Source organism: Trichocoleus sp. DQ-A2, from assembly GCF_039961915.1.
Classification (GTDB): domain Bacteria; phylum Cyanobacteriota; class Cyanobacteriia; order Cyanobacteriales; family FACHB-T130; genus FACHB-T130.
Genome location: NZ_JAMPKD010000006.1, coordinates 1 through 115343, shown reverse-complemented (window position 1 = coordinate 115343; position 115343 = coordinate 1). Strand labels below are relative to the sequence as shown.

General features: G+C 45.8%; 111 protein-coding genes and 2 pseudogenes (1 of these 113 running past the window's edge). 51 read left to right on the top strand and 62 right to left on the bottom strand.

Annotation, left to right across the window (positions count from 1 at the left end; translation table 11 throughout):
- Nucleotides 1-473: the 5' portion of a CPBP family glutamic-type intramembrane protease gene (locus NC997_RS07470; protein ID WP_242031516.1), read on the bottom strand. Its footprint begins 133 nt before the window's first position; only the first 473 of its 606 coding nucleotides appear in the window; it begins with the start codon at nt 471-473; the stop codon falls past the left edge of the window.
- Between the two features lie 393 nt (nt 474-866).
- On the opposite strand from NC997_RS07470, the gene NC997_RS07465 reads away from it, so the two are divergent.
- The gene (locus NC997_RS07465) at nt 867-1295 is read left to right on the top strand and encodes a polyribonucleotide nucleotidyltransferase (protein WP_190530258.1); all 429 of its coding nucleotides are present in this window, start codon (nt 867-869) and stop codon (nt 1293-1295) included.
- 141 nt (nt 1296-1436) lie between these two features.
- A complete protein-coding gene (locus NC997_RS07460; protein WP_190530257.1) occupies nt 1437-1733 on the top strand; it encodes an acylphosphatase in 297 nt (98 codons plus the stop codon).
- Nucleotides 1734-1741: 8 nt separating this feature from the next.
- On the opposite strand, the gene ggt is transcribed toward NC997_RS07460, so the two are convergent.
- Nucleotides 1742-3298: a gamma-glutamyltransferase gene (gene ggt, locus NC997_RS07455; RefSeq protein WP_190530255.1), complete on the bottom strand. Its 1557-nt coding sequence runs from the start codon at nt 3296-3298 to the stop codon at nt 1742-1744.
- Between the two features lie 599 nt (nt 3299-3897).
- Here ggt and NC997_RS07450 point away from each other — a divergent pair.
- A complete protein-coding gene (locus NC997_RS07450) occupies nt 3898-4944 on the top strand; it encodes a 3-deoxy-7-phosphoheptulonate synthase (RefSeq protein ID WP_190530253.1) in 1047 nt (348 codons plus the stop codon).
- Nucleotides 4945-5039: 95 nt separating this feature from the next.
- On the opposite strand, the gene NC997_RS07445 is transcribed toward NC997_RS07450, so the two are convergent.
- From NC997_RS07445 to NC997_RS07430, 4 genes are all read right to left on the bottom strand, one after another.
- A complete protein-coding gene (locus NC997_RS07445; RefSeq protein ID WP_190530251.1) occupies nt 5040-5297 on the bottom strand; it encodes a hypothetical protein in 258 nt (85 codons plus the stop codon).
- A 362-nt stretch (nt 5298-5659) separates the two neighbouring features.
- A complete protein-coding gene (locus tag NC997_RS07440) occupies nt 5660-6826 on the bottom strand; it encodes a pyridoxal phosphate-dependent aminotransferase (protein WP_190439299.1) in 1167 nt (388 codons plus the stop codon).
- Nucleotides 6827-7143: 317 nt separating this feature from the next.
- Nucleotides 7144-8226, bottom strand: coding sequence for a class I fructose-bisphosphate aldolase (locus NC997_RS07435; protein WP_190429513.1), 1083 nt, complete (start codon nt 8224-8226; stop codon nt 7144-7146).
- A 205-nt stretch (nt 8227-8431) separates the two neighbouring features.
- Complete coding sequence (locus NC997_RS07430) at nt 8432-9550, bottom strand: aldo/keto reductase (RefSeq protein ID WP_190530250.1); 1119 nt, start codon at nt 9548-9550, stop codon at nt 8432-8434.
- 147 nt (nt 9551-9697) lie between these two features.
- Here NC997_RS07430 and NC997_RS07425 point away from each other — a divergent pair, with 147 nt between their 5' ends.
- The gene (locus tag NC997_RS07425) at nt 9698-10075 is read left to right on the top strand and encodes a VOC family protein (protein ID WP_190530249.1); all 378 of its coding nucleotides are present in this window, start codon (nt 9698-9700) and stop codon (nt 10073-10075) included.
- A 114-nt stretch (nt 10076-10189) separates the two neighbouring features.
- On the opposite strand, the gene NC997_RS07420 is transcribed toward NC997_RS07425, so the two are convergent.
- Both NC997_RS07420 and NC997_RS07415 read right to left on the bottom strand, forming a co-directional pair.
- Complete coding sequence (locus NC997_RS07420; protein ID WP_190410594.1) at nt 10190-10489, bottom strand: hypothetical protein; 300 nt, start codon at nt 10487-10489, stop codon at nt 10190-10192.
- A 112-nt stretch (nt 10490-10601) separates the two neighbouring features.
- Nucleotides 10602-11318 (bottom strand): phosphoribosyltransferase family protein, encoded by a 717-nt coding sequence (locus tag NC997_RS07415; RefSeq protein WP_190530248.1) that lies wholly within the window; start codon nt 11316-11318, stop codon nt 10602-10604.
- 262 nt (nt 11319-11580) lie between these two features.
- Here NC997_RS07415 and NC997_RS07410 point away from each other — a divergent pair, with 262 nt between their 5' ends.
- Entirely contained in the window at nt 11581-12288 is a 708-nt protein-coding gene (locus NC997_RS07410) for a uracil-DNA glycosylase (protein ID WP_190530247.1), read from the top strand.
- A 10-nt stretch (nt 12289-12298) separates the two neighbouring features.
- Here NC997_RS07410 and NC997_RS07405 read toward each other — a convergent pair whose 3' ends face one another.
- Nucleotides 12299-13063, bottom strand: coding sequence for a HEAT repeat domain-containing protein (locus NC997_RS07405; RefSeq protein ID WP_190410906.1), 765 nt, complete (start codon nt 13061-13063; stop codon nt 12299-12301).
- A 1344-nt stretch (nt 13064-14407) separates the two neighbouring features.
- Here NC997_RS07405 and NC997_RS07400 point away from each other — a divergent pair.
- Nucleotides 14408-14506 (top strand): annotated as a pseudogene (locus tag NC997_RS07400) (IS1 family transposase); the annotation flags it as partial.
- A gap of 180 nt (nt 14507-14686) precedes the next feature.
- Here NC997_RS07400 and NC997_RS07395 read toward each other — a convergent pair.
- The 5 genes from NC997_RS07395 to argF all read right to left on the bottom strand — a co-directional run bounded on the left by NC997_RS07395 (nt 14687) and on the right by argF (nt 18727).
- Complete coding sequence (locus tag NC997_RS07395) at nt 14687-15226, bottom strand: GNAT family N-acetyltransferase (protein WP_190530245.1); 540 nt, start codon at nt 15224-15226, stop codon at nt 14687-14689.
- Between the two features lies 1 nt (nt 15227).
- On the bottom strand, nt 15228-15452 hold the full coding sequence (locus tag NC997_RS07390) for a hypothetical protein (protein WP_190530469.1): 225 nt from the start codon (nt 15450-15452) through the stop codon (nt 15228-15230).
- Nucleotides 15453-15509: 57 nt separating this feature from the next.
- Nucleotides 15510-16769, bottom strand: a complete 1260-nt coding sequence (locus tag NC997_RS07385; protein WP_190530447.1) for an AmpG family muropeptide MFS transporter — start codon at nt 16767-16769, stop codon at nt 15510-15512.
- A gap of 262 nt (nt 16770-17031) precedes the next feature.
- Nucleotides 17032-17670, bottom strand: a complete 639-nt coding sequence (gene lexA, locus NC997_RS07380; RefSeq protein WP_190530244.1) for a transcriptional repressor LexA — start codon at nt 17668-17670, stop codon at nt 17032-17034.
- Nucleotides 17671-17806: 136 nt separating this feature from the next.
- Nucleotides 17807-18727: an ornithine carbamoyltransferase gene (gene argF, locus NC997_RS07375; RefSeq protein WP_190429520.1), complete on the bottom strand. Its 921-nt coding sequence runs from the start codon at nt 18725-18727 to the stop codon at nt 17807-17809.
- Between the two features lie 636 nt (nt 18728-19363).
- Between argF and NC997_RS07370 the strand changes: the two genes are divergently transcribed.
- The 13 genes from NC997_RS07370 to NC997_RS07310 all read left to right on the top strand — a co-directional run bounded on the left by NC997_RS07370 (nt 19364) and on the right by NC997_RS07310 (nt 34234).
- Entirely contained in the window at nt 19364-22417 is a 3054-nt protein-coding gene (locus tag NC997_RS07370; protein WP_190530243.1) for a response regulator, read from the top strand.
- A gap of 115 nt (nt 22418-22532) precedes the next feature.
- Complete coding sequence (locus NC997_RS07365) at nt 22533-24317, top strand: alpha/beta hydrolase (RefSeq protein WP_242031514.1); 1785 nt, start codon at nt 22533-22535, stop codon at nt 24315-24317.
- A gap of 7 nt (nt 24318-24324) precedes the next feature.
- A complete protein-coding gene (locus NC997_RS07360; protein WP_190530241.1) occupies nt 24325-25041 on the top strand; it encodes a DUF1963 domain-containing protein in 717 nt (238 codons plus the stop codon).
- Nucleotides 25042-25061: 20 nt separating this feature from the next.
- The gene (gene truB / locus NC997_RS07355) at nt 25062-25973 is read left to right on the top strand and encodes a tRNA pseudouridine(55) synthase TruB (RefSeq protein ID WP_190530240.1); all 912 of its coding nucleotides are present in this window, start codon (nt 25062-25064) and stop codon (nt 25971-25973) included.
- Nucleotides 25974-26338: 365 nt separating this feature from the next.
- On the top strand, nt 26339-26905 hold the full coding sequence (locus NC997_RS07350) for a hypothetical protein (protein ID WP_190530239.1): 567 nt from the start codon (nt 26339-26341) through the stop codon (nt 26903-26905).
- A 370-nt stretch (nt 26906-27275) separates the two neighbouring features.
- Nucleotides 27276-29249: a S9 family peptidase gene (locus tag NC997_RS07345; protein WP_190530238.1), complete on the top strand. Its 1974-nt coding sequence runs from the start codon at nt 27276-27278 to the stop codon at nt 29247-29249.
- Nucleotides 29246-30214, top strand: coding sequence for a transposase (locus NC997_RS07340; protein WP_190530237.1), 969 nt, complete (start codon nt 29246-29248; stop codon nt 30212-30214). The genes NC997_RS07345 and NC997_RS07340 overlap by 4 nt, the downstream gene beginning before the upstream one ends.
- Nucleotides 30215-30243: 29 nt before the next feature.
- Entirely contained in the window at nt 30244-30438 is a 195-nt protein-coding gene (locus NC997_RS07335) for a hypothetical protein (protein ID WP_190530236.1), read from the top strand.
- A 229-nt stretch (nt 30439-30667) separates the two neighbouring features.
- Nucleotides 30668-30952, top strand: coding sequence for a TIGR02450 family Trp-rich protein (locus NC997_RS07330; RefSeq protein WP_190410579.1), 285 nt, complete (start codon nt 30668-30670; stop codon nt 30950-30952).
- Between the two features lie 8 nt (nt 30953-30960).
- Nucleotides 30961-31809 carry an ABC transporter ATP-binding protein gene (locus NC997_RS07325; protein ID WP_190410578.1) on the top strand — a complete coding sequence of 283 codons (849 nt, stop codon included), beginning with the start codon at nt 30961-30963 and terminating at the stop codon, nt 31807-31809.
- A gap of 89 nt (nt 31810-31898) precedes the next feature.
- Nucleotides 31899-32387, top strand: coding sequence for an SMC-Scp complex subunit ScpB (scpB, locus tag NC997_RS07320; RefSeq protein WP_190410904.1), 489 nt, complete (start codon nt 31899-31901; stop codon nt 32385-32387).
- 141 nt (nt 32388-32528) lie between these two features.
- On the top strand, nt 32529-32885 hold the full coding sequence (locus NC997_RS07315; RefSeq protein ID WP_190530235.1) for a DUF760 domain-containing protein: 357 nt from the start codon (nt 32529-32531) through the stop codon (nt 32883-32885).
- A gap of 971 nt (nt 32886-33856) precedes the next feature.
- A complete protein-coding gene (locus tag NC997_RS07310; RefSeq protein WP_190439339.1) occupies nt 33857-34234 on the top strand; it encodes a rhodanese-like domain-containing protein in 378 nt (125 codons plus the stop codon).
- Nucleotides 34235-34360: 126 nt separating this feature from the next.
- Here the strand turns inward: NC997_RS07310 and NC997_RS07305 are convergent, their stop codons facing one another.
- The 6 genes from NC997_RS07305 to NC997_RS07280 form a co-directional block, all read right to left on the bottom strand.
- A complete protein-coding gene (locus NC997_RS07305) occupies nt 34361-34984 on the bottom strand; it encodes a ribonuclease H-like domain-containing protein (protein ID WP_190530234.1) in 624 nt (207 codons plus the stop codon).
- Nucleotides 34985-34994: 10 nt separating this feature from the next.
- Nucleotides 34995-35537, bottom strand: coding sequence for a CAP domain-containing protein (locus NC997_RS07300; RefSeq protein ID WP_190530233.1), 543 nt, complete (start codon nt 35535-35537; stop codon nt 34995-34997).
- A 136-nt stretch (nt 35538-35673) separates the two neighbouring features.
- Nucleotides 35674-36546: an alpha/beta hydrolase gene (locus NC997_RS07295; RefSeq protein WP_190530232.1), complete on the bottom strand. Its 873-nt coding sequence runs from the start codon at nt 36544-36546 to the stop codon at nt 35674-35676.
- Nucleotides 36547-36559: 13 nt separating this feature from the next.
- Nucleotides 36560-37753 (bottom strand): alpha/beta hydrolase, encoded by a 1194-nt coding sequence (locus NC997_RS07290; RefSeq protein ID WP_347276167.1) that lies wholly within the window; start codon nt 37751-37753, stop codon nt 36560-36562.
- 10 nt (nt 37754-37763) lie between these two features.
- The gene (locus tag NC997_RS07285) at nt 37764-38519 is read right to left on the bottom strand and encodes an ABC transporter ATP-binding protein (protein WP_347276171.1); all 756 of its coding nucleotides are present in this window, start codon (nt 38517-38519) and stop codon (nt 37764-37766) included.
- 112 nt (nt 38520-38631) lie between these two features.
- Nucleotides 38632-39525 carry a branched-chain amino acid ABC transporter permease gene (locus tag NC997_RS07280; RefSeq protein ID WP_190410571.1) on the bottom strand — a complete coding sequence of 298 codons (894 nt, stop codon included), beginning with the start codon at nt 39523-39525 and terminating at the stop codon, nt 38632-38634.
- 116 nt (nt 39526-39641) lie between these two features.
- On the opposite strand from NC997_RS07280, the gene NC997_RS07275 reads away from it, so the two are divergent.
- The 3 genes from NC997_RS07275 (at nt 39642) to NC997_RS07265 (ending at nt 42044) form a co-directional block, all read left to right on the top strand.
- On the top strand, nt 39642-39860 hold the full coding sequence (locus tag NC997_RS07275; protein WP_190410570.1) for a hypothetical protein: 219 nt from the start codon (nt 39642-39644) through the stop codon (nt 39858-39860).
- A gap of 107 nt (nt 39861-39967) precedes the next feature.
- Nucleotides 39968-40225, top strand: coding sequence for a cytotoxic translational repressor of toxin-antitoxin stability system (locus NC997_RS07270; RefSeq protein WP_190410569.1), 258 nt, complete (start codon nt 39968-39970; stop codon nt 40223-40225).
- Between the two features lie 232 nt (nt 40226-40457).
- Nucleotides 40458-42044, top strand: coding sequence for a glucose-6-phosphate isomerase (locus tag NC997_RS07265; protein ID WP_190530230.1), 1587 nt, complete (start codon nt 40458-40460; stop codon nt 42042-42044).
- 298 nt (nt 42045-42342) lie between these two features.
- Here NC997_RS07265 and NC997_RS07260 read toward each other — a convergent pair whose 3' ends face one another.
- The gene (locus NC997_RS07260) at nt 42343-43014 is read right to left on the bottom strand and encodes a 2OG-Fe dioxygenase family protein (protein ID WP_190410567.1); all 672 of its coding nucleotides are present in this window, start codon (nt 43012-43014) and stop codon (nt 42343-42345) included.
- A gap of 220 nt (nt 43015-43234) precedes the next feature.
- Nucleotides 43235-43996 carry an aldolase/citrate lyase family protein gene (locus NC997_RS07255; protein ID WP_190425211.1) on the bottom strand — a complete coding sequence of 254 codons (762 nt, stop codon included), beginning with the start codon at nt 43994-43996 and terminating at the stop codon, nt 43235-43237.
- 95 nt (nt 43997-44091) lie between these two features.
- Here NC997_RS07255 and NC997_RS07250 point away from each other — a divergent pair, with 95 nt between their 5' ends.
- Nucleotides 44092-44757, top strand: coding sequence for a response regulator transcription factor (locus tag NC997_RS07250; protein ID WP_190410902.1), 666 nt, complete (start codon nt 44092-44094; stop codon nt 44755-44757).
- A 39-nt stretch (nt 44758-44796) separates the two neighbouring features.
- On the opposite strand, the gene NC997_RS07245 is transcribed toward NC997_RS07250, so the two are convergent.
- Entirely contained in the window at nt 44797-45273 is a 477-nt protein-coding gene (locus tag NC997_RS07245) for a low molecular weight protein-tyrosine-phosphatase (protein ID WP_190530229.1), read from the bottom strand.
- A 329-nt stretch (nt 45274-45602) separates the two neighbouring features.
- Here NC997_RS07245 and NC997_RS07240 point away from each other — a divergent pair, with 329 nt between their 5' ends.
- The gene (locus NC997_RS07240; RefSeq protein WP_190530228.1) at nt 45603-46973 is read left to right on the top strand and encodes an SGNH/GDSL hydrolase family protein; all 1371 of its coding nucleotides are present in this window, start codon (nt 45603-45605) and stop codon (nt 46971-46973) included.
- 217 nt (nt 46974-47190) lie between these two features.
- On the opposite strand, the gene NC997_RS07235 is transcribed toward NC997_RS07240, so the two are convergent.
- The 3 genes from NC997_RS07235 to murC all read right to left on the bottom strand — a co-directional run bounded on the left by NC997_RS07235 (nt 47191) and on the right by murC (nt 50264).
- A complete protein-coding gene (locus tag NC997_RS07235) occupies nt 47191-47529 on the bottom strand; it encodes a YbaB/EbfC family nucleoid-associated protein (protein ID WP_190530227.1) in 339 nt (112 codons plus the stop codon).
- A gap of 73 nt (nt 47530-47602) precedes the next feature.
- Complete coding sequence (gene murB, locus NC997_RS07230) at nt 47603-48583, bottom strand: UDP-N-acetylmuramate dehydrogenase (RefSeq protein ID WP_190530226.1); 981 nt, start codon at nt 48581-48583, stop codon at nt 47603-47605.
- Between the two features lie 139 nt (nt 48584-48722).
- Nucleotides 48723-50264 carry a UDP-N-acetylmuramate--L-alanine ligase gene (gene murC / locus NC997_RS07225; RefSeq protein WP_190410561.1) on the bottom strand — a complete coding sequence of 514 codons (1542 nt, stop codon included), beginning with the start codon at nt 50262-50264 and terminating at the stop codon, nt 48723-48725.
- A gap of 329 nt (nt 50265-50593) precedes the next feature.
- Here murC and nadD point away from each other — a divergent pair, with 329 nt between their 5' ends.
- Together nadD and NC997_RS07215 are read left to right on the top strand one after the other, a co-directional pair.
- Nucleotides 50594-51232: a nicotinate (nicotinamide) nucleotide adenylyltransferase gene (nadD, locus tag NC997_RS07220; RefSeq protein WP_190436699.1), complete on the top strand. Its 639-nt coding sequence runs from the start codon at nt 50594-50596 to the stop codon at nt 51230-51232.
- Nucleotides 51233-52153: 921 nt separating this feature from the next.
- On the top strand, nt 52154-53167 hold the full coding sequence (locus NC997_RS07215; RefSeq protein ID WP_190410558.1) for a type I glyceraldehyde-3-phosphate dehydrogenase: 1014 nt from the start codon (nt 52154-52156) through the stop codon (nt 53165-53167).
- Here the strand turns inward: NC997_RS07215 and thiL are convergent.
- The 9 genes and pseudogenes from thiL to NC997_RS07170 all read right to left on the bottom strand — a co-directional run bounded on the left by thiL (nt 53164) and on the right by NC997_RS07170 (nt 64094).
- Nucleotides 53164-54180: a thiamine-phosphate kinase gene (gene thiL / locus NC997_RS07210; RefSeq protein WP_190530224.1), complete on the bottom strand. Its 1017-nt coding sequence runs from the start codon at nt 54178-54180 to the stop codon at nt 53164-53166. The two genes, NC997_RS07215 and thiL, sit on opposite strands and share 4 nt — an antisense overlap.
- A 250-nt stretch (nt 54181-54430) precedes the next feature.
- Complete coding sequence (locus NC997_RS07205) at nt 54431-55246, bottom strand: exosortase-dependent surface protein XDP2 (RefSeq protein WP_190530222.1); 816 nt, start codon at nt 55244-55246, stop codon at nt 54431-54433.
- Between the two features lie 709 nt (nt 55247-55955).
- Entirely contained in the window at nt 55956-56621 is a 666-nt protein-coding gene (nblB, locus tag NC997_RS07200) for a phycobilisome degradation protein NblB (protein WP_190530220.1), read from the bottom strand.
- Between the two features lie 96 nt (nt 56622-56717).
- Nucleotides 56718-57182 (bottom strand): CBS domain-containing protein, encoded by a 465-nt coding sequence (locus tag NC997_RS07195; RefSeq protein ID WP_190410554.1) that lies wholly within the window; start codon nt 57180-57182, stop codon nt 56718-56720.
- 70 nt (nt 57183-57252) lie between these two features.
- Complete coding sequence (locus NC997_RS07190) at nt 57253-58326, bottom strand: M20/M25/M40 family metallo-hydrolase (RefSeq protein ID WP_190530219.1); 1074 nt, start codon at nt 58324-58326, stop codon at nt 57253-57255.
- Between the two features lie 87 nt (nt 58327-58413).
- Nucleotides 58414-59505 carry an SGNH/GDSL hydrolase family protein gene (locus tag NC997_RS07185; protein WP_199306320.1) on the bottom strand — a complete coding sequence of 364 codons (1092 nt, stop codon included), beginning with the start codon at nt 59503-59505 and terminating at the stop codon, nt 58414-58416.
- A gap of 833 nt (nt 59506-60338) precedes the next feature.
- Nucleotides 60339-61388 (bottom strand): SGNH/GDSL hydrolase family protein, encoded by a 1050-nt coding sequence (locus NC997_RS07180; RefSeq protein WP_190530215.1) that lies wholly within the window; start codon nt 61386-61388, stop codon nt 60339-60341.
- 313 nt (nt 61389-61701) lie between these two features.
- Nucleotides 61702-63159: an S-layer homology domain-containing protein gene (locus NC997_RS07175; protein WP_190530213.1), complete on the bottom strand. Its 1458-nt coding sequence runs from the start codon at nt 63157-63159 to the stop codon at nt 61702-61704.
- A gap of 99 nt (nt 63160-63258) precedes the next feature.
- Nucleotides 63259-64094, bottom strand: a pseudogene (locus NC997_RS07170) (XDD3 family exosortase-dependent surface protein).
- Between the two features lie 653 nt (nt 64095-64747).
- On the opposite strand from NC997_RS07170, the gene lepB reads away from it, so the two are divergent.
- On the top strand, nt 64748-65272 hold the full coding sequence (gene lepB, locus NC997_RS07165; RefSeq protein ID WP_347276170.1) for a signal peptidase I: 525 nt from the start codon (nt 64748-64750) through the stop codon (nt 65270-65272).
- Between the two features lie 76 nt (nt 65273-65348).
- Here lepB and NC997_RS07160 read toward each other — a convergent pair whose 3' ends face one another.
- Nucleotides 65349-65897 carry a ComEA family DNA-binding protein gene (locus NC997_RS07160; RefSeq protein ID WP_190530208.1) on the bottom strand — a complete coding sequence of 183 codons (549 nt, stop codon included), beginning with the start codon at nt 65895-65897 and terminating at the stop codon, nt 65349-65351.
- A gap of 31 nt (nt 65898-65928) precedes the next feature.
- The gene (locus tag NC997_RS07155; RefSeq protein ID WP_190429123.1) at nt 65929-66312 is read right to left on the bottom strand and encodes an NINE protein; all 384 of its coding nucleotides are present in this window, start codon (nt 66310-66312) and stop codon (nt 65929-65931) included.
- A 277-nt stretch (nt 66313-66589) separates the two neighbouring features.
- On the opposite strand from NC997_RS07155, the gene NC997_RS07150 reads away from it, so the two are divergent.
- Nucleotides 66590-66886 (top strand): hypothetical protein, encoded by a 297-nt coding sequence (locus tag NC997_RS07150; protein WP_190530206.1) that lies wholly within the window; start codon nt 66590-66592, stop codon nt 66884-66886.
- Between the two features lie 107 nt (nt 66887-66993).
- Nucleotides 66994-67317 (top strand): DUF1825 family protein, encoded by a 324-nt coding sequence (locus tag NC997_RS07145; protein ID WP_190410546.1) that lies wholly within the window; start codon nt 66994-66996, stop codon nt 67315-67317.
- Between the two features lie 43 nt (nt 67318-67360).
- Here the strand turns inward: NC997_RS07145 and NC997_RS07140 are convergent, their stop codons facing one another.
- Nucleotides 67361-69280, bottom strand: a complete 1920-nt coding sequence (locus NC997_RS07140) for a PBP1A family penicillin-binding protein (protein ID WP_190436664.1) — start codon at nt 69278-69280, stop codon at nt 67361-67363.
- Between the two features lie 324 nt (nt 69281-69604).
- Here NC997_RS07140 and tyrS point away from each other — a divergent pair, with 324 nt between their 5' ends.
- The 4 genes from tyrS to NC997_RS07120 all read left to right on the top strand — a co-directional run bounded on the left by tyrS (nt 69605) and on the right by NC997_RS07120 (nt 73713).
- Entirely contained in the window at nt 69605-70813 is a 1209-nt protein-coding gene (gene tyrS, locus NC997_RS07135) for a tyrosine--tRNA ligase (protein ID WP_190530204.1), read from the top strand.
- A gap of 67 nt (nt 70814-70880) precedes the next feature.
- The gene (gene pyrF, locus NC997_RS07130) at nt 70881-71633 is read left to right on the top strand and encodes an orotidine-5'-phosphate decarboxylase (protein ID WP_190530202.1); all 753 of its coding nucleotides are present in this window, start codon (nt 70881-70883) and stop codon (nt 71631-71633) included.
- Entirely contained in the window at nt 71630-72253 is a 624-nt protein-coding gene (locus NC997_RS07125) for a hypothetical protein (RefSeq protein ID WP_199306317.1), read from the top strand. The genes pyrF and NC997_RS07125 overlap by 4 nt, the downstream gene beginning before the upstream one ends.
- A gap of 605 nt (nt 72254-72858) precedes the next feature.
- Complete coding sequence (locus tag NC997_RS07120) at nt 72859-73713, top strand: exosortase-dependent surface protein XDP2 (protein WP_190530200.1); 855 nt, start codon at nt 72859-72861, stop codon at nt 73711-73713.
- A 354-nt stretch (nt 73714-74067) separates the two neighbouring features.
- Here NC997_RS07120 and NC997_RS07115 read toward each other — a convergent pair whose 3' ends face one another.
- Nucleotides 74068-74379 carry a hypothetical protein gene (locus NC997_RS07115; protein ID WP_190530198.1) on the bottom strand — a complete coding sequence of 104 codons (312 nt, stop codon included), beginning with the start codon at nt 74377-74379 and terminating at the stop codon, nt 74068-74070.
- Between the two features lie 99 nt (nt 74380-74478).
- The gene (locus tag NC997_RS07110; RefSeq protein ID WP_190530196.1) at nt 74479-75615 is read right to left on the bottom strand and encodes a peptidylprolyl isomerase; all 1137 of its coding nucleotides are present in this window, start codon (nt 75613-75615) and stop codon (nt 74479-74481) included.
- A 195-nt stretch (nt 75616-75810) separates the two neighbouring features.
- Here NC997_RS07110 and efp point away from each other — a divergent pair, with 195 nt between their 5' ends.
- The 3 genes from efp (at nt 75811) to NC997_RS07095 (ending at nt 77713) form a co-directional block, all read left to right on the top strand.
- Nucleotides 75811-76368: an elongation factor P gene (gene efp, locus NC997_RS07105; protein ID WP_190410539.1), complete on the top strand. Its 558-nt coding sequence runs from the start codon at nt 75811-75813 to the stop codon at nt 76366-76368.
- A gap of 145 nt (nt 76369-76513) precedes the next feature.
- On the top strand, nt 76514-77032 hold the full coding sequence (accB, locus tag NC997_RS07100; protein WP_190410538.1) for an acetyl-CoA carboxylase biotin carboxyl carrier protein: 519 nt from the start codon (nt 76514-76516) through the stop codon (nt 77030-77032).
- 327 nt (nt 77033-77359) lie between these two features.
- The gene (locus NC997_RS07095; RefSeq protein WP_190410537.1) at nt 77360-77713 is read left to right on the top strand and encodes a metalloregulator ArsR/SmtB family transcription factor; all 354 of its coding nucleotides are present in this window, start codon (nt 77360-77362) and stop codon (nt 77711-77713) included.
- 8 nt (nt 77714-77721) lie between these two features.
- Here the strand turns inward: NC997_RS07095 and NC997_RS07090 are convergent, their stop codons facing one another.
- From NC997_RS07090 to proS, 3 genes are all read right to left on the bottom strand, one after another.
- On the bottom strand, nt 77722-78375 hold the full coding sequence (locus NC997_RS07090) for a GerMN domain-containing protein (protein ID WP_190410536.1): 654 nt from the start codon (nt 78373-78375) through the stop codon (nt 77722-77724).
- A gap of 89 nt (nt 78376-78464) precedes the next feature.
- Entirely contained in the window at nt 78465-79283 is an 819-nt protein-coding gene (locus NC997_RS07085; RefSeq protein WP_190530195.1) for a DUF2993 domain-containing protein, read from the bottom strand.
- A 184-nt stretch (nt 79284-79467) separates the two neighbouring features.
- Nucleotides 79468-81276 (bottom strand): proline--tRNA ligase, encoded by a 1809-nt coding sequence (gene proS, locus NC997_RS07080; RefSeq protein ID WP_190530193.1) that lies wholly within the window; start codon nt 81274-81276, stop codon nt 79468-79470.
- A gap of 78 nt (nt 81277-81354) precedes the next feature.
- Between proS and NC997_RS07075 the strand changes: the two genes are divergently transcribed.
- A complete protein-coding gene (locus NC997_RS07075) occupies nt 81355-82794 on the top strand; it encodes a 1-acyl-sn-glycerol-3-phosphate acyltransferase (RefSeq protein WP_190530191.1) in 1440 nt (479 codons plus the stop codon).
- Between the two features lie 445 nt (nt 82795-83239).
- A complete protein-coding gene (locus NC997_RS07070; RefSeq protein ID WP_190530190.1) occupies nt 83240-83719 on the top strand; it encodes an orange carotenoid protein N-terminal domain-containing protein in 480 nt (159 codons plus the stop codon).
- 337 nt (nt 83720-84056) lie between these two features.
- On the opposite strand, the gene NC997_RS07065 is transcribed toward NC997_RS07070, so the two are convergent.
- The 4 genes from NC997_RS07065 to NC997_RS07050 all read right to left on the bottom strand — a co-directional run bounded on the left by NC997_RS07065 (nt 84057) and on the right by NC997_RS07050 (nt 88915).
- Nucleotides 84057-84737, bottom strand: coding sequence for an acetoacetate decarboxylase family protein (locus NC997_RS07065; RefSeq protein WP_190530188.1), 681 nt, complete (start codon nt 84735-84737; stop codon nt 84057-84059).
- A gap of 30 nt (nt 84738-84767) precedes the next feature.
- A complete protein-coding gene (locus NC997_RS07060) occupies nt 84768-86171 on the bottom strand; it encodes a DUF2079 domain-containing protein (protein WP_190530187.1) in 1404 nt (467 codons plus the stop codon).
- A 134-nt stretch (nt 86172-86305) separates the two neighbouring features.
- Nucleotides 86306-87286, bottom strand: a complete 981-nt coding sequence (locus NC997_RS07055) for a methyltransferase domain-containing protein (RefSeq protein ID WP_190530185.1) — start codon at nt 87284-87286, stop codon at nt 86306-86308.
- Between the two features lie 339 nt (nt 87287-87625).
- Nucleotides 87626-88915 carry a mannosyltransferase family protein gene (locus NC997_RS07050; protein ID WP_199306316.1) on the bottom strand — a complete coding sequence of 430 codons (1290 nt, stop codon included), beginning with the start codon at nt 88913-88915 and terminating at the stop codon, nt 87626-87628.
- Between the two features lie 176 nt (nt 88916-89091).
- Here NC997_RS07050 and dxr point away from each other — a divergent pair, with 176 nt between their 5' ends.
- A complete protein-coding gene (gene dxr, locus NC997_RS07045) occupies nt 89092-90288 on the top strand; it encodes a 1-deoxy-D-xylulose-5-phosphate reductoisomerase (RefSeq protein WP_190530439.1) in 1197 nt (398 codons plus the stop codon).
- Between the two features lie 35 nt (nt 90289-90323).
- Here dxr and NC997_RS07040 read toward each other — a convergent pair whose 3' ends face one another.
- The 4 genes from NC997_RS07040 to psaC form a co-directional block, all read right to left on the bottom strand.
- A complete protein-coding gene (locus NC997_RS07040) occupies nt 90324-91133 on the bottom strand; it encodes a methyltransferase domain-containing protein (protein ID WP_190530183.1) in 810 nt (269 codons plus the stop codon).
- Nucleotides 91134-91553: 420 nt separating this feature from the next.
- Nucleotides 91554-92594: a competence protein CoiA family protein gene (locus NC997_RS07035; protein WP_190530181.1), complete on the bottom strand. Its 1041-nt coding sequence runs from the start codon at nt 92592-92594 to the stop codon at nt 91554-91556.
- 282 nt (nt 92595-92876) lie between these two features.
- The gene (glmS, locus tag NC997_RS07030; RefSeq protein WP_242031513.1) at nt 92877-95030 is read right to left on the bottom strand and encodes a glutamine--fructose-6-phosphate transaminase (isomerizing); all 2154 of its coding nucleotides are present in this window, start codon (nt 95028-95030) and stop codon (nt 92877-92879) included.
- A gap of 183 nt (nt 95031-95213) precedes the next feature.
- Nucleotides 95214-95462 (bottom strand): photosystem I iron-sulfur center protein PsaC, encoded by a 249-nt coding sequence (psaC, locus tag NC997_RS07025; protein WP_089128523.1) that lies wholly within the window; start codon nt 95460-95462, stop codon nt 95214-95216.
- Between the two features lie 304 nt (nt 95463-95766).
- On the opposite strand from psaC, the gene NC997_RS07020 reads away from it, so the two are divergent.
- Nucleotides 95767-96300, top strand: coding sequence for an Hsp20/alpha crystallin family protein (locus tag NC997_RS07020; RefSeq protein ID WP_190530179.1), 534 nt, complete (start codon nt 95767-95769; stop codon nt 96298-96300).
- A 45-nt stretch (nt 96301-96345) separates the two neighbouring features.
- On the opposite strand, the gene NC997_RS07015 is transcribed toward NC997_RS07020, so the two are convergent.
- A complete protein-coding gene (locus tag NC997_RS07015) occupies nt 96346-96525 on the bottom strand; it encodes a hypothetical protein (protein ID WP_190530177.1) in 180 nt (59 codons plus the stop codon).
- A gap of 31 nt (nt 96526-96556) precedes the next feature.
- On the opposite strand from NC997_RS07015, the gene NC997_RS07010 reads away from it, so the two are divergent.
- On the top strand, nt 96557-97069 hold the full coding sequence (locus NC997_RS07010; protein ID WP_190431574.1) for an Hsp20/alpha crystallin family protein: 513 nt from the start codon (nt 96557-96559) through the stop codon (nt 97067-97069).
- A 276-nt stretch (nt 97070-97345) separates the two neighbouring features.
- Nucleotides 97346-97603 (top strand): chlororespiratory reduction protein 7, encoded by a 258-nt coding sequence (locus tag NC997_RS07005; protein WP_190530437.1) that lies wholly within the window; start codon nt 97346-97348, stop codon nt 97601-97603.
- A 25-nt stretch (nt 97604-97628) separates the two neighbouring features.
- Here the strand turns inward: NC997_RS07005 and NC997_RS07000 are convergent, their stop codons facing one another.
- Nucleotides 97629-98174, bottom strand: a complete 546-nt coding sequence (locus NC997_RS07000) for a DUF2854 domain-containing protein (RefSeq protein WP_190530175.1) — start codon at nt 98172-98174, stop codon at nt 97629-97631.
- Between the two features lie 300 nt (nt 98175-98474).
- Between NC997_RS07000 and NC997_RS06995 the strand changes: the two genes are divergently transcribed.
- Entirely contained in the window at nt 98475-98735 is a 261-nt protein-coding gene (locus tag NC997_RS06995) for a hypothetical protein (protein WP_190428356.1), read from the top strand.
- 42 nt (nt 98736-98777) lie between these two features.
- Entirely contained in the window at nt 98778-98960 is a 183-nt protein-coding gene (locus NC997_RS06990; RefSeq protein WP_190410508.1) for a hypothetical protein, read from the top strand.
- Between the two features lie 75 nt (nt 98961-99035).
- Here the strand turns inward: NC997_RS06990 and NC997_RS06985 are convergent, their stop codons facing one another.
- The 4 genes from NC997_RS06985 to NC997_RS06970 all read right to left on the bottom strand — a co-directional run bounded on the left by NC997_RS06985 (nt 99036) and on the right by NC997_RS06970 (nt 102566).
- On the bottom strand, nt 99036-99434 hold the full coding sequence (locus NC997_RS06985) for a response regulator transcription factor (RefSeq protein WP_190410507.1): 399 nt from the start codon (nt 99432-99434) through the stop codon (nt 99036-99038).
- 132 nt (nt 99435-99566) lie between these two features.
- A complete protein-coding gene (locus NC997_RS06980) occupies nt 99567-99782 on the bottom strand; it encodes a hypothetical protein (protein WP_190530173.1) in 216 nt (71 codons plus the stop codon).
- 53 nt (nt 99783-99835) lie between these two features.
- Nucleotides 99836-101782 (bottom strand): pentapeptide repeat-containing protein, encoded by a 1947-nt coding sequence (locus tag NC997_RS06975; protein WP_190530171.1) that lies wholly within the window; start codon nt 101780-101782, stop codon nt 99836-99838.
- A 28-nt stretch (nt 101783-101810) separates the two neighbouring features.
- On the bottom strand, nt 101811-102566 hold the full coding sequence (locus NC997_RS06970) for a helix-turn-helix domain-containing protein (protein WP_190530169.1): 756 nt from the start codon (nt 102564-102566) through the stop codon (nt 101811-101813).
- Nucleotides 102567-102834: 268 nt separating this feature from the next.
- Here NC997_RS06970 and NC997_RS06965 point away from each other — a divergent pair, with 268 nt between their 5' ends.
- The gene (locus tag NC997_RS06965) at nt 102835-104295 is read left to right on the top strand and encodes a glycoside hydrolase family 13 protein (RefSeq protein WP_190530167.1); all 1461 of its coding nucleotides are present in this window, start codon (nt 102835-102837) and stop codon (nt 104293-104295) included.
- 316 nt (nt 104296-104611) lie between these two features.
- Here the strand turns inward: NC997_RS06965 and NC997_RS06960 are convergent, their stop codons facing one another.
- Together NC997_RS06960 and NC997_RS06955 are read right to left on the bottom strand one after the other, a co-directional pair.
- Nucleotides 104612-105028 carry a fasciclin domain-containing protein gene (locus tag NC997_RS06960; protein ID WP_190410504.1) on the bottom strand — a complete coding sequence of 139 codons (417 nt, stop codon included), beginning with the start codon at nt 105026-105028 and terminating at the stop codon, nt 104612-104614.
- A gap of 176 nt (nt 105029-105204) precedes the next feature.
- Nucleotides 105205-106185: an ABC transporter ATP-binding protein gene (locus NC997_RS06955; protein WP_190530165.1), complete on the bottom strand. Its 981-nt coding sequence runs from the start codon at nt 106183-106185 to the stop codon at nt 105205-105207.
- An 87-nt stretch (nt 106186-106272) separates the two neighbouring features.
- Between NC997_RS06955 and NC997_RS06950 the strand changes: the two genes are divergently transcribed.
- The 3 genes from NC997_RS06950 to NC997_RS06940 all read left to right on the top strand — a co-directional run bounded on the left by NC997_RS06950 (nt 106273) and on the right by NC997_RS06940 (nt 108057).
- A complete protein-coding gene (locus tag NC997_RS06950; protein WP_347276173.1) occupies nt 106273-106473 on the top strand; it encodes a hypothetical protein in 201 nt (66 codons plus the stop codon).
- Between the two features lie 6 nt (nt 106474-106479).
- A complete protein-coding gene (locus tag NC997_RS06945; protein WP_190530163.1) occupies nt 106480-107421 on the top strand; it encodes a putative 2-dehydropantoate 2-reductase in 942 nt (313 codons plus the stop codon).
- A gap of 78 nt (nt 107422-107499) precedes the next feature.
- Entirely contained in the window at nt 107500-108057 is a 558-nt protein-coding gene (locus NC997_RS06940) for a 2OG-Fe(II) oxygenase (RefSeq protein WP_190530161.1), read from the top strand.
- Nucleotides 108058-108479: 422 nt separating this feature from the next.
- Here NC997_RS06940 and NC997_RS06935 read toward each other — a convergent pair whose 3' ends face one another.
- A complete protein-coding gene (locus NC997_RS06935; protein ID WP_277877468.1) occupies nt 108480-108608 on the bottom strand; it encodes a hypothetical protein in 129 nt (42 codons plus the stop codon).
- 201 nt (nt 108609-108809) lie between these two features.
- On the bottom strand, nt 108810-110363 hold the full coding sequence (locus NC997_RS06930; protein WP_190530159.1) for a GTP-binding protein: 1554 nt from the start codon (nt 110361-110363) through the stop codon (nt 108810-108812).
- 220 nt (nt 110364-110583) lie between these two features.
- Here NC997_RS06930 and NC997_RS06925 point away from each other — a divergent pair, with 220 nt between their 5' ends.
- Nucleotides 110584-112383 (top strand): ATP-binding protein, encoded by a 1800-nt coding sequence (locus NC997_RS06925; RefSeq protein ID WP_190530157.1) that lies wholly within the window; start codon nt 110584-110586, stop codon nt 112381-112383.
- 66 nt (nt 112384-112449) lie between these two features.
- Nucleotides 112450-112971, top strand: a complete 522-nt coding sequence (locus NC997_RS06920; RefSeq protein ID WP_190530155.1) for a DUF937 domain-containing protein — start codon at nt 112450-112452, stop codon at nt 112969-112971.
- Between the two features lie 48 nt (nt 112972-113019).
- Here the strand turns inward: NC997_RS06920 and NC997_RS06915 are convergent, their stop codons facing one another.
- Nucleotides 113020-114087, bottom strand: a complete 1068-nt coding sequence (locus tag NC997_RS06915; RefSeq protein ID WP_190530153.1) for a saccharopine dehydrogenase NADP-binding domain-containing protein — start codon at nt 114085-114087, stop codon at nt 113020-113022.
- A gap of 229 nt (nt 114088-114316) precedes the next feature.
- Between NC997_RS06915 and NC997_RS06910 the strand changes: the two genes are divergently transcribed.
- Nucleotides 114317-114991 (top strand): HAD-IA family hydrolase, encoded by a 675-nt coding sequence (locus NC997_RS06910; RefSeq protein WP_190530151.1) that lies wholly within the window; start codon nt 114317-114319, stop codon nt 114989-114991.
- The last annotated feature ends 352 nt before the right edge of the window (nt 114992-115343 follow it).

Below are 115343 nucleotides of genomic sequence, written 5' to 3'. Positions count from 1 at the left end.
GCCAAGAATAGAAAAACTGGATTAAAAAAAGTTCGGAGTCCATCGGGATAGAAAGTTACGGCATTTAGCGGATGGTAGATGATAAACATTGCTAAACTAATACCTCCCCAAAGCCATAGAGTAGTAGGGGTAGCTTTTTCTGTAGGGTGAGGAAGTAGTAAGATCCGAAAAAATAACTCTTCAGATATGGCGGGAGACAACAGACAACGCGCCATTACACCAATAATCATTTCCCAGGATGTTTCTACATCAAGTTTTAAAAAACCAAATTTGAATCCAATAGGTAGTGAAATTAAGGTATATATCAGTACCAAAGCAGCAGAATATAGCCACGCTTTGGCATCAGGAGCTGTAGAGGCGGCTGTAATTAAGCGAGAGACAATTCCCAGGCTTGGCGTAAGCGCGATCGCATCTACGGAAAGCTCAAATAGCCCTGCGATAGCTGGCACATTACTCATATATACGTTAACCATTAAAAATATTTCCTCAGGCAGATATTTTTTGAAGATAAAATTATACTAGCGATAGCTTTTTCGTGAAGTTCAGTAATGTTTCAGTGTCATGGACGATAAGACTTTATAAAACTTTCTTATAAAGGGCAAAAATTGCCAATATAATAAAAAAGCACCTAAAGAAAAAAGGTAGCACAAGAAGTACATACGGGAAAGTTTAAACTCTGGGTATGTCTGCGTAAACCTTTGAACCCTTGGTGTTGAAAAACATATTGTTAAGCAAGTTTGCGAAGCTTCTTCTGGATGAGAAGCTCTACCTGTTGGAAGAGATATTGACCAAATTCCTGTGACAAACTTCTAGAATTACGACAGCTTTAATAAAAGAAATTCTCAACTTAACTTTGGAGGGACATTATGGGAATCGGCGATATGTTCAGAAACATACCCGGTTTGAATAGGGAAGGAGGCGATCGAGATCAGGAGTACCGCGATCGCAATGAAGATCGGGAGTATAGCGATCGCAATGAAGATCGAGAGTACCGCGATCGCAATGAAGATCGGGAGTATAGCGATCGCAATGAAAATCGGGAGTACCGCGATCGCAATGAAAATCGGGAGTACCGCGATCGCAATGAAGATCGAGAGTACCGCGATCGCAATGATCGCAATGAAGATCGGGAATACCGCGATCGCGATAGGTATCGTGACGGAAATGATGATGACGATGATGACGATCGCAAAGATAGATATCGTAGTGAACATCGCGATGATGATGACGACGATGATGACGAACATAAGCACAGCCATCGCCGCAAACACCATGACGATGATGACGACGATTAAAATGGTTGGGTTGGATTAACCATCCACACAATCTGCCAAAGAATTAAATGGCGTTAGCTCAATAGCTGACGCCATTCCTGCTTAAAATGAACCCAGGCAATACTTTCGAGCTTAAAAGCTGTCGTAGACAGGAAAAAATAGATGCAGAATTCATCACCCCCGACGGGGCAAATCCGCGCCCACGTAATCGTTTCAGGAAGCGTTCAGGGAGTTGGTTTTCGGTTCTCAACGTTGGATGAAGCAATCCAGCTAGGCGTCAACGGTTGGGTGCGGAATCTCCCCGATGGGCGTGTAGAAGCTGTTTTTGAAGGAAGCGAGGCAGATGTTGAAGAGGTAATTCAATGGTGTCACAAAGGGCCACCTGCTGCTGTGGTGAAAGCGGTGGCGGTTGAGTACGAAACGCCAGAAGGATTGCGCGGATTTGAAATGTGGCGATAGAGGCAATTTTAGCAGGTCGCGATGACTCCACTTCTACGGCGATCGCCAGCGCCGGTTATTAATCCTTCCGAATTTTCCATGACACTATGAACGCCACCAAAAAACATATTCTTCTGTTTCCAAAAAATCAATTCATTACTACCTGGAAGCATCAGATTTTTAAGTTCTTCTTCGCTAAAGCCAGGTTCAAGATTAAAAATATCACTTTCCCAATGAACGCGAGGATGATTTACTGCTGCATCAACGTCCATTTTAAAATCAATAATATTAGAAATAACTTGTAAAATTGCAGTTCTAATTCGATTCGAGCCACCAGAACCTAAAACAATCTCTGGTTGATTATTCTTAAGTACAATAGTCGGAGCCATCATTGAAGAAATCCGCGTATTTTCTTCCCAGTTATGAAATCCATGCGGATTTAAATCAGCTTCTCCTAGCATATTATTCAGCATAATCCCAGTTCCCGGAATCACATAAGAAGAACCCTCTCCGTTGGAAGTGGTAACACTCGCCGCATTACCTTCGCTATCAACCACACTGATATGAGTAGTGCTTCCCCATTTATTGACAACTTCAGTTAATTGATCTTCATAAATAGCCAAATGTTCAGATGATAAGAAAGTTTGGGCAATCTCTTCTGTATGAGTATAAGCGTCATATCTATCCGTTCTGGCTTCATTGGTTAGGCGCATCACATGAGCTAATATTCCTAAATGGCCAGAACTGCCAAACTCTATATTAGTTAAATCAACTTTTGAAAGCAGTTCTAAAGCAAAAGCAATCAGAATGCCGCCAGAACTGGGTGGAGGATTGGTTAAGAAGGTGTTCCCCCGGTAATTCATCACCAGAGGCTTTCTCTCGATTACTCGATAATTATTAAGGTCTTCTAAGGTTAAATAACCTCCATAATCTTGGCAATCCTTGACTAAGCGTTGGGCAATTTCACCCTCGTAAAATTCTCTAATTCCACTTTCAGATAAATAAGTTAACGTATCAGCAAAATCACTCATCAAAACTGTTCCTCCAGGCTGGACAAGTTTCCCCTCTGGGGAAAAAACCTGCTGCATCTCTTTAGAGCCAAGCAGCATGGGGCTGAGGATTGTCAAACAGTAATAGGTAAAATCGTTTAGTTCGACACCCGTTTTTGCATAACGGATTGCCGGTTCAGCAACCACCTTAAAAGGTAATCTACCTAATTTTTGATGAACGTGGAAAACCCCCTTGAGGTTTCCTGGGACAGCCATTGAACCAAGCCCAATATGGAACTCTTGGACTGCATCGCCAAAATTAATTGCAACTGGATAAAAGTTAAGATTTTCCTGACTTTTTTTCTGACGTGGCGTTTGAGAAAAGAAGTCAAACAAAGTATTTTGATTATCCTGAGTATGGGCTAAAAGAAACCCACCACCCCCCGCAGATGTCAGGGCAGTTTCGGTAACGCAAGAGGCTAGGATTGCAGCCGCCGCTGCATCAAATGCGTTCCCCCCTAATTGGAGCATCTCAATTCCAGCTTCGGCTGTTTTTTGATGTCCAGCAGCAATAACACCGTGAGTTTTTTTATACATAAATATTGAGTACGAAAAGCTAGAGTGAATAGAAGATAGGTTGTCAGTATGTAGGGCAATCGCGCTTTCTTATATTTGCATGATGAGAGTGCCACGAGCGCCGGATCGCGATTGAATATAATAAAATTGGCAGGACAAACGAAATGATATTACCGACTTTACTAGAGATCGAGGATTCTATCTGTGCCTTATGCCTCGAAAAACAACAGTGGTTGCTGAAAGGTATCCCTTGGTAAGGGCAAAACAGGAAATCTACACAAGATAAACTCGTTGATTTAAAACACATGAAAAACTACCTGAGAGGGCTAGCACTCCAAGCATCTCAGCAGAAATCGCGGAAATCGATGAGGAGTTGCCGTTGCTGAAATAGATGTTTAGCAACCCGGATAGATTCAGGGAAGCGATCGCTCTCAGCTTGGATGAGGGTGCATCCAGGTAGCGATCGCTTCCCTAAGATGTGCTTCGGGGAATCCTTGCAGCTAGGGTTTAGCGTTTTTATTAATTTTTTTATCTAAGTTAGATGAATTTTTTCACCCTGTCTATAACATTACACTTGGACTTCAATCCCTAACGCATACAAAAACCAGGAATTATACCCGATGGAAACTCAATTATTCAACACTCATATTGAAGAATCGCATATTCTCTTAACTCCAAATGAAGTTAAATCAAAATTACCTTTAACAGATGAGGCAGAAAAAACCGTTTTAAACTTTAGAAATGAAATAGAGGATATCCTAGATGGGAAAGATAGTCGAAAATTTATTGTAGTTGGTCCTTGTTCTATCCATGATATAAAGTCGGCTGAAGAATACGCCTATAGGCTAAAAAATCTCTCCGATCGAGTAAACGATAAGCTGCTGCTGATCATGAGAGTGTATTTTGAAAAACCAAGGACTACCGTGGGATGGAAAGGATTAATTAACGATCCGGATATGGATGATTCTTTCCACATAGAAAAGGGTTTATTAACTGCACGGAGTTTATTAATTAAAATAACTGAATTGGGATTACCTGCTGCTACAGAAGCTCTCGATCCTATAGTCCCACAATATATTGGCGAATTGATTGCATGGTCTGCAATTGGGGCACGCACAACCGAATCGCAAACTCACCGCGAAATGGCAAGCGGACTTTCAATGCCAGTAGGTTTTAAAAATGGTACTGATGGTAGCGTTCAAGTCGCTTTAAATGCTCTGGAGTCAGCTAGAAAACCTCACCATTTTCTAGGGATTAATGCAACGGGACAGGTGAGCATTTTTAAAACGAAAGGAAATGCTTACGGTCATATTATTCTACGGGGCGGTGCCAAACAGCCTAACTTTGATGCTGCAAATGTAAAAATTGCGGAGGAAAAATTAAAAGCAGCTAATTTGCCTCCAAAAATTGTCATTGACTGTAGTCACGGAAATTCAAATAAAGACTATAAAAAACAGTCAGCAGTTTTTGAAAATGTTATTCAACAAATATTGGAGGGGAATGCTTCTATCGTTGGCATGATGCTGGAATCAAATTTGTACGAAGGCAATCAACCCATTCCTAGCCAATTAGAAGAATTAAAATACGGTGTTTCGGTAACAGATAAATGTATTAATTGGGAGGAAACAGAAAGAATTATTTTAGCTGCCTACGAGAAGCTAAAGTAAAAAAGCAGTTTTTTAAGACTGAGAACTGACAAGTCAGCGCAACGCTCTCGCCTGTGCTTGTAGTATCGGTGAAGGTAGTTTCACCGATACTAAAACTAAGTGTTTTCTCCTTCTGCTTGGAATGGATATTCGCCTACACCTAGCTGCTTTTTTGAAGCTTCTAACTGTTTCCAAAGCATTTCAAGGTCTTGGAAAGCTTTCTCTAGAGGAATTTTGCCATTGCTTGCCAGACAACTGATATAAGTTGCTTTTTGAGCAAATTCTTGTAGATTTGCATTAAAAACTAAATTTTCTGGTTTTACATCGCCATAGTAACGGCTGTGAGAATATATAAAATTGGAAGTTACTAACATTTTATTTATCTCCGCTTGTGAAATTCTGTATCTTAATTCTTACTATGCACTGCAATCTCTGTCGGGATAAGTGATAGCTGTCTACAAAAAAAGTGACGCATATCAACCTTATGAGTGATGAAACTAATCAATAAGAGTTAAAGTCGCATTCGATTGAGTGACAGCAATCTCAATAAATGCGATCGCAATCTTCCGCTTATGTGATGCAAATCACAAGAAGCAGCTTCTTTGTATTGTGCTCGTGGCCAATTTTAGACAAAGCGATCGCAAAGTAGCATCCCAGAAACCCTAAGAATCGCGGGTGCTACTTTACCAATTTTGTTCAGTTAGTGAGTGACGAGATCGTTTTCCCCAGCTCTGGACTAAACTAGCGATCGCACAAACTTATCTAATCTGTCCATGCCTTTCTCAATCGAGGTCATATCCGTCGCGTAAGATAAACGGATGTGGTCATCGGCACCAAAAGCAATCCCTGGAATGGCAGCAACTTGCTGAGATTCTAGTAAAGCATCACAGAATTCTAGAGAAGTTAAACCCGTCTTGCCGATATTAATGAACAAATAGAAAGCACCGTCAGGCTTGGCACAACTGAGTCCAGAAATGGCGTTGAGACGCTCTAACATTACCTGTCGCCGTTCGGCAAAGGCGAGGCGCATTTGTTCCACGCACTCTTGAGAACTTTCCAAGGCAGCGATCGCGCCAAATTGTGCAAAAGTACACACATTCGAGGTGCTGTGCCCTTGGATGGTACTCATTGTTTTAATCAATTTTACGGGACCCGCGAGATAACCAATTCGCCAACCCGTCATTGAGTAAGCTTTTGCAAACCCATTGCTAATGAGGGTGCGCTCAAAAATCTCTGGTCCCAGCGAACCAATACTAATCTGTTGCACTCCATCATAGATAATCTTTTCGTAAATCTCATCGGAGACAACCAGAATATCTTTCTCCACCACCACCTCTGCCAATGCTGCCAACTCTGCTGGCGTATAGACGATGCCGGTGGGATTAGAAGGGGAATTGAGGACAAAGAGCTTCGTCCGTTCGGTACAAGATGAGCGGAGTTGCTCCGGCGTAATTTTATAGCCGGTGGAGGCATCTGTCTGCACAATCACCGGAGTCCCACCCGCTAGAACCACCATATCCGGATAACTGAGCCAGTAGGGAGCGGGGATAATCACCTCATCCCCCGCCTCAATCAGCGCCATGTGCAGGTTATAGAGGGAATGTTTGCCACCGTTGGTAACGATGACATTTTCAGCCATGTAGCTGAGTCCATTATCAGTTTGTAGCTTGTGAGCGATCGCTTGCCTTAACTTCGGTTCCCCCGCCGCTGGCCCGTACTTGGTCTTGCCCTCGTCTAGCGCTTTTTGGGCAGCGACTTTGATATGCGTCGGGGTATCGAAATCCGGTTCCCCAGCACTCAAACTACAAACATCCATTCCTTCCGCCTTCATCGCCTTGGCTTTAGCTGCGATCGCCAATGTTAAAGAAGGCTGTACTTGCTCCACTCGTGCTGCCAGCTTCATCCTTACCCCACTCTTGAGACTAACTTAGAGAGCCGTTGCCAAAGTAACTTAGCTTGTGCGATCGCGTTGCGCTGACTTGCCAGTTCGCACTTGGTAACTCTCTAGTCTTTCAGAGTAGCCTGCAATCAGGCTCCAGGTTGGCATTTTTTTTACTTTTTAAACGAATTCCTTGTTTTTACCTGCATCCTGACAATTAACCACTAAGGCACAAAGACACTCAGGAAACACAAAGTTTTCCATTTTAGTGTCGTTGTACCTTAGAGGTTCTTTGAAAACACGCTTTGGCGCTTATGGATCTGGATAAACAGACCCGGCGCTCAAGCAATGGTTACATCTGGTGAGAGATAAACATCTTGGATGGCGTTAAATAGCTTCACTCCTTCCTCAAACGGACGCTGGAAGGTTTTACGACCGGAAATTAATCCAGTACCCCCAGCCCGTTTGTTAATGACGGCGGTGCGGATTGCTTCGGCAAAGTCGTTTTTACCTGACGCACCTCCGGAATTAATCAATCCAGCGCGACCAGAGTAGCAATTTAGCACCTGGTAGCGGGTGAGATCGATCGGGTGGTCGGTCGTCAGGTCGGTGTAAACTCGATCGTGGGTTTTGCCGTAACTTTGACCTGTGGCTTTGGCAACCGCAGCATATCCGTTGTTGCATTCAGGCAGCTTTTGTTTAATGATGTCTGCTTGAATGGTCACGCCCAAGTGATTTGCCTGAGCCGTGAGATCCCCTGCCAGGTGATAGTCTTTGTCTTGCTTAAAAGCGTTATTCCGGAGATAGCACCAAAGGATGGTTGCCATCCCATATTCGTGGGCGAGTTCAAAAGCTTGGCTGACTTCCTGAATTTGGCGGGTAGATTGATCTGAACCAAAGTAAATCGTTGCCCCGACCGCAGTTGCCCCCAAATTCCATGCTTGCTCGATAGAGGCAAACATTATCTGGTCGAATTGATTGGGGTAAGTGAGCAGTTCGTTGTGGTTAATCTTGAGAATGAAGGGGATTTTGTGGGCATACTTGCGAGAAACCATGCCCAAAACGCCCAGCGTGGTAGCAACGGCATTGCAACCGGCAGCGATCGCGAGTTTGACGATATTCTCAGGATCGAAATACATCGGGTTGGGTGCAAAAGAAGCACCCGCTGAGTGTTCGATGCCTTGGTCTACTGGCAGGATGGAAAGATATCCAGTATTGGCTAAACGCCCGGTTGAATACAGTTGCTGGAGACTCCGCAGCACTTGCGGGTTGCGATCGCTAGCAGCAAAAATTCGGTCTACGAAATCAGGCCCTGGCAGATGCAGTAAATCTTTAGAAATCTTCGCTTTGTGAGTCAGAAGGTCTTCTGCTTCTTGACCAAGATTCGACTCTAGAAAACTGGGCATAGATAGCGTAGTAGTCATAGCCGTTTTCCTAAAAACTTGAGTTTTGGTGGGCAGTACTGATGCAGGGAAGAGGGGTAATCAATCAAAAGTTTTGTTAGAGTAGCGCCTGTTTAATTCTGAGTTTTGAGTTTAAAATGCTTTATTCAAAACTCATCACTCCAATTCCAATTACCACCCGTCTTTAATCAACGAGAGAACTATCCTTAAAAGCTAGCGTACCGCTTCAAGTTTCAACTTGCTCTTTTGGTGGAAATCCGTGCTGTTCTCTACCCGGTGGTCCGTCGTACTTCTTTGATGTTTTGTAAAGTTCAAAGCGCCCATCAGCAGCATAGGTTGCATAACGCGATCGCACTGCTTGCATTTCCTCTGGAGTCATCGGCGTGAAACCCCTGGCAATATTCAAGTTCTGGCGCAGCACTTGTAGCGAGTCAATCCCACTCACTGTCGTCGCCACGGGAAGACTCATGGCATAGCGTAACGCTTCTTGAACGGTGACAACGCCTGCTTTAATCGGTTCGCCCTCACCGCCGAGACTTTTCATGCCAATGGCGGCAATCCCGCGCTTGTTGAGTTCTGGGAGAACTTGTTTCTCAAAGCTGCGAAAGCTGGCGTCAAAACAATTTAGCGGCAGTTGCACCGTATCAAAGGGGTAATCATAGGAAAGCATTTTCAGGTGAATTGCCGGATCTTTGTGACCTGTGAAGCCGACAAACCGAACTTTACCCTGCTGCTTGGCTTCATCTAAAGCCTCGATAACACCCCCTTTGGCGAAATGCCTTTCCGGGTCGTTGTCGTAAACAACTTCGTGAACTTGCCATAAGTCGATATAATCCGTCTTCAGACGCCGCAAAGATTGCTCTAGTTGCTGCATGGCGACTTTGCGATCGCGTCCGTGGGTACAAACTTTGGTCATCACAAAAGCTTTATCCCGCCGCCCTTGCAGCGCCTTCCCCAGCCGTTGTTCGCTGACGCCTTCGTTATATTCCCAGGCGTTGTCCATAAAAGTGACACCCGCATCCAGCGCTTCTTGAACAATCCGGATTGCTTCGGGTTCGTTTGGAACTCCCAAGTGAAAGCCGCCGAGTGTCAGCGCGGAAACTTCTACGCCAGTGCGTCCGAGTTCTCGGCGGGGAATCTCGCCTGCTTTGATGGGCATCCCCTGGGAAGTTGGCGATAGATTCGTTTCAGCCTTGACTTGTTGGTGTGGGTGTAGCAAAATCCGATCGGCGATCGCTACTCCGGCTCCCAAAACGCCGAGTCGTTGCAGAAACTGCCTGCGCTTCCAGTTCAGAATCTCTTGGCGACGATTCTGGGCTGCGGTATCATCATGTGCATCTGGCATGAACTGACCCTGCTGATTTCTTTTATTTCTTCCTAGAATTAATATTTTTGTTAGTGTATTTCACCCGTCTCTAGATAGGTTATTCACTTCTCTTAAAAATCCAATTTATTAAGGCTTAACCTTTTTTTCAGGTGATTCCTAACAAATATGCTTTTCCAATGCACCGCCGCACTCGTCACTTTAGCAACCGTTGACCTTGAAGTTCTAGTGCTTTTCTATACCAATCTGCTCAACCAAAACCCAAATCCCTACATCCCGAATATTTACGCTGAATTTCAGTTGCCTGGATTTCGCTTAGGAATTTTCAGATCTAAAGAAACGCACTTATCAGAGTTTGAATCAGCTAAAAGTGGAATGAGCTTGTGTTTAGAAGTGACTGACTTAGAAGGGGCAATTTCTCACCTAACTGCCCTCGGATACCCACCCCCAGGAGAAATTTTTATCGCTTCTCATGGCAGAGAAGTCTATGCTTACGATCCCATAGGAAATCGGTTAATTCTTCACCAAGTATTTGCTATTTGTTAAAATTTTTACTTATTTTTGAAGAAAAGGTATCGCTTGATAATTTTAAATTTGCATGATTTAAAATTATCCAATAGTGTGTGAAATTAGATTTTGAAATCTAAATTTGAAACAGGATTACTTGAGGTAAACGGCTAAGTCAGAAAAGCTACAAAAACTATAGATTAGTAACAGGATGGCGAGAATCTGCATCACGCGCAAATGGGGCGAGGGCATGAGAGTTTCGCGTACCCACATTGACATGGCAGCTCCAATGGCATAGCTTGAACTTAAAAGCAGATAAGGCCAGTCTTTGGTAATTTCCCAGCTCATCAGCAAGCCGATAGCTAACCCGGTCATCAGCAACTCAACGAACCAAGGTGGATTGTACTGGCTAGAAAAAACTAAAGTGCGCCACCAAAATTGTATAGGTCTCATCGATCGGTTGTTATTTTTTAAAAGAGCCATTAACGACTAACTGTTAGTGAATCGTTAATAAAAAAATCAATCTAGGACTACTAGCTAAGATAATCAAAATTAAACAGTTTGGCTATCTGCTTAGAGGTGCATCTGGAGGAGTTTCGGGAAAAATCTGCTGATTGTGCTGTTGTAAGTCAGCGATCGCTTCTTGTGTCTCAACTTGGGGAAATGCCTCATAGAAGCGACTGACACTGAGGAAAGGATCGGGTGTTTGGAGGATAATCACGCGATCGCTCCAAGATAATAGCCAATCGCCTAATCCTATCGGTGCCACCGGACTACAAACCCAAACCGCAGCAGGTTCTTGGGCTTTCAAAGCGTAAGCGGCGGCTGCCATTGTCATGCCGGTAGCAATGCCATCGTCAATCAAAATAGCGATCGCACCGCGAGGATTCACGGACAAGCAGCTAGGAGAAAGCTGACTGTAGAGCGCCGCAGCTTTTTCTTGGGCTTGGTGCAACGCCGCTTCCCGTAGCTGATTATTTTCGGGATCTTTCCGCGATCGCTTTGCCTGGTACCAGATAACGTGCCCATCTGACGTGACGGCACCAATCGCCAGTTCTGGATTTTCAGGACGGGTAATTTTTTTAGCGACAACGATATCCACCGGGCAACCCAGACAGCGTGCTACCGGCACAGCCACCGGAATACCGCCGCGAGGCAGTGCATAAACGATAGGCTGAACGCTCAAACCTTGAGCCTGGAGCTGCTTAATCTCTGCCAGAATAGGCTGAGCTAGCTGCTCGCCAGCAGTAATGCGATCGCGGAAAATTGGGGCTGATGACATGGCACCCTCCAGAAGTTGGCAGTGCGCTCGCCTCTATAATGGCTGATTTTCGCCAGATAAGGCAGAAATCGAGAGTCCATCCAAAGTATGAACTATCAAAGGGCAAGTGTGAACCCACCTTCAGCCTAAGAGTAACCGGAAGCTCAGAGAACCTAAGCCTCACGCTGACCTAAGTCGGAAGAGTGAGCTTCCGACTTAGGTCAGCGGAGTGTCAATATTGTTAGGATTATTTCGGAAAAACCATAGACTATCCGCCAAATTCATGCCAAGCGAAGACCAACTCAGCCTTTTTGACACCTCAGGGATTAGCGAATCTACCACAGCCCAGCCTCAAGCACTAGAACTGATTCCGACAAGTGCCAAAATTCCCATTCCTGCTGGCACCTATCAAACAATGGCTCAGATGGCTGAGCATTGCAACCAGTGCTATCGCTGTCAGTTGGGCGAAACCCGCACAAACGCTGTAGTTGGACGCGGCAATCTCCAGGCACCCATTATGATTGTGGGGGAAGCGCCCGGTCAAAATGAAGACGAAACTGGCTTGCCATTTGTCGGTAAAGCGGGACAGTTGCTAGAGAAAATACTCGCTTCGGTACAGCTAAATACCGAACAGGACGTCTACATCGCCAATATTAATAAGTGCCGTCCCCCTGCCAATCGGGTTCCCACCCCCGATGAAATCGCCGCTTGCAAACCCTATCTGTTGGAACAGATCCGCATGGTAGACCCGAAAATTATCCTATTAACGGGCGCTACAGCAGTGAAAGGATTGACTGGCGATAAAAGAGGCATTACTAAAATTCGCGGCACTTGGATGGAGTGGGAAGGACGCCTGTGTATGCCGATTCTCCATCCAGCCTACCTGCTGCGGAATCCTGCCCGCGAAGCGGGTAGTCCCAAATGGTTAATGTGGCAGGATATTCAAGCAGTACGGGCAAAGTTAGATGAAATCCGCAGTTCTCCAGCCTAATTTTGTCGGTTTACACGAGTCCTTCCTGTTCTAAGGTTTCAATCAGCTGAAGACCTCTGGGATCGCCAACTCTCAAAAGCGCAGCTTTTGCATCTTCTCGGACACCCATCTCTTCATCCTCTGCGAATGCCTCAATTAATCCATCAATGGCACCGGCGTAGACGGCATTAGAAGGCATTTCGCGGCAGAGTTGTCCTAACGACCAGGCACAGTTGCTACGGACTGCGGCGATTGGGTCTTGCCTTAGAGCTTCAATCAGGGGTGGAATTGATGCCACAATGGCTTCGTAGCCCAGTTCAGCCATTTGAGCTAACCCACTGGCTGCCCACAGACGCACGGCAGAAATATCGGTTTTTAAGGCGTCGGTGAGGGGTTCTAACGAGCGGCGATCGCGGCAGTTTCCCAAAGCCCAAACAACACCTTTGCGAACGTATCCATTCCAATCGTTGTTGAGCTGGGTTATCAACGGTACTACGGCTGTAGAACTGGGATTGCGTCCCAGCCCATAAGCCGCACTCACCCGCAGCAACGGGCAGGGGTCACTCAGCAAGTGAATTAAATGAGGAATCGCTCGTTCATCCTGGAGTTCGCAGAAAGCTCGTGCTGCTAGCATCCGTTGCTGCGTTCCAGGAGCCGTTAACAGTGCCAGCATCGCATCTGGATCTGGTTTAGGTTGGCTCTCTGCGTCGGCATCAAGCGGCTCTATTTGATCCAGAGGGCTTTCTAGCTCTATCTCTGGATCGAGTAAGCTCAAATCGTCATCGTCGTCATACATATTTGAATAAAGTACCACTACCGCTCCCATTCCTCTAGTCTCTACTGGCAATGCCTGCTTGAGAGAGGCACGAAAGTTAAGAAAACTAACATTATGAGTTGCTAGACCCGATCAAAAAGTTGAATTTGGTATAGTACACGACACCAAGAGCCTTCTATTGTGATCCTTGATAACAGGGGGAGTAATGTGACAGACCACCTAGAGCCATATCGCCGGATGGTTCGTTCCATTCGATTCGTTCCCGCCTTGGGACCTACCCACCAATCTCAGCAGCCGGTGATGCCATTGCCGCAGGTCAATTTATCACCGTCAGTGCTATCTACCCCTCAACCTGCCCCTCAACCTGCCCCTCAACCTGCCCTCGATCCGTCCGAACACGTTAGCGGCTTGGTGCGAGAGGCAGTCTCGAAACCGACGGTGCTTCCCGTGACCTATGCGATCGCGGAAAATCTCGGCGATCGCATCAGCCGACTGACTGCTGCCAAACCAACGCGATCGCAACCGCCGGAAATTATAGCATTCAAAATTCCCCAGCCTGACCCCAACTGGAAGCCTGCCCCTCCAGTACCTGGTTGGGAGCAGCCAGTAGACGCGAGTTCTACAGCTCCCTCAGATGTCGCGGCACCGGAAGTAGAGTCACCATCCAGCTCAGTGCCACAGACAGAAGCCCAAACTTCAGTCGCGGCACCGGAAGTAGAATCATCATCCAGTTCAGTGCCAGAGACGGAAGCAGCACCCATTCCCGAACCCGTCAAGGAGACGCCCAGCGCCCTTCCAGAAGCAATATCTGAAACTCCAACGGCGGCACCGGAAGTGTCAGTTCAACCGACTGAGGAGACGACTGCTGCTGAGGCTGAGTCGCCAGAGGCGATCGCGCCGATAGAGGAACCAGAAGATACCCAAAAACCCTCTTTATTAGACAGGGCGGCGGCGGCGCTTCAGGCGGTGGTATCTGTTTTCGACAAGCCAGATGCCGACCAAAAAGAGCCTGCTGTAGAACCAGCACCTCCAGTCGAAGCCGAAATATCAGCGGCTACATCCGTTCCAGTCGAAGAGATCCCCAGCGAATCGGAAGTCGAAACCGAAACACCAACAGCCGAAGCTCCAGTGTCAGTTCAACCAGACGAGGAGACGGCTGCTGAGTCTTCGGAGGAAGCGATCGCCCCCAATGATGAACCAGACTCCCCTCAACCAACTTTATTAGATAGAGCTGCATCAGCGCTTGAGGCAGTGGTATCTGTTTTCAACCAGCAACCAGAAGCAGACGACCAGAACGAACCCGCAGTAGAATCAGCACCCGCAGCCGTCCCAGAAGCCCAAGCAATAGAAACACCTCAGATTAACTGTCCAAAATGCGGCGCTACTGAGGTTCGGAAAAATGGGCACTATAAAAACAAGCAAAGATATGTTTGTAAAGACTGTGGGAAACAGTTTGTTGCCGCTGATGCTGGTGAAGAAGCCGAGCCACAAATGCAGACAAAGCCTGCTGTAACATCTGAAGCTCAGGCATTGCCAAAGACGCACAGCGTTCCTGCCGTACCGGAAAAAACTTCTAAGGGCAAAGGGAAGAAACAGGCAAAAGGTTTTGGACGACCCAAAACAAAATAGCTGGCTTGGTCTTCCTTATGGCTGCGGTGTCTCAGGAAACAGCGGTTTCAGCATCCACAAAGACTGGGTTTGGTAGCCGAGGCTGCGGTAAAGATTCAACGCGGGTTGATTGGTTTGAAAGACTTGCAGACCCATTTGGCGATCGCCTCTTGCCCGCGCCCAGTCTTCGGCATGATTGACCAAAGCTTTTCCTATGCCACGTCGGCGGTGTTCTGGCAAGACATAGAGTAAAAAAATGTGGGCATGGCGATCGCCTGTCACCTGATCCACGGCATTTCCCAACCAAAGACAAGCTACTTGGGAAGGAGGATGAACGGATGAGCCAGGAATTGAAGAATCTGTTTCTTCCTTTTTTCTTCCTTCTTCCTTTAGTTCAACCCACCACAAAGGCGTTTTTTTAGAAAAGTATTGCTCAACCGTTTCCGCTAGATGAGAAAAATCTTTTTGTTCTGGAAAAAGCTCCTGGTAAGTCAGCTGCATAAATTTCACGAGACTTGCTCGATTCAGACTCGATCCTTCGCGCAGCTGATACCCCGGCAATAACGGACAAGGCATTTTAGACTATCGATTTTAGATTGGAGGTCAATCCTAAATCCATCCTTTCTAAGCCAAAATCAGATGCCGGTGCCTGAGCGTGTTCCCCAAGAGGATTGACTTCCTCAATAGGTGCGGGTGCTGCCATGTCCGAGGGTAAAAAGATGCGGGCGCTAACTGCCACCAGCGCCACAAAAAAGATCAACACTACGATCAATGGAACAATGTACTGACGAAAGATAGCCATAGAGAAAGACTTTTCTAAGAATTGTGTTTAAGATTTGTTAAGCTCTCTGTTTCTATCCTACAACTGTTGAGAGTCATCATCTTCATCATCTAGTACCTCTCTAGGCATTTCTGGCACGGAACGCGGATTCCAGGGAGCAAAAATAGGCAGCAGCAGTAATCCAGGCAAGGCAGCGGCGATGCTAATTAGGAAAAAGGAAGGCCAACCAGTGGCTTCTGCGATTCGACCCGCTGGGGCAACTAAAATATCGCGGCTGACTGCCATCAAGCTGGAGAGTAACGCATACTGGGTTGCCGAGAAGCGCTGGTTACAAAGACTCATCAAAAAGGCTACAAAAGCGGCATTTCCGAGTCCAGCACAAAAGTTTTCAATATTAATAGTCAGTACAAGTAACTGATAGTTTTTCCCGACTTGTGCAAGGAGAAAATAAGCAAAATTACTCACTGCTTGCAAAGCACCAAATACCCAAAGTGAGCGATTAATACCGATTTTGCTGAGAATTGCACCGCCTGAAAGAGCGCCAACAATGCTTGCCAATAATCCCATGCCGCCCTGAATTGCACCAACTTCTGCGGAAGAGAAGTTTAAGCCGGTCTTTTCCAACAAAAAGGGCGTGGACATATTATTAACGAGCGCGTCACCCAGTTTGTAGAGAACAATGAAAACTAGAATCAAAAATCCTTGGCTCTGACCATTGCGTTGAAAGAATTCAATAAATGGCAAAGACACCGCTTCTGATAAGGAATCGGGTGGGCGATCGCGCTGTATGGGTTCCGGTGCCCAAATTGAACTCACGAACCCAATTGCCATCAACAGCGACATCAACAAGTAAACTGTAGGCCAAGACAATTTTTCCGCTAAAATCAGCGCCAAACCACCCGTAATCAGCAAGGCAACGCGATATCCTAAAACAAAAATCGCTGCCCCGGCTCCCATTTCCCGTTCTTCCAGGACATCTGTGCGATAGGCGTCAACGGCGATGTCTTGAGTCGCGCTGAAAAAGGCAATGAATAAAGCATTGACGGCTAACAGTTGCAAAGCTTGGGAGGGCTTTTGGAGCGCCATTGCTGCGATCGCTAACAACAATGCCGCTTGCGTCAGAACTAGCCAGCCACGACGACGCCCCAGAAACGGCGGCACAAAGCGGTCGAGTAAGGGCGACCAAATAAACTTGAGTGAGTAGGGCAAACCTACCAAGCTGAACAACCCAATCGCGCTTAAATTCACGTTCTCGACTGTCATCCAGGCTTGCAACGTCTTACTCGTCAAGAACAAGGGCAAACCTGATGCAAAGCCCAGAAACAAAAGAGCCGCCATCTTGCGGCTTTGAAAAACTTGAAAAAAAGATTGGGTTGCTTTCACGACTGACAAAGGCTCCTTACGAACTTTGAGTCATTAGTTTGCTGTCCTTGCTAGTGGGTAATCGGTAATCGGTAATGCCTTGTATGAATTACCAATTACCAATTACCGTTTCTCCAATTCCTAATGACTCAGGAGAATGGCTCTTTTGGTCTTGAGATATCATCCCATAGAGAGAAACCTTTTCCCGGAGACTTTGATAAGAGGAACGCGAAGAATGCTATCGCCTTCGAGATCCCGATTTCATGGAAGCAAATTCATAGCCGCGCCAGACGCCGACCAACACACCTTGCACCTCCACTTGGTTCGCCTTTACTTTAATGGGGTCGTATTTGGTATTGGCTGGTTTGAGCGTAATTTGCTCTCCCTGCCGGTGATAGCGTTTCAAAGTCGTTCCGTGTCCTTCGACTCGTGCTGCCACAATCGTGCCATTTTTCACGCGATCCGGTTCGGGTACGGGTCGCATGATGACCATATCGCCTTCAGCAATTTGGTCATCAATCATGCTGTCTCCGACCACCCGAAGGGCATAATAATCCGGCTGACGAAACAGAGAAGACAAATCCAGCTGTTCGACCGTATCGGTGAAAGGTTCGACAAGACCACCGGCAGCGATCGCTCCTAAAACCGGCACTCCACCCGCACCAGAGCGCACAATCCTAATCGTGCGGGCTTTTCCTTCCGTCCAGTCAATATAGCCTTTCGCACGCAAGTGTTCCAGGCGGCTCTGAACCGGCGCAGGCGACTTCAGTTCCATTGCCCGCATCATCTGCCGAATTGAAGGCGCGTGTTGATATTGACTGATATATTCCACCAGCCAATTATAAAGTTGCTGCTGAGCATCAGTTAGGGGTTCCATAAAACAATAGGGGAATACTAATCTACGTCCTATAGAACATTCGTACTACTAAAATCCACGTCTGTCCAGTGGTTAATGGCTAATGTTTTTTAAACAATTAGCCATTTGCCATTCGCGATTAGGGATTAGCAAATTATCAATCTGCTCCCAAAAGACTCACCAACAAAGCCTTCTGCGCGTGCATTCGGTTTTCTGCCTGATCCCAAACCCGCGACTGAGAACCTTCGATAACAGCATCGGTAATTTCTTCCTCTCGATGAGCAGGTAAACAATGCAGCACAATTGCATCAGGATCGGCAATACTCAACAGCTGCTCATTCACTTGGTAAGGTTGAAAAATTGGAATTCTGGCATCTGCTTGTTCCTCTTGACCCATACTTGCCCAAACGTCGGTATAAAGCACATGGGCACCTTTGGCGGCAGCTTCAGGGTCGTTAGTAATTGTTACCTCAGAGTTAGTCTGTGCAATCTTTTTCGCTTGCTCGACAATTGCCGCATCGGGTTGATACTCCGTAGGTGTAGCAATTCTCACATTCATCCCCATCAACGCGCAGCCCAAAAGCAGGGAGTTTGCCATATTATTACCATCTCCCAGATAAGTCAAAGTTAGCCCATCTAGCGTTCCAAAGCATTCTTGAACAGTTAATAAATCAGCTAAAACCTGACAGGGATGTTCTAAATCCGACAGCGCATTGATAATCGGAATCTTGGCATAGTTCGCAAAAGTTTGCAGATCCTCCTGCTCAAATGTCCGAATCGCTAAGATGTCTAGATAGCGATCCAACACTCGTGCTGTATCGGCTAACGGTTCTCCCCGGCTCACCTGGGTAACATTAGGATTCAGGTCTATCACCTGACCGCCTAGTTGGTACATTGCCACTGAAAAGCTGACGCGAGTCCGTGTAGACGCTTTATAAAACAACAGCCCTAACACCTTATTGCAGCGCAAATTTAGCTGATGCGTCTTCAGCTGAGCTGCCAAATCCAAAAGTTCTTTCATTTCCTCAGCACTGAGGTCTGCCAGACTTAGGAGATCTCGTCCTTTCAATGCTTCCATTTTTATCCCCGATGAGTGAAGTAAAATGCGTTCCCGCAGCGTGAGTCTTAACGGAGCGCGTCGTTTAGACTCTACTTGGCTCTTGTTATACCGTTTTAAAACCCTACCAGATTTTTATCAACTTAGCTGTGGCAGAGAATTGTAAGGACAAGTTCATGAGTAACCAGAAGTGTTTCCAGGTACATCCAGGGTAAAACTTTCGGGATAGCAACCCATTTTTGCAGAATTTAACGGGTTTGAAGGGAAAATGTTTTTTCTGTTCCAGCAGCTTAATAGAGAGTTATTCATCCCAAATTTAGGCTTCTCCAGTCTCTTTCAACCCTAGTCCTCGAAAATATCTTTTCAACCGAGAAATAACCCACTATAAAGTCAAAATAAACCTTAAAAAAGGTATTGATATGGTAAAAGTTCCTTTTGTATCCTTTCAGCAAAAAAAGTAAGCAAAAGCTCAGCCTGTTTCCCCTACCTAAAAATAGGTTGCAAGAATTAACAAACTGATGTATACCGCTTAGGGGGGTTAGACTTAAAATTTTTAGTATAACTTTAAGCCATTTAAGGATATTTACTAAGATAATCATTGATTCATAAAAATAATTAGAAATATCACAGAAATATAACTTTTCCAGAATCCCGAATATGAAATTTCCCTTCGCGGTGAAAATAGGGCTGGCTATCTCGCTTCTTTCAGTTGGAGTCACCAGCACTAGCGTTTATTTTTTCTACTCAAAAACAAATCAAATTGTTTTAAACCAGATGTCAGAGCGACTTAAAGATGTAGGTCGTCAGGGAGCATCTTCGTTAGAGCAAGACGAAAAACAAACAATTCAGCAGCTTCGTCAGTCCCTTGAAAAAAATTCTCTGCCTATAAGCGAAAAAATCAGAACCCTAGAACCTGGAGAAATTACTGCTTCTTTACTACCTAAAATTGCTCAAGAATATATAAATTCCCCGGAGTATCAAGCTCTTGTAAAAATTTTGATAAAAATCAGAAATAGCAGCCGGAGAAAAGTATTTCCTGTGAGATTCTTGAGGCAAACAGCAGAAGCAAAAGACAAGATTCCGCTCATTCGCTCAACCTATCTTATTGTCAGCATTCCAGAATCTCCGAGATATCGAATTGTCAAGTTTCTGGCTCATGATAATTCTCAAAGAACACTAGCTCAGAAAGAAAAATTGATTGGGGATTTATACGCAACTGAGCAAAATGAACTACAGCAAGCTTTTGAGGGGGAAGCACAAGCTGGTAAGAAATTTTATACAGATGAAATTGGCACTTTTCTAAAAGCAGCCATTCCCATTAAAGATGAAAAAGATAATGTTATTGCTGTTTTAGTTTTAGAGTACGACGGTACCCACGAAATCAAGCAAATTCATAAATTACGATATATTTGCATCAGTATTATTAGTATTAGTTTAGTCCTGTCACTGCTCGTCGCATTTTTGCTGGCGCGTTGGTTGGGAAACCCTATCGAAAAATTATTAGAAGGTGCTCAAAAAGTATGCGATCGCAACTTTGACATCTTTATAGATGTTAAAAGCAAAGATGAGTTGGGACTGTTGGCAGATGCCTTTAATTCGATGGTAGCTGAGATTCGAGACTATGCCCGAAACCTAGAATCCAAAAACAAAGATTTATTACAAATTAATCAACTAAAAGATGAGTTTTTAGCGAATACTTCCCAAGAATTACAAACCCCTTTAAATGAAATAATCGGTATCGCTGACTCTCTTTTAGAGGGAGCTGCTGGGCAACTGTCGGAAATTCAAACGCAAAACTTGTTAATGGTTTTGCAAAGCGGTCAACGGCTAGCAAATATGGTTAACGATATTGTTGATTTAGAAAAACTTAAGCATAAAACACTGGGGTTAAAACTCAGACCAGTAGGAATGCAAGAAATTGCCGATGTAGTTTTAACTCTTGCTAAACCTTTCGCAGATATCAAAGGTTTGCGCTTGATTAATCGAATCGAACCTACTGTACCAATGGTATGTGCTGATGAAAATAGAGTTCAACAAATTCTGCATAATTTAGTTAGCAATGCGATTAAATTTACTGATACAGGTAGTATACAAGTTGTTTCTTCAGTTGCGGATAATTACATGAAAATTACGGTTGCAGATACCGGAATTGGCATTCCAATCAATAGAATAAATACCATTTTTGATGCTTTTGAACTTACCGAAGAATCTATTTCTAGACCTTACGTAGGGACGGGCATCCGCCTTGCAGTTACTAAACAACTGGTGGAATTGCATGGCGGCAAAATTTACGTAGAATCCATTCTAAAAAAAGGTTCGCGGTTTACTTTTACGCTACCGCTGGCAGGAAAATTGGAAAGTATACAACAAACGCTTTCCAAAGAACTCAGTTCAAAAGAGGTTGAAATTCAAAACTTTCAGTTTGAAAGGTTACAAGATTACCTACAACCTGCACCCCAAGAAGGAAAATTTAAAATTTTAATTGTAGATGACGATCCGGTTAATCTTCAGATTCTTAACAATTATCTGTGTTTGGAAAATTATACGGTTTATCAAGCGAGGAATGGAATTGCTGCTTTAGAAGCCATTGAGCAAGGTCTAAAGCCTGATTTAATTTTACTTGATGTAATGATGCCAAAAATGTCAGGCTATGAAGTTTGCAAAAAAATTCGCCAAACTTTTCCTGCCAATGAATTACCAATTGTGATTGTGACAGAAGCGCATAGCGTTGCTAATTTATTAGAAACCTTTGGGTCAGGAGCCAATGATTATCTAACTAAACCAATTTCTAGAAACGAATTGATAGCACGAATAGAGACTCATCTTGAGCTTTCCAAAATAAATATTGCTTATGGTCGATTTGTGCCCCGTCAATTTATTAGTTTGCTGGGAGAAGAAAGCATTGTTAATGTAAAGCTAGGCGATCAAGTGCAGAAAGACATGACAATCCTCTTTTCTGACATTCGCAACTTTACGAGCCTTTCAGAGGCGATGTCACCCAAAGAGAATTTTAATTTTATTAATTCCTACTTGAGTCGGGTGAGTCCCGTTATCCGGAATAATAATGGTTTTATAGATAAATATATTGGAGATGCGGTGATGGCACTTTTCCCGGAAAGCGCTGAAGATGCTTTGCGGGCAGCGATTGAAATGCAAAAACAAGTCTCGCAGTACAATATGGAACGCCGAAGAAGCAATTTACCTCCTATCGCTATCGGCATTGGCATCCATAGCGGCAGTTTGATGCTAGGCACGATTGGAGATGAACAGCGTATGGAAGGGACAGTGATTTCAGATGCAGTGAATCTGGCGTCTCGTCTGGAAGATTTGACCAAAGCCTACGGAGCTTCTATTATTATTAGTGAAAAGACTTTGCTGGGTTTAGAAGATCCCACTCGATATAATTATAGATTTTTGGATAAAGTTCATATTAAAGGTCGTAAAGATTTATCGCCTATTTTTGAAGTTTTTGATGGTGTTATCTTAGAGACTTTAGAGCTGAAGAGCAAAACCAGAAGCTCTTTTGAATTAGGAATTCATCTCTATTACAGCAAAAAATATGCCTCTGCGGAGGAAATTTTCAAGAACGTCTTAGAGCAAAATAATCAAGATAAAGCGGCTAGCCTCTATGTTAAACGTTGCCAGAGATTGCAAAAACAGGGAACCGATGAAAGATGGGACGAAATTGAGTCTTTCGAGGAAGCCTTTTAGGCAAAACAACAGGGAGGGATGTTTAAAGAGTGGGTTGCAAAGGCAACCTACATCGCCGATTACCAATTCTGCGATTAAACGCTTGCTTTTAAGCCTTCCAGGTCTCTATCTAGGAATGGTTTTACCTTCTGTAACGGCTTTGATGCCGAGTCGGGTTTTGGCTGCGGAAAAAATATTTATTTCCTATGGACCGATACAGTTATCCCTTCCGGTTTCGGCACTGGAAGAATATGCCAGGGAAGGCAAAATCAATCAGGATTTAGGGTTTTATGCTCAATTTTTTAAGCCGGAACAGCTAGAGCAGTTACGGAGGATTTTGCAAACTCGTGCGAATGTGAGTCCGGTGGCAGTGGCTCAATTTCTCTACACGCCGCAGGGGGAAATTTTGCTGCGACGAGTCGGCGAAATTATTCAAACAAAAGCGTTTCAACCGGGTTTTTATGCAATTCGAGCTGCTTTAATTCAAGCTGCTGCCGATCCACAAGGATTGACGCCACTGAATGTACTGCGAAAGTTTCCGACTTACGCAATTCGGATTAATTCGGATCGGGGCTTTGAGATTATTGATGAGCTGAGCAACCTAATCGGGAAAACTCAAGGAGCGATCGCTGCCGTTGAACAGGCAGCTTTGGCTGAAATCTCAGCTCAGTCATCCACTCAGATGCCCTTTCAGCCATCACAAATGGCAACACCGTTTAATATTCCCGCAGGGCGAGATTTACAGCAACCAGGGCCGCTAAGCTGGGAAATGCAGACCCTGACGCTCAATGACCTCAGCCGCAGCCGTACCTTCCCAGTCGATGTTTATCTGCCGCAGTTGAGCGGACGAGCCGCACCCGTAATTGTAATTTCTCACGGGCTGGGAAGCGATCGCTTGTCCTATGCCTACCTGGCGAGACACCTAGCCTCTCATGGATTTGCAGTGGCTCTACCAGAACATCCAGGCAGTAATTCCCAGCAGTTGCAGGCTCTAATTAGCGGTCTGACAAGCGATGCGGCTCCTCCCAGCGAGGCGGTTGACCGTCCTCTGGATATGAAGTATTTGCTAGATCAACTGGCAGCTACTTATCGAGGACGACTAGATATGCAAAACGTCGGCGTCCTTGGTCAATCGTTTGGCGGCTACACAGCATTGGCGCTGGCGGGTGCAGAAATTAATTTTGAGAACCTGGAAAAAGATTGCACTGCTATCAATAGTTCGTTGAATCTGTCGCTGTTGCTCCAATGTCGGGCGTTGCTGTTGCCGCAAATTGATTATCAGTTGGGGGATGACCGAATTAAGGCAGCGATCGCGATCAATCCAGTTGATAGTAGCATCTTCGGAAAAAGTGAGATGAGCGGCATCAAAGTTCCGATAATGTTATTTGCCAGCAGTAACGATACCGCTGCACCTGCTTTATCAGAACAGATTAAACCCTTCACTTGGCTGACAACCCCCAACAAATATCTGGTTTTAATGAAAAAGGCAACGCATTTTTCCACTTTGGGAGAAGCGTTTGAAGGTACTGGGGTAGTCAAGATTCCGCCACAAGTTGCGGGACCAAATCCCGTGACTGCTTTTGGATATGTGAAAGCCCTGAGCCTAGCTTTTTTTAAAACCTATGTTTCTAACGAGCCAGAATATCAAGGCTACCTGAATGCTTCTTACGCTCAATATATCAGTCGAGATGAGATTCCTTTAGTTTTGATTCAGTCTTTAACAGAGGAACAATTGCAGGGAATCAGCAATACTTCTACTGCTCAGCCAATCCCATCTCCTACACCCAATACTTTTCAGTTAACCTCTCCCCCAGCCCTTCCCCTGCAAGGGGACGAGAGGAATTCTTCCCCTTCTCTGCCAGGGGATAGAGTAGAGGCGTTAGGTGTGCCTTACCCGAAAAATATTGCACCTACACCTTAATTAGAATATGCAATCGGATGATTTGAAATTAACTCAACTAAAACAAAAACTAAGCAGTGCTAGGCGTTCGGCTTGGAAACCTATCGTTCAAGAAGGTGATGGAGACTTAACTGCATCAAAATTTGCTGGAAAACCCTGGCTGAGTGCCGATGAGACTTGGCCTATTTGCCCTAATTGTCAAAAGCCAATGCAGCTATTTCTGCAACTGAATCTTGAGCAGTTGCCTGAAAGCTTGAATGGAAAGTTTGGTAGTGGTTTATTACAATTTTTTTATTGTACTAGCTACAACGAGCCTCTTTGCGAGGTTGATTGTGAGGTTGTGAGAATTATTCAACCAAACAGCACACCATCAGAGATGGACATACCAGAAATAGAAGATTTATTTCCTGCTAAGTTAATTACGGGATGGGAAGAAAGGGATGAGTACCCTGACAGGCAAGAGATAAAGCTAGATAACTATACAATAGATAATAAAGCTTTTGATATTGTCTATCAGCGCCCTCCAAGAGAAGACAAGTTAGCTGGTTGGCCTAGTTGGGTACAAGATCCTGAATATCCAAATTGTCCAACTTGTAACCACGAAATGAATCAATTCATTTTTCAAATTGATTCAGGAGATACTAACAATAATATTCTTTATAACTGGGGTGATATGGGAGCAGCATATCTCGTACAATGCCCAGAGCATAAGGAACAAGTTGCTTTTCTGTGGCAGTGCCACTAATTAAAAACTTATAGGATTAAATGCAAGGACTTTTAAACTTAAACAAACCTGTTGGATTCACTTCTCACGATTGTGTCGCTAAGGTGCGAAAACTCTTGCGCCTCAAGCGCGTGGGACACGCGGGAACTTTAGATCCGGCTGCGACTGGCGTGTTACCAATTGCCCTGGGCAAGGCGACGCGGCTGTTGCAATATCTGCGGCAGGATAAGGCTTATCGGGGGACGATTCGACTGGGGGTAAGGACGACGACTGATGACTTGGAAGGAGAAATTATCAGCGCCCATCCAGTACCAGGATTAACCTTAGAACAAGTGCAAGCAGCCTTAAAGAAATTTGAGGGCAAAATTCAGCAAGTGCCGCCAAATTATAGTGCCATTCAAGTTGAGGGAAAACGCCTGTACGATAGGGCACGGGCGGGGGAAATTATTGAAGTTCCAGCGCGAGAGGTGGAAGTTTATAAGCTAGAAATATTGGAGTGGAGAGAAGGAGATTTTCCCGAATTAGATGTAGCGATCGCTTGTGGCCCTGGAACTTATATTAGAGCGATCGCCCGCGATTTAGGTTCGGCGTGTGCAACCGGCGGCACCCTTGCCGCCTTGACTCGCACTGAGAGTAGCGGTTTCCAGATAGCAGATAGTCTGACTTTTGAAGAATTGGAAGAACAGCTCAAACAAGGAACGTTCCACCCAATTCTAGCGTCGGCAGCTTTGGGGCATCTCCCAGCTGTCACCTTACAAGCAACAGACGCTAAAGCCTGGTGCCAAGGTCAGCGCATTCCTTTTCGCCCCCTTTCCTTTCCTGCCTTGACGGACGCTGAAGAGGGAAAGTTGCGGCTGAACGATGAAGAGGGTCGTTTTTTGGGCATAGGCTGCCTGCTTGCCTCAGAAACTGGCTATCTACTCGTTCCTCTGATGGTATTTGAGCCACTTTGAGCCATATTTAGAGGAACACCCGCTTTCTCGCGTGCGCGATCGCTGCGATGCCTCTGCGAGCCGGTCGTCAGGATAATCGTTTTAGAGTTAGAACTGGCAGCATGATAGCCGTGTGCGAACGACTTGGCTGCGTTTGGAGAAAATTTCGGATGCGATCGCTAAAATCAACGTTAATTTATATTGCAATTATTCTTGGATTTATTTCGAGCTACGCGAACAAATCATCGGCTCAAGATTCCGATTTCGCCACTTTAAGCCGAGAAATTATTAGCAGACTGAATGGAAATTGTCAGGGTTCTACGCAAGTTAGCTATCAATCCCAGAAACTAACCTCACCGAATGGGATCAATTCAATTTATCTGAATATGAATATTCGGAGAGTTGGTCAAGCCAACAGTCGGGCAAACAATAACTTGTTGATAAAATGTAATCCCAATACTGCTGATAAAATTCTTGGAGAATTAGTGATTGAAAAGGATGGACTATCGAGTACAACAAGGCTGGGAGATATTCTGGGCTTAAGTAACAATATTCATAACTACGTTATTGCTAATCCAGTCTCTTTCTCCCCGGATGATAGATATTTAGTGTTAAGATTAGATGTTTTTGATGGATTAAATAATTCTTGGGTTAATCATTTAGTTTTAGACACTCTTAATCGCTATAAAATATTGGCTTTTTCTAATTGTGAAGGATTTGAAAGCAATTCCTATTTAGGATTTATTTCATCTTCTGAGATAGTTTTTGCCTGCGAGAATCCTAGCGAACCAGGCCCTATAGAGGTCTTTAATTTCCAAAAAAGATCGCGGCAGAAGATTTCCACCCGGAAACCTTCAAGGGAATTAGTAAAAATTTTTGACAAAGTTCGTTCTTACGGCTCAGTTTCTTCAGGATTTACCATCGTCAACGAGCAGCAGTTTCCTCCTCAATAGAAGTTAAGCCGTTGGATCTAAAATCTTACTAGAGTTTTTTAGGGCTATAGAGTTTGTATAGCAGACCTAAATAATTCGTGAAGGCGAGATCCCCGACTTCTTAGAGAAGTCGGGGATCTGAAACCCTGGCATCTCAAAACTTAAATATAATTGCGATAAATATGCAACATTTCGCATTTTCAAAAAGTTTCTGTCTGCCCCAAAATTACTGAATCCTTAGCTTGGATTCAAAGATACTGAAACCCAACTCTTCTGCTGGGTTAAAGAACGAAAACTAACTGACAAAACTCCAGTAATCTAATACTCGGAAGATAGTAATTTAGCCCTAAAGTGGATACATTCATCAATATTTGGTTGTAGAAGTAAAAACATGACCCAAGCACAAGTAGCACCTTATGGTTCCTGGAAATCGCCCATCACCTCTAACTTAATTGTTTCTGAAACGATTGGAGTGGGGCAGATTGCCTTTGATGGCGAGGATGTTTACTGGATTGAGGGGCGACCCGCAGAAGCGGGACGGAGTGTGATTGTGCGACGTACCCCAGAGGGGAAAACCATTGATGTCACCCCACCTCCCTTTAACGTCCGAACCCGCGTCAATGAATACGGCGGCGGTGCCTTCTGCGTCGCTGATGGCACTATTTATTTTTCTAATTTTGCGGATCAGCGCCTTTATCGGCAGACTCCAGGTGCAGAATCGCAACCGCTGACACCAGAAGGAAGCTTCTGCTATGCGGATGGAATAATTGACCGGAAACAGCGGCGGTTGTATGTTGTGCGCGAAGACCACACCACAGGCGATCGCGAACCAGTCAATACCTTAGTTAGCATCAACTTGGAAGATGGGGACGATATTCGGGTGCTGGTGTCTGGAAACGACTTTTATTCATCTCCACGCCTCAGTCCTGACGGTTCTCAACTGGCTTGGTTAACTTGGAATCATCCAAATCTGCCGTGGGATGGAACGGAATTATGGGTCGCAAAGATAACAGCGGATGGTTCCTTGGCTGAAAGCCAACGGGTTGCTGGTGGCGTTGATGAGTCTATTTTTCAGCCAGAATGGTCGCCGGATGGCATTTTACACTTTGTTAGCGATCGCAGTGGCTGGTGGAATCTCTACAGATGGCAATCTCGATCCTCCCTAACCTCCCTTAAAAAGGGGGAAAAAGAGGTTGAACCGCTGTGCGAGATGGAGGCTGAATTTGGGCTTCCGCAGTGGGTTTTTGGGATGTCTACCTATGCCTTTGAATCTGAAGAACGCATTATCTGCACCTATACTCAGCGAGGCATTTGGCATTTGGCGAGCCTCGACACGGAGACAGGACTGGAGCAAATTGAGACGGATTACACTGAGATTTCGTCTCTCAAAGCCTCTGGGGGTCGTGTGGGATTCATTGCTGGCTCACCGACCAAATTTAGCTCGATTATCCAAATGGATATGGCGACGCGGCAAATAGAAGTGTTGCAGCGATCGAGCCAGTTAGAAATTGACTCTGGGTATTTGTCTGTTCCGCAACCGATTGAATTTCCGACCGAGAACGGATTAACCGCTCACGGCTTCTTCTATCCGCCCCAAAATCGCGACTATACAGCACCCGATGGTGAGTTGCCGCCCTTGGTCGTCAAAAGCCACGGAGGACCGACAGCAGCCACCTCTAGCCAGCTGAACTTGCGGATTCAATACTGGACAAGTCGCGGATTTGCTTCTCTAGATGTCAATTATGGCGGCAGCACCGGCTATGGACGCGCCTACCATCAGCGGCTGGATGGGCAGTGGGGGATTGTGGATGTGGATGATTGCGTGAATGGGGCGCGGTATCTGGCCCAACAAGGCTTGGTGGATGGAAACCGGATGGCGATCGCCGGTGGTAGTGCGGGTGGCTACACGACGCTGTGCGCCCTGACTTTCCGCGATGTCTTCAAGGCAGGTGCGAGTTACTACGGCGTCAGCGACTTAGAGGCGCTGGTCAGAGATACCCACAAATTTGAATCGCGCTATCTGGATCGGCTGATTGGCCCTTACCCACAGCGGCAAGATATTTATCAAGAGCGATCGCCTATTTACTTTACGGAGAATCTCTCTTGTCCGGTCATTTTCTTTCAAGGGCTAGAAGATAAAGTTGTCCCACCCAACCAAGCAGAAATGATGCTAGAGGCCCTACGTGCCAAAGGGTTGCCCGTTGCTTATGTTCCTTTTGAGGGCGAACAACACGGTTTTCGCCGTTCGGAGAATATTAAACGCGCCATTGATGGGGAATTTTACTTTTATTCTCGCGTCTTCCGGTTTGAGCTTGCCGATCCAGTGGAGCCAGTTGCGATCGCTAATCTTGACCCTGAAGCATGACCAACCCTCAGGCTGATTACGATAGCCCTTGGAAGGAAGCCTTGGAGATTTATTTTACCGACTTCATGGCTTTCTTCTTCCCGCAAGCTTATGCTGACATTAACTGGTCGCAGGGCTACGAATTTCTCGACACCGAACTGCAACAAGTCGTCCGCGATGCAGAACTGGGGCGGCGTCGGGTCGATAAACTGGTAAAAGTCTGGCGACAAAACGGCGAAGAAACCTGGGTACTGATTCACATCGAAGTTCAAAGCAAAGTTGATACTAATTTTGCTGAGCGGATGTATGTCTATAATTACCGGCTTTTTGACCGATATCGACGGCAAGTTGCCAGCTTAGCCGTGTTGGCAGACGAGCAAGCGTCATGGCGTCCGCAGAGTTACGGCTATGAAATTTGGGGCGCAAGAGTTAGTTTGCTATTTCCCACTGTCAAGCTGTTGGACTATGAAGCCCAGTGGCAAAGTTTAGAGCAAAGCACCAATCCTTTTGCCGTCATCATCATGGCTCATCTGAAAGCGCAAACGACGCGCCGCAATCCCGAAGGGCGGTTAGAGTGGAAATTGAGCCTAGTTCGAGGGCTATATGAACGAGGTTACAGCCGGGAAAACATCCTAGAGTTGTTCCGGTTAATTGAATGGATGATGGTGTTACCAGAGGAATTACAGTTTGGGTTTGAAGAAACACTAAGTCGTTACGAGGAGGAAAGAAGAATGCCCTTTATCACGCCAATTGAGCGCAGAGGCATCCGCAAGGGAATCGTACAGAATTCTAGAGAGAATGTCATCGAAGTTTTGGAGACACGGTTTGAAACGGTGCCCAGCTCGATTGCTGAGAGTATCAATAATCTCGAAGATTCGGCAGTGCTAAAACAGCTTCTGAAGCGGGCAATTACCATTAGCTCCTTGGAAGAATTCCAACAAGCGATCGCCCAGCTTACCTCTCAGGAAGAATCGGGAACAGTCTAAAATTACAATTTTTAAACGGAGATGAATTCATGCCTGAAGAACCCATATTCAACATTAACGAAGAAATGTATGAGACGCTGCTAGAATTCCAGCAGCAAATTGAAGTAGGCGAAGTCGAATCACCAGCGGAAACCACACAAGAACAAGAGAATCTCGACACGGCTAGAGAATCTCTAGAAAATGTTTACTTGGCTGAGAGTGATTCAAAACACCCTCTTGAGTAAAGCCAGTAGTAGGATGCGATCGCGCTTGTGAGGGATGGGAAGAGCGAACCGACAGGTCGGCGCTTCGCTATCGCATCCTTCACTTCTTCATTCGTCTCGTCTGTTGCGTGCGTAAAATCAAGAGCAAATTGTCCTGATGATGCCGTGCAATAAATCTAATTCAGAAGTGCCAAAAATCTAGCAACATGATTTAGTATTTTTTGTTGAAAAATATTTTATTAAATAGAAAATGCAGAAAAAACAAAAATTTCCCTACTTAGTTGGTTCCAAATGGACAGCCCAGCAAAAAACGTGGGGATGGCGACATTTTCAGGTAGTGAATCGCAAAAACCAAGGCAAGTTTGTTTTTGCAGAAATGGTTGCTTCCTGTGACCCAAATGTGCGTTTCTGGATTAACGCCAAGCTGCTAAAAAATCCCTCCCAGTGGCAAGCAGGCTGGCAATCTTTGCAAGAAATGGAGGAAAAGGAAAATAGCGAATTAAATATTGAAAGTCCAATCATTTCTAATTTTTAATAATTCCTATGACTGCTGTTTCCCTTGAGAACGTCCGCAAACTCTACAACAAAATCCCTGTCGTCAACGACCTCTCCTTTACGATTAAATCTGGAGAGATGTTTGGACTCCTTGGCCCTAACGGTGCAGGGAAATCTACGACAATTCGGATGCTAACCACATTGACAAAACCCAGTGAAGGTCAAATTGAGGTCGCTGGATATGATGTGGTACGACAACCTTTGCAGGTAAAACAAAATATTGGGGTGGTATTGCAACAAATCAGCGTGGATGCCGATTTGACGGTTTGGGAAAATATGGAACTGCATGGGCGGATGCACCATATTCCCCAGCACCAGCGACAGCAGGACATCGATCGATGGCTGGAATACGTGGAACTGGTAGACAGGCGAGATAGCCTGGTAAAAACCCTTTCAGGTGGCATGAAGCGCCGATTGCAGATTGCCAGAGCCTTATTGCATCAACCTTCTATTCTTTTTTTGGATGAGCCAACGGTGGGATTAGACCCGCAAACGCGCCGCCGTCTCTGGGAAATTATCCGAGATTTGAATAAGCAAGGGATGACGATGCTGCTGACGACGCATTACATGGATGAGGTGGAATATTTGTGCGATCGCATTGGTATCATGGATGCCGGTCAATTGATTGAGCTTGGCACCTTGCAACAGCTGCGCTCTAAACACGGCGAAGGGTTGGTGATGAAACAACAAGGAGATCGCTGGGAATACAAATTCTTCCCCAATCTGGAACAAGCCAACGCTTATCTTGACGCTGCACCGGATAAAACTGGTATGATGGTTCGCCCGTCCAATCTAGAAGATATTTTCGTTGAACTCACAGGACGCCAGCTAGACTAACCCATTTAGTCATTCGTCTTTTATTCAGAGTCTCTTCCCCATGACGAATGACGAATGACGAATGACTGACTAATGACGAATGACTAATGATGCCTCGCCTCGCCTCGAAAATTGAAGCCATTCTTTATCTCAAGGGTAAGCCGATCTCGGTTAGCGAAATTGCCGAATATGCTGAATGCGATCGCGATAACGCCGAAGATGCCCTGATTGAACTCATGACTGACTATGCCCACCGGGATAGCGCCCTAGAAGTGGTGGAAACGCCTGAAGGCTTTACCTTACAATTGCGCTCGCCCTTTCAAGGTTTGGTAGAGGCGTTAGTGCCGCTAGACTTAGGCGTGGGAGCCTTAAGGACGCTGGCAGCGATCGCCCTCAAAGGCCCCATTACCCAATCTGAGTTGGTCGATTTGCGCGGTTCGGGAGCTTATCAGCACGTCCAGGAACTTGTCGAACTGGGTTTTATCCGCAAGCGCCGACAAGCCGATGGTCGTTCCTACTGGTTACAGGTTACGGAAAAATTTCATCAATATTTTGAAGTCGAACAACTCCCCCAACTGACTCAGCAGGATGTACCGTAAAACCAGCCATTTGGTGTTTCACAGAGCATATTTTTCAAAAAATCTCTCTATCGGCTTACATTTGATAACCAATAGTATGGAGTAGCCAAACAACACAATCGTTTACAGTAGAAGGAAAGCTACTCAAATCTTTTTATTCCAATGGTGTTTAACCCTGAATTGTTCGACCGCGAGCCTGAAGATGCACAAGTCAATCAGCTCCTCCAATATATTCAGCACCAATCTCCAGAAGTTTTAGCGCGAGTTGCCAAATCTGTTACGCCGGACATTAAGCAAATCGTCTCGCAGAACGTTCAGGGGCTGGTGGGAATGCTTCCCTCAGAGAATTTTAACGTTCAAATTACGACCGACAGAGAAAATTTAGCAGGTCTATTGGCATCAGCCATGATGACTGGCTATTTCTTACGCCAGCTTGAACAACGGATGCAGCTGGATGAATCGTTGACTGGTTCTTCCCTGTCTCACAAACCTTCTAACGGCGAAAAATTCGCTGATTAAATTTAGTCAAATTCTCAGCGATATGTCATCTGCGATCGCAATTCTGTCTCTAGCTCAAGAGAGGATATTGTTTCGATGAGAAGTTATCGCCTATTTTTGGCATTTTAGGCGATCGCTTCGGTTAAAGTTGCTCGTTCCATTACCAACTTGCGATTGCATAGTTGGCAACTAGCCAATTGGCTTCCTGTTTCAGGGAATTTCCCATTTGAACCTAAAAATAGTCTTAGCCGCCAGCCGCAAAAGCAGCCAATATCAAAATTGACAGTAAAAGACCCGGACTAAGCATCAGCGCTAAGGTTAACAGTTCATTGAATTCCATTTTCTTGCACCACTACTAAAGCTCATCTAATCGATAGCGATTCTAACACGGCAATCGTTTCTTCAGAAGCAATAAGCAGAATAAATTATGATTTCAAAATGTAATGAATTAGCTAGATTAAATATTTGAAATTTAATCTAGCTAATTCATTACATTCTCTTCCTGCAATTCCCGAAACCTAACCCGGCTCCCCAAGCCTGGTTGGATTACTTTATGATGAGACGGATTTGACAGGGAACATTTTTACTTAATGCCAGTCCTGAAACACCTTATATTTTAAATCTTATTACAGCCATTTTCTATCAAGCATTTTTGCCTGATTTGCAGTTAAAGCTTTCAGTTCATTGAAAAAAATTTCCTATAGTTTTGTCAAAATGCCTTCGGTAAAGGTTATTTTGCGTTTAATACGATTGAAAGTTCTCAGAAAATAAATTTTAAAAAATACTTAGTAATCAGCCAATACAGGAAAACAAAATCTTAGATTTTTTCTACCATTTATCGTCAAAGCTAATGATTATACTTTCTAAGTAATTTCACCTATACAAATAGGCATAAATTCCCCCAAGTGTAAATACTTTATCTATAAAAATTTGCAAATGTTAAAAATTATTGTTAAATTTCAGGGAACGCCATAGAAGAATGATACCCAGCGATGAATAAGTTCTTTTGGATTATTCCGTCACCGCCAACGCTGCAAGCCCAATCTCGTGTTTATGACCTGAAAGCGCGGCTAGACTGGGGTGAACCGGCTTTGACGATTATTGATGTAAGCGATCGCAGCCAATTTAATATTAGCCACATCATGGGAGCCATCCCCATGCCGATGAACGAATTAGTCGATCGCGCCCTCACCAAATTGGAACTCACCCGTGATATTTACATTTACGGTGAAACCGATGAAGAAACCGCAGTTGGTGCTACAAAACTGCGTGCGGCTGGCTATCAACAAGTGTCTGAAATCAGAGGGGGGGTAGCGGCGTGGAAAGCAGTAGGTTTTCCAGTTGAGACGATTCTGACTGCTAGCTGTTAATAAATTGTGAACCAGTAATCGCTAATAGATGAGAAACGTAGATTTAACCGCTATTTCTTGCGTAGGGGTATGGCATTACCATGTCCCTAGAGGACGTGAATTTTATAAGTTATTGTATCCACGTTTTTAGTGTTCAAAAATATCCTTATATTGCAGCAAATCCAAAGTCACAATCGTGGGCAAACATTCAAAACATTGCTGAGCAACTTCCCACCGCCCTTCGCGTTGCAGCATTGCAATTAGTTTTTGTCGCACGCTGAGTAGATAACGAACATCATTCGCTGCATAGCGGAGTTGTTCTTCGGATAAGTTTGCAGCATTTCCCCAGTCTGAACTTTGAGCCGTTTTGTCAAGTTCTACCTTCTCTAGCTCTTGCACCAACTCCTTTAAACCGTGGCGGGAAGTATAGGTGCGAGCAAGCTTGCTGGCAATTTTAGTACAAAAAATTGGAGTTACATGGATGCCTAAATTTTGCCGTAGTTGGGCAACATCGAAACGGGCAAAGTGAAATAGTTTTAGGACATCGGTTGCTTCCATCAGTTGTTTTAAATTGGGAGCGTCTATCTGTCCTTTAGCAATTCGCACGACTGTAACGCGGTTTTGGGAGTCGCACAGCTGCACCAAGCATAAGCGATCGCGTTGGGGTATCAATCCCATTGTTTCCGTATCCACTGCGATCGCTGACTCTTGCAGATACTGAGACAATATCTCCTCGGAAAGGTCGCGATCGTATACTTGAAAATCTTCCAATTCTCTCTCCTTAGCGGCGTTTAATGAATATTTGAGTTAAGTAATACTCGCCCTTTGCGTTCTTGGCAACACCTACCCCAGTTAAATCATACTGACCTTGAATATTTTTCAGATGACCGGGGCTTTTTAGCCAACCTTCTACTGCTTGCTTGGCTGGATCGCTAAAGCCTTGATTGTATGCCACATTTTCAGATGCACCGCCATAAGAAATTGATTTACCAATTGCCTTCGCTCGCTGCTCAAATCCATTATGGCTGAAAGGAACCGCACCATTTGCCATTGCCTGACTGTGTGCCCTTGCCTCTTTGCTAATTCGAGGATCTAGCGTCAGAGGTGGCAAATTTTGGGACTTTCGATATTGGTTGATGAGTTCGTGAGTATACTCTTCCAAGGTTAGGAAATTACTAGAGGAACTAGGCGTGGGGCTTGGGGTAGCTGGTGATGTTTCATCTGGCGAAATTTCACCATCAGGGCTAGGGATCAAATCGCAGCCTCCAGCACCAACAGCCAGGACAAGCATTCCGAAAACAAGCCCCGCAGCTAATTTTTGCATGAGTTCTGGATATATTTGAGAATCAATTTGGCAATTTTTTTAGGATGAGAATATAAATTTTCACTGTAGCAATTCTATTTTTTGTCAGCCATCTCTTCAGAGCCCCGCCTCCTTTAAAAAGGCCGGGATCTCGCCTTCACGTTGCCAAGAATTCATACAGGGCAAGATAAGTTTCTTCTGGCGCTTCTTCGGGTAGAAAGTGACCGCAATTGATAGCCTTACCGCGTACATCAATTGCGCGATCGCGCCAGGTTTCTAAAACATCATATTTGCGCCCAATAATTCCTTTTCCGCCCCAAAGAGCTAGCACCGGACAGAGAATTTTTTTCTCCATATCTAGGTTATCGTGCTCTAGATCGATGGTAGCAGCGGCGCGATAATCTTCGCAGGTGGCATGAATCGCAGCGCGATCGCTAAAGCACCGAATATACTCAGCCAAGGCTTCCGGAACAAAGGCAGAAAAATCTTGACTCCATCTTTCTAAACAGGTGCGGAGGTAATATTCAGGATTAGCGCCAATCAAGGTTTCGGGTAAGCCATCGGGTTGAATGAGAAAAAACCAGTGGTAGTAAGCCGTGGCAAAATCTCGATCGGTCGTCGCGTACATTTTATGAGTAGGCGCGATATCTAATAATGCCAGTTTCTTAACTCGGTTAGGATGATCGAGTGCCATGCGATGAGCGACTCGTGCGCCCCTGTCATGACCGGCTACATAAAATTCTTCATAACCTAATTTTGACATCACCTCGACTTGATCTTGCGCGATCGCTCGTTTTGAATAATTTCGATGATCTGGTTCGCCTTCCGGTTTAGAGCTGTCGCCGTAGCCTCTCAAATCCGGTGCCACTACTGTAAAATTCTCGGCGAGACGAGGTGCTATTTTATGCCACATGACGTGGGTTTGAGGATAGCCGTGCAGCAACAGTAGTGCAGGGCCAGATCCCGCCTTGACTAAATTGATTCTTGCTTCAGGGGTATCAATTTTAGTCACATCAAAATTAGCGAACATAGTCATTTTTGAATTAACGCAGTGCCCAATCTAAAAATCGCTCAGTATGATAGAGCGCTAACTGGTTGCTCAGCCCCTGGAAGACAGCATCAAAAGCGTGTTCAGCCCAAGGAATTTCCAGCAAAACCGATGTATTTCCATCTGCAAGCAGCCGTTGGTGCATTTGCTGGATAAATTTTAATTGCACTAGATTATCGCGGCTTCCATGTACAAATAAAGTTGGTGGTAGCGATCGCCTAACATAACTAATCGGTGAGGCAAGACGATACCGATCGGGCATGGTCGCAGGCGTTCCCCCCATAAATGTTTCTAAAACCGCTCGCGTATCGATGGGATCGGGGCGTGGCGGGTTGGCATAGCCTCCAGGCAGATCCACTGGGCCATAATAGCTAACCACTGCTTTTACAGGCAGTGCATCCGGCTCATAAGCCGCTAACATTGCCAAATGTCCGCCAGCGGAACGTCCTACGATGGCAATCCGTTCGGGATCGGCCTCGTACTCGGCGGCGTGTTGGTGGATGAAAGCTAAGGCAGCACGCACGTCATCTAGCTGCGCGGGAAAACGGTAGCGCGGCGTGTGTCGGTAATCGATGGCAAAGACACTATAGCCCCTCGCCGCCATATAACGGCTGAAATCAGCGTTTTGGGTTGGGTCGCCGCTCCGCCATGCCCCAGCGTAGATGATAATTAGCGCTGGATAATTGCCAACTTGCGGCGGTCGGTAAAGATCCATGCTCAAGGGGACACCATCTGGTTGTGAAAAGACGATGCCAGAGGTATAACGACTCTCACCGGGATTGATGCCTCGAAACACATCAGCTAGCACGAACGGTTGTTCGCGCATCCCTGTTTGCTGACGATTAGGCAAAATTCCCCTATAGTCTCCGAGACCCTCTTGCATTGCCACGGCTAGATGCTGTTGTGTCGCTGGCATCTGTAACAGTGGCAAAACACTCAAAAGCAGTGCTAGCAAACTAGCAGCCAAAGCTAAAAATTGCCACGGAGTGCGACGGATCGTTACCAGCACCAACAGACTTGCGATCGCGTTTAGCACCACCAACCAAGGACTGACTTCTGGTGCCCCTACCCCTAATGGCAGTAGGGACATCGTGGGCGCTGGAACCACAATCCAGGAACTCAAGAAAAGTGCCGCGCCACTCAAGAGCAAAACTAACGTCTGGGTAATTACTGCTAACCAATGAGACACAATCGCTGCTCTATTGCCCCAGGTAAGCTTCTAAGACTTGTGGATTGCGCTGAATTTCAATCGGAGTCCCCACAGCAAGATTGCGACCTTCAGCGACAACCCAGACCTTGTCGCACAAAGACATGATTACGTCCATATTGTGTTCAATAATCAAAAAGGTCATGCCCTCCTGATTCCATTGGGTGATGTAGTCGCAAATTTGTCTAATCAGCGTCGGATTCACCCCAGCCGCCGGTTCATCCAATAAGATCAGCTTTGGCTGCGTCATCAGCGCCCGTGCCATTTCCAGCAGCTTGCGTTGCCCTCCAGAGAGCGCCCCGGCGTAATCCTGCGCCTTCGCTGCCAACCCCACTGATTCCAGCAACATCATCGCTCTTTCTCGCTGCTGCCGTTCTTCCTTCGCCACCAGATGGGGTTGAAACCAAACTTTCCAAAAGTTTTCCCCCGTCTGTTTTTGAGCTGCCAGCAGCATATTTTCCATGACCGAAAGCCGCGATAGCACCCGCGCTACCTGAAATGTACGAACCATTCCCATCTGAGCAATTTGATACGGCTGCAACGAATGAATCGGTTCGCCGTCAAAAATCACCCGCCCTTTGTCTGGATGAATGAAGTTTGATAGGAGATTAAATAGCGTCGTTTTGCCAGCACCATTCGGGCCAATCAGTCCCGTGATACTGCCTTGCGGTACCGTAATCTCGACATTATCGACAGCCCGAACTCCGCCGAAGCTTTTACAGAGTCCGCTGGCAGCGAGTAAAGCGATTTCTGAAAGTCGGGGTTTTGGGTCTGCTTCGACTAAATCGGGGCTTTCTTCGAGATGCTTGCCGCCCCCATTTAAAGACCCCTCAGACAACCGATTGGGCGGAATGTGCGAGTTATTTGCCAAGGGTCAGTTCCTCTTTTTTCCCTAAGATACCTTGTGGACGCCAAACCATCAGCACCATCAGGATTAAACCAATCACCATGATTCTAAATGCCCCTTCCCGCGAGGCATCCAGTTGCACCAACTGAGGTAAGTAAAAGCGAGTCAAACTATCGTAACCCCAGAAAATCACCGCCCCCAGGATTGTGCCCACGTTGTTACCCGCACCGCCCAAGACAACAATCGTCCAAGCGTAGAAAGTCGTCAGTGGCTCAAAGTTATTCGGGTAAACCGTTGTCGTCTGCCATGCCAAAAAAGCCCCAGCGACTCCGGCGATCGCGCCTCCCAGCATGAAAGATTGTAATTTGTACCAAAAGACATTTTTTCCTAATGCTTTAGGAATTTGCTCATCTTCTCGAATCGCTTTTAGCACTCGACCCCAAGGCGATCGCACCAACGTCTCCAGCAGCCAAAACGTCAACCCCAATACCAGCAGCGACAACACCATCAAACCAAGCTTATCTCCTGGTGGCAAGGCATATCCATATACCCCAAACGATCCTTGCCGAAATTCTTTGCCCATTGGCAATGGCTGATTATTGACAACTAAACGGAGCAATTCGGAAACGCCGATGGTCACGATTGCTAAGTAATCCTCGCGCAACCGTAGAGTTGATAATCCGATTAACAGTCCTAGCAGCGCTGCTAAAACAGCACCGATAGCCACCCCGAAAATTAGGGGAACCCCCTGCAAGCTCAACAACACTGTGGTGTATGCACCGACTGTCATAAAGGCAATATGCCCAAAATTAATCAGTCCGGTGAAGCCCCACTGTAAATTTAAACCCAAGCTAAACAGGGCAAAAATTGTCGTAGAAATTGTCAAAAAGATGAGATAGCCAACCATGCCACGCTTGTGAGACTCAATAAACTATAAACTCTAAGCTCTAAGCTTTAGATTGTCCAAGATCCCTCTAACAAGAAGGCTCTAGGGAATGTTACGTTGTTCGCCAGTGTTTAATTATGAATTTTCTCAGAGGTCGATTACAACGCTTAACTGCTCAGCTACCCGATTTAATCGATCAACTCGCTGATGACAACTTGGATGACGCCTGGAAAGTTCTACAACAGATTTATTATGACCTGTATATGCTCAAAGCCATCCAAGAGTCGAAGCATACCGTACAGCCGGGGGAAACCCTAACCCGCGAAGAAGCTCTCCGGATGTTGCACTTCCCCTAAGTTTTCCCCTGTTCGTCGGCTGAATCAAGGGGTAAAAATCGCTTTTAGTCAAATTTCGCAGTAAAAAGAAAAAGTATCTGCCATTTGGAGTAAGAGCCAGTTGCCCTGTGAAACTAGAAGTGCGCTATGCCCGGTCTTTTCTGCGAGACCTGAAGAACTTAGAATACGCAGCTAGAGAGCGGATATATGAATTTGTCTTTGAGGAGTTCATGCGGATCGAGCGAATTACCGATTTGCCGGAACTCCGGGGAATCGGGTCTGATAGTATCTTCTACCGCTTTACGATAGATGACTATCTGATTGCGATTGAAGTGACCGGGCATCTTGTTAAATTTCTGCGGGTTCTGCCCAAACCGCGTCTTTAAGAGGCTTTCGAGTTGAAAGCCGGTCGTTGTAAGACCGAATAGAGCGGTCTAATGAATTTTCCTGGCTATCTCAGATAAATCTAGCTGTACAGGACTCTAAAGCAATTCTGAATCTCAATTTGGGGTGGGAGAATTACCCAATTAACGAATTGACAGGCTAATTCGTCAAAAGTGATGCTGAAGCTTACCTTAAACTTGTGTTGACTGGAAACACGCTTATTGAGATTTACTTATGGATGCTGCTGCACTTTGGCAACGTTACCAAGAATGGCTCTACTACCATGAGGGGTTAGACTTTTACCTCGATGTCAGCCGGATGCGGTTTGATAGTGAGTTTGTCGAGGCGATGCAGCCGAGGTTTGAGAAGGCGTTTCAGGAGATGGAGGCACTGGAGGGAGGCGCGATCGCAAACCCTGATGAAAACCGCATGGTAGGTCACTACTGGCTGCGCGACCCGGATTTAGCGCCCACTCCGGAAATCAAACAACAGATTGTCCAAACTTTAGAGCAGATTGAAGCGTTTGCCCAAAAAATCCACAGTGGCGAAATTCATCCACCCAACGCTCCAAAGTTTACCGATATTGTTTCCATCGGTATCGGCGGATCGGCACTCGGTCCCCAATTTGTCGCCCAAGCGATCGCCCCAGACTTCCCGCCCCTCGCCATCCACTTCATTGACAACACCGATCCGGCGGGCATTGACCGTATCCTCTCCCAGCTCAAAGATCGGCTGAACAGCACCCTCGTCTTAGTCATCTCCAAATCAGGGGGAACGCCAGAACCCCGCAATGGCATGGTAGAAGTGCAAAAAGCCTTCGCTGAGCAGAATCTGAACTTTTCCCCTCAAGCTGTTGCCATCACTGGGGAAGGCAGCAAATTAGATCGGCAGGCAAACTCAGAAGGCTGGTTGGCAACCTTCCCAATGGAAGATTGGGTGGGAGGCCGTACCTCGGAGCTATCAGCGGTAGGATTGCTCCCAGCCGCCTTGCAGGGAATCGATATCCGCGCTATGCTTGCCGGTGCCAAAGAAATGGACACTGCCACTCGCCTGCCCCAAGTCAAGAAAAATCCAGCCGCACTACTGGCGATGAGCTGGTACTTCGCCGGAAATGGCAAGGGCGAAAAAGATATGGTGGTGTTGCCCTACAAAGACAGCCTGCTGTTATTCAGCCGCTATTTGCAACAGTTAGTCATGGAATCTTTGGGCAAAGAAAAAGACCTTGACGGAAATATCGTCTACCAAGGGATTGCTGTTTATGGCAACAAAGGCTCAACCGACCAGCACGCTTACGTGCAGCAGTTGCGAGAGGGCGTCCCGAATTTCTTCCTGACTTTCATTGAAGTCTTAAAAGACCGGCAGGGTAACTCCCCCTTCGTCGAGCCGGAAGTCACATCCGGCGACTATCTCTCTGGTTTACTCCAGGGAACCCGACAAGCTTTGTATGAAAACCAGCGGGATTCTGTCACCGTGACGATTCCTCAGGTAAATCCCCGCATGGTAGGTGCCTTAATTGCTTTGTATGACCGGGCTGTTGGACTTTATGGGTTCCTGGTCAATATCAATGCTTATCACCAGCCAGGGGTAGAAGCGGGGAAAAAGGCTGCCGCCGCCATTCTCGACTTGCAAAGACGAGTTTTGCAGGCAGTACAAGAGGAAGGCGCTCCCCTTTCTTTGACTGAGTTGGCTCAGAAAGCGGGTGCCTCCGATCAAATTGAGGCAATCTACAAAATTCTGCGCCACCTTGATGCCAATCAGCGGAGCGTTGTTTTACAAGGCAATTTGGGCGAACCCAGCAGTTTGAGGGTTTCCGCCATTTAAATGGCTCTAATTATCATAAATTTGGCATTTTAGAGCGAAGACAAAGCTTCAACTCAAAGGATGCTGAATACGGCTCTAATCAAGGAAATTGAGATCTGTCCGCTAGCTTCTGCAAACAGGGGAGTGGCTAAGTTTTACATCCCCTAAGTTTAAGTAGGGGCACAGCAATGCCGTGCCCCTATGGCTAATACGAAAGTTTAGAGACTCTACCTCCCAATGCCGAGACGCTCGTGCAAGCTCCTCAAAGCAGGAACTAAAAAAGCACAGCTAAAACTGAGAAATTCAATCCTTCTCCTTCTTAATTTGTCAATAAGCTGGGGCAAGTCAGAACAAATACGTCCCTTGTTCCTTCACCATGAAATAGTGGCTGAATGGGAGTTGTATAGTGAAAAAATTCCCGATCGTTGACTAATAGCAGTTCGCCCGGATGAAGAACTTTAGAAAAAACCGGGTCATGCTTTTTGGATTTGTAGAGATGGGTTTCTCCACCTTGAATATTTTCCCGCCCTACAGAAAATATGCCGACAAAATCAGTCCCATCCCGATGAATCCCTTCAGGGGCAGGGTTTCCATAATTATCTGGCGAACAGGTCGTTCTAATTTGATGAACTCCTATTTCAACAGCTTCTGGGTCGAGTTGGCAGTAATCAATAAATGCCAAAACAAGTTTTTTGAAATCTTCAAGCTTCGTAATGGCATCATCTAGTTCGGCATACTCTCGCTTGATGTCGCCGACTAATGGATTGTATTGCTTGCTTTGAAACAAGTAACCATGCGGTAGTTTGACTAAGTCATTTCCAAATACTTTGAACCGAGATAATCTTCTGAAACGATAATTATTCTTGATGTAAGGGTCAACAGGAAGATCGCTAAAGAATGGCTTAAAACCTTCTATTTTTACGGAATGGACTTTGTGTAAGGTAAACATCATGGCATAAGCCAAATCCGTCGATCCCGGTAGCGTTTGCATCGCTTTTTCTCCAGTACGCTTCGATCCCCAGTTTTCCTTCCTACTTCAGGAAGGCTATTCTTTAAGCATAAACTTAGAATTTTTGATTTGGTTGTTTATGATACAAAATTAATACAAATTTTTGATAAAGATTCCCTCCCAATGACTCAGTGAAATGTAAAAATTTAGATATAGTTTTACATATTTCTTCCTTCTCTGGGATTTTACTGAACTGGCAGCCTTAAGTTCGCACTGCTTTTACCAAAGCCTCGCACGCTCGCAGGAAAATACCGACATCCACACCGAGAGTTATGTACTGAACTCCGGCATCAATCCACTGCTTCGCTGTTTCAGGATTATCGGCAAATGTGCCCGCAGATTTCCCAGCCTTGCGAATCGTGGTAACGCATTTTTGCATCAGCTCAATTACCTGCGAGTCTTGCACTTGCCCCGGAATGCCCAAAGACTGCGACAAGTCATAAGGACCGAGGAAAATGACATCAATGTGGGGCACGCTGACAATTTCTTCAATATTTTCGACGCCGCGAATCCCTTCGACGTGAACGACAATCAGAGATTCTTCGTTGAGCTGATTTGTAATTTGCGTCCCTGCTGCTGCGTACACGCCAGCACGGGTGTAAAATGAAAGTCCGCGCGAACCAAGAGGGCTATATTTGGCACCACGCACAACATCCGCTGCGTCGGACTGAGTTTCTATCTGAGGCACTTGAACACCGGCACTGCCGATGTCCAGTGCCCGTTGAATTTGCGGTGCGTCGTTCTTGCGGATGCGTACAATCGGTGCCAATCCCACGCAGTCGGCTGCACGGCACAGGTCTTCGGCAACCAGTGTGTTGAGGGCACCGTGTTCCATGTCAATCACGGCAAAGTCAAATCCTGCGTGTCCGCAGATTTCTATAAATGCCGGATAGGCGCAGTTGATGAACGGGCCGAGGACAACCTCACCCCGCTTGAGTTTCCGTTTCAGTTGATTTTCACGCATTGGTCAGTTTTCACCTTAAGAGGCAGAACAGTGTTCCCACTTTTAGGATGGACTTGACCTATTCTAGGGGTTATGTACGCTCTTCCTCTGTGCCCATGCCTTTGCTCATCGTGGTTGCCGATGACGATCCAGGAATTCGGCTTTCTATATGCGATTATCTGGAAATGTCTGGCTACTCAGTTATTACAGCTGAGGATGGTCAAGCAGCTCTCAGTTTAGTTGAGTCATATCATCCTCATTTGCTGGTAACAGACATTATGATGCCCCGGATGGATGGCTATGAACTGGTGCGGCGTCTCCGTCAACGCCCAGCGTTTCGTCTATTACCAGTAATTTTCTTAACGGAGCGTGCAACGACCTCAGAACGGATTCGGGGCTACCAATTAGGCTGCGATCTGTATCTGCCCAAGCCGTTTGAGTTGGATGAGTTGGGGGCCGTGATTCGCAATCTTTTAGAGCGATCGCAGATGATTCAAGTCGAATGGCGATCGCTGATTCATGCTGTTGCCACACCAGAGAAGGAAGTGGAAGCTCCTGGGCTTCCCCAACATACTCCTTCAAACTCATTCAACCTAACTCAGCGAGAACAGGAAGTTCTCGATTTACTCACTAAGGGTTTATCTAACGCCGACATCGGCAACGAGTTGCACCTCAGTCCTCGGACGGTGGAAAAGCACGTCAGCAACCTGCTGAGAAAAACGGAAACTAGCAACCGAGCCGAACTGGTGCGTTTTGCCTTAGAGCATCATCTAGTGGAATAGTCAATTGCTAATGGCTAATTATTGAATCGAATTAGCCCATTAGCGATTAGCCTGACTAACGTGTTGTAGCAGACCCTCACAGGCATCTAAAAGTAAATCGATGACTTGGTTAAACCCCTCCGGACCACCGTAGTAGGGGTCAGGAACCTCAGTCGCAGTATGGCGGGTGCAAAAGTCACACATCAGCCGCACCTTGTCCCGATACTGCCCTGATGGGTCAAGGGAGAGGATATCGCGGTAATTCTCCCGATCCATTGCCAGAATCAGGTCAAAGTCCTCAAAGTCAGACCTTTGAAACTGCCGCGCTTGACCTTGGAGTTTAATTTTTTTGTGTCCTGCGGCTACTCCCATGCGTCGGTCGGGGGAACGACCAATGTGATAACCAGCTGTACCGGCAGAATCGCAGATGATCCGTTCCTCTAAGTTTGCTTGCTCAATCAAATGGTTCATGATGTTTTCTGCCGCAGGCGACCGGCAAATATTGCCCAAGCAAACGAATAATAACTTGTAGGACATTTGATGCTAAGATGTCTAGTTTTGTACGTTTAATGATTGATACACTTCCCCATTCACAAGTCTCTAATTCCGCACCAGCATTAGAGGAAAGCCAATCGGTATAACTCATTAATCATAAGTGGTCATCTACCCTGGTGTTAAGTTTAGCAACGAAATTGCTGCATACTGGGATCGCAGTGGGATAACGAATGCCGGGATTGAGTTAATCTTTACTTTTGTTATTCTGCTTGACTCCACCGGCAACTCATGAAAGCGAAAGGCAAGCATTTAATCATCCTTTTTTGCCTTTTACTTCCTTTGTTCGTTGGTCATTTGAGGTTCATTACTTGATGTTTAAAAAGTCCCGCTACAAACCTTATCAAAAACGCCGCCAGCCGCCTTCGCTCCTCATCCTACTCCTAGCTTTGCCCCTCATTTTGATTCTCTTGGAACTGCTTGCACGGGTTGCTGTGAGCGTTGCGGGCAAAAATGCTGAATTGGCAGCCTATGAAGGTGAACCGACAGAAGTTACCGCCTACCGCCTTAAATTCCTCGATCAAAACCAGCAAACCTACGGGGGTTTACCGAATTCTGGGCGTCTGGTTGCCAAACGGCGTTTATCAGTGGGATATCAGCTGGCAGGAAATCAACAGAGCAAATTCTGGCGCATTAACGAACAGGGTTTTCGTGATGACCAGCCGGTTTCTCAAGCGAAACCCAAAGATGAAATTCGGATTTTCATTTTGGGCGGTTCTACAGCTTTTGGTCAAATGAGTTCCAATAACGCAACCACGTTTGCCCATAAGCTCGAAGGTAGTCTGAATATACGGGTAAAGCAGCAGAAAGCTTCTCCAGAGAAATTTCGCCCGGATTTCTTGCCCTACTACAAGCCAGAACGGGTGAAAGCACTCGCCTTGCCGCTACGGATTCGGGAAGGCAACTATCGTGTCATTAACGCGGCGGTTCCTGGTTATACTTCGGGGAACGAACTGGCTGGGCTTGCCCTCCAGATTTTGCCTTACCAGCCTGATGCGATTGTGGTTTTGAACGGGTATGCAGATTTAATGCTACCCAGCACTGAAAATGAAACGGATATCCCTTATATAGAAAACTTTCTGAACAATGCAGCAGGGCATCTGTGGTTTGAGCTGACTCAGGACATGAATCGCTGGCTCAATCAAACCTATTTAGTGAAAGCAACACAGTATTGGGTGTTAAAACCACAACCATCTGTGGACCAGCTGACGATGGCAGTGAGTGAGGAAAGCGTCCCTTTAGCACAACGTCTGCCAGCTAACACCACTGAGTTGGAGCGTCGGGTCAAGCGTTATCAAAATCACCAGACACAGATGGTTCGTCTGACAGCAGCGGCGCAGATTCCATTGGTTTTGGTAGTTCAGCCAGAAATTACGGGGCGCTCAACCAATAATCTTTCTCTTAGAGAACGTGAGCTTTTAAGCGAACTCGGTTCAACCTACACCCAGCGAGTGCAAGCCGGTTACGGACAAATAGACACAAAGACTGGGCAGTTACAGAGAAGTTTTCCGGAAAATGTGAAAGTGCTGAATTTTTACAAGCTTTACCAGAATTTCCCAGGTCAGGCTTTTTCAGACGCCATTCACTTGACGGATGAAGCCAATACAGTGCTGGCAGATCGGCTCTACAAAACATTTTTGGAGTTACCAAGGCTACAGATACAGCCAGCAAAGCAGCCGCAATAGGCAGAAGAGCCAGGGAGCAGAGGAGAGAAAAAGTAGTGTAGAGCCAAATTCTCCTCTATCCCTGAAGTTATTATGCGTATCTTATAAAGATTGCTAAACCTAGGAAATATTCCCGCAGTTTTGCCTGCTAGCCGTCTCTCTACGATAAGTAGGTGGCAGGCGAGAAGCCTGCCTAAGAAGAGCGGCAGATATTGATGCCTGGGAAATCCCTTAAGGGTTACAGTGGCAGGTCGAGTCCACTGGTGAGGTCTTCCATCCGCTGTCGCATTGTTGCGGTGGATTTTTCGTAGGCATCTTTCATTGCCGCTGTTACAAGTTCAGCTAGAGCATCTGCTCCCTGATTGTAGGCGTCTGCTGAAATTTCTACCCGCAGAGGTTCTTGATTGCCGCTGAGGAAAACCTTAACGCTTCCACCGCTACTCTCTCCCCCAATCTCCATTTGCTCCAATTCTTCTTGGAGCCTTTTGGCACCTTCTTGAACCTGCTGGGCTTTTTTAAAAGCTTCGGCTAGTTCTTTCATTTTGCCTAAGCCAAAGCCAAATCCTTTCTGTGTCATAACTATTAATGCCGTATGCGATAGACTTGCAAGCCAATTTCAATCTTAGTATCCCTGGCGTCTGGCGACACCTTTAAGCAGGCTGAAACTCACCTAAGATTTTCACTTCTGGTTCTAAGCACAGAGACCAATGCTGTTCCACTTGCTGCTGAACATAGCGAATCAAATGGAAAATATCGCTTGCTTTAGCACCGCCACAGTTGAGGATAAAGTTGGCATGGCGTTGGGCGACTTGGGCACCGCCAATCTGGTAGCCTTTGAGTCCGGTTTGTTCGATCAACCAGGCAGCTTTGTGAGAATCGGGATTGCGGAAAACGCTGCCGCAACTTGGCAAATGGTAGGGTTGAGTGGTTCGCCGTTGCTCTAGATGTTTGGCAGTTGTTGCCATAACTTGAGCTGGGTCGGCTCCCGGTTCGAGTTGGAAGGTTGCCTGTGTCACCAAGCGATCGCCTCCTTGCAGAATTGAGGTGCGGTAGGCAAATCCCAGTTGTTGTGGTGTCAAAATCTCAGCTTTTCCGCTGGGTGAGAGGGCTTGGACGTTGACTAAAATATCAGCGGTACAGCTGGTGTGAGCGCCTGCATTCATCACCACTGCGCCGCCGACTGTACCGGGGATGCCAACAGCCCATTCCAACCCTTGCCAACCGCGTTCTGCTGCCTGCCATGCGAGGCGGGCGATGGGTTCTCCGGCACCTGCACTCACCTGACCCGTTTCGGGGTCGAAGCTGGTGTGGCGGAGATGGCGAGTACAGATGGCTAAACCGGGAAGACCTTTATCGCTCACCAGTAAGTTTGAACCGGCTCCCAAGAGGGTGATCGACAATTCTTGATACCGCGCCCACTCAAAACTAGCTTGCAGTTCTTCGGTACGGCGGGGAGCTACATACCATTCGGCTGGTCCTCCCACTCGAAAAGAGGTCAGGCTGGAGAGGGGAGCTTGCGATCGCACAATACAATCGGTTCCTGGTAGGTAAAGCGGGGAAGAAGACTTGGTGGATTTTTTCTGGGGGGAAGAAGCGTTTACAACGCTGGCTGGATCATAAGAGAGAGTCATATCAATTCACAAATTTGAATGCCGAGACAGCTGAGGCCACAACATGAGTTTTGAGTAATTTTGAGTGAATCTGTTAGCTGGGAACTTCTTTACTCATAAGTACGACTTCAATGCAGCTAACGGATTCAGTCATCACCGATTACTTGAGACTGGCTTCGTCAGTTTTTTGATAGAACGCCATGACCTCAGGAATAATCTGATTTAGATTCCCCGCCCCCAAAAACAGAGCCAAATCGCCCGGTCGAAGGGTATCTGTAAGTAACTTACAGATGGACGGGAGAGACGGTTGGTAATGCACGTTCGGATGATTACCCGCCACTAATTCCGCGACTTGTTCACCGCTAATTTGCCCCAAATTAGGTTCTCCGGCGCTATAAATATCGCTGAGAATCACAATATCGGCATCTTTAAAAGATTGAGCAAATTCCGGTAAAAAAGCGAGCGTCCGGCTGTAGCGGTGTGGTTGGAAAATAGCGACAAGCCTTCGCGGCGGCAACACTTGCAAGCGAGCTGCTGACAGGGTTGCCAGAAGTTCGCTGGGATGGTGGGCATAATCATCCACAAAGTAGATGCCATTACGCTCGCCCCGCAGCTCAAATCGGCGGCGGGCACCCTCGAAGGTCGCGATCGCCTCTGCAATTACCTCAAAATCCATCCCCAGCTGACGACCCACAGCCACGGCTGCTAGGGCATTGCTGAGATTGTGCTTGCCTAGCAACTTTAAGGAGAGCTTCCCCAGAATTTCTCCCCGTTCCCAAACTTGTGCCTCTGTGCCATCCGCCCGATAATCCACCCGATCGACCGTATAATCAGCCCCAGAATCTCGCTGCAAGCTATAGCTGATTGCGGGTTGCAGAGAATCTCTAACTACAGCACAATCAATGCACCCCACCAAGGTTTTACAGCGTTTAGCGAATATCTGGAAGGTGCTAATCACCTCTTCGAGCGATTCATAGTGATCTGGATGATCCAGTTCAATATTTGTAATCACACCAATTGCGGCTGAGAGTCTCGATAACGACCCATCTGATTCATCCGCTTCCGCGACTAGATAGGGACCGTCTCCTAACCGTGCGTTGCCTCCCCAGGCATTCACTTCACCGCCTACCACGATTGTTGGGTCTAATCCTGCTTGTAGCAGTAAATACCCAATCAAACTGCTAGTTGTAGTTTTCCCATGAGTACCAGCGACAGCAATACTTTGGTAATCCTGAATCAAAGCTGCTAATAAATCAGAACGATGAAAAATCGGACAGCCTAATTCAATAGCTGCCCGATATTCAGAGTTTGCCGGATTGATTGCAGTTGAACAAATCACTTGGGGCAGAGCCATTGCCCTTAGGTTCGTAGATGACCCTCGATTACTCGACCGAGTTGCTCCAGTTTCTACAGGTTCCCTGGAGGGTTCCAGGCGATCGCTTATACCAATGACTGCCGTTGGTAATGCTTCGTAGGCTGAGTCCTCGGTTGGTTGAAAAAATTCCAAGTTTGCGGCGTCTTGACTTCCAAAAACATGAGTGCCAACGGCCTGCAAACGTTTAGTAATATGGCTGGAATGAATATCCGATCCAGATACAGGCAGCTTACGCTTGGCTAGAACGTAGGCGAGAGCTGACATTCCAATTCCACCAATGCCGATGAAATGAAACGGCCTCCCGGTAAAATCAACAGTATTCGGCATCTTAGCTCCTTACACACCACACCACACCAGGCTGCACGGATAACACGCGCTATCATATCAAGAATTGATTTTTCTTGATACAACCTTGCCAAGATTTACAGCACAATCCCAGAGCGCGATCGCAGAATCCGCTTTCGGTCGCTATAACTGCACTTTAGGTCATTCCTAAATAGAGCGGCTTCTATCATGGGATGGTTTTTATCTTTACACGTCAAAATGCATTTCAGTCCGGAAACTTCCTGCAAAGACTAACACCAAGACAGTAGCAGATCATCCGCATTTTTACTGCTTAACCTAGAGAATAGGAAACAAGCCACAACGGATCTTGTATGCAAAACTTGGGAATTTTGGGTGGAACCTTTGATCCCATTCACTGTGGACACCTGTTGATGGCGGAAACTGCTTTATCTCAAGCGGCTCTAAACCAGGTCATTTGGGTACCGAGTCGCTGTCCTGCCTACAAAGTGGCGGTGGAATTTGAGCATCGCGCTCAAATGGTGCAACAAGCGATCGCAGACCATCCAAACTTTGTTTTCTCGCCTCTAGAGACAAATTGCACCCGTCCAGATTATGCCATTAATACCCTTTTAGACCTCCAGATTCTCTACCCAAATAGCCGCTGGCACTGGATTATTGGCACGGACGCCTTCAAAACCTTACCTCGTTGGCATCGACGGCAGGAACTTGTACCCGCTTGTGAATGGTTGGTGGCACCGCGTCCAGAAGAACTGCCGATCCCGGTGGATGATAACCGAGAAAATTTGCTCTGCCAGCAGATTGTTCAACAGCTTGTCGCCCAAGAGTTGACGATTCGCTGGCAGTTGTTGAAAATGCCGAAAGTGGGCATTTCATCAAGTTTGATTCGCCACTATTGTCGCCAAAAACACTCGATTCGTTATTTAGTCCCAGAAGCTGTCAGAGTATATATTTCCATCCACAACCTCTACGGAGGCGAGATTTTAAATTAATTTGGAATTAAAATAATGATTCAAAATTACGAGCCGTTTTAATTTTGAATCATTATTTTAATGATTCTTGAATGCTTCAGAACGTCCCGATTCAGGCAGAGCATTCCCTTTCTCAAACAACGCTAATAGGTAATTTGGCTGGGGTTGAATGGCTTCATCATAGTTAGCGAGTGGGCGATCGCTTCTTGATACTGTCCTTTACTAAGCGTGTAGCCTCGTAAATACCAGGCGATGAAGTCGTCTCGGCTTAAGTTTCAGCACTTGGTCAAAAGCTGGTAGCGTTTCTTTGTACTTAACCTAGCCTCCGTAACTCGTAAGCGAGGTTAAACAACTCAATCAGTGCTTTTAACTTAAGCAACCAGTTTCGGGGTAGATATGGAACAACCAGTTAGACTATGCGCTGGAATGAGATCGAGTACCCTAAAACTTGCGATTTCTGTAGTTTTCAGAGTACCTAATGCTACTACTGTCAAAAAATTGAAATTCTTCACTTTATGCTTTTAGGCACTATTCGTACCAAACAATAGCTACAAGTTTTTACAGGGATTAATAATAAGAAAATAGATTTAATTAGCAATTAAATCGCCTAAATCGGAGAAAAAACCAATAAAATAATTATCTAGGCCAAAATTCAGCTCGCAAAAGCCTCAAAATAGGTTCGCTTCCGCTTCGACTCGCGCCCCTTCCCATAGCCTCTAGCGGTATGAAGTTGAGCCACGCTGGAAACAAGCGCGTCAGCGATCGCGCAGTTGCTCTAGATTTTGTCCTTTGTCCAGTCAAGAAAGATTCGTTTCGATCCCACAACGGATTCGATTTAGGAGGATCGCTGCAAACCACTAGGTAGAATTGTTCAGCCTTTGCGATATGATTGGGGTCATTAACAGGAAATTCTGTAGGTCACAAGACAGAGGGCAAGACGCTGTGATTAGAGTAGCGATCAACGGTTTTGGACGCATCGGACGTAACTTTATGCGATGCTGGCTGGGTCGGGAAAATAGCCATATAGAAGTCGTCGCGATCAATGACACTTCTGACCCAAGAACCAACTCCCACTTGCTGAAATATGATTCCATGCTTGGGAAGTTTAACGCTGATATCAGTTACGATGACAACTCCATCACTGTTAACGGCAAAACGGTCAAATGCACATCGGATCGCAACCCAGAAAACTTGCCCTGGAAAGATTGGGACATTGACCTGATTATCGAATCAACTGGCGTCTTTACCAGCAAGGAAGGGGCATCCAAGCATATAAAGGCTGGAGCGAAGAAAGTTCTGATTACCGCTCCCGGTAAAAACGATGACGGCACCTTTGTGGTAGGCGTCAACGATAAAGACTACGACCACGACAAGCACGTTGTGATCAGCAATGCCAGCTGCACCACCAACTGCCTAGCGCCTGTTGCCAAAGTGCTGCACGAAAACTTCGGCATTATTAAAGGCACGATGACCACCACCCACAGCTATACCGGCGACCAGCGCTTACTGGATGCTTCTCACCGGGATTTGCGGCGGGCACGGGCAGCAGCGCTCAACATTGTTCCCACTTCAACAGGTGCTGCCAAAGCAGTAGCTTTGGTGTTGCCAGAGCTGAAGGGCAAGCTGAATGGAATTGCTTTGCGGGTGCCTACTCCAAACGTTTCCGTAGTGGATTTGGTGATTCAAGTCGAGAAGCAAACCTTCGCGGATGAAGTGAACCAAGCGCTGAAAGCTGCTGCTGAAGGCCCTATGCAAGGCGTTCTGGAATACAACGAACTGGAGCTAGTCTCCAGCGATTATCGGGGTACCGATGCTTCTTCCATTGTGGACGCCAGTCTAACGATGGTTATGGGCGGAGACCTGGTTAAAGTTGTCTCTTGGTATGACAACGAGTGGGGTTACTCTCAGCGGGTTGTAGACTTGGCTGAACTGGTGGGTCAGAAGTGGAAAGCTTAAAAATGCTGAAAGCTTTGGCTTAGGGTGAGTTGTTGGTCGGGATAGACGCCGGTAGAGTCTCCTAACAAGACGTTTGAGCCGGTAGTAATTTTCCCGACCACAGCGGCTCCTTTGCCCAGTCGTTTGATTAACGCCTGGGCTTTTTCTAACGGTAAACACAGCACCAGTTCAAAATCTTCACCACCGTATAAGGCCCAATTCAGAGCTTGCTCGGCAGGCACGAGCTGAGTTAGGGCATGAGAAAGGGGAATTGCGCTGCGCTCGATATAGGCACCCACTTGGCTACACCGGCAGATTTGCACAATGGCGTCTGCTAGACCGTCGCTGCTATCCATGCCAGCCACTGGAATTTTAGATTTTAGATTTTGGATGTGGGATGGAAAATCTAAAATTTCCCACAAAAGCGGCAACACATCTAGCCTAGGTTTGGGACGCTGGTGAGCTTCGATTAAAGATGCCTTGTCAGTTTCACTGAGGCGTTGACCAAACTCTGGATGAAGCAGTAATTCTAGACCAGCTCGTGAGGCTCCGTGAACGCCAGTGACGACAATGGCATCCCCTACCTGAGCATTTGAGCGCCGAAGGATCTGAGTTGGGGAAGCTTGACCAAAGGCCGTAATCGCGACGGTAATCACCGATGAGCGGCAAATATCGCCGCCGACGATCGCTGTATTGTATTGTTGCAGGCATTCGGTGAGTCCCTGATAGAGTCGCTCAACCCAGGTGACAGGTGTATCACCCGTGACACTCAAACCTACAGTAATGCCTAGAGGCAGTGCCCCCATTGCGGCTAGATCGGATAAATTGGCAGCAGCAGCACGCCAGCCAGCGTCTTCTGGGGAAGTGGTGCGATCGCTAAAATGAGTTCCATCTACCAGTAAATCGGTTGTCACTACCAATTCTTGACCGGGCTGGATGGTCATCACCGCCGCATCATCCCCCACAACTTCCGGCGGACAAAAGCGCTGCAATCGTTCTAATAAACCTTGTTCTCCAATATCTCGAATTTTCATGCATCTAAACTATTCAGTGTCTGATAGTTTAGCGGCTAGAAGAAACGCGATCGCTAAAATCGACTTATCCAGCAACATATCTGTCGTAGCTACCAGCAATTGTCCAAGCTCAGTCTCAAGATGACATTATCTGGCGTTTGGCAGTCTACCTCACCCGCAATCTTTTCTAAATTGGCAAAAAATCGGGACTAGAAGCCTTGTTCAGCATCTAATCCCGATTAATATATGCATTGTTTAAAACAATGGAGAATTAGGAAACCTTAGCAGCTTGACGGCGGCGGCGAGAAACCACTAAAGCACCTGCTACCATTCCTAAACCTGCAAGGCTTGCTGGTTCAGGCACGCTCACGTTTTGAGCGGCTACCTTATAGTCAGGCCCGTTAAAGCCCTTGTGGCTTGTCAGCCGGAGACCTACAGCCTTCTGTGTCCCTTTCAGACCTAAAGAACCAACCTTCTGATTTTCGTTGATTTCTTTGGTGTTGATGCTGTACCCAGCATCCTTCCACATGTCTCTGGTAATCTTGAACTTGTCTAGCACGTTGCCAAATTTATCCAGAGACTCAACGAATAGATCGCTGTTTCCAGGGCCTGGATCGTTCGCAGTAAGAGCGTTGCCTCGTTCCCAGAAGAAGAATGTGTCTGTTGCCTTCCCGAAGAAAACTTCGATTATAGATGTTCCATAGTCGTCTTCAGTGTCAATGATGCTGTTGAGGTTCAAGTTGCCTAAGCTAGCAACGATATCAGCAGCTGTGGGGTTTTCCTTTTTAGGACCCTCTGGCAGATAAGGGTCGCTGACTGTACCATCTCCGTGGTCGGAACTGCCGGGGCCAGTTTTTACCAGGTCATTTTGGATGATTTTGGCACCTGTAACTAGCGAGAAGTCTTTGAGCGTCTTGGAACCAAAAGTAACTGCTTCTAGCTTGATATCCTTTTTGGGGTCAGCAGGATTTGGAGAAAAGGTGGTGCCAAAATCAAATGGAGCGAAAGCTTGAGCTGAAGTCGCGGAAAAAGCTAGAAGGCTGCCAGCCATTAAGCTCATGAAGGCTGAAGTCTGTTGAAGTTTCATCTGGTTCACCTTAATTGATCCGAAGTTCAAGATTTTTAATGTCCGCATATTTAGGGATTGAGCCGTGTTGCTATTTTTTTGCTGAACCTAGTAGTTTGCTTGAGTGATACGGATGAGTGCGTTGAAAACTACTTAAGCACCTGATGAACGAAGACCAATTACCTAAGGGATGACTCTAACTTTTAGTAGCAAACTCAGAAGACCGCGTAAATATGCTTGGCTTTGTTCTTCCTAATATAGGGAATCATTCGAGGGGATAGCAATCATTCGGACGTATCTTTACTGACTCTTTAACATCAGCCGTAGTTTCTCCAAAAACTTGTAAAGTTGGTGTGAAGTAAGGCTTTAGAAGCGGGAATATATATGTATCCGGATTTTTAACGATTAAATAAAAACAATTTTTGGGATTTCCGGGAAAATACGGTTTACTAATTTCATACCATTTAAAAATAAATTAAATATACGAAGAAACACTGAGACGTTAAAAATTGAAGTGCGGAAAATACTGAAAAATTAACTTTTAAACTTGCTAAAGCTAATAGTTATTACGATAAAATACTTAAAAAATAAATGTGAAAACGGGCAAAGCCCTTTCCCGTTGGGGATAAACCCCTAGTTAAAGAAAGGAATGCTTTGCCCGTTTAATTTCCAGCCAAAAAAACGGATTGTATCAGACTATGGTAATTTTAGAGATACTTTAACCAGTTATTTAAGCGGATTTTAAACAATTTTGTGCTTCCTGGGCTACTTGCTCGACTTCATCATTCGCTAAAGCTTCTAATGTTGAGCGTGCTTCTGCTCCACCTAGACGCTTGAGTGCTTGTACGACCCGGTAGCGAATCTGCCAATCCAAATGGGTGGAGTACGGAACAATGAGGGGAACTGCACGCGGATCTCCCAGTTCTCCCAGTGAAGAGATAGCAGCAGTTTGGACTAATTCGTTCCCAGAGGTGAGGGCTTCTTCTAGTAGTTCAAATCCTCTGCTGTCGCCCATTTCTCCCAAAGCAGCAACAATGCTGAACTTAACGAGCCACTCTGGGGTTTGGTTGTAAACTTGCTGCAAGTCCTCAAAAGCTTCTTTTAACTGTAGCGCTCCCAAAGCATCAGCAGCGGCAGCTTGGACATCTGCTTCCGAGTCATTGAATAGGCGATCGCGCAAAACACTCAAAGATGTTTGTAAATCTTCCTGTCCCAGAGTATCCATCTGGCTGACAGCGGCATATCTAACGCGGGTGTTGCTGTCTGTCACGGCTGGTTGCACCAACTCAAACGCGATCGCCCTTTCCAGCTGGCGCAGCTGGTTAATACCGCGAATGCGATCGCCAAAATTTTCTGAACCCAGTAATTCTTTAACAGACTCAGGGGTAATGCTCATTATTATTTGATTATTGATTAGTTTTCAGTTGTCACTCGTTATGAGTCATTAGTCATGAGTCCTTTGCAGCAAACTCCCATTGACTAATGACCAAGATTAATCCACCTCAGATGCCATTGCCCGCACAATATCCCCACGGGTGAGGATACCAATCACCTGAGCATTTTTATCAATCACCGGCAAGCGGCGAACATTTCGCTCGTGCATCAGCGCCGCCGCTTCCCGTAAAGGTTTCTCGGCTGTAATGGTAATGGCATCGTGGGTCATTACTTCCCCAACCGTTTGCCCCAGAGACTTGTGCAGGTCTCGTTCAAAGGTGGCTGGATTTTGCAGGTAAATCACGCTGTCTAGAAACATGATGTAAGCCGGGGGTGTTACCCCTTTTTCTTGCCACATCAAGTCAGTTTCCGAGATAACGCCCACTAATTTGCCAGTTTGTTCGACTACTGGCAGACCGCTGATGTGTCGTTCTGCCAAGATTTGGATGGCCTCTTTGAGAGGCGTTTCAGGTCGTACCACGATAGGGTCGCGGCTCATAACATCGGCTACAGTTTTGGGCATACAAGGCTTAACTGCTGTCACAGGATAACTGGCTTAATTGTAAGGAATTGCAGGGATCAATTGTCCTTTGTCAGTTATCAGTTGCTGTTGACGAATCGCTAAAGTCGGTTTCGCAGTAGGCGCGGAGGATATGCGTACAGTTTGCGATCGCGCCTAAATGGGCAATCTCATAGCCGTGCGTGTTTTGCGTCGGAAACGCCAGACATGCAGCACGGGCGACATGACCAAACTTCATCGCAATTGAGCCATCGCTGCCAAAACCGCTCAACGTCGCCAATTGCACGGGGAGCTTCAGATTCTTCGCAACTTGCCGCAACTGACGATTTAAGGCTTCATCGTAGATTCCATAGCCATCTTGGGAAAGCAACACCGGCGCATTCCCATCAGCGATCGGGTATTCCGGAGCCAAAGGACAGATTTCCAGCGCAATCAAAGCATCCACACGCTGCTTCTGAGTAAAGTACATTGCGCCAATTGCGCCGACCTCCTCCTTCGCAGACGCCACCAGATAAATATCCACTGGGGGCTGTTTTACGGTTTCAGCCAGCGCTAACAAAATTGCGACAGACGCCTTATTATCCAGCGTGTAACTGGCAATCCAATCCTTCAACCGCACCGGACGCTTACGATGCTTCCCCACTACCATTCGGGTTCCTGGTCGAATTCCCGCTATTTCTAATTCTTCGGGCGTGCATTTGGTTTCCACCCAAGCGTCTTCCCAGCGCACTGGTTTGTCTTCCTGCTGGGATTTTTGGGGGGATTCGTGGGAAATGTGGCGAGATCCAAAAGATAGAATTCCGGTAATCGTTTGCTCGTCTCCCAGTAAATCTACAGCGCCCTCGCCATAAACCCACGGAAATGCGCCTCCCAACCTGCGGACTTCCACCCGTCCCTCGTCGCCGACTTGTTTGACAATCCCGCCAATTTCGTCTTTGTGGGCGGTGATGGCGATGCCTCTGTCTTGCTTTTGACCGGCAATTTTCGCAATGACATTCCCGGCATTATCCTGCCAAACTTCGACTCCCAGCGCTTTAAATCGACTCATCAACAATTGGTCAATTTCTTCTTCCGCACCGCTAGGAGAATGATGCAGCACTAATTCTTCAATGGTGTTAAACAGATTGTCGTAATCCAACAAAGCCATGCCTAAAAGTATGAAGTGTGAAATATCAAGGATGAACGGTGAAATTTAGTCTTAATACGAACCTGTTCATCCTTGAGTCTTCATCCTTTATACTTCAGTCTTGATTGAGCTGGCTTTCGTCTGTTGGCGTTTCAGCACCAAACCCGCGCTTAAAGCACCAAACGCTAATATACCGAACGTAGAAGCCGGTTCGGGAACGCTTTTCTGGGAGTCGGACACCAGTACAGGTGTCAGCGTTGCAGAGGCGGATTGTCTCAATAGCTGATTATTACTAGCGATCGCAGATGCCTGAGTCTGTTGCCCTAGCACTGAAAAGGCATATTTTCCTAATATCTTGTGAGCAGTTGTCGTCGGATGGATGTTATCCCAGAACAAAAACTTGTCTGCATTAACAGCACAGGCAATTAATTTGTCTAAACAAGCCTCAGTAACATTTCTCAAACCGAATTCGCTCGGATTAGCGATGACCCGATCGAATAGAGAATTAGCATCAAGGGGGATAATATTGATGCTGTCACCTAGGTTCTGGCTCAAACTCTGGCTCAAACCATTGAGGCTTGCAGCTAAGCTGGAGTTATGAGTCGCCGTCAAGACACTGAGGTTGGCTGAATTCGAGCTTGTCCGGGTGTCCGGAAGTTCCCCCAAATCTGGCAAGTTGACCACCATGATATTTTTAGCGCCGAATGTAGCAAGTGACGTTACTGCTGTCGATAAATTTCCGACTGGTATAGCAGCATTGGTTACGCCACCACCGATGTAGTCATTGCCACCCGCCCATACGATGTATAATGCATCCGGATTAGCCGATAAATTGGCTTTTTTGAAGTTATTAATCTGCTGCTGCAAGCCTGGTAAATTCAGCACTACGCTAGGAACGATATCGTTCAAGACGTTACTGTTTCCCGTAGTTGCACCACCGTAAGCCAGATTAATATTTGAATTGGAAGTTAATCCTAAATATTGGGCGAGATAGTCTACCCAAACTGGACCATTGGAAAAACGTCCATCAGAGTAAACCGGGCTTGGCGGAATATATCCTTTCGTAGCATCAAACAGATTTCCATCATCTGAAAGGCTGTCACCAAAAACATAAATTTCATTAAAATTCTGAGGCGATAAGCTTGCTGCTTTTACTGCTGTTGGCAACCCAGCGATCGCGCTGAGGGGTAACGCACTCACAAGAAATACTGCCCTCAGCCTAGAAAACACTTTTTGGAAGGACATTTTGTTTTTTCTGTAGTCAAGCTAGTGAATAAGTTTATTTGTCAATTAGTCTTTTTCTAAATTGCTATTTTATAGCTAAAAATTTTTCCTTCTAAAGATACATTTCTCTGCTATCACTCTTCTGCCATTCTAGGTAACAGACAATAGAAATTTTTACATTTGTAGAGGTATGGGAACGCCCAAGGCTTGTCATTCTCTAATTATATGAGCGGCAATTTCCGGTCGAGCCCCCTATCTCCAGCTTGGAGATATTCTGCAATATTTATAGACTTCAAAGGTTAACGGTAAGATAATCATGCCAATTAATCTATTAGATGCGATCGCCACGATCCTATTGCCAATCTTGCCTATGTTTCCAATGCAAGACTGGTTGGATATCATCCATCTTATCCCTTTTTTTGCGGTTGCTTATTTCACCAATTATTAGGATTATTAAGATAATTCCTCGACCCTCTAAAACTTGTTAAATTAATTTAAATCATTGATGTTTCAACTGCTCTACCTGCTGGGGGATGAGAACCCTTGCATAATTCCCTTTTTCTGCCAATTATCTTCACTCAATAGTTTTTCTATTCAAGTATTTAACATTTATCGGGAGTTAAAGACATATCATCACTCACGTAAAATTAATACTAACTACGTAAATTATTGATAAGTTTATTCAATTCAACAAATATAGTTTGAAGTCAGAAGTCCCTAAAATCCAAAAAGTATCAAGTGTAAAATATCAAGGATGAACGGTGCATTTGACTTCAACAGGAACGCCTTCATCCTTGAGTCTTCATCCTTTATACTTCAGTTTTGATTGAGCTGGCTTTTTTCGGTTTGCGCCGCTTCAGCGAACCTGCTCCTAAAGCCCCGAAAGCTAATATTCCCAATGTCGAAGCCGGTTCCGGAACGCTTTTTTGAGGTTCGGATGCGGGTGTCAGCGCTGCAAATGCTAAGTCTGCCACTAGCTTATGACCAGCGGCTGTGGGATGGATGTTGTCCCAGAACAAATAACTGTCTGGGTTATCGCATATATCGTAGGTGGAATCTTGGGGACCCTCGTAGTTGGTTAGGCAAGAGTCAGTCACATTTGTGAAACCAAATTTCTCTTTATTTGCGATGACATTGTTAAATAAAGAATTGACATCGAGAGATTTGAGGTTGATTCCGTTTAATGACTTGCTCAATTCACCGAGACTATCGCTCAAGCCCGAGTTATGGAATCCGGTCAACTGGTTGAGACCGTTGGACATGGCAATACCGCCACTAAGACCGACAGGAGCCTTTCCCAAATCTGGTAAATTAGCTACGAGGAAATTTCGAGCGCCGAGGTTGAAAAGCGATGTTACCGCTGCCGATATATTCTTGACAGGCTCAGTTGGATCTGTAACGCCACCACCGAGGTAATCATTACCACCAGCCCATACTATATATAGAGCTTCTGAGTCAGCAGACTGCTTGGTTGCAGCCAAACCACTCTTAAAGAAATCGATCTCCGTTTGCAATCCCGGTAACGGACCAGCGACGTTTTTGGTTCCTGAGGTAGCACCACCGAAAGCGAAGTTAATACCGTTGCTAGAGTTAGCTCCTCCCGCAAGTTCAGTGACCAGAGCCGGAGCTAATCCCAACTTATTTGCCAGAGCATCTACCCAAATCGGGCCATTAGAAAAGCGTCCCTGATAGTAGGGTGGAGATTGGGGAGAGAATCCTCCTGTCAGATTGGACACATTGCCAGTATCGGAGAGGCTGTCACCAAAGACGTAAATTCTATCAAAGGATGCCGCTACTGCCTTAAGTGGCAATAGGAAAGAAAAAAGAACAAATCCTGTGGCTAGAATTTGTTTTTTCATAGTGATCTCTTTCTCCGTATTTTCTGCTACATTTTTCCTAACTCTATAAACTTTTGTATAAAGTTCTTACAAACTTCTCCCAAAATAGTGTGAAGTTTCTGTGAATTTAAAGCTAAATTCATTGAAAAAACATGGGGGGTAGCATTATAATTTATCTTTTAAAAATTTTATTAAATAGGTACTGAAACTGCCTCGATCTACGCTTCTCAAAGAGAAGCTGTTGTATTCCAAAGAATGCGCGAAGCGATCGCTTACCTTCAGCAAGGGCTTTGCCTAATTGCGATCGCTTCATTGACTGCTTTTAGTTGTCAAGCTATTGATTCGGAGAACTTGACGGTGAAGGCTCCGGCGTAGATACCGCTGATGGCTGGCTCTGTTGACGCTGGCTCTGCAAAGCATCTTGAGCAGATACCCCTTCACCTTCAGCACCAAAGTACCAGACCGCCGCCGCCGCCTCAGCCCTCGTTACAGGTTTTTTCGGCTGGAACAGCGTTGTATACCCAAAAACCCGCCGGATATTTGCCAATTCGCCATTTTGAAAATCGGCTAATACCGCCCGCAACGCCTTCGGCTCAGTTTTGCCTGCATCCTGAAATCCCCACGTTTGCTTCACCGCATCAACCGAAGCGGTGGGCAAAGTCTGGCGGGTATCTAGGGGCACTTTCCAGAGAATCAAGTTTTCGCGGGTAAGCGGTGCATCGGGGCGAAACAACACAGCGGTAGCATCACCCGTCAACCGACTGGGAATTAAACCCGCCTCCGCTAAACCTTGAATGGCAGGAAAATCAGGGTCGCTGCGGGGAATATCCTGGAAAGCCGGTTGGACATCTGTTGATGCTAAACGGATTTGCTTCCCCGGACTATTGGCATAAATCTGATTATTCGCAGCCACCAGCCAACGCGCATACTGGCGGCGGGTGATGGTTTTATTTGGCTCAAACTGTTCGCCTGCGGCTGAGTTACTCTTGGAACCACCAGAGTTGAGCGAAAGTACCCCCAATGCTGCCAGGTTTTCTACGTACTGACGTAATTCTTGGGGTGCTTTGTTGATATCTGTAAATACAGAGGGTTGAGAAGGAGACCCCGGCTTGTCGGTTGTTGCCTCAGTCGTTGGCTGAGTGGCGACTTCTGAGTTACTCGATGACGGTGCTGCTGCGCTGCCGTCGCGGACATACTGAATGGTAAATTGTGTGGTACTAGCTGCACTACTCGCTGGACTATTAGCAGCAGTCGCTGGAGTCGGCGAGGGTGTTGAGATAAAACTATTACTACCCGAACCTGACTGGATGGAAACGGTAACTTTCAGGTTATTCTGGCGAGCTACTAAAATATCTGTTGGAGGAACAGCACCCTCCTCAGTCTCAGTTGGCTGACTCACAATTTCCCAGTTATTCGATTGAAATTCCTTCTGGTAAAAGCTTTGGACAGAGTTGCTGGGGTCAGAAGTCGTCCAACGAAGGATCTGTCCTTGATTGGGATCGGATGTTGATGGCGTGACTTCTTGCAGCTGAGCCTCTGGATAGACGGGAATCTCCGATGGGAAATCAGAGGGGAGTGCAACAAGCGTTTCGTTCGGAGAGTTATTTTGAGATGGCAACCCAAACGCAGCCGGATTGTCCTTAAGTTTAGGGTCTGCTGCGAGCGATCGCTCCAGCGCTTCACTGTTGGTACTATTGGCGCAAGCACTTAAGGAAATCAGCAAGCAACCAATAAATCCGGTAAGTATAATAGGACGTTTAGAAAATAACACAGCAAAAACTGGAGAACACATCTTCCTTCCTACGCTAGCGCAGATAGTGAAGACAGTTTCCAGTTCCTGATTAAGTTCCTGTTAGTTGCTTTCAATAGCCATAATATTTTTCTAAGAGTCTCACTCTAGCGTCACTTTCCCCTGAAAACGCTTATGCAGTTGACTGCCTACAAAGGCTAGAGCAACTAAAGCCATACCCGCAATTCCAGTAGGCTCTGGTACCTGGTGAGTTACTTCAACAACTGGCGCTGGTGGCAAAATTGCTCCAGCAAGTGCGACGCCATCATTGCCACACTCAAGAAACATATTAGCAACGTAGTCTCCAAAGCCAAGAAGAGACTTGTTCAACTGGAACCCAATGGTTTGATCTCCACTTGCCAAAAAGTGACTAAAATCAAGTCCGGCGGCACTCAATGCAGAGGCGGTGAGCATGGTAATGTCACCCACTTTTGTACCTGAGCCAATTACATTGAGAATAGAACCTTGACCGAAGTATGCATAAGCATCAGCTTTAGTAGTAAAATCCGTGCCTTTAGTATTCTCCCGATCCCATCCAGAATCATAGTATTGCTTCAAACTGCTATATCCGTTGTTCGTTCCAGTAACGCTAGCGGCTTGGACATTTTTGTAGACGCCAGTGCTGGAAACCATTGAGTCGTTAGTCCCAGCAAAGCGAATCCCAAAAAACTGTTTGCATCACTGGCAGCTTTAAAAGTTTTATCAGTGAAATTGAAGAATAAATCTCCCCAACCAATGTTTTGGTCAGCAGCGCCACTCGCGTAAGTTCCTGTCAAGGGCGTACCACCAGTTAGAGCTACAAAAATGCTGTCACTGGTTTCCTTGATTGCCATCCCTTTAATTTCATAACCCGCTCCACCAGAGCCATCATTAAAGGCATCAATGCTATAGTTCCAATCTTTGTGTATTGTTCCCGCGTTAGCCTGCTGTCCAGCCATAGAAATAAAGCATAGAGTCGCCGTAGCACCAGCCATTAAGGTTGCAATATTACGCAATTTCATATTATGAAAACTCCTTTTGTTTGCCCTAATTTTATGTCTTCCCTTAATTTGTAACAATAACTTTATTGATTGTCTCTAGATAATTTCTCGGAACTTTGAGTTTTTGCCAAAACCCCAAGAACGAAAAAATTTTATAAAAGTGTATATATAAATCAGTATCTTTTTGTAAAGTATAAAGCTTGCTTTTTAGACTCAGTAAATCTAGTTAAATAAGAACAAGAAGAATTTTGAAAAATTGAGAAATATTACAGCCTGCTTAAATCCAATGGATCTAAACCAGAGGCCGCGTGGTATCTTGGCTGAGAGCTGAAACAAGCCAAAACTGTCTCTGTGGCTAACAACGCCAGATATTTTTAGTTGAAACTTCTATGGCATCTGAGGAAAAGGATTTAGCAGCCGTCAACGAATCTCCACAATTTGCTACCTCAAACTCGACCCAACTGGGACTTCCGTCTGAGATTCAGGCAGATGCGTCTTCCCAGGACGGAGTCAATCAAACTGGGGCAGTTGTTGCTGAGAAGACAAAACAAGGGCAACCCAAAGGCGTAGATTCCGGGGGACATAAAGAAAAAAAGGCAGCAGGAGGGGGAATATGGGAACAATTAAGAGAAAACCTGCAAATTCTATTGATTGCCCTATGTTTAGCCCTTTTTATCCGAACCTTTGTTGCCGAACCCCGCTATATTCCCTCTGATTCTATGCTGCCGACCTTGCAAGTGGGCGATCGCTTGGTAGTGGAAAAAATCTCTTATCGCTTTCGGGCACCCCACCCAGGCGACATCGTAGTTTTTGACCCTCCCCAAAAATTGCAAATTCAGGGCTATGCGAAAGACCAAGCCTTTATTAAACGAGTGATTGGCACACCGGGTCACGTCGTTAAAGTTCAAAATGGTAAGGTCTACGTGGACGACTCGCCCCTCCAGGAAGACTACATCGCAGAACCCCCAGAATATCAGTGGGGACCAGCGCTGGTGCCTGAAGACCAGGTATTAGTCATGGGAGATAACCGTAATAACAGCAACGACTCCCACGTTTGGGGCTTCTTACCCCACGAAAATATCATTGGTCGCGCCTTCTTCCGCTTCTGGCCTCTTAGCCGGATTAGCCGCACTTAAGTCAAAGTTTTGAGTGATGAGTTTTATCTGTTTTCAATCCAAGGCTGAAAACTCATCACTTTTCTCGATAAGTTATTCAAAATCGCAAATAATGCATTAATTGGGCAGTTAGATTTCCAGGAAGCGATAGCCGTTGCTGGAAATCAACTAGGTTGCGGTACGACCCCGCAACGAGACGATTTTGCACTACTGTTACGGCGAGAACCGCGTCAATCAATGGAATCTGCATCAGTTCTTCGACAGACGCCATATTTGGATTGATGAGTTGTGGCGTTGTCAAACTAGAGTCGTCGTAGTAACAAAATCTAATCACTGCCTCTAGAGGTTTTAGCCGAGCGGGTGGCATTCCTAGTGCTGCTGCAATATCCTCTATGCAGAAAAATTGAACGCCAGATCGAGCGAGGGAAACGAGCGATCGCGCTTGATGAATTGATAACCCTGGTAATCTCAGCCAATCGTCTACACTTGCCTGATTTGCATCAATCTTGATACCAAGTTCCGCTGCGATCGCAATTTCTTGAGTGGATTGCAGGCGGTAGTAGGGATCGTTCAAAATCCTGCCCCGAATTGACTGCAAATTCGGATTTAATCGAGCTGCGGGTGGTAGCCATTCAAAAAGTGCCATAAACCAGTGCCATCAAAAAGTGCCATAAATGTCAAGCGATGCGATCGAGCCATTGACGGCGCTTTTGCTCAAATTCATATTCTGAGATCAGTCCCTCTTCCCGCAGGCTGTCCAGTTGGCGCAATGCATCTGCGATCGCACCCACCCGATTGGGATCGACGCCGACAGAGGAGACAGCCGGTTCCACGCCCAAATTAAAATTCCGGTCAAACTCATCTCCATCTTGGACTAAATACCAAAACCCTTCAATCGCGCTAGCAATCCGAGGAATCGGTGTCCCCCACGACAAGAGCAAATAAGCCAGACCCCATACCGGCTGTCCCATATAAAACTTGTGGAATCCAGCAACGGGTATCACTGCCCCCACCAACGCCAAGATAGCTGCAACTTTTCGATTTTTTGCCTTTGTTAACATGAACCGCACCACTCCATGACCTCTTGGCTCTTGCTTGCAGACTGGTTTCCTGCTTCCTGAAGCTGCTGCCAAATTTTACTGCCAAATTTTCCGGAAAAAAGCTTAGGGAAAGCAGAGAATTTTCCTATCGAGACCATGCTTGCGATGGAAGCAATTGTCTTCTTCCATAATATTGATTTTTTTCCTTGAGAAGGCTTGCAGATGCTGGGCGCTGATAATTACTGAGAAACTGGATAGACTTTCCTTAAAAACTTGTCAATGGTAAGTAGACGATCGGATGCCATCTTGGACAATCGGTATTGCTATCGGACTCGGCTTCATTTTGCTGCTAGCTATTTTTTTCTGGCAGTTGCATCACTTACAATCATCTGCCAAACAATCATCCGCCAAGGAAAGTAGACATCAGCCTCACCAACCCACAATTAAGCGACAAAACAAGCTGCTGAGACTGTTGAGTGGGGATAGGGCAGCTGCAATGCGGCTAGTGGAGCGGTTAAAACAGAGGCATCCGGCTAAATCGGAGGAATGGTATTGGGAAAAAGCGATCGAGGATTTAGAGCGCGATCGCCGTTAATACGGAAAACCGAATATAACGGAAACATTGGGCTGCACTAAAATGATACTCAAAGCAGTAAACTTCTCCTTGGCGGGGAAGCCCATTAACGGGAAAAAGAAAAGGCTATGGGATTTTTTGATTCAGAAATTGTTCAGCAAGAAGCCAAGCAGCTATTTGAAGATTATCAATCCCTGATCCAACTGGGAAGCCACTATGGCAAATTCGATCTCGAAGGAAAAAAGATTTTCATTGAGCAAATGGAAGCCATGATGGATCGCTATCGCGTCTTTATGAAGCGATTCGAGCTATCTGATGACTTCATGGCTCAAATGACAGTACAGCAGCTACATACCCAGCTTGGTCAATTTGGCATCACTCCAGCTCAAATGTTTGACCAAATGAACCTCACCCTAGAGCGGATGAAATCCGAACTGTCCAAGCAACCCTAAAGATTTTGGATTTTGGATTCGCTCCAAAATCCAAAATCTCAAATTATGAGCGGGGTCGCTCAAATTTGGAAGGTGATGGGAAGTATTGCACGGGTTCGCCAGACATAGCCGTTGACATAAAATCGCGCCAAATCGGAGCGGCGTACTGGCCCCCTGTAACACCACCGCCTAAGCTGCGGTTGTTATCCTTGCCAATCCACACAGCCGTTGACATTTGCGGGACATAGCCCACAAACCAAACATCTTTCTCTAAAGAAGTCGTACCCGTCTTACCAGCCGCCGGACGACCTATCTGTGCAGCTTTCCCCGTACCGCCACTGATCACCCCTTGCAGCACTTGAGTCAGAGATGCAGTCGCCCACGGGTCTAACACCAGACGGGGTTTAGGAGTGTTATCGAGCAACACATTGCCTCGGCTGTCTGTTACCCGGACAATCAGCGTGGTATCAGAATGCCAGCCATTACTGGCAAACGTGGCATAGCCGCCAGCCATTTCCAACGGCGTTACACCAATCGCTCCCAGAGGCAAGGAAATCACCGGCTCAATCGGACTCTTAAAGCCAATCGTCCGCAAGGTTTCAATTACCTTATCCAGCCCCACAGACCGTCCGATTTTCACCGCAGGCACATTAGCAGAGACGACGAGGGCTTGGCGAATGCTCATCGCACCGGAGTAGCCGCCGCCGTAGTTTCTAGGAGAGTAATAGCCCCCTCCATCTCGATAGCTGACTGGCGAATCGTAGACCGTGGAATAGGGCGAATATTTCCCAGTCGCGAACGCCGTATAGTAAACAAATGGTTTAAAGGCAGATCCTGGCTGGCGTAGCGATTGGGTTGCCCGATTAAACTTACTTTTTTTGTAATTAACCCCGCCAACCAAGGCTTTCACAAAATGCGTCCGAGGATCGACTGCCACCAGAGCAATTTGGTTGTTATAAACTCCCCAACCCTGAAGTCTTCTATGCCAACGACTGACCTTTTGTTCCGCCATCCGCTGGAATTTGTAGTCGATGGTAGTTTGGACTCGCATTCCCCCTTTTAGCACTGCATCCGGGCCAAAGCGCTCTTTCAACTCAGCCACGACTGCATCTGTGATGTAAGGCAGTTCGCTGGTTTGCCAAGAAGTCAGCTGACCCTTTTTAATGGTTAGCTTGCGGGCGGCTGCTTCCTCTTGGGCTGTAATCCACCCCAACTCTTTCATCCGACCCAACACCTGCGCTTGTCGCTGTTTGGCGAGCTTGTAGTTGGTGAAAGGGCTGTAGTCTTCTGGAGCCTGAATCATCCCTGCCAACATTGACGCCTCTGCCAAGTTGAGGTCGGCAGCTTTTTTGCCAAAGTAGCTTTCAGATGCGGTTTGGGCACCGTAATTGTTGTGACCCCAATACACCTGATTGAGGTACATTTCTAAAATTTGGTCTTTCTTAAAGATTTGCTCCAAACGAATTGCCAGCACAGCTTCAGCAATTTTGCGGCTAAAGGTACGCTTGCGAGAGAGAAATAGGTTTTTCACCAACTGCATGGTGATCGTCGAGCCGCCCTCAACAACCGAACCCTTCTGCCAGTTTGCTCGGACAGCACGACCAACGCTGTTGGGGTTGATGCCTTGGTGGAAGTAAAAGTGGCTATCTTCAATTGCGAGAACCGCCCGCTTCAGTTCAGGAGAAATTTGGTCAAGGGGGACGATTTCGCGATTGGCTTCGCCGTGGAGACTGGTGAGGTGCTTGCCCTTAACATCGTAGATGTAAGAAGTTTCAGTAGGCGCATAGCTGCGGAGAACGCGCACATCTGGCAGGTTACGGAAGCTAATTGCTAATCCAACCAGTCCACCAGCAGCTACCGAACTGGTAAGCATGGTGATGCCGAGGAGGGTTCCGCCCGTTGCTTTCCCGACTCCCTGCATGAACTTAAAAATCGGTGGGACTGGCTCTCGCGGGTGTTTGTCTTGAATAGTGCTAGACGACACGGGGATTTCACTTCCTCACTAAAAAATGTGGGACTTGGATGTTGTGCGACTGGATAGGGCTTTGCTGATTGAAATTACAAAGACTTTCCAGGGGCAGCCGGAGGGACGATTTTAAAATCTGTCCGGGAATGCGATCGGGAGGTTAGACCGGGGAGGAAACTGATCTGCTATAGCATCATAAGTGCAGCCTGTTCCTAAAATTTTGAAATCGGGCATGGAGATTTTAACAATTTTTGCAAATTATACTAATCTGATTTGCCTTGAACTTGCATTAAATACAAATATAGTGATTAGTTACCATACCCGATTGAGTTTTGGCAAAGCATGACCGCTAGTGTATCATCGGCAAAAACGCCTCCAGAAGCCCTCAGTTGGCTCTATCGCGGCGTCAGCGAAATTTTTCCCAATCAGCCTGATTCTTCTGACCCGGCGGAGAATTTGGCTCAACGGTTAGCGCAGACTGACCGACCTTTGCGGGTGAAGTATGGGATCGATCCGACAGGTGCAGAGATTCATCTCGGTCATACTATCCCCATGCGAAAGTTGCGATCGCTTCAGGATGCTGGTCACACGGCTGTTCTAATTCTGGGGGATTTTACGGCTCGGATTGGCGATCCAACGGGGAAGTCTGAGGTACGCCGCCAGCTGACGGCGGAGGAAGTGGCTCAAAATTCCCAGACGTATCTGGATCAGGTGCGTCCAATCCTGGATTTCGATACGCCGGGACGGTTGGAAATTCGTTACAACTCCGAGTGGCTTGGCAAACTGGATTTGGCAAAAATTCAGGAATTACTCGCCACAATGACGGTGGGACAGATGCTGGCGAAGGAGGGGTTTGCTCTCCGTTTTGAACAAGAAAATCCGATTTATCTGCATGAGTTTCTCTACCCATTAATGCAGGGTTATGATTCTGTGGCGGTAGAAGCGGATGTGGAGTTGGGAGGAACCGATCAGAAATTTAATATTGCCGTAGGGCGAGATTTACAGCGGCATTTTGGTCAGAAGCCTCAGTTTGGGGTGTTGATGCCGATTTTGATCGGGACAGATGGCGTCCAGAAAATGTCGAAGTCTCTGGGCAATTATGTGGGGCTATCGGAACGCTCGACTCCGATGTATCAGAAGCTGGAAAAGATTCCAGATGAGCTGTTGGAGCAGTATTTTGAACTCCTGACGGATCTGCCTTTGGATCGGCTGCCAGAAACTCCGCGCGATCGCCAGCAAGAACTTGCGTTCGAGATTGTGAAGCAGTACCACGGTCAGCAAGCAGCTGAGGAAGCAAGGAAGGGAAAAACTGACGATGTACCGGAATTTTCGCTTTCGAGCGTGCAATTTCCGGCTAAGTTTTTCTACATTGTCAGTGCTAGCGGTCTGTGTAAAAGTAGTTCGGAAGCACGACAGCGAATACAAGAGGGTGGCGTGCGACTAGATGGCGATCGCGTTGACACGATCGATCTCGTCTTTGACACGCCCGAACAACTAGCCGGACGCATCCTGAGTGTGGGGAAAAAGCGATTTGTCCGCCTTGTAAGCTAAGGTGAGCGAGTGAATTGAAAAATTCACTCTGGTTGCCAAGTCGATTTTTTCAGCCTTACTCCTACCCGTGAACCCAAATCCTACTCGCCTAAAATCCCCTAAGTCACTCACAGAGCGCATCATCGTGCCGCTGGATGTGCCGACAAAGGAAGCCGCGATCGCGCTCGTCGATCAATTGCCCCAAGTATCATTCTGGAAGGTGGGGTTAGAGCTATTTGTCAGCAGTGGGCCGGAAATCTTAACGGCGCTCAAAGCTCGGCAAAAGCGAATTTTTCTGGATCTGAAGTTTCACGATATCCCCAACACGGTTGTTGGGGCTTGCCGCGCCGCTGCCCGCTACGGGGTGGATTTAGTGACAATTCATGCAACTGCCGGTCGCGTTGCCTTGCAGGGGGCAGTAGCAGCGGCACAGGAGGGCGCACAGGAGGTAGGGGTGACACCCCCCAATTTAATTGCGATTACGCTGCTGACCAGTCTCACCTCGCGCCAGCTAGCCTTTGAGCTAAAAATACCGCTAGAACTGCCAGAGTATGCCTTACAGATGGCGCTGCTAGCCAAAGAAGCGGGGCTGGCTGGGGCGGTTTGTTCCCCCCAAGAGGCAGACCAGCTGCGGCAGACTTGCGGCGATGATTTTCTGCTGGTGTGTCCGGGTGTGCGCCCCTCTTGGGCAGAAGCGGGAGATCAGAAGCGATCGCTCACCCCCACCCAAGCTTTCCAAGCAGGCGCTGATTACTTGGTAATTGGACGTCCGATTACCGCCGCCTCTGACCCTGTTGCGGCTTGGGCAAGAATTTGTGACGAGCTAACAGGGGTTTCATGAACTCAGGTCGAAAGCGTCAGTTGTTAGAAGTTAGGCGGTTACTTCTGATTTCTGGCTGTTCGCTGTTCGCTGCATTCAGCACTCAACCGGGACAAGGAAAGTCCGCCCCTGCACTCAACAGTAACAGGGTTTCTCTGCCCCGGCAGCTTTCTGCTTGCCCCAATAATTTAGAAAACCTCACACTTCTACTCCTGCGGGATTTACCCAGTTATGCGAATCGGGTCAATCAACGTGCTCGACGCCGCAGCAGAAAAGTTGATATTTCTTCTAGTTCGGTGATTATCGCTGGACGCCCGGAATTTGAGCCGCTTAGCTTGGGTCCCGGTCAATATACCCCAACCACTCCAGCCGAACTGGCCGCAGCCCCCAAGCAGCTATTCATTACCACCTTGGAGCGACAATATACAGCTGGCAAGGCAATTGAATTACAGCAGTATCACTGGCTATTTCTGGCTCAAACTGACAGTGGTTGGAGCCTAGCACTCATGTTTTCCCGTACTGGCCCTTCTCCGGGAGGACGACCCGCTACACCGCCGCGCGATAGCAGTAATGGCATCATTGGTCAGGCAGTTCGGAATTGGTTGCAAGATTGCCGGGTGGGAAAAGTGCGATCGCTCTAAATCTCCGAACTCTCACGCATAAGAAACGAGCATTTTTTTGACACTTCCGTAACTTCAACGGGATATTCATCCATCTTTTACTTAAATGATGGTTAATTTCTAATGCGTCTGAGTAATTTTTTCTCAGTAATTTCATCATTATCTGCAAGTTTTTACTTGAGTGCGTAATTCTAGCTTTTGAAAGTGCGATCGCTATCTATCTAAAGTCTTACTTTTATACGTAATTCCTTTTAATAAAACTTCTGTATCTCTAACAACATTTTCAAGGTATCCGAAATTTTACGCACAGCAAGAAGCATTCTAATTTTAATTTCCGTAGCTTCAAGGATGACTTAATTAATCTTTACTCTTAGGATGAAATAGTGCCGATTTATCAAGGATTTAGCTAAAAGAACTAAATTATTTGAGAAAGTTGGCAGTTTAATTTAGATGAAATAGCAGAAAAGCAAAACTTTAGCTAAATGACTAAAGTTTTAGCTTAAACCTACATCGCTAAAGTTTGGCTTAACGAGTTGCTGTGGATTGGGAGAATCTGTCACTGAAAACCTTCAACTAATACCTTTCAACAACGTTTCTACATGAGCACCTACCAGAGGATTAAAAGAATGAATTTTCAGCGTACATCAACTTTTCTATGCTTAGCCGTTGGAACAGCCTTCACGATTTCTAGTTCAGCGCAAGCTGCAAGCTTCCAAACCAACGTTAGCCAAAAAAGTAACTCCGAGGCAGATATTTGGCTTCAGTCGATTACCCAGAATAAAGTCACAATTGATAGTTTTAATCTGGTTAAAGAGGCTAAAATAATCTCCAATACTGCTATTAGTCTCACTGGCAAGAAGGGAGAAACTGCCAATCCAGAAGCCGGTGGCTACAACAATAATACGGGAGCTGCTAGCACAGATAGAGGCGATAAAGCTAGCAAACCAAACGGTGTTGAAGTATCTGGAATTAAAAACCCAACCAATACTGATATTGCTACTTATCTGGGCAACCAAAACCTCAACAACATTATTGATACTGAGGATAATGGTTCCATTAGTATCAACCTTTTCTTCAATAACCTAGTTCGTGCAGATAAGACAGGATTAGACAACCTCTTTTTCTGGGAACGGGGCAAGAACAGCGATTTAGGTATTCAAGCAATTGATAAAGCTGGCAACCTCATTGGTAATTTTCTAAAACTCAAGCGAACCGCTCAATTTTCCGCAGGCTATAGCATTGACACAATGGAAATTAGTGGAAGTCAAGAGGTTGGTTCTTGGGGAGTTAGCCTAGCGCAATTGGGAATTACTTCTCTAGCAGGTATCCGAGTGACAGCAGACGCGAGTTACAATGGCCCAGACTTTAAAGTAATGGCTAGAGAACAAAAAGTTCCTGAACCAGCCACGCTTGCTGGCTTGGGATTGGTAGCTGGATCGTTGATGACAATTCGTCGCCGTCGAAGCCGCAAAGCTAGCTAGGTTTTAGAGAAGATTTACGTTCATAAAGACTGAGTGAACATGAAAATGAGGGCTAGAAAGTGGATAACGCTTCTAGCCCTCGTTGTCTAGTTGCTGATACTAGAATTCGTCTGGAGTTACACCTACCATTATTGCTCCTGAAGGCAAAATACCCGACTTCGAGGGAGAAGCCGGGTATCCAAACCGCAAGCATCTGACAACGCTAATAGGATTACTATAGAGGTGCAAAAACTTAAAGCGGATTTGCCAGAAAATAAGAGAGCAAAGGGAATCAAATTGCTCCTCATCTACTCCACAAAAAAACGCGAACTGACAAGTCAGCGCTTCGCTATCGCTCTATTTCCTCACTTCACGCTAATTTCTATCTGAAGCAGAATCCCGCTTCAGCTTAGGAAAGCGGTAAAAGGTATCTCCATCAGCATCTACTTCTGGCAGCACCCCAAACATCTGCACCTGACGATCCAGGTATTCCTTCGCTAATGGGACATCTACTCTTGCTGCTGCTGTCAATTGAATGAGCGAAATACAACTATTTTGAGCTTCCAGCAATTGATAAAAAGCATTTTCTAGTTGCATCTGCTGCTGTCGTTGCTGGGAGGTACTGTAAACCAAAAAACCCGCCATCACACTGACAGTGATGACAAAAATTACCTCAATAATTGCCATAAATTTCCTAATTTTATAGCAGAGAGGGTGGGCGATCGCGCAATGCTGGCATTGCCGTCCCACCCACCCTATTAATAGCTCTTTATCGTCGTGTGATGTTTATGCGGTTTGCGGCGGAACTAAATTCTCCGCACCCTGGATTACCTTAGCGGAGACAATTTTGTCGCCCGCATCTAGTTTTTCCAGAACTTCTTTGCCCTTGGTTAAATAGCCAAAAACTGAATATCTCCCATCCAACAGGTTACGACCGGCTGGGGTTAGTTCTGGCTCAAACAGGAAGAAAAAGAACTGAGAAGAACCTCCGTTGGGTTCTGTTTCGGGACGAGCCATTGCTAAGGCACCATAAGCTGAGAAAGGAAGCACGGGTAGGTCGAGGTAACGCCCGGCGTCTTCTAAGGTGATGCCATAGGTGGGTTCTTTGTCCCCTCTCGCCAGCACTTCTAACGGAACCGCCCGGTATTTGCCGGTTTCTGGGTCAATAAACCCCTGATCTGGGCCGGGAGGATCTCCCACTTGCAGCACGTAGGAGTCTTCGGCGCGGACGAATTCTAGCCCGTCATAGAAACCACGCTGGACTAAATCTACAAAGTTACCCGCAGTTACGGGCGCACTGTAACCGTCTACTACTAGGGTCAGGGGGCCTTTCTCAGTTGTCATTTCTATAGTGGCGCGTCCCTTGAGTTGAGGCAGATTACTGTACGCTGAGGGCACCTCGAAGGGGAATCCCGGCACCATTAGCTCTTCTAGTTGACCCACGAGATCGAGAACGTTGCCCCGTTCCGCCTGAGTTTGGTCTTTATCTTTGGCTTCCACGGTTTCTCGAAGCTTCCCGAATTGTTCTTCCATCTTCACAATTAGGGCTTCTGCTTGAGATTTTTGCGACGGAGAGACGCCCGCGAGCAAGTCGGAGGAGCGATCGCTTAAAATTCGAGATGCCTTGCTAACATCGCTGGCGATCGCACTCCAACGCTTACTTCGCAGTTGTATGGAAATATCTTCTAAATCGGCTTGCATTTCCCGCACTGCTTGATTGTCGATGGGTAGGGCATACCGTAACAAAGCTTTACCATCTGTGATGGCATTTCCCGATGGCAATCCACTATCACGGGCAGTTTTGCCAGAATCCCACCAAGCAGCGCTGAGTCCTGCTGAGAGTGTCATCATCAGCACTACTAAGACGCCTGTTAAAGCCAAGCGTTTGAACCAATCGAGCGTGGAACGGTTTGAATCAAGCATAAATTAATTCCTGCATGCTGCTTTCCCGACTGCGGTTGAAGCTTTCACGCTTACCAAAAACTCCATTTTTAATCTTGCCACACGGGTGTCCCGACCCAGCGACATTAGACGCAGCCGATCGATCTACGAGTAATAGGAAGAACCTCCGCTCGCGGTAAAATGAGGTGCCGATTGTTCTCCCCTAGATAAAGATTCATGATTTCGAGTAACGACTTTAGAACTGGCGTCACCATTGAATTAGATGGAGCTGTGTGGCGGGTAGTAGAATTTCTCCACGTTAAGCCAGGGAAAGGAGCTGCGTTTGTCCGCACTAAGCTAAAAAATGTGCAGTCAGGCTCCGTTGTGGAACGAACCTTCCGAGCCGCAGAAACGGTGCCCCAGGCAAATCTGGAAAAGCGCACGATGCAGCATACCTACAAAGAAGGCGACCAGTTCGTGTTTATGGACATGGAAACCTATGAAGAAGCAAGCCTGAATGCGGTTCAGATTGGCGATCGCGTAAAGTACCTTAAGGAAGGAATGGAGGTGAACGTCATCAGCTGGGGCGAGCAGATCATGGAAGTGGAACTGCCCAACTCCGTAGTGCTGGAAGTGACGCAAACCGATCCCGGTCTCAAAGGCGATACCGCCACTGGCGGCTCGAAACCCGCAATCGTGGAAACAGGTGCCCAGGTGATGGTTCCCCTGTTTATCACGGTCGGAGAGCGGATCAAGATTGATACCCGTACCGATACCTACCTGGGTCGAGAATAATGCAAAAGTTTTTAGTCAGTGGTCAGGGGTCAGCGGTACAGAAGAAACAACCAACAACCAACAACTGACACTGACCTTGAGACGAGATTTACCCTTGTCTCTACCAAGCAACAATTAATCCCTGACTACTGACATCCTTTTTCTCATGTCCATAGACTTCAACGATCTCCGTGAACTGCTGGCAGCGATCGCGCAAACCGATATTACAGAGTTGACACTCAAAAGCGCTGATTTTGAACTCACCGTGCGGAAAGATCCGCGCGGAGGTTTGCCGGTCTTGCCACCCGCCCTGGCAGGGAGTGGGAGTCCCGAAGTCTCGGCTCCCCCCTCCCAGGCATCTCCGTCCATGCCGTCCAGCCCGAACTTAGAGGCGGTGCCACGAACTGCCCCGCCGACCACTGCTGGTTCTCCCATTGATAGAAGACTCGAAGATGTCAAATCACCGATGGTGGGGACGTTTTATCGCGCTCCCTCACCGGATGATTCTCCATTTGTGGAAGTGGGCGATCGCATCCGTACCGGACAAACCGTCTGCATCATTGAGGCAATGAAGCTGATGAATGAAATTGAAGCCGAGGTGTCCGGTACGGTGATAGAAGTTTTGGTTCAAAACGGCGAACCTGTTGAGTATGGTCAACCGCTGATGCGGATTAACCCCGAATAACTTTAGCGTTTGTAAACGTTGCGCGGAGGCATCTGCCATGAATCGTCCAAAAAGTTTATTCCCAAAATTTTTCTATTTTTGGAGTAAGCTTTTTTGTATAATTTAATTGTCTAAAAAATTCCTTCTAAATAATGGAAATATCGATTAATTTTGCTAAATACGCATATTTCCATTATTTAATTCTACGAAGTTTCCTTTAAGAAATCGTATCTAAAGTTACCCGATTTACAATATTAATCAACAAAAGAAATTTAACAATTACTAAATAGTTATTAACCAAAAAACATCATATATAATCAGGATGAACTATCATTTCTGGTTAGTCTCATGCGACAAGCTTTGTCTGTACCACCAGAAGTTGTACAACAACTTGCAGAGTATTTCAGCATCTTGAGCGAACCAATGCGGTTGCGGATTTTGAACTTCCTGCGCGACGACGAGAAATGCGTACAAGAATTGGTTGAGGCAACACAAACCAGTCAGGCTAACGTTTCTAAGCATCTAAAAGTGATGCTGCAAGCCGGTATCCTGAGTCGCCGCAGCGAAGGGACATCGGCTTATTACAAAGTGGAAGATGAGTTGATTTTTGAATTATGTAACTTAGTTTGCGATCGCCTTGCCGCTCGGATTGAACAGCAAGCCCGTCACTTCCGTGACTTTAGCTTAAGCGCGAGAAAGTAAACAAAGCCCTATAAATCAAAATTTTTCTCAAAGTTTTGGCGAGTCAGAGGCTGATTGAGTTCCAACCCTTCACCGCCCAAAACTTCCAACCTTTTTCCCTCTACATCAATCCAAACATTGGTATTGGGATTGATACTGGTGGCTGTATAGAGGATTTGCGCCACGCGACCTGTCATCGAGGCACTACCGCCACCAGCAGTAAATTCTTGGGACAAATCTACGTGAACACCATCCTCCCGAACATCCAGATTTCGTAGCTGCGTTCCCTTGGGAATCGTGCTGCTGTAAGCCGGATCGTTCGGGCCTGCCAACAAACGATTGAACGCACCTTCTAGAATGTTCTCAGACTTAACTCCTGCCTGTATTTTGACCGGAGCGGGCACCACCTCAATCTTGCTACCACTACTCTTGAGCCAGTAGACTTGAACCGTCTTCTGACTAGATAGTTGCTGAGCGGACGGCTGCACAGAGGGTTGCACAGATGGCTGCACAGACGCCTGAGGCGAAGTAGTCGGTTGGATAGCCGTAGAAACTGACGGTGTTGGTGAAGAGTCTGTATTTGCTGCCTGTTGTTCCCCTGGGCTACAAGCCGCCAAAGCCATCGCCAAAACACTAACGGCGATGCCAATCCCGATTCGACGGCCTGGTTGTTGAATTTTCATATCAATTTCCCTCCTTAAAATTTATTTGGATGCTGGTGAGGAGGTTTTGTTGAGGAATACAGTGAAGACGAGCGCTGCTCCGGATAATTCTAACGCGGCGTAGATGCGGAAGCTGTGTCTGGCTTTTCTACCCTCACAAATGCAGCTAACTCTAGTTGTTCCTGATTTAAATCTAATTTTAGGAGTCGGGCAGCAATCCCTCTATCTTCCAAGGTGCGTAGATCCAAGCGGCTATTGAGACCGGACACGAAGGAGGCAACCAGGAGGGGTGGCACTGGCATCCCATTGACCAAGACATTTGGCTCGATCAATTGCAACTGATGCTCAGACACGATACCTAGCCCTGATTCCACCGAGACAACCAGTTTATCTGCATTTCCCGGCTCCTGCAATTCCAACTGGAAACGCAGCCGGTTATCTCCCAGAAATTCCACTTGAGGATTGACAAACTCATAGCGCTGAACCAGCATATCAGCGTTGCTGCCAAGAATGCGGCTTCCCAGCTTACGCAATTGAGCGCTAACGGCGGGTGACTGTAAAGCTTGATTAATATCTTGCTGGGTAATCACCAAACGCACCCCAGCTTGTAAAGGTTCCTTCAACAATTCGGTCGGTCGCACTCGCTTCTGCCGGAGACGCGCCACATCCAGGTTAATGGGATCGGTTTCCACTTCCAGCGCTGCAATCCGGAATTCTGGCGTTACCCACAACCCTCGCCCACCAATCCGCACTCGCTCAACTTTTCCTTGCACAATTTGGAAATTTGGAGCATTGTCAACGCGGACTTGCAACTGCTCCACTTTATCAAACTGGGAACGAATGGCATTTTCAGCGATGCGGTCGATGGCTAAATTTGCGGGGGAAACGAGAGCAAGCAAACCAGATAGAAAAATTGCTATAAATTCCATAGTTCTCGCTTAAATTTTCTGGCGCACAATGACGCGATTTTCTAAATTCACGCGCACAGACGCAAAGTTTTTAGGAGTTATAAAAGCGCATTGGCATCAAATATCATCCAAGGGTTTTTTGAAGCGTAAAGGCACAAAGACACAGAATGAGAACCTCGTGTCTTTGTGCCTTTGGGGTGAATTGTTATTGATTTAAAGCAGCATCAATCCGCTGCTTTAAAGTGGTCGCGACTTCCTCCACAGGAATTTCCTGAGATTTGCGAGTCGCCCGTTCGACAACTTCCACTTTACCGCTATTGAGCGATCGCCCGGTTACGATGCGATAGGGTATCCCGATTAAATCGGCATCTTTGAACTTTACTCCCGCTCGTTCATCGCGATCATCTAAAAGAGTTTCGATTCCCGCTTGATTCAACTGGGTGTATAGTTTTTCAGCAACTTCCACTTGTTGGGCATCGCTGGTGTTGGGAACTGAGATGATGACGTGATAGGGTGCGATCGCAACAGGCCAGATAATTCCATCTTTGTCATAAGATTGTTCTACCGCTGCCTGCGCTAACCGCGAAACTCCAAGACCATAACAACCCATTATTAGGGGAATTTCCTCCCCTTGTTCGCTGGTGTAAGTGGCTCCCATTGCTTGAGAATACTTGTTACCTAGCTGGAAAATGTGCCCCACTTCAATGCCACGGGCAGTACGGAGTGTTTGAGCCGGATCGTGAGTTGCGCGATCGCCCGGTCGTGCCTTGCGGATATCTACGACTCCTTGTGGTAACTTAAATTGCTCGCCCCAATTGGCACCGACAACATGGTATTCCAAGTCGTTAGAACCTGTGACGAAGTTTTTTAGCTCGACCGCAGTTTTATCGACCATCCGTAAAAATCGGGGAGCCAAATTTTTAGCCGAACAGATGTAATCGTCTGCAATGTCGGGAGCGATATAGCCCAAAGGAAGGGGTCTTGTCGCCCACAGTTGCTGAAGCGCCGCCGCTGGCACCTCTACAGACAGCACCGTTTTGGCTTGGTATTCCGGTGCCAATTTTGCCAGAGCGTTGTGCAACTTTACCTCATTAACTTCTTGGTCGCCCCGGATACTAATCAGCACCAGCACCGTCATGCCGTTGTCATAAACTGCCTGGTAGAGGACGTTTTTCACCACTTGAGTCGGCGAACACTTGAGGAATCTACAGAGTTTATCAATGGTATCGGCGTCCGGCGTCTTCCGTTTCTCGTAAGTCTTAAACGGAGATGGTTCGGTATCAGCAGGTAAAGAAACCGCTTTTTCCACATTGGCGGCGTACTTGCCATCTTCGGTGTAGAGAACTTCATCTTCCCCAGCTTCAGCCAACACCATAAATTCTTGAGAACCAGACCCTCCAATCGCACCTGAGTCAGCTTCTACAGCGCGGAAAGCTAAACCAGTCCGGCTTAACATCTTGCTGTAAGCATGGTGCATATCCTGAAAAGTTTTTTTCAAGCTTTCTTCATTGACATGGAACGAATAGCCATCCTTCATGATGAATTCGCGTCCTCGCATTAAACCAAACCGGGGGCGAATTTCATCCCGAAACTTCGTTTGAATTTGGTAGAGGTGCAGAGGCAACTGGCGGTAGGAGCGAATCATATCACGAGCGATCGCTGTAATCACTTCCTCATGCGTCGGCCCCAGCCCCAGTTCCTGCTCTCGGCGGTCTGTCAGGGCAAACATGATCCCTTCCGCTTTGGTATAAGTATCCCAGCGCCCGGACTGCTGCCACAATTCAGCGGGTTGTAGTTGCGGGAGTAGACACTCTTGTGCGCCGGTCGCATTCATCTCTTCCCGCACAATCTGAGAGATTTTTTGCAGCACTCGCCACATGAAGGGTAAATAGGCGTAGATACCGCTCCCGATGCGACGAATGTAGCCTGCACGGAGCAGTAATTTATGGCTGGGGATTTCCGCTTCCGCCGGTTCTTCCCGCAGAGTGACAAAAAACATTTGTGACAGTCGCATCGCTGGTTCCCTCTACAGATTGGATAATCGATATCTCAGTTAAGTCTAGAATGTCCACAAGTTCACAAGAAAACCACTTTGCCCGATTTAATGAGTCCGGCTCAGCCTCCTCTAGAATTTATTCCACCGGCGCTCAACCCCCTGGTTTTACGAGCCGCCCAACAAGTGCTACCTGGCTGCATACGTTCCCAAACAGCGATTACCCAAATTCAAGCAGAAAACGTTGAGATTTTAGTCGATTTATATCGCCAATTTCAGGATGGGAAGATCCGCTTTATGATGGCATTTCGCCATCCCAGAGTTGAAGATCCGCTGTGCATGAGCTATCTGCTTTGGAAATTAGTACCGCGGCTGGCACGAGAAAAGGGTATCTCGCTACAGCACCCGATTCATGCCCACTTTCTTTACGACCGAGGGATTCCCTTATGGGCTGGAGCGCACATGGGCTGGCTCTATTCTCGCTTAGGTGGTACCCCTATCCATCGCGGTAAGGCAGACTGGACGGGATTGCGTTCGGCTCGTGACCTGTTTGCCAACGCTCGGTTTCCGATAACCGCTTCCCCAGAAGGAGCCACCAATGGTCACAATGAGATTATCAGCCCTCTAGAACCCGGAATCGCCCAATTAGGCTTTTGGTGTGCTGAAGATTTGCAGAAGGCTGGACGAGGGGAGCAAGTTTTAATTGTGCCAGTGGGTATTAAATACCGTTACGTCGAAGCTCCCTGGAAAGAGATAGAAAAGCTTTTAGGCGAATTGGAAGTAGCGAGCGGTTTGCCAGAAGGAAAGTTGAAGGGTGAATTGAAAGGCGAATTACAGGGTAAAAGTTTAAATCCGTCTGCTAATTTGCAACCTTTCCAAGCTTCTCTCTATCAGCGGCTGTGTCGTTTAGGCGAACATTTACTCTCTTTGATGGAGGAGTTTTACACTCGGTTTTATCATCAAACTTTGCCGACTGTAGAAGTATCGCCCAGCAATGCGAATGAAGCTTTGGCGATTCGACTTCAAGCACTACTGAATGTGGCGCTAACAGTGGCAGAGGAGTATTTTAACCTGCCATCTAAGGGAAGTGTGATTGACCGTTGCCGTCGTCTAGAGGCGGCTGGCTGGAATTATATATATCGGGAAGACCTAAAGAATATCAAAGCGCTTTCTCCGCTAGAACGCGGATTGGCGAATCGAATTGCTGAGGAAGCCAGCCTTCGGATATGGCATATGCGGTTGGTAGAAACTTTTGTAGCCGTAACTGGACAATATGTTCTGGAGAAACCAACCGTAGAGCGGTTTGCCGAGACTACCTTACTTTTATGGGATATGGTCACTCGAATCAAAGGCAGCAATCCCTTCCAGCGTCCTCGGTTAGGTAAGCAACGGGTAGAGATGACTGTAGGGCAACCCATCTCGGTTTCCGAACGCTATCCAGTCTATCAGGCAAATCGGCACGGTGCGAGACTTGCTGTGGCTGATTTGACTAAAGATTTGCAACACGCGATGGAAGGTTTGATTGCTTCGGCTGGATGAAATCCCAAGTTTCTGAATAAGTTTGCTCGTAAAAATCCGCAGGGTGATATTTATAAAATCTTGCGGATTACAAGTAACAATTTCATCCAGATTATTCATGATGGATGTACTCAGAGCAAACGCAATTAATTTTTGAAATGGATGCTGAAAAATAGTTTCAGTATTGAGTTTTCTCGGGGTTTCCCAATCTGCAAAAATCTCTAAGTTTATTACATCCGGCTACTTACATGGCGATTGACGACTTCCCGATTACGTCCTCCTTTAGTTAGAAATTTTGTGGCATCTTTGCCATCTTATTGATGGATTTGTAATGGGGATCATATCTGTCTTCAGCGGGGTTAAACTTATACGGTTTATTCGTTAATTTTCTTTAAGTAAGTGAAAAGCAGTTTCCTCAAAGAACTGAGGAAACAAAGCAATTATTAATTTTCCGGAGGGTTAAGATATGACGAGTAGCACTTTAAACGCCTACGATCAAGGTAAACAAGCTTTTCAAGGCATTGATGTAGACCAGCAGCTTGCTGTGCTGTGGTTTGTTTACACCAAGATGGGTAAATCGATTACACCAGCCGCTCCAGGCGCTTCTGGTTCTGATATTGCTCAGGGATTGTTCAATCAAGTTAAGGAACTATCCCATGAAGAACAACTACAAGTTCAGCGTGACATTGCTTCTAAAGCGAATACTCAAATTAGCCGCGAGTATGGTTCTCTGAGTCCTGAAACCAAACTGGCGTTTTGGTACTTTTTAGCGCAAGGAATGGATAGTGGTACGATCATTCCTATGCCGCCGAACTATGAACTTTCCCAAGCTGGAAAAGACTTGCTAGCGCAAATTGAAGGAATGGACTTTCAGCATCAGATCGATTTTCTACGCGGTGCGGTGCTACCGATGGGTGCCGAGGCAGCTCCAGGTTCGGACATTTAGTAAAGAATACTAATTTACTGTTGAATTCCTCCTTTACACCCCCCGCTATGTTGTTAAACAATTAGCGGGTTTTTTTGTTAACCTACCTCTTGTAAAAGTGCCTGCATTAAGGCTGGCGCTACACAATCAAAGCCTGCGCTAGGAGGCTTTGATGAATAAGTCTGCACGAGCGCCTATAGCAATCCTAAATGATTCGTGAATCCCTGTAGAGACGCGATATATTGCCGTCTTTATATCAGGGCAAATACCCGTTTCCAACTCAATTAGGATTGCTATAGAGCCAGGTTTTCACCTGTAAGCTACAGGAGGTTTGAAAAGAAGTCAAGAAGTTTAGTGTTTAAGGGTAGCTAAATTCAACTTCCCTGGCTGTTACTGTTGTACCTACTGCTTCTGGCGCACCGACTACTAAATTCATCTGGTCGCAGTAAACAGTTAGTAAAGGCTGACCTAAGTTTAACTGGGAAAAAGGGCTTTCTGCCGGGATTTCTAGCTTGCCACTCTTTGCCTTTAGCTGAGATTCAAACTGACTTTTGAAGAAAAGCAAATCGTAATTTTGGCTACTAAACGCAGTTCCAATTAATGGCTGTCGCCACCATGTAGAGATAGGCAATAGGGCGTCTGTGTAGCCGAGACTGCATAGGAATCGATCGCCTTGACGGACGGTGACACCAGCGCGATCGCCTTTTTCCCAGGTAAACTCAGCAAGTTCCTTCGGTAAACCCCAGATTCTTCTCCCACCAGCAACAGAATCGGCATTATCTACATAGATGTGGGACACCCAACCGCCGAACTTGTCTTCATATTTGACCATCGCTGGGATAACAATTAACTCGCTATACTCCAGCACGGAACCCGATCCGTAGTAGGAAAGATAAACCCCGCCTAGGGTTTTGCCAGGGAAAACTGAGACGATTTCTAACTCTGGAGGGATGAAGGGACGCGATCGCTCAACATCTATCAAATGCAGGGTTTGTAGCGCGTAACCCTGGAGTGTCCAAGGTGCTTGTGGATATGACATTTTCAACTCCTACAATCCTATTTATTTTTATTAAGACTTTTTCTTAAACAAATAAACATCATCACGTTGATAGGTTAATTGAAATTCTGGGGTATTTTTTAGTTGAGTTGCCAGCTTGGCAGCAAATTCTTGGCTAACAGCCCCGCCAGCACCGCCTGGGTAACGCACATTGAGCAATATATACTCAAAAGGAGACAGATCCGCAGGGAGCGGACTCAGATCGTCTACTAGATTGATTGTCTGGCGGTGAGTTAGATGGGGTGTAATCCGATTGCTGGTTAACACACCACCTTTCGTTTGAACTTGCGCGATCGCTTCTCGCGCTGCTTGCCAAGTATCAACAGAATTTTGATATTTCGACCAAAAATAGCCATACTTTCCTAACGCTAAGAAAGCCACTATCGACCATACGATTATTGCCCGTTTGTCTCGCAGCCAACTTCGATTTGCGGCAAGGCTGGAAATGACAGCCAACATCAAAAAAGGCAAAATTGGCAAAGAATATTGGTGGAGTAAATCCCGTTGGTGTGGTTTGTCAGAAAGAATATTTAACACCAAGGCGGGAATTGCACTGATTAGAGGCGTCATGTGGCGGGGAGAAAGTCCCCAAATTATCGGCAAAACCAACAGTGCCAAATATTCAAATGTCTGAAATGAGAAAATCCTCCCCAATATCAACCCAGGTTTAAACAGCAGATTTCTAGCAATATCTAGAACTGAGTTACCGAGATAGCTGTAACGTGAAACGGCAGCTACTTCGCTACCGCTGAAAGATGGAATAATTAGCTGAGTTGCAATTAGGAACCAAGCGATACCAGCAGAAAGAGCAAATGCACCACATAAACGCCGCTTCTCAAACATCAGCAGCCAAATCCCCATTGCTGTGACAGTAAGGGATAAAACAGCTTTACACCCCAAAATAAAAATAATACTGACACAAAACCAGCCAATTCGATTTTGTCTAGCACACCATACCGCTGCTAAAAATGCGGGAACCGCCATCACTTCTGGATGGAATTCAAATAAATTTGCATTAAAAATCAGCGGGTAAAGCAAGTAGACTGCTGATATTGTGATTGCTTGCGATTCTTTCAACCCCGCTTGACGCGCTAGGTGCCACATTGGTAAAGCACCTAAAGACAAAGCGATGGCTTGTACTACTAACAACCAATGAACATTGGGATAAATTTTGTACAGGAAAGACAGTAGATAAACTGCCCAAGCAGCATGGTTTCCCATGTGATGAAAGCCAAGAATCGAAGAAATTGGCGGCTGTCCCTGACTCATTAAATAAACCACTTGGTCATAAATTCCCAAGTCATAAGCCCCCGATTGAAACATGGAGTGTCGTAGGCTACTGCACGCGAATAATATTACGGCACTTGCGCCAATCATTAATGACAGGACATTCGGCTTGATTCGTTTTTCTTGCATAAGATTTTTTTCGCGCAGAGAACGCAGAGAATTAGCGATTGCTGGATACTTTACGTCCTAATCCCCACCCAAACTAAAAGTGAAACGCTGAATTCTTTGACATTTAAAATATAAAGAATATCCTTAGTTGGGCGCTAAATCTTTTGACACTTTAAATAAAAAGAATATCCTTCATCAGGATGTTCACTCAGTCCAACTGCATCAATCAGTTCTAGACGGCTAAATCTTCCCGTTTTTAGACTAAAAGGCATCGGGGAGACAGCCTTTTTATCTACGACTTTAAACCCAAATTTTTCGATGTTGTTAATTAATTCTTCTGGGCAGTATTCTATTTTATGTTCCGGATGAACAAAACCCATTCTAACTTGTAAACGAGTAAGTTTTCGATTGGGAGTATCTAAACAAAAATAGCCTCCCGGTTTGAGGACACGATGAACCTCCATATATACTTTTTCCGCTTCGCTTTCTGTAATGTGTTCAATACTCTGTCCTGACCAAACGAGATCAATTATTTCATTTTCAAAATTAGATAAATCCGTCATAGATTGATAATAATAAGTTACTTTAGTGCCTTGAGGCGTTGTTACTTCATTCGTAGGTAGGATAGCGGAAGCGAACATTCTTTGTTCAGGAGGCAAATCAATAATGTGGACTCGATCGGGAATGGAAGGATACCCCATCGCCAGTAAGCTTCCTTCTATTAGATGACCAGCAGCACCCCCAAGATCCAAGATCGTTTTAGCAGGAGGAAGATGTTCTCGGACAAGGGTTAACCGCGCTAAATGGTGGGAAAGAATTCCATTCGTTTTAAATAACTTTCTTTCAGTTTCAGCAGGAATCATCAGAAATGAAAAGATTAATGATGTCCGTGTTATTTCACCGGAATCTAGTTTTTTTAAATAAAATTTAACTTCCTCATCTACAGGAGGTGAATTAATTAAATATTTATAAAGGTTAATTATATATTTTTCATTATTTACTTTAATTTTGGTTAACTGATAAAAGGAATTAACCGTTAAAAAAATTGAAATTAAAAGTAAGTCGAAGGGATAAAATATTACATATCTAAAAACTTTAAATGCTAGAAGCTTTTTCTTTTGTAATGAATTTTCCATATTTTGAATCAAATACTAATCAAAAATAATCTAAAATGAAAATTAAAAATATATAGCAACTTTATTTGAGTTGTACGCCAATATTCGCCTTAGTAGAGGCATGATTAATCGCATCTCTATAGAATTTCGCAAATTTTTAGGATTGCTATATAAAGTCATTGGATTAGTTGATTGCGAATTTAGCATACTTGTCAGGGTTCTTGAAAAACTTGGTTTAGTGAAAGTTAATTTTATTCTAATAGTGCAAAAAGCGCAGCATTTTAGAGAAACTTAATCGCTGGGCGATCGCATTTGTAAGGGTGAAAGTTTCGCACCTCTTTTTGACTTTTGCTATGTTTATTATCCTGCCCAAAGGTGTTGGGCAAATCGAATCGATAGAGGGACAAGTAAGACGGTAAAAAAGCCGATTGTGGCATATCCCCAACGCGGGTGATGGGAAAGTAATAAGCCAAGCGCGATCGCAAGTGACACAATGCCGTAAGCAATCCGCCCAATCGACCAAGTTCCTCCGGAGGACAAAATTAACCCTAAGCCACAAAAACCATAAATTACGGTCACTAAACTGAGTTGAGTGCGGAAGCGCCATAGCAAGTAGCCACCCCCCACTAAGGAAACTGTATTAATTAACGGATCGCCTGCTTGTAACCACAAAATTAACCATAAGACACAAAAGCCATATCCGACTTTAACCGAACCTAATTTTTGCCGGAATCGCCACAGCAAATAGGCACAACCGACAAGGATTAAAAATAGCAGCGGATGCCAAGGATCTTTAATTCCGCCATACTTCCAATTGGCAGTACCAATCGAAATTTGCATTAGCATTTTCCACCAACCCTGCCAATCGAAACCAACTGAAGGTCGCCATCCTCGCTGTGCGTGAATAAACGCTAAAGGGTCGGCAAATCGAATCCAGCAATACAAACTAAATAGAAGCAACCCTCCCGCAGTCGCTAGACTGGCAACGTAAGCAATGAGGGGTCTGCGTTCTTTCCAGGCTGCAATCAGAAAGGCGGGGATGAGGGCAATTCCGGTGGGACGGGTGGCAGTTGCGAATGCACCGCACAGGGATAACCAGGCATATTGACGTTTATCAAAGGCGCGTAAAGCCGCAGTGCTGAAGAATAAAAATAGCCCTTCCGTGTAAATTACGGTTCCAAAGAGGGAAAACGGACACCAAGCCAATACGGCACTTGCCCACCGTGCAGCACTTCTACCATGACGTTCTTCAACCCAAAAGTATACAAGCGCGATCGCTCCTAATAATGCCAAATTATTGACGAGCGTTCCTGCGACTTCAAAGGGCAAGCCGAGAGTCATCACTCCCCGAATGAGTAAAGGGAAAACGGGGAAAAAAGCAACATTATGTCCTTGTCCGTCATTCGCATATTCGTAACCAGAGACAGCGATCGCTCGATAATGAATACTATCCCAGCCATCAAAAACTCCCCAGCCAGATGTAGGCATTATGTTTGAGGGACTTGGAAGTGCAGGCGCGATCGCCATCATTGCGATCGCAATGATGAGTCGGCTGCATAACCACATTGCCGTTGCAAAGACGAACCCATTCGCCCATATATCCTTTTTTTCAACAGCAGTGGTTTCCACAGTTGCAGCGTATTTTTGCATAGATGCCCCACTCAGTTGATCTTCCCAATCTTATTGATTGACACTCACTCAGCCCACCGATTGAGGGCTTATGGTCAGTAATAATACCCCGATCTTTATCAATCCGCTCAGATGAGATGTTAAGGATGAACCCCAAGCAATTTATAGTGGAATTGCCCCTGAATCCTTAAATGATTGTGAAAGCGATTACTCTCCTTGGCTCCACTGGCTCTATCGGGACTCAGACGCTAGATATTGTGGCTCAAAACCCGGAAAAGTTCAAAATCGTGGGGTTGGCAGCAGGGCGCAACGTGCCAATGCTTGCCGCACAGATTCGGCAGTTCCGACCGGAAATAGCCGCTATCTGTCAAGAAGACAAATTGTCTGAACTGAAAGAAGCGATCGCAGACCTCGATCCCCAACCAATCCTGTTAAGTGGGGAAACTGGGGTAGTGGAAGTCGCCCGCTACGGCAATGCGGAAACGGTCGTCACCGGAATTGTCGGCTGTGCGGGGTTATTACCGACCATTGCCGCGATTGAAGCCGGGAAAGATATTGCTTTGGCGAATAAGGAAACTTTGATTGCGGGTGCCCCCGTAGTGCTGCCGCTGATAGAAAAACACGGCGTGAAGCTGTTGCCAGCGGACTCCGAGCATTCTGCAATTTTTCAGTGTCTCCAAGGCGTCCCCAAAGGCGGCTTGCGACGGATTTTGCTCACGGCTTCTGGGGGTTCTTTCCGCGATTTGCCGGTCGAGAAATTAGCCTCAGTCACGGTTGCAGACGCCCTGAAGCATCCCAATTGGTCGATGGGTCGCAAAATTACTATTGACTCTGCTACGTTGATGAATAAGGGGCTGGAAGTGATTGAGGCGCACTTCCTCTTTGGCATGGATTACGATGGCATCGAGATTGTCATCCACCCTCAAAGCATTATACACTCCCTGATTGAGTTGCAAGATACGTCAGTCTTAGCTCAGTTGGGTTGGCCTGATATGCGTTTGCCGCTACTCTATGCGTTATCCTGGCCTGAGCGAATTTATACCGACTGGGAACCGCTAGATTTGGTGAAAGCGGGGAATCTTACTTTCAAGGAACCCGACCATGAGAAGTATCCCTGTATGCAATTGGCGTATGCAGCGGGTCGTGCCGGGGGTTCGATGCCTGCGGTCTTGAATGCCGCGAACGAACAGGCAGTGGCGCTATTTTTAGAAGAAAAAATTCAATTTTTAGATATTCCCCGTTGTATCGAATCAGTTTGCGATCGCTTCTCTTCCCAAAATCGCTCAACGCCTACTCTCGATGACATCATTGCCGCCGACAAATGGGCAAGGCAGGAAGCGCTTGAGGTGAGTCAGCAGTTGCACAAAGGCAGTAGCGCCGCAGTCATGCGTTAGGGGATTTCCTAGTCTTCCTTTCATCACTCACCAGCTCATTTTCTACCCCGAACGAAGAATTTTGTGGTGTCTTCCCAGACACCTTTATCGGTCGCTAATTTCTCAATTTCTGCTCTATACTCAACTTGGAACTGTTCTAATTGTTCCGGTGATAGTTTTGCCAGCAGCGGATTGCCTTTCAAAGTTAAATTCATTCCCTTCCAGGATAATTCCTCATCTCTTAGATGGCGATACCGTCCAGAAGGCTCAATTTTGATTTCGATATCTCTAAAACCTGCCTGTTGTAGCAAATTGCGGCACTTTTCTGGAGTACCGAGTGTTTCGAGGATGTGTGGCAGCGATATGCCCAATACTCTAGCGCATATATTCTGATAAATAGCTCCCTGATAAGCTGTTTCGGGAGGACAGGTAAATGCCACAAATCCTCCTGTTTTCAGGAAGCGATACCACTTTTGCAAACTAGCAGCAATATCAGTAAAAAGTACAATCGCCTCACAGCAAAAGATAGCATCAAAACTCCCCTCATCAAAGTTGATGGATTCTGCATCCGCCTCAATCAACTCAATGTTTTGTAAACAAGCTGCTTCAACTTTAACTCTAGCTTGATGGAGCATTCCTGGAGACATATCTATGCCAATGACATTGCCTTCGGAACCCACTTTCTGAGCAGCAGGAATCGCTACTAAACCCGTCCCAGTGGCAACATCAAGAATTTTATCTCCCTTCTGAATTGGGACAAATTCAAGTAGGAGATTGGCTTCAAGTAGATGGCGTGTCCCTTCCTCGAAATCGTAGGCAGTTCTACTATTGTAAAATTCAATTACCTGTTGCTTGTAACTATTCATAATTCGATGAAGTTATCACCTTATGCGAGTACAGCAGTCCTATATGATTTAGATTTTTTTATGAACCACGTTAGCGTTCGTGGTTACAGCCGAAAAAGACTGCTATATGATAACAAGACTACGCAAGATTTGTTAGCACAAATGTTAACTTAGAGGATACCAGCTTTGTAATAATTGAATCATGGGAAAAGCAGGTCAATCACTCAGAAAGATATTAGAGCCTTACAACATCAGCCAAAGCTTATTGGCTTATCAGGCAACAGTTCAGCCATTGATAAGTTTAGGTACAAAACAAGGATTTTTCCCAAATTAGACTTATAAGCAAAAAGGGTAAAATTTTAATTAAAATTTATTATTTCATGAAAAAACTTAGGTTTGGCTCAGAAATACTGGCACTCTGAAGCGTGGTTTAAATTGCATTTAATCTTCAAAAATTTGCATCGGAAAGCACTCAGGATCGGGTCGAAAATACTGGCACTCTGAAGCGTGGTTTGAATTACATTTAATCTTCAAAAATTTGCAAAATATAGGTTCTTCTTCATTAGAATAAAACCAGCTATCTCCGTGATATCGGCATAAAAAACAGTTTTTAATAGCAATTTTTGCATTGTAAGCGTCAACCAAACTTCTCTTGTACTCATAACTTGATAAATAGACTTTATTAGGGCTAATGATTTTATAGTATGAAATTATATTTTTATGTTTTTCAAGTATAGAATAAGCTTTTGATAAAGATCCCCAAGTCAGGATACTTTTCCCATTTTTGTAAACCATAAATAAACCCATACTTTCAGAGCAATTTCGACCGCAAATTTCCCCTTGTTCTGGTTTTATTTCAAAATTCACCAGCTTAATTTTTGGATTGCTCTGCCTGATAATATGTTGCTTAATAAAGAGAATATCATCTTCGCTTTCAATGGCAATTTCAATAATTTGAAATTTAGATTGTGCTTTTTTATCTGTAATTTTATGAGTAACTGCTATTTCAATAAATAGATTTTTGGTTTCTGATATATCACTAAGTAAAATATCAGGAATAAATTCATCATTTTTAGTTTCCAAATCTAGCTTTATATATCTCTTGGTCAAATCAAAAGTTTTGTTTATAGTATTTAGCTGGCATATTCTCCCCAATTGTTTCTCATAAGCGTTACATCTTCTGTCTATTCTTAACTCAATATAAAAAGGTTCATTTTTATTCAAACATGATTGATATTCTTGGGCAAAAATAAGTTTTCCTAACCTATGTAGGTATGTTTCTTGTGAACAATTTTGAATATGCTTGTGGGCAAAATGTTTTTGTCTAATCTCTCCTAGTTTAGGAATTAGTGTATTTCCACAAGAAATACAGGTGAAAGCTTTGTTCTTAATGACCTCTGTCCTTTGCAAGTCTCCAATGTAGAGAACTTGATTTTTTGCTCCATAAGCATACTTGTATTTAATTTTGTTCGTTGATTTCATCGGATTACTGCACTCAGTTAGCGTTATCTATCAGATTTCCTAAATGTACGATCGACAATACATTCGTAGTACGACTGAACACCTAGCAGTACGGCTGTCTAGTAAACCTGATGTTATCTACGTACAAGTTCCGTTTCTGAAGAATTCGGCAATGCCAGCAGTATGGATCATGAGTATGGAGATCTCACTGAAGTGTACAATAACAAAAAAGCCGTATGACTTTTTTATTTGTTATACGACTTTTTTATTGTTGTACACAAGACTAAGAAACGTTATAACAGGTTATTCAACTGTCACGGATTTCGCCAAATTCCGAGGCTGATCTACATCTAAGCCGCGAAGCGCTGCAATGTGATAAGCCAACAGTTGCAACGGAATTACTGTGAGGATCGGAGAAAGCAACTCTTCCACAGCAGGAACGGGCAACAAATCATCAAATGTTTCCGCTGCTTCTGGGTCATTCATCGGCGTCACGCCAATCAAGCGAGAATCCCGCGCCTTCGCTTCCTGGGCATTCGAGAGGACTTTTTCGTAGACAGTCCCCGGCATGGCGATCGCTACTACGGGAACTTTCGCATCTAACAGGGCAATCGGGCCGTGTTTCATCTCTCCAGCGGGATAACCTTCGGCGTGGATATAGCTGATTTCTTTCAATTTCAGCGCCCCTTCCAAAGCAATCGGGAAATTAATCCCCCGTCCTAAAAAGATAAAATCTTTTGTTTCGGCAAAATCGTGAGTCAGATGTTCAATATACCGCTCCTGACTTTCTAAAATCAGTTCAATCTGCGCTGGCAACTGCCGCAAGCCAATTAAAATTTGCTCTAACCGAATTGCCGATACCGTCTGACGCCGATAAGCTAAATCCAGTGCCAAACAGTAAAACGCCATCAGCTGGGCAACAAAGGTTTTAGTCGCCGCCACTCCAATTTCAATTCCGGCGTGGGTTTCGATAATCTGGGGCACCATCGTCCCCAAAGTGCTTTCAGGACGATTGGTAATCCCCAGCAATCGCGTCTGAAACTGGGGCGGCTGACTGGCACGACGCTGGGATTCCATTGCCAAAGCCGCCAGCGTATCCGCTGTTTCCCCAGATTGGGTCACGCCAATAGTCAGCGTATTGGCAGTGAGAGGCGCGGGTGCATAGCGAAACTCAGAGGCATACTGCACGATGGTGGGAATTCCCGCTAACTGTTCCAGCAGGTATTTACCCACCAGTCCGGCGTGCCAACTGGTGCCGCAGGCAAGAATTTGAATGTGTTCTAAATTTTCGTAGAGTGATGCTGGTAAATTCAGTTTAATGGGAGATTGACCAGAGTCGGCGTTCCAGTCTGCGTTTAGGTAAGCTTCTAAACAAGCGCGAACGACTCCCGGTTGCTCGTAAATTTCCTTGAGCATAAAGTGTTTGAATCCCTGTTTTTCCACCTGTACGGGATTCCAACTCAGAGTCCGGGGACTTTTCTTTAGCCTATCGCCAGCAAAATTGTACACCTCAACGCCAATCGGGGTCATTCTTGCCAGTTCGCCATTTTCCAGCGTCAGGACGGCACGAGTGTGGGGAACCAGGGCCGGAGTATCAGAGGCGCAGAAAAACTCTCCTTGACCGAAACCAATGGTGAGGGGAGCTTGTTGCCGTGCCACAATCAATTCATCGGGATAGTCAGCACAGATAACTGCGATCGCAAACGCTCCCTCCAGTTTATTCACCGCCTGCCGTACCGCTTCTAAAAAGGAAGAATGCTGACTTGTCACAGCTGAGTTGTGTACCTGCTGTGTCATCACTTCAGCCATTAATTGGGGGATTGCCTCCGTGTCTGTTCCCGCCTTCGTTACCGCTTGCCGCACTGCCTCTAAAAACGGAAACTGTTGAGGTGTAGAAGCCGAGTTATGTACTTGCTGTGCCATTAGTTCGGCGATTAACTGGGGGATTAACTCAGTATCCGTCCCCGTTTTCGTCACCGCCTGCCGCACCGCCTCTAAAAACGGAAACGGTTGAGCTGTCGCCGCTGCTTGCTGCGCTTGCTGTGCCATTAATTCGGCGATTAAGTGAGGAATCACCTCAGTATCGGTATCTGAGCGAAACTCGTGTCCCTTGGCTTTGAGTTCTTCTCGCAACTCCCGATAATTTTCAATAATCCCGTTTTGGACTACCGCGATTCGCTTCGCCGTATCCGTGTGGGGATGGGCGTTGTATTCTTCTGGCTTGCCGTGAGTCGCCCAACGGGTGTGTCCGATGCCAATCGTCGCCGGATTAACTTCTCGTTGTAGCTTTTCGCGCAGGTTGTAGAGTTTGCCCTTTGCCCGCACGCAATGGATATCACCTTCCAAGACTGTGGCGATACCGGCAGAATCGTAGCCCCGATACTCCAGTTTCTCCAAGCCTGCCAGCAAAATCTCTGTCGCCGCTTGAGTGCCAATATAGCCAACGATTCCGCACATATATCACAACACTCCTGTTCACACTTAAACTAAAAAACTACTGGGCTATCCCAGGAACGTCAAGGTCAACAACATTGTATTGGTTACGGGCGATCGCGCTCTTATTCCGCAAAAAAGAGGGAGCAATTTGCCCCCTCGATGCCTTGGAATCGGAATGATAAAAAGTGTTTTCAAGCCAGCTTGTTAGTATGCCAAGCCCATGCTGCGAGTCGTTTCAGCATTGCTCAAATAAACTCGGATGCTCAAAAAGTCGGTAGGACAGGCAGTTTCGCACCGCTTGCAACCTACACAATCTTCAGTCCGAGGAGATGAGGCAATCTGTTGGGCTTTACAGCCATCCCAGGGAACCATCTCTAGGACGTCCGTTGGGCAAGCGCGAACGCATTGGGTGCATCCAATGCAGGTGTCATAGATTTTAACGGTATGAGACATCGAAAAACGGCTCCTTTCTGAGTGTTCTCTACTAATGACACTAGAATCAAGGCTTAGTTTACCGCAGGCGCATAGACGCCTCTGCAAAAGGCCACAGAACTTCAAACTCTGTAATAGATTGCCCCTAATTGCGACTTTCCGACAAAGGCGGGGAAATCCCTCTGTCTCAAGGCGGTTTGCCTCACCGGCAAAGCTGGGGTGCCTTCGACATCATAAAGAAGTGTGAACGAAAGGCTTAACTCAGTTGAACAAAATTCAATTCCAGCGTTCGACACAGAGAAGTTTTAACCCTTGGGAATCGACTATGACACTGATTCGTTGGCAACCTTTTCAAGAAATGGCAACCCTGCGCCGTCAAATGGATCGAATGTTTGACGAACTGGCAACTGTTAATCGGGATGCTCCAATCACCTGGAAGCCTGCGATTGAGCTGCAAGATACAGAGGACAGCCTAATTCTGCGGGCACAAATTCCTGGTATCGAAGCCAAAGACCTTGATATCCGCATTTCTCGTGAAGCGGTCGTGATTACAGGCGAACGCCGCTACGAAAAGAAAGAACAAGAAGGCGGTTACGTCCGTTCTGAGTTCCGCTACGGAAACTTTCAGCGAGTGATTTCTCTGCCTGTTGCGATTGAGAACGACCGCGTCCAGTCTGAATTTAAGGATGGTGTCCTGATGCTGACGCTGCCCAAAGTAAAGTCAGTTCGCGATCGCGTAGTCAAGCTCAATCTAGCAGATAGCACCAGTGCGGCTCCAGAAGTCACTGACGCACCCGTTGCTGACACGAAGAAGCCCGAAGCAACTGAGAGTGCTGAACCGGCTAGCGTCTGGGATTAATCCAGATAATTTTCGGTTAATCCGTAGCCGCGAAAACTTCTTAGTTTAACCACTCAACCGCTGAGCATCAGCAAGGCGGTTATTTTTTCGCCTTCTTCCAGAAGTCGGGAAAATCCCCCAAAAGGCAATTCGGTTTTCCTCACTGACGTAACCAGACTGTTTTGACATTATAAAAACGTGGGAACTAAAAGCTTCATCCCATTGAACAAATTTCAATTCAAGCATTTAGTCACTGCAAATTGGAGGTAACTGTTTTATGGCACTGATTCGTTGGCAACCCTTCCAAGAAATGGAAACTCTACGTCGTCAAATGGATCAAATGTTTGATGAACTTGCCGGAAGCGATCGCGTAGCTTCTCGCCAGTACAGCACAACTTGGAAGCCTGCCATTGAACTCCAAGACACTGAAGACCATCTGATCCTGCGGGCTGAAATTCCAGGCGTAGAAGGCAAGGACATTGATGTCCAAATCACTCGTGAAGCGATCGCCATTAGCGGCGAACATCGCTTTGAGAAGAAGAACGAAGAAAAAGGCTTCTTCCGCTCCGAGTTCCGCTATGGTAGCTTCCAGCGGGTGATTCCTCTACCAGTGCCCATTCAGAACGACCAAGCCAAGGCTGACTTCCAGAATGGCATCCTGACATTGACCCTGCCGAAAGTCACGGAAGCGCGGCGTACCGTCGTCAAACTCAATTTAGGTAGCACCAATACGACACCAGAGTTGACGAGTCAGTCAACTCCTGAAGCCAACCACGCTAGCGTGAACTAATCTTGCCCTTGCCCTCCTGAAGGGTCTTGAGCCTGGGTAAGAAACAATAGCCTAATTTAGTTATCTAACCGCTGAGTGGTCTTCAGTAGAATCCTACCCTCCACTCAGCGGCTATTTTTTTGGCGTTGCACCTTGAAAAACTATTTATTTTAGAGACAATCCCTCAGTAAGTTGCCTCTAGAAAAAACCATCTCCTAATTGGACAATGTCATCTTTTTAGCTATCGTCAAGGACGATACACTTGTGCAAGATGTGTTCTTTGGGAAAAAACTCAAAATGCCAGATTCCTTGATGTATCGACAAGATGCCTTCGTTGTTCTGGAACCCAACCAACCAGAGCAATTCCTCACTCCCGCCGAAATGTTAGAAAAACTGAAGGCAATTTTGGCAACTCGTCAAGATAACCTACCGCCAGATTTGCAAAAATTTCCCTCAGTAGAAGCTCAAGCTCAATACCTGCTAGAAACGTCCTGCGAATTAGATATGGGGCCAGGACAATTTTTACAGTGGTATGTCGTGCGTTTAGAAAAATAAGAGCGGAGTCCCTCCGCCCCTACGTTTAGGGTGTAGCAGTTAGCGCCACATCAACACGTTGTTCAGCTGGTTGAGTCACGATTACGCGCACACCAGGGCCAAAAAACCCTTCTATTTTCTCCCGCTTCTGTTCCCAAACCTCTAGAGGAATGAGCGGCGACTCAAATTCCAACACTAAAGCGTAAGCCCCAGCGATCGCAGTTTCGTGTAATCCTGTTAGCACAGGTCTTTCTTCATCGGTTGGACTCAGCCCCAAGCTGCTCAAAGAGCTATCGAGATGAGCATCTTGACCGTAGCGATAGCGGGTGACATCCAGACGAATTTGGTTTTGAGTTGCGGTGGCTTGCTGTTCTCGGAGTGCCAGTATGTCCTTGGAAGTAGGTTTGGTGAACGGTACAGGCGTAAGTTCTGAGGCTTTGAGGGCAAGCCCTCCCAGCAACAGAGGAACCCCATAGAAGAATCCGGCTAGATTCAGCGTTGGGTTGTCGGTAACGTAAGCAACCAGTCCCGCCAGAAATAAAACGCCACCGACACTTAAACCCAACGTTCCCAAAGAAGTTTGACGTAACATTTTAATTAAGATACCCAATTGACAATCTCTTCAGCTTTATTATCCTTGGCACTGGGTAACATCTCTAGTATGGGTGAAATTTTTGTTAAAACTACGTGCTTTGCTTTGGATAGCGATTGGGAAGCCCAAAGCTGAAGAAGTCTCGCTAATTTGATAGCCCTTGACGAATGAGTGCAGAGTCTGTAAAGTAGCCCATCAACCAACGGTAATTCATAACTCAGGGCGTTTACAAAAGGAACCCCTATTATCAAAATAAGTCGCTGTTGTCCGCCGCCATCAATTCATAACCGAGATAATAAAATGATTCAAGAAGACAATTCCGGGGCTACAAAAAAGAGTAAAGCCATCCTGGATCAACTCAAAACGCTGAAGCAGGAAGATGAAACGCTTTATAACATCTTGGCTGTAGATGTTTGGGCTTTAGCCAAAACAATGGATGAGTTTCAACCAGGATTTTGGTCGGCTTTTATGAAAAATCGAGAGAAGGCGCTGAAGCGGTTTATTTCTGAAGTGATTAAAAATAAGCCTACCGATCCGAAACGTCCTCCTTTCCTTCGCTAGGATTAATTATTGTAAATAAATAATCGACAGAGGAAGCAAACAATGGACCCACAAACACTCAAGCAATGGATTAGCCAGATTGAACTCAAGCGTGAGTCACTGGTAAGGCTTCTGGAGGAACCAAACCTGGGAACTCTACGAATTGATGTTAATCAGGCACTCGAAGAAATTGATGACCTGATTGATGAATTTCGGCGCACCTTCCCAGAGGCAGATGCCAACTAGAAACTAACGCCTTGCCGAGCTGAACTCTAGCCAAGAGGCTACGGCAAGGACACCGATCGCTACTTGCGCCCCTTTCTAATGACTGACTGCCCGCTGCCCAAGCTGCTTGACTAGAGCAATCAGCTCTTGAGTAGCGGTGTCTTTTTTACAAAAAGCATCAATTCTGGCGGTTTGGCTCATCACCTCAATCTGCGGGTCTTCGACTGAGGAATAGGCAATAATCTGAGCGTGCGGATCGATGTGCTTGATCTGGGTAGATGCGCTCAAACCGTCTAATACTGGCATTTGTAGATCGAGAATAATCACATCAGGGTGGTGACGCTCGACCATCTCAACGGCTTCTTGACCGTTACTAGCCAATCCAACTAACTCGATGTTTGCCTGACTCTGGAATGCTAATTTCAGGCTAAAACGAGTTAGCTCGTGGTCATCAACAACAAGAACACGAAGAAGGGGGTGCTGACAGGACAACATAAGAGGATAACTATATCATCTGACGGTTCTAGTTTAGGGGCATAGGATACAAAAGTCCCTCTACCATCCGAGCGAACTGCTGCAAGAAATACTCATTTTACCTCCAAACTAAAGTAGATAATTTTCTAAAGTTTAAATATTTATAAAGAAATCTGGAAGTTTAGTTTTTATATGTTTAAACCAATTGAACAGCCGCTCGTTTCGCTTTTGTCTTTCTAGCGCGATCCTCTTGAGTTTCAGCCATTCGCTTTCTAGGATACCAAGACTGTTTCGGGCTGTCCTCTCCACCCAGAGGGATAGACTAAAAGAGCGATCGCGCTCTTGATTCGGTGGGGAGTGCGATCGCATCTTTGAAGTTGCCTATCTAATGAATCAAAAACTGAAGTGAACTCCTACACTGTCTAAATGCCCAGAATTCCTGTAAGAGTCGGCAGATAAGTTTGAAGGACTTCAGCGAGTTTACTAGCATCGGTAACAGCAGTAGTAACACCCTTAAGGGCATTCACAGCCATTGAGCAATACTTGATCGCACGTTCTTCTGGCGGTTTTTTCCCTTCTTCTGCGATGGTTTCTACTGCTTCTAGCGCCTCTTTCTTTAGACTGTCAGAAAGCACAGAATCCCCTTTAATAGCTTCTTGCAAAGCTGTCAAAATCTTCGCAAGCTCGTTGCTATCAGTAGTATTAACACCCTGAAGCTGCTGAATAGTCGTAGTTACTTGACCACTGATATCGCCCACAATGCTAGCCCCTATTAAGTCGCGACCAACAGTGACATCACCGACAGTAGTCTTATCTCCTTTGTCACCACTAACTATATCCCCGGTAACATCAGTTTGTTTACTTTCCATAATTTCAACCTCCGCTGATGGATTTAATAATATGTTGGCTCTTTCCCCTTGAATAGACACTTCATTGTAATAGTAATTTGTAATACTTTGATGGATTGCTGATTTGTCTGCATCTGGGAAAACACCTACCTTGGCAACAAAAACACCGTCGCCTTTATTTTCAATACTGTAACGAGCTACATCTAATCCTTCATAATCGAGAGCCGTTTGAGCTATGGCAACAGCGAAAGCCGCTAAATTTAACCTGTGTCGTAAAATTACATCAATAGTTTCTTGTAATTTTTCAATCCATTTTTCAAATTCGCCCGGTTGAAACTCTCCGCTGTCTGGTTTTGGTACTAAGAATCCGTGTTTGCCTTGCTTTAGATAAACTAACTTACACGTGACATTTTTGAAGCTGGTTTTGCTGTTAATATTCCATTCTTGGAGGCAAGCCTCTGTTAGACAAGCTCCTGAAAAATCAGCATCTAATACTTGAGCTTTTGTTAGGTTCGCTCCTTCTAAATTAGCATCTCTCAAATCGGCACTATTCAAGTGTGCTCCTATAAGAATTGCCTCTTTTAAATTCGCTTCTCTTAAATTAGCGCCACTTAAGTTTGCTCCTGTATAATCCCTTCCACAACCTTCTTGTGGGTTTATCAATAACTTTCTAACATTGGGTTGCTCTAATATCGTTCCCTGTAATCTAGATAATTCTAGTCCTGTGACATTTTTGAAGCTGGCACGGGTTAAGATAGCATTTCTAAAATCTGTATGCGGTAAATCTGCGCCATCAAAACAAGCATCTGTTAAATCGACTCCATAAAAAGATGTCCCACCTGTTGCTGCCCAAAAGACCGCTTTTTCTCTAATCCATGCAAATTTGGGGGAGCCTCTAATTGCCTGTCGTGAGATGATAGCGCCTGTAAGGATGACTGCGATCGCTGCAATAAAAGTTACAGATAATTCGACTTTTGTTAATTTTGGTATATTCACAACTAAGACTGCAACCGTCAAACCAGATCCTAAAATAGCTATGAATTCACTTACAAGCCCATAACATAAAGAATTGAAAGCCACTGATAGTGCTGTAGTAATAGATCCAAGCCAACTAATAATTAGGCTTAAACCAAGCAGAAAAATTGCAAAACCTAACTCATTATTTGTAAAAAGACCTATTAGTGTAAAACTAATAATTAGTGTAGCAATCAAGGAAATTGATGCTAAATGATAACCACGAACTATCAATAAAAATAAGCTTGCCGCATATATACTGATTTCTATAAAAATCCCTGTAAAACTTATAGCATAGTCCTTTCCTAGAGAAAGGTAGATAACAAAACTTAAAACTCCTCCTGAGAGCAAAGGCATTATATTGAGCATCGAAGCTACAATACCTATACTGCTTAAAAAAATATTATAATTATTCTTCAGTCCAGCTTGTGCATTTTGAAAGTTTTTATTAAATGAATAAATTTTAGTAAAATTAATACTACGAATATCGCATTTATAGCTTGTCATACGCAATTAATCAATGTTATTGCTAAAATCATCTGCAAATCCGAGGAAATAAAACACCTAAATGTTTGCAAAATCTAGGGCGCAAAACATATATATCAGAATCTGTATCAGATAGTATTTTATTATCGGTAGGCTCTGCTATTTCATTCTCAGTAAATATACCACTCAAAGTATTAACATCAATAGGCTGGGTAGCAACTAAATCTATGAATTCATAAGGTAAACTTGTGAGCAAACTCAAATCATTTAAACTCAGACCTACTGCTTCCACCAATTCTTCAATACGCAGCTTAGTCTCTGGCAACTCTTCAGCTTTAACTTCTACTTGCAAATCCTTAATTTCACAATCTAAAACTTGACAAATTTCATTAAGGGTATTTTGCGATGTTGGTTCAGCGAGTTTTTGCTTGTAAATAGGCTGTTTACTATAAAATTCCACTATAATTGGGTCTATTTTGCACTTCTCACTCAACTCTTGTAAGTTCCAACCTTTCCTATCCTTTGCTATCTTACGGATTTCGAGTTTGACTGCCTCTTGCTTATCTACAGGCTTAACTTCCACTATGTCTACATCCTGAGGTATAGGCATAACTAACTCCAATACGTCTACTTCTAGTTTGTCTGCAATTTCTCTGAGATTGGCAGCAACCTCCTTTGTAAGTGTTTTGATAGGTGTAGTTGCGTAATCTTGAAGAACCTCTAAAGTAACGCCTGAATCTTGGCTAAGTTTCTCTAGAGTTATTTGTTTTGTGTCTGCAATTTCTTGAATACGAAGAGTAATCATTAATGAAGTTTTTATATTAAGGTTATGTTTGATGCTTAGCTATTATTGCTAAGGGATAGCTAAAAATTGCTTTAAACTTAAGAAAAATTTTATATTTTAGCAACTTATATTAAACTCTGAGCTGAAATCATTTGATACCTGAGTAGCACAAAAAGGAAAAGTTGGATTTCGCCGTTGGGCATTCTGTAACAAAGATTATCTTCCAGAGGTGAGAAGCGAAAAGCTGGCAAGGGCTGTACCTTAGCGTTGAAGGGCTAGGAAGGAGTTTATGCAGATACAGACGCCAGATTGGGTTAAACACGCGGTTTTTTACCAGATTTTTCCGGATCGCTTTGCTAAAACGAAGCATTCTCACAAGCGGCTTTTGAAGGATACCCGATGGGAAGATTGGCACGAAATACCGACGCTTCAAGGGTACAAGGGCGGTGATTTGTGGGGGGTGATGGAACAGCTGGATTACTTGCAGAATGTAGGGATTAATGCGATTTACTTTACCCCCATCTTTCAATCGGCTAGCAATCACCGCTATCACACTCACGACTATTATCAGGTCGATCCAATGTTGGGGGGGAATGGCGCTTTTCGGGAGTTGCTGGAAGCTGCCCACGAACGGGATATCAAAGTTGTGCTGGATGGGGTATTTAATCACTCCAGTCGGGGATTTTTCTTTTTCCACGATGTTCTGGAAAATGGCCCCCATTCGCCTTGGGTGGATTGGTTCAAGATTGAAGGCTGGCCTTTATCGGCGTATAACGGCGATTTTCCGGCGAATTATGAGGGCTGGGACGGAAATCGGGCGCTGCCAGTGTTCAACCATGAAAATCCGGAAGTGCGGGAATATATTATGGAGATTGCCGAATATTGGATTAAATTCGGCATTGATGGCTGGCGCTTGGATGTGCCGTTTGAGATTAAGGCTCAAGGATTTTGGCAGGAATTTCGCGATCGCGTAAAAGCCATTAACCCAGAAGCTTATATCGTGGGGGAAGTCTGGGGAGATTCCCGCGAGTGGCTGGATGGGACTCAGTTTGACGGGGTAATGAACTATCTCTTTGCTGCGCCGACGATTGCTTTTGCCGCAGGCGATCGCGTAGACATTGACCAAGTGAAAGATCGCTCTTACCATCCTTATCCGCCCCTCTTTGCACCAGAGTATGCCGAAAAAATCCAGCAATTGTTGGAATTTTATCCGTGGGATATTCAACTGACTCAGTTGAATTTGCTAGCTAGCCACGATACGGCGCGACTGATTTCTATTGCAGGCGGTGATAAGGAGAGTGTTCAACTAGCAACATTGCTGCTATTGACTTATCCCGGTGCGCCCAGCATCTACTATGGTGATGAAGTGGGATTACCGGGAAAACTCGATCCAGATTCGCGTCGGGGTTTTCCGATGGAAGCTCACTGGGAGCGTGATGTTTTAGATTATCACAAGCAACTCATCGCCCTGCGTCACCAATATCCAGCCTTGCGTACAGGTTCCTATCACGTTCTGTTTGCGGAAGGAACAGTTTACGTCTTTGCTCGGAAATTGGGAGATGAGGAACTGATTGTTGCCATTAACGTGGGGACGGCACCGGCAGATCATGTGAGTTTTGAGGTGACGGGGCTACAATCCAAGCCTAATCAGCAATTGTATGGCACTGCCGAGGTGTCATGGAGCGGTGAGGGAGAATCCAACCATCTGTCCTTGCATTTGCCAGCGCGTAGTGGATGCATCCTGGGTTAAACGAATTTCGCGAATGTTTGCCAAGAAGGGTGGATTGATTAACCTTTAATTGCCTGCGTAGGGGCGTGTTTGTGCCATGTCCTTACAGAATGTGAATTTGACCAATTATTTAATCCACATTCCTTGGCGATCGCCCAAATCAAAAGGAGGCACCTTTGCAAAGGTGCCTCCTTTTTTATGTCAGCAAATCGAATTTTAAATTTTTACGATGTCGTTTAGATCGCACTGACTCCAAATTTGCTTTTGTCTTACCATTACCCAGTTTTTGGTCAATAAATTCTGTCTGAAGACAGGATTCAACAGCAGAAATTAGTGCCTATTTAGACATTATCGTCGGTGTAAGTACTGAATCAATGACATGGATGACGCCGTTATCGGTAAGGATATCTGTTTTTAGCACCTTCGCATCATTCACTTTAAAACCGTCGTCGGTGCTATCAATCCCCAGAATGCCGCCCTCAACTGTCTCAGCGGAATCTATCTCGACGAAGTTATCAGTTCTAACATCCCCAAACAGGACGTGATACATTAAAATTTGCTTCAGCTTGGGGATGTTGTCCATCCAAGAAGCCAGTGTATCCTCTGGAATTTTGGCAAATGCTTCGTCAGTTGGAGCAAAGACAGTATAGGGTCCTGGACTCTTGAGAATCTCAAACAGACCAGCAGCCTCAAGAGCATTAACCAGAGTTTTGAAAGATCCTTCATTAGTGGCAGTTTCTAAAAGGTCAGCCATGCGTTTTGATGATTTTAAGTGAGTGTCCTGTTTAGAGATACTCGCTATAAGACTTGCAGTGCATCCTTCAAAAGTATTGAAGGCGCGATCGCTATTAGGTTAGCACCGCTACCCATTTCATCTCATTTCGCTAGCGTGCAGCCACTCATCAGATCCCCCAAACCCCCTTACACAACTCAACTACTGGAACGAATGCCACGTTGTTGTAGCTGCTGAATAAAAAAGTCCTCTAGAGAAGGACGGGAGAGGTTCATTGTCGTTAGATGAGCACCCATCAAACGGAGGCTAGCCAGAAACTCTTGGGGTTCGCCTTGTAAGTGACCATGCCAGCCATTATGCTCAAATGCTAAATCGGGTATCCAGCGTTTGAGAACCTCCAGGTTCCCGCCTTTACCTCTGACGTGGTAGGATTCGGCGATGCCAAGGAGTTCATCGAGGGAACCGACGCAAATCAGCTCACCTTGGGCGAGGATAGCGACGCGATCGCATATCTGCTCCACTTCCGCCAAAACATGACTATTAAAAAAAATTGTCTTTCCCTGTTTCTTGAGGGATAAAATAATCTCTCGCATCTGGTAGCGCCCCATTGGGTCAAGACCCGACATCGGCTCATCCAAAAATACCAGTTCTGGATCGTTAATCAGCGCTTGAGCCATGCCTACCCGTTGCAGCATCCCTTTAGAATACTGACGCATCTGCTTTTTACGGGCAGCGGATTGAGCCAATCCAACTAATTCCAGTAGTTGGGGAATGCGTTGACGCTGCACTGATTTCGGGATTTGAAATAATCCAGCCGTAAATTGCAAAAACTCCCAGCCGGTGAGAAAGTCATAGAAATAGGCGTTTTCCGGTAAATAACCGATGCGTTGTTTCACCTCGCGATCGCCCAAAGGTTTTCCCAGTAGTACCCCTCGTCCACCTGTAGGGCGTACTATTCCCAAAAGCGTCTTTAACAGCGTCGTTTTCCCAGCCCCATTCGGTCCTAGCAGTCCAAATGTTTCCCCCTCAAACACCGACAGCGTGCAGCTTTTGAGAGATTCAATTTTTTGATTTAGCCAAAATCCGGTGCGATAAACCTTTCGCAGTTCAAAAGTCTGTACTACCGATTGACGGTAAACGGTAATCGGTTCCCCTGACTTATCTTCAACAGAATTCATATTAGTTCGGCAAGCGATCGCATTCTCTACAATATTATTGATTCCCTATTTTGCGGACTTTCGTGTCAGTTCAAGATAGAAAATGGAATGAGTAATGTTGCGAGGGAACTGATGGAACGCTCAAAAATAGTTGCAATTATCACTGGGGCAATTTCTATAATTTTAGCGATCGCCTATCTGCTGCTGGTTCAGTTACTAGACTTCCGGGGTGAAATGATACCCGCGCCCACAAGTCAATTGCCGCCAGTCGTGCAAGTTGCCCAAATATCCGCGATTCAGCTTTTATAGAGAGCAATGTCTAATCGGAGTTACGCCATCCTCGGAACAGGAGCGCTGGGGGGCTACTACGGAGCTAAACTACAACGAGCGGGGCTGAATGTCCACTTCCTGTTGCACAGCGACTACGAACAAGTCTGTCAACAGGGTTTAGTCATTGAGTCCCCAGACGGCGATTTTACCCTCCCCCACGTTAACGCCTACCCTGACGCTAACAAAATGCCACCTTGCGATGTGGTAGTTGTGGCGCTGAAAACGACGCAAAACCACCTGCTACCTGAAATGCTGCCATTTATGGTTAAGGATGATGGCGTTGTCTTAGTGCTGCAAAATGGTCTAGGAGTTGAAGAGAAAGTCGCCAAAATTGTTGGTTCGGAACGGGTGATGGGAGGCTTGTGCTTTCTCTGCTCTAATAAAGTGGGGCCAGGACACATCCGCCACCTAGACTATAAGGCGATTACACTCGGCGAATATACCCCCGATTACCAACCCGCCGGGATTACCGAGCGAATGCGTCAGATTGCCAGCGACTTTGAAAGTGCTGACATCCCTATCCAACTTGCTGAAGACTTGCTGTTTGCTCGTTGGCAGAAACTGGTCTGGAATATCCCATATAACGGGCTTTCTGTGGTTCTTGACGCCACAACAGATGAGCTGATGAACAATCTTCACACGCGATTATTAGCCGAGCAGTTAATGGGTGAAGTGCTGGTAGGTGCATCTGCTTTTGGTCGGAAGATTCCTGATAGCTTTGTCGAAAAGATGCTCGATCACACGGCAAAGATGAAGCCGTACCGCACCAGTATGAAAATCGACTATGACGAAGGGCGTCCTCTAGAGGTGGAAACCATGTTCGGTAATCCCCTACGAACTGCACAAGCAGCAGGTGTTGATTTGCCGAAAATTGCGATGCTTTACCAGCAGCTAAAATTCTTGGATGCTAGAAATCGCCACAAATAGTATGTTCTTTTGGCATCCGATTTTTCATGACTTAAATATACCTGACACCCTGAAAAAAACCTTAAATAATAATTAGTCATGAAAAAAGCGCCTTTAGAAAATCCGATTTTTACCGTCCCAAACGTTCTATCAAAAGCAGAGTGTGCCGAGTATATCGCTATAACCGAAAACATAGGCTATACTCCGGCTGGTCTCACCGTAGGACAGGATGAATACATAATGGCTCCATCAATCCGAAATAACGATCGGGTGATTTTGGATGATGAAGAACTTGCGGCAAATTTATGGCATCGTGTGGAAACTTATGTTCCCAGAATCGGTAACTGGTGTGCAATGGGACTTAATGAGCGCTTGCGGTTCTACCGATACGATCCAGGTCAGCGCTTCGCACCGCATCACGACGGTAGTTATTGGCGAACAAACGGCGACCATAGCCGTTTAACTTTTATGATTTATCTGAGCGAAGACTTTGAGGGAGGCGAAACTCTGTTTTTTTCACCCAACGTCTCTATAGTTCCTCAAATCGGTATGGCGCTGTTCTTTATCCACGAAATAAAACATGAAGGCGCACCCGTAATCCAAGGTCGAAAGTATGTACTGCGTTCAGACGTGATGTACACGTATGCGAGCCAATAAAAATCGGGGGAAGTTGACTTTTAAAAAATGGCGATCGCTCTACAAAATTTCATTTAATTATTCTTTATTTCCCTGATAAATAATTCTAAGGTCAAACGGCTGTTTTCCCCGTTTATTTATATCCCGTGTACAACTTTTTATGTCATCGTCTTCGCTAACCCTGTACTGGATTCCGCTCAGAATAACAATTAAAAAAAGTTGCCTATTGCCTATCTTTACTTTACCCAGCAGGGAGCTGCTGGGAGTTGCATTGTTTAGCTTAGAGGATAATAAATAAAAAAGGAGATTGGGAAGTTTTGTGTCCCCATTCTCCAATTGCTATGACGATGAATTTAAAACAGCAATTTAAAATTTGTTGAGCATCTGAAAAATCGTCATTTTATGAGCCATGAAAGAAAGTGAAAAAGTGAGCTTCTCTTTCTTTAGTCATTTTTGTAGATTTTGGCGATATATTCGGGTTTTTTGTCAGATCCTTTTTTGTCGGATAAGGTTCTTCCGCTAAAGGCGAAAAATATCCAGGTGAAGGCAATTGCGGCAATCGTTAATTCCATAGAAATTTCTCCAAGTTAAGCAAGCTGTCTTGTTAACCTTATTAATCAACTCAAGAATTGCTATATCCGGATAAATTTCAGGTTGGCAGATAAAATTTATTTGTAGATAAAGAGAATTTGCAAGCGCACCCTTAATCTGTAACCCAGAACTGGTATATTTCTGGGTGTTACCGATGGAGGAATATCGCTTCGCAAACGCTACTATTGTTGAGGCGGATCTGATTGGCGTTCCTCTTGCGGTTCTTTCGCTTCTGCTAAAGGTTTGACGACTCGCGCGATCGCTTCTTGCACAAATGTCTTGATAAACTCATCCCGGCGATTTAGCTGAAACTGTCGCTGCACAACTTCTGTGATTCCGCCATCGCCCCAATCTTGATCGTGACGGAAGTATTCAATAAAACTCTTCCCAGCAATTCGAGTCAAATAAGCGGCGGTAACGCCTTGAATCACCTTACCAATAGGATAGGCGGCGACACTCAGTTGGAGGACTCTAGAAAGCAACTCAATTGCTCCTTGGACAATTCCCAAACTCGCGAGAGTTTTCCCTAAAGAAAGCGCTAATTCGCGCCCTCGATCCATATTCAGTTCACAACCGTAAATTCTGCCAATTTCTACAACCATTTGGGCATTTACAGCGGCGGTTGCTAGCAAATCCACCACTGGTAGGGGTGTCACGGTGATGACACCCGCCCCAATCCACTGAAAACGTTCTACCACCTTCTCCGCTTGGCGTCTGCGCTGAGCATCCAGCAGGCGTCGAGCTTCGTCTCCCAGTCTCTGAGATTGCAGTAGGATGTTGTCAGCCACTAAGTCTTCCCCTTCGGCTCTGAGAACCACTGCCATGCGGCGAATTAACGGCATCACATCGGGTTCGGGTTGGAAGGTTTCGCCACTCTCCAATTCGGCAAGCTGGGGATTCGCAGCGATCGCAACCACATCAGCGGTGGCGATAAATCCCCGTACTCGTTCCCGCAGACGCGCCAGAATCGTTTCTTTATCGGTGTCTGTATAAAGATCGGTTTTGTTGAGAATCAACAGCGATCGCTTGCCAATCTCTGCCAAGGTTCGCAGCGGGTTATACTCCGACTGCCGCAAGTCATTATCTACGACAAATAACAACAAATCTGCTTCAGTTGCCAATTGCCGTGCTAGTTGTTCTCGCTGGCTTCCTGCTACCCCTGCTTCTAAAATTCCGGGCGTATCGGTAATCAAAATTTGCCGATTTAATCCTTTCAACTTGAGAACGTAAGTTTCCCCTACCTCCGTCGTTCCCATTGGCGCGTCTACCCGTCCTACCATGCGCCCAATCAGGGCGTTCACCAGAGAAGTCTTGCCAGCAGAACCCGTGCCAAATACGACGACTAACAGTTCCCCACGCGCCAAATTTGCTTCAATTTCGCGCGATCGCTCCAGCAATGCCTGCCGCGACACCTCATCCTGAATCTGTGCTACTTGCTGCCGCACTGCTTTGAGGGTTTCTGAAGCCGCCTCTGTCTTCGCTTCCGGGACTTTCGGCAATCTGCGGCGTTGCCGCGAACCTTTTGCAGTCCCCTGAAGAATCATCACATAGTAGATAAATCCACCGATTAGCACCCCCAGTAGGACAATCAGCAACAAAAGCAGCAGATTTCCCAGTAAAGGTGCCGTAAAAGAAATCTGAATATACAGCCGATAGAGAGAATTAATCAGCCACAGCATCAGCCCCAGAATTACACTGAGGCCAACGATCAGCGTTAATAAGCGCGACAGGGGCATGAACGGGATTGTGGTAAGGAGATGCTTCTAATCTTAATCTCCCTATCATTGTCTGCTATCAGCAACAGGCAAGAGATGCTTCCACGAATAAAGTAGAGCCTGTTGCCGTGATTTTTTCTCGGCTAGATAATTAAAACAAAGCGTCTTTCTGAGTAATTTTAAAAAACAGTAAATTATAATACAAACTAGCTTTTAAAATTATCCTCCACCGGATAGATCGATGATCTCTGAGCCAAACGTCAGGAAGCCTCAGATACGCTTAGGCAGTGCGTTCCCTCACCCAGTCAGTATCACAGGCTGGCTCAGCCGGGTCACTGGTCGTTTCAGCGTTAGCCAAAAAATTAGTTATGGATATGGGCTAACCCTAGGCATTGCCGTTTTGGGAACGGCTGCCGGATTTATGATTGGAGATTACTATCAGCAACGAGCTACGAAGTTGCATGAATATAGCAACCAAGAACTCAACCTTCTCCATCGCTTGCAAAATGGCGTACTACAGGCACGTACGCACCAACAACAATTGATTCCGCTAGCAGAAAATCCGGAATTGTTTTGGGACGAATACTCTCATTTTCTGGAACATACTGCTGAAATTAAGCGGATATTGTCTCAAATCAAATCTTATACAAACAGCGCCGTTTATCAACGCGAGGCAGCGGCTCATGTACACGCTGATGGAATACCCAGTTTTCTAAAAACTTACGAAAACGTACCAGAAATCTATTTTCATCAGGTTGATGAATTAGTACAGCAAATTGAGCTGTCTCATTTAAAGCCAGAAAAAATTCAGGAAGCACAAAAACTACTTTTAAATTTTACGAATGGTTCTGTAGCGCTAAATTTTGATGGTCTCTCAGACGACTTAACTGGAGTTATTCAGGGATCTTACCAGGATGTTAAGCAGGCAGAACTGGCTTTGATTGCTGCGGAAACAATCCGATTTCAAATTATTGTTGCAAGTATTTTATTGTCAATTGCGATCGCTATCCTTTTAGCCATCTACACTTCTCGCGCCATCGTCCGTCCCCTGAAAGCTGCAACTGATGTAGCACAGCGGGCAACTCAAGAATCTAATTTTGGCTTGCAAGTGCCGATTACAACTGAAGATGAAGTGGGAATGTTGGCAACCTCCCTCAATCAGCTCATCCTCCAGGTGGGGCACCTTTTGCAAGAACAAAAAGCAGACAGCGAGTTACGGCTAATCCAAAGTGAGAAAATGTCTAGTTTGGGACGAATGCTTGCCGGAGTCGCCCATGAAATCAATAATCCGGTCAACTTCATCTATGGCAACTTGGCTTATGCGGGTGACTACGTTAAAGAACTTCTCGCATTACTAGAAACTTACCAAGCTGAAATTACCAACCCTCCTAAAGCGATTCAAGTTCAAGCCGAAGAAATCGATATCGATTTTCTTAAACAAGACCTGCCAAAAGTTCTGCAATCGATGAAAGTCGGTTCTGACCGAGTTCGACAAATTGTTTTAAGTTTAAAAGATTTCTCTCGCCTAGACGATCCAAAACCGAATTCTGTAGATTTGCACGCCTGTCTTGAGAGTACCTTGCTGATTCTAAATAATCGGATTAAAAACAATATCAATATTATTCAAAACTACGGTGATATCCCAAGCATTGAAGGTTACACCGGCTTGCTTTATCAGGTATTTATGAATCTACTGAGCAATGCTATTGATGCTCTAGAAGAGGCAAAAGAGCCTGGAGAAATCGTGATTTCTACAGAACGCCTAAACAAGGATACCGTTGGGGTGCGGATTGCTGACAACGGTTCTGGTATTGCGCCCGAACATCAGGAGAAAATCTTTGATGCCTTTTTTACTACGAAACCGAGAGGTATTGGAACCGGCTTGGGTCTAGCGATTAGCCGTCAAATTATCGTAGAGAAACATGGCGGGAAATTTAGCTGCAAATCAGAAGTTGGTAGAGGGACAGAGTTAGCGATCGCTTTACCCATCAAACATCAAGTGGGTGCCGCATCAACATCAACAACAAAAATTCTCTGCTAATAGCTAGAGGCGAACGATAGCCCAAAAGTGAGACATTTTGTTCAAGTTATCGGAGTAGAAAGAGTTATGGGACTTTTTGACCAAATTATCAATGCCCTAGACAGTCCAGATCGCGAAGCGACTCCCGGACAGATGGATAATATTTTTGGCACCGTGCAGCAGGTCAGCAATAATTATGGTGCCGACCCGTCAGCAGTGCAATCTACAATGTCCCTTGTCGGTAACTACGTGCGCTCTGCTCTACAACAGAAGCAAGCGACCGAAGGCCCCCAACAAGCGCAAGCCCTTGTCAATCAATATGGCGGCACTTCTCCCAATCCTCAAGCCGTTGATGCGCTTTTTGGTTTTTCCCAAGTGCCGCAAATCGTGCAAGTCATTGCTCAAAGAACCGGCTTGAATCCGGCGATGATTCAACAGATGTTGCCAATTCTCGTTCCCCTGGTGTTAAATCTCCTAAAAACTGGCTCCAGCGCTCAAAATCCGCAAGGCTCGAATCCAGTTCTGAATACTTTCTTAGATGCTGACCGCGATGGCGATGTCGATATTGCTGATGCGATGCAGTTAGCAGCTCGCCATCTGGGTAGATAAAGCTGGTAATGGGTAATCGGTAATCGGTAATGGGTCCTGGAACCCCGATTACCCATTGTTAATATCTGAGTTAATATCTGACCGCTCAACCCCCTCAATTTCTAAAATCAAATCGGCACCATAGACTTTGGAAGGCGTCTGAAAGCCGACACTCACCTGTCCGGCAAGCACCTTAGTAACAATAGCCAGCGCTGTCAGTGCCGTCAGCGTATAGCCTTCTGGGCATTGCAACCGGGATACCTTAGTTGTGCCATTATCTGACACCTCTCCCCACAATCTAGTTTTTCCCTGTTGCCTTTGTGCATCAGTTGGTCCTGGTGGTTGAGCTTGGATTAGACGTTTCTGTAAGCTTTGCATGGGTGGCGACCCCAATAACCAACCCAAATATCTACTTGCGACTAGCGCCCAGTAAGTGGAGCGAGGAGTTGCCATATAAACTTCAATATTGGGAATCCCCGTGCTGTAGAAAGCGGTAGACACATCTCCCCAAGGAAGTGTGGTGCCTAAAACAGGGCCTTCTCCAAAGTCGATGGTTCGAGTTTTCCAGGCAGTTAGAACTGGAGTGAGAACGCCACCCCGCCGCACTAAGCCTCCTTGCTTCTGAGCTTCTACGATTGTTGTGGCAGTTCCCCGCGATGTCTGACCAGCGGTGAAAGCCAGCGCCAGACTTGTTGCTGAAGGCAGCTGTTTCTTGAGATGAGCGGCGAGACAGTCAGAAGGAACGACATCAAAACCGACGCCGGGAAGCAGCATTACGCCTGCTTTAATTGCCTCAGCGTCTTTGGCAGCGATCGCCTCGAATACTGCAACTTCTCCGGTAATATCCAAATAATGGGTTTTTGTCCGCAGGCACCCTTCAACCATTGGCTTTGAGGTGCGGGAGAATGGCCCTGCACAGTGGAGTACGGCTGCAACATCCTGGAGTGCCGCATCCACGGCGGACTCATTTTCTAGGCTAAAGGCGCGATGTTCTAAACCAAGCGATGTCGCCAACGGCTGCAACTTTTCGGAATTGCGTCCTGCCAGAATCGGGCGTAACCCTTGCTGCACTGCCAATCGCGCAATCAGGGTTCCGGTATAGCCATTCGCACCGTATAACAAAAAGTTTGAGGACATTAGTACAGAAGTTACGACACAGCAGAGATAGAAAGCGATCGCTCTTTTTATCCCGCTTTGTCAATTGAGGGTATAACAGTCGAGCGACTGCATACTTACTATTGTCCGCTTGGGAGTGTTTTCTTCAATACGGCAAAAGGTACAGGTAAGATGACAGAATGTTTGCTTGGCTTTGCTTCCCACCCTAGGATAGCTACGGCACTGATTCAATCGTCTCGCCCCTGAAACTATGTTGGCTGCAATTTTATTTGACTTGGACGGGACTCTGGTAAATACTGACCGAATCCATTACAAATCTTGGCAAGATATTTTAAAACAATACGGTATTGATATTGACGAGAATTTTTACCAAAAACGGATTAGCGGACGCCTCAATCCAGTCATTATCCAAGATATTCTCCCTCAGCTAACATTCGCAGAAGGCGAACAACTCGCTGAAGCGAAAGAAGCTTATTTCCGAGAATTATCACCAGAACTTAAACCCCTGGCTGGACTTTCTAAAATTTTGGCATGGACAGAAGAATTAAAGTTGCAACGAGCAGTTGTCACAAATGCACCGCGTAAAAATGTCTACTTCATGCTAGAAGCTTTGGGTTTGGCAGATGCCTTCGCCACCGTTGTTTTAGCAGAAGAAGCGATCGCGGGCAAACCCGATCCGGCTCCCTATCAACTGGCGTTAGATTATTTTGGTATTAAAGCGAAACAAGCGATCGCTTTTGAAGACTCTCCCTCCGGCATTCGTTCATCGGTAGGCGCAGGCATTGCGACAATTGGCATTGCCTCAACCTACGACCCCAAAGTTCTCTGCGACTGCGGAGCAATCTTTGCAGTGCCTGATTTCACCTCTCCGCAGTTGTGGACGTGGCTAGATTCTCCCGCAAAAAACGATCCCGATCCTAATTGAATTTATTAACGCTACACTCTCTTCGCTATAAAGCACTGAGGACGAGTAAGAAGAGATCTCTCCGATTTTATGAATGAATTAGGATTGCGATATTTATATTTCTGTGGATGTACAGTTTGATTTTTGTAGAGGTAGGTTTGATAGCCAGAGACCTAATTTATCCCTAAAATTGGGATAAAGCCGCCCTCCGCAACTCAGCCCTCTTCTGTCACTTTCCGAAGTAAGCAAGTAGTAAATAACGGGACTTAAACAGATTTCAAGCCCAAATAAAACCCAAAGCAGCTTTATAGGCTGAGAATACATCTCGATTAGCGTTCACCCACTCCATAAAACGGAAAGACATCGCTGTCCG

Coding starts and splice junctions, on each gene's coding strand:
- NC997_RS07465 (WP_190530258.1), top strand. CDS start 867: ATGGGAATCGGCGATATGTTCAGAAACATACCCGGTTTGAATAGGGAA.
- NC997_RS07460 (WP_190530257.1), top strand. CDS start 1,437: ATGCAGAATTCATCACCCCCGACGGGGCAAATCCGCGCCCACGTAATC.
- ggt (WP_190530255.1), bottom strand. CDS start 3,298: ATGTATAAAAAAACTCACGGTGTTATTGCTGCTGGACATCAAAAAACA.
- NC997_RS07450 (WP_190530253.1), top strand. CDS start 3,898: ATGGAAACTCAATTATTCAACACTCATATTGAAGAATCGCATATTCTC.
- NC997_RS07445 (WP_190530251.1), bottom strand. CDS start 5,297: ATGTTAGTAACTTCCAATTTTATATATTCTCACAGCCGTTACTATGGC.
- NC997_RS07440 (WP_190439299.1), bottom strand. CDS start 6,826: ATGAAGCTGGCAGCACGAGTGGAGCAAGTACAGCCTTCTTTAACATTG.
- NC997_RS07435 (WP_190429513.1), bottom strand. CDS start 8,226: ATGACTACTACGCTATCTATGCCCAGTTTTCTAGAGTCGAATCTTGGT.
- NC997_RS07430 (WP_190530250.1), bottom strand. CDS start 9,550: ATGCCAGATGCACATGATGATACCGCAGCCCAGAATCGTCGCCAAGAG.
- NC997_RS07425 (WP_190530249.1), top strand. CDS start 9,698: ATGCTTTTCCAATGCACCGCCGCACTCGTCACTTTAGCAACCGTTGAC.
- NC997_RS07420 (WP_190410594.1), bottom strand. CDS start 10,489: ATGAGACCTATACAATTTTGGTGGCGCACTTTAGTTTTTTCTAGCCAG.
- NC997_RS07415 (WP_190530248.1), bottom strand. CDS start 11,318: ATGTCATCAGCCCCAATTTTCCGCGATCGCATTACTGCTGGCGAGCAG.
- NC997_RS07410 (WP_190530247.1), top strand. CDS start 11,581: ATGCCAAGCGAAGACCAACTCAGCCTTTTTGACACCTCAGGGATTAGC.
- NC997_RS07405 (WP_190410906.1), bottom strand. CDS start 13,063: ATGTATGACGACGATGACGATTTGAGCTTACTCGATCCAGAGATAGAG.
- NC997_RS07395 (WP_190530245.1), bottom strand. CDS start 15,226: ATGCCTTGTCCGTTATTGCCGGGGTATCAGCTGCGCGAAGGATCGAGT.
- NC997_RS07390 (WP_190530469.1), bottom strand. CDS start 15,452: ATGGCTATCTTTCGTCAGTACATTGTTCCATTGATCGTAGTGTTGATC.
- NC997_RS07385 (WP_190530447.1), bottom strand. CDS start 16,769: ATGGCGGCTCTTTTGTTTCTGGGCTTTGCATCAGGTTTGCCCTTGTTC.
- lexA (WP_190530244.1), bottom strand. CDS start 17,670: ATGGAACCCCTAACTGATGCTCAGCAGCAACTTTATAATTGGCTGGTG.
- argF (WP_190429520.1), bottom strand. CDS start 18,727: ATGGAAGCATTGAAAGGACGAGATCTCCTAAGTCTGGCAGACCTCAGT.
- NC997_RS07370 (WP_190530243.1), top strand. CDS start 19,364: ATGAAATTTCCCTTCGCGGTGAAAATAGGGCTGGCTATCTCGCTTCTT.
- NC997_RS07365 (WP_242031514.1), top strand. CDS start 22,533: ATGGTTTTACCTTCTGTAACGGCTTTGATGCCGAGTCGGGTTTTGGCT.
- NC997_RS07360 (WP_190530241.1), top strand. CDS start 24,325: ATGCAATCGGATGATTTGAAATTAACTCAACTAAAACAAAAACTAAGC.
- truB (WP_190530240.1), top strand. CDS start 25,062: ATGCAAGGACTTTTAAACTTAAACAAACCTGTTGGATTCACTTCTCAC.
- NC997_RS07350 (WP_190530239.1), top strand. CDS start 26,339: ATGAATATTCGGAGAGTTGGTCAAGCCAACAGTCGGGCAAACAATAAC.
- NC997_RS07345 (WP_190530238.1), top strand. CDS start 27,276: ATGACCCAAGCACAAGTAGCACCTTATGGTTCCTGGAAATCGCCCATC.
- NC997_RS07340 (WP_190530237.1), top strand. CDS start 29,246: ATGACCAACCCTCAGGCTGATTACGATAGCCCTTGGAAGGAAGCCTTG.
- NC997_RS07335 (WP_190530236.1), top strand. CDS start 30,244: ATGCCTGAAGAACCCATATTCAACATTAACGAAGAAATGTATGAGACG.
- NC997_RS07330 (WP_190410579.1), top strand. CDS start 30,668: ATGCAGAAAAAACAAAAATTTCCCTACTTAGTTGGTTCCAAATGGACA.
- NC997_RS07325 (WP_190410578.1), top strand. CDS start 30,961: ATGACTGCTGTTTCCCTTGAGAACGTCCGCAAACTCTACAACAAAATC.
- scpB (WP_190410904.1), top strand. CDS start 31,899: ATGCCTCGCCTCGCCTCGAAAATTGAAGCCATTCTTTATCTCAAGGGT.
- NC997_RS07315 (WP_190530235.1), top strand. CDS start 32,529: ATGGTGTTTAACCCTGAATTGTTCGACCGCGAGCCTGAAGATGCACAA.
- NC997_RS07310 (WP_190439339.1), top strand. CDS start 33,857: ATGAATAAGTTCTTTTGGATTATTCCGTCACCGCCAACGCTGCAAGCC.
- NC997_RS07300 (WP_190530233.1), bottom strand. CDS start 35,537: ATGCAAAAATTAGCTGCGGGGCTTGTTTTCGGAATGCTTGTCCTGGCT.
- NC997_RS07295 (WP_190530232.1), bottom strand. CDS start 36,546: ATGTTCGCTAATTTTGATGTGACTAAAATTGATACCCCTGAAGCAAGA.
- NC997_RS07280 (WP_190410571.1), bottom strand. CDS start 39,525: ATGGTTGGCTATCTCATCTTTTTGACAATTTCTACGACAATTTTTGCC.
- NC997_RS07275 (WP_190410570.1), top strand. CDS start 39,642: ATGAATTTTCTCAGAGGTCGATTACAACGCTTAACTGCTCAGCTACCC.
- NC997_RS07265 (WP_190530230.1), top strand. CDS start 40,458: ATGGATGCTGCTGCACTTTGGCAACGTTACCAAGAATGGCTCTACTAC.
- NC997_RS07260 (WP_190410567.1), bottom strand. CDS start 43,014: ATGCAAACGCTACCGGGATCGACGGATTTGGCTTATGCCATGATGTTT.
- NC997_RS07255 (WP_190425211.1), bottom strand. CDS start 43,996: ATGCGTGAAAATCAACTGAAACGGAAACTCAAGCGGGGTGAGGTTGTC.
- NC997_RS07250 (WP_190410902.1), top strand. CDS start 44,092: ATGCCTTTGCTCATCGTGGTTGCCGATGACGATCCAGGAATTCGGCTT.
- NC997_RS07245 (WP_190530229.1), bottom strand. CDS start 45,273: ATGTCCTACAAGTTATTATTCGTTTGCTTGGGCAATATTTGCCGGTCG.
- NC997_RS07240 (WP_190530228.1), top strand. CDS start 45,603: ATGTTTAAAAAGTCCCGCTACAAACCTTATCAAAAACGCCGCCAGCCG.
- NC997_RS07235 (WP_190530227.1), bottom strand. CDS start 47,529: ATGACACAGAAAGGATTTGGCTTTGGCTTAGGCAAAATGAAAGAACTA.
- murB (WP_190530226.1), bottom strand. CDS start 48,583: ATGACTCTCTCTTATGATCCAGCCAGCGTTGTAAACGCTTCTTCCCCC.
- murC (WP_190410561.1), bottom strand. CDS start 50,264: ATGCCGAATACTGTTGATTTTACCGGGAGGCCGTTTCATTTCATCGGC.
- nadD (WP_190436699.1), top strand. CDS start 50,594: ATGCAAAACTTGGGAATTTTGGGTGGAACCTTTGATCCCATTCACTGT.
- thiL (WP_190530224.1), bottom strand. CDS start 54,180: ATGAAAATTCGAGATATTGGAGAACAAGGTTTATTAGAACGATTGCAG.
- NC997_RS07205 (WP_190530222.1), bottom strand. CDS start 55,246: ATGAAACTTCAACAGACTTCAGCCTTCATGAGCTTAATGGCTGGCAGC.
- nblB (WP_190530220.1), bottom strand. CDS start 56,621: ATGAGCATTACCCCTGAGTCTGTTAAAGAATTACTGGGTTCAGAAAAT.
- NC997_RS07195 (WP_190410554.1), bottom strand. CDS start 57,182: ATGCCCAAAACTGTAGCCGATGTTATGAGCCGCGACCCTATCGTGGTA.
- NC997_RS07190 (WP_190530219.1), bottom strand. CDS start 58,326: ATGGCTTTGTTGGATTACGACAATCTGTTTAACACCATTGAAGAATTA.
- NC997_RS07180 (WP_190530215.1), bottom strand. CDS start 61,388: ATGAAAAAACAAATTCTAGCCACAGGATTTGTTCTTTTTTCTTTCCTA.
- NC997_RS07175 (WP_190530213.1), bottom strand. CDS start 63,159: ATGTGTTCTCCAGTTTTTGCTGTGTTATTTTCTAAACGTCCTATTATA.
- NC997_RS07160 (WP_190530208.1), bottom strand. CDS start 65,897: ATGGCACTTTTTGAATGGCTACCACCCGCAGCTCGATTAAATCCGAAT.
- NC997_RS07155 (WP_190429123.1), bottom strand. CDS start 66,312: ATGTTAACAAAGGCAAAAAATCGAAAAGTTGCAGCTATCTTGGCGTTG.
- NC997_RS07150 (WP_190530206.1), top strand. CDS start 66,590: ATGCCATCTTGGACAATCGGTATTGCTATCGGACTCGGCTTCATTTTG.
- NC997_RS07145 (WP_190410546.1), top strand. CDS start 66,994: ATGGGATTTTTTGATTCAGAAATTGTTCAGCAAGAAGCCAAGCAGCTA.
- tyrS (WP_190530204.1), top strand. CDS start 69,605: ATGACCGCTAGTGTATCATCGGCAAAAACGCCTCCAGAAGCCCTCAGT.
- NC997_RS07125 (WP_199306317.1), top strand. CDS start 71,630: ATGAACTCAGGTCGAAAGCGTCAGTTGTTAGAAGTTAGGCGGTTACTT.
- NC997_RS07120 (WP_190530200.1), top strand. CDS start 72,859: ATGAATTTTCAGCGTACATCAACTTTTCTATGCTTAGCCGTTGGAACA.
- NC997_RS07115 (WP_190530198.1), bottom strand. CDS start 74,379: ATGGCAATTATTGAGGTAATTTTTGTCATCACTGTCAGTGTGATGGCG.
- NC997_RS07110 (WP_190530196.1), bottom strand. CDS start 75,615: ATGCTTGATTCAAACCGTTCCACGCTCGATTGGTTCAAACGCTTGGCT.
- efp (WP_190410539.1), top strand. CDS start 75,811: ATGATTTCGAGTAACGACTTTAGAACTGGCGTCACCATTGAATTAGAT.
- accB (WP_190410538.1), top strand. CDS start 76,514: ATGTCCATAGACTTCAACGATCTCCGTGAACTGCTGGCAGCGATCGCG.
- NC997_RS07095 (WP_190410537.1), top strand. CDS start 77,360: ATGCGACAAGCTTTGTCTGTACCACCAGAAGTTGTACAACAACTTGCA.
- NC997_RS07090 (WP_190410536.1), bottom strand. CDS start 78,375: ATGAAAATTCAACAACCAGGCCGTCGAATCGGGATTGGCATCGCCGTT.
- NC997_RS07085 (WP_190530195.1), bottom strand. CDS start 79,283: ATGGAATTTATAGCAATTTTTCTATCTGGTTTGCTTGCTCTCGTTTCC.
- proS (WP_190530193.1), bottom strand. CDS start 81,276: ATGCGACTGTCACAAATGTTTTTTGTCACTCTGCGGGAAGAACCGGCG.
- NC997_RS07070 (WP_190530190.1), top strand. CDS start 83,240: ATGACGAGTAGCACTTTAAACGCCTACGATCAAGGTAAACAAGCTTTT.
- NC997_RS07065 (WP_190530188.1), bottom strand. CDS start 84,737: ATGTCATATCCACAAGCACCTTGGACACTCCAGGGTTACGCGCTACAA.
- NC997_RS07060 (WP_190530187.1), bottom strand. CDS start 86,171: ATGCAAGAAAAACGAATCAAGCCGAATGTCCTGTCATTAATGATTGGC.
- NC997_RS07055 (WP_190530185.1), bottom strand. CDS start 87,286: ATGGAAAATTCATTACAAAAGAAAAAGCTTCTAGCATTTAAAGTTTTT.
- NC997_RS07050 (WP_199306316.1), bottom strand. CDS start 88,915: ATGCAAAAATACGCTGCAACTGTGGAAACCACTGCTGTTGAAAAAAAG.
- NC997_RS07040 (WP_190530183.1), bottom strand. CDS start 91,133: ATGAATAGTTACAAGCAACAGGTAATTGAATTTTACAATAGTAGAACT.
- NC997_RS07035 (WP_190530181.1), bottom strand. CDS start 92,594: ATGAAATCAACGAACAAAATTAAATACAAGTATGCTTATGGAGCAAAA.
- glmS (WP_242031513.1), bottom strand. CDS start 95,030: ATGTGCGGAATCGTTGGCTATATTGGCACTCAAGCGGCGACAGAGATT.
- psaC (WP_089128523.1), bottom strand. CDS start 95,462: ATGTCTCATACCGTTAAAATCTATGACACCTGCATTGGATGCACCCAA.
- NC997_RS07020 (WP_190530179.1), top strand. CDS start 95,767: ATGACACTGATTCGTTGGCAACCTTTTCAAGAAATGGCAACCCTGCGC.
- NC997_RS07015 (WP_190530177.1), bottom strand. CDS start 96,525: ATGCTTGAATTGAAATTTGTTCAATGGGATGAAGCTTTTAGTTCCCAC.
- NC997_RS07010 (WP_190431574.1), top strand. CDS start 96,557: ATGGCACTGATTCGTTGGCAACCCTTCCAAGAAATGGAAACTCTACGT.
- NC997_RS07005 (WP_190530437.1), top strand. CDS start 97,346: ATGCCAGATTCCTTGATGTATCGACAAGATGCCTTCGTTGTTCTGGAA.
- NC997_RS07000 (WP_190530175.1), bottom strand. CDS start 98,174: ATGTTACGTCAAACTTCTTTGGGAACGTTGGGTTTAAGTGTCGGTGGC.
- NC997_RS06995 (WP_190428356.1), top strand. CDS start 98,475: ATGATTCAAGAAGACAATTCCGGGGCTACAAAAAAGAGTAAAGCCATC.
- NC997_RS06990 (WP_190410508.1), top strand. CDS start 98,778: ATGGACCCACAAACACTCAAGCAATGGATTAGCCAGATTGAACTCAAG.
- NC997_RS06985 (WP_190410507.1), bottom strand. CDS start 99,434: ATGTTGTCCTGTCAGCACCCCCTTCTTCGTGTTCTTGTTGTTGATGAC.
- NC997_RS06980 (WP_190530173.1), bottom strand. CDS start 99,782: ATGCGATCGCACTCCCCACCGAATCAAGAGCGCGATCGCTCTTTTAGT.
- NC997_RS06975 (WP_190530171.1), bottom strand. CDS start 101,782: ATGACAAGCTATAAATGCGATATTCGTAGTATTAATTTTACTAAAATT.
- NC997_RS06970 (WP_190530169.1), bottom strand. CDS start 102,566: ATGATTACTCTTCGTATTCAAGAAATTGCAGACACAAAACAAATAACT.
- NC997_RS06965 (WP_190530167.1), top strand. CDS start 102,835: ATGCAGATACAGACGCCAGATTGGGTTAAACACGCGGTTTTTTACCAG.
- NC997_RS06960 (WP_190410504.1), bottom strand. CDS start 105,028: ATGGCTGACCTTTTAGAAACTGCCACTAATGAAGGATCTTTCAAAACT.
- NC997_RS06955 (WP_190530165.1), bottom strand. CDS start 106,185: ATGAATTCTGTTGAAGATAAGTCAGGGGAACCGATTACCGTTTACCGT.
- NC997_RS06950 (WP_347276173.1), top strand. CDS start 106,273: ATGAGTAATGTTGCGAGGGAACTGATGGAACGCTCAAAAATAGTTGCA.
- NC997_RS06945 (WP_190530163.1), top strand. CDS start 106,480: ATGTCTAATCGGAGTTACGCCATCCTCGGAACAGGAGCGCTGGGGGGC.
- NC997_RS06940 (WP_190530161.1), top strand. CDS start 107,500: ATGAAAAAAGCGCCTTTAGAAAATCCGATTTTTACCGTCCCAAACGTT.
- NC997_RS06935 (WP_277877468.1), bottom strand. CDS start 108,608: ATGGAATTAACGATTGCCGCAATTGCCTTCACCTGGATATTTTTCGCC.
- NC997_RS06930 (WP_190530159.1), bottom strand. CDS start 110,363: ATGCCCCTGTCGCGCTTATTAACGCTGATCGTTGGCCTCAGTGTAATT.
- NC997_RS06925 (WP_190530157.1), top strand. CDS start 110,584: ATGATCTCTGAGCCAAACGTCAGGAAGCCTCAGATACGCTTAGGCAGT.
- NC997_RS06920 (WP_190530155.1), top strand. CDS start 112,450: ATGGGACTTTTTGACCAAATTATCAATGCCCTAGACAGTCCAGATCGC.
- NC997_RS06915 (WP_190530153.1), bottom strand. CDS start 114,087: ATGTCCTCAAACTTTTTGTTATACGGTGCGAATGGCTATACCGGAACC.
- NC997_RS06910 (WP_190530151.1), top strand. CDS start 114,317: ATGTTGGCTGCAATTTTATTTGACTTGGACGGGACTCTGGTAAATACT.